At 61.9% G+C, this 110,948-nt stretch carries 117 protein-coding genes, 2 tRNA genes and 4 pseudogenes (1 of these 123 cut by a window edge); 76 read left to right on the top strand and 47 right to left on the bottom strand.

Annotated elements, in window-relative coordinates:
* Positions 1-77: 77 nt before the first annotated feature.
* The 4 genes from NKJ26_RS01695 (at position 78) to NKJ26_RS01680 (ending at position 3,276) form a co-directional block, all read left to right on the top strand.
* Complete coding sequence (locus NKJ26_RS01695; protein ID WP_352693201.1) at positions 78-965, top strand: aldose 1-epimerase family protein; 888 nt, start codon at positions 78-80, stop codon at positions 963-965.
* A gap of 159 nt (positions 966-1,124) precedes the next feature.
* Positions 1,125-1,988, top strand: a complete 864-nt coding sequence (locus tag NKJ26_RS01690) for an alpha/beta fold hydrolase (protein ID WP_352693199.1) — start codon at positions 1,125-1,127, stop codon at positions 1,986-1,988.
* Between the two features lie 40 nt (positions 1,989-2,028).
* Positions 2,029-2,355, top strand: coding sequence for an antibiotic biosynthesis monooxygenase family protein (locus NKJ26_RS01685; protein WP_352604369.1), 327 nt, complete (start codon positions 2,029-2,031; stop codon positions 2,353-2,355).
* Between the two features lie 6 nt (positions 2,356-2,361).
* Positions 2,362-3,276, top strand: a complete 915-nt coding sequence (locus tag NKJ26_RS01680) for a DMT family transporter (RefSeq protein WP_352693197.1) — start codon at positions 2,362-2,364, stop codon at positions 3,274-3,276.
* An 88-nt stretch (positions 3,277-3,364) separates the two neighbouring features.
* Here NKJ26_RS01680 and NKJ26_RS01675 read toward each other — a convergent pair whose 3' ends face one another.
* Complete coding sequence (locus NKJ26_RS01675) at positions 3,365-3,778, bottom strand: winged helix-turn-helix transcriptional regulator (protein WP_352693310.1); 414 nt, start codon at positions 3,776-3,778, stop codon at positions 3,365-3,367.
* 113 nt (positions 3,779-3,891) lie between these two features.
* Between NKJ26_RS01675 and NKJ26_RS01670 the strand changes: the two genes are divergently transcribed.
* The 3 genes from NKJ26_RS01670 to NKJ26_RS01660 all read left to right on the top strand — a co-directional run bounded on the left by NKJ26_RS01670 (position 3,892) and on the right by NKJ26_RS01660 (position 6,445).
* Complete coding sequence (locus tag NKJ26_RS01670; RefSeq protein WP_352693195.1) at positions 3,892-4,803, top strand: NmrA/HSCARG family protein; 912 nt, start codon at positions 3,892-3,894, stop codon at positions 4,801-4,803.
* An 84-nt stretch (positions 4,804-4,887) separates the two neighbouring features.
* Complete coding sequence (locus NKJ26_RS01665) at positions 4,888-5,799, top strand: agmatinase (RefSeq protein WP_352693193.1); 912 nt, start codon at positions 4,888-4,890, stop codon at positions 5,797-5,799.
* 229 nt (positions 5,800-6,028) lie between these two features.
* On the top strand, positions 6,029-6,445 hold the full coding sequence (locus NKJ26_RS01660) for a hypothetical protein (protein ID WP_352604363.1): 417 nt from the start codon (positions 6,029-6,031) through the stop codon (positions 6,443-6,445).
* Positions 6,446-7,266: 821 nt separating this feature from the next.
* Here the strand turns inward: NKJ26_RS01660 and NKJ26_RS01655 are convergent.
* The 6 genes from NKJ26_RS01655 to NKJ26_RS01630 form a co-directional block, all read right to left on the bottom strand.
* Positions 7,267-8,232, bottom strand: coding sequence for a rolling circle replication-associated protein (locus NKJ26_RS01655; protein ID WP_502903070.1), 966 nt, complete (start codon positions 8,230-8,232; stop codon positions 7,267-7,269).
* Between the two features lie 268 nt (positions 8,233-8,500).
* The gene (locus NKJ26_RS01650) at positions 8,501-9,007 is read right to left on the bottom strand and encodes a M15 family metallopeptidase (protein ID WP_352693189.1); all 507 of its coding nucleotides are present in this window, start codon (positions 9,005-9,007) and stop codon (positions 8,501-8,503) included.
* 101 nt (positions 9,008-9,108) lie between these two features.
* Positions 9,109-9,774 (bottom strand): hypothetical protein, encoded by a 666-nt coding sequence (locus NKJ26_RS01645; protein ID WP_352693187.1) that lies wholly within the window; start codon positions 9,772-9,774, stop codon positions 9,109-9,111.
* A gap of 62 nt (positions 9,775-9,836) precedes the next feature.
* Entirely contained in the window at positions 9,837-11,489 is a 1,653-nt protein-coding gene (locus NKJ26_RS01640) for a hypothetical protein (protein WP_352693185.1), read from the bottom strand.
* Between the two features lie 162 nt (positions 11,490-11,651).
* Complete coding sequence (locus NKJ26_RS01635) at positions 11,652-12,368, bottom strand: hypothetical protein (RefSeq protein WP_352693183.1); 717 nt, start codon at positions 12,366-12,368, stop codon at positions 11,652-11,654.
* Positions 12,369-12,383: 15 nt separating this feature from the next.
* Positions 12,384-12,581, bottom strand: coding sequence for a hypothetical protein (locus tag NKJ26_RS01630; RefSeq protein WP_352693181.1), 198 nt, complete (start codon positions 12,579-12,581; stop codon positions 12,384-12,386).
* 164 nt (positions 12,582-12,745) lie between these two features.
* On the opposite strand from NKJ26_RS01630, the gene NKJ26_RS01625 reads away from it, so the two are divergent.
* Positions 12,746-13,495: a GNAT family N-acetyltransferase gene (locus NKJ26_RS01625; protein ID WP_352693179.1), complete on the top strand. Its 750-nt coding sequence runs from the start codon at positions 12,746-12,748 to the stop codon at positions 13,493-13,495.
* Positions 13,496-13,508: 13 nt separating this feature from the next.
* Here NKJ26_RS01625 and NKJ26_RS01620 read toward each other — a convergent pair whose 3' ends face one another.
* The 7 genes from NKJ26_RS01620 to NKJ26_RS01590 all read right to left on the bottom strand — a co-directional run bounded on the left by NKJ26_RS01620 (position 13,509) and on the right by NKJ26_RS01590 (position 21,116).
* The gene (locus NKJ26_RS01620; RefSeq protein WP_352604359.1) at positions 13,509-14,327 is read right to left on the bottom strand and encodes an MBL fold metallo-hydrolase; all 819 of its coding nucleotides are present in this window, start codon (positions 14,325-14,327) and stop codon (positions 13,509-13,511) included.
* Positions 14,328-14,330: 3 nt separating this feature from the next.
* Positions 14,331-15,119, bottom strand: a complete 789-nt coding sequence (locus NKJ26_RS01615) for a TatD family hydrolase (protein WP_352693177.1) — start codon at positions 15,117-15,119, stop codon at positions 14,331-14,333.
* On the bottom strand, positions 15,119-16,669 hold the full coding sequence (metG, locus tag NKJ26_RS01610) for a methionine--tRNA ligase (protein ID WP_352693176.1): 1,551 nt from the start codon (positions 16,667-16,669) through the stop codon (positions 15,119-15,121). The genes NKJ26_RS01615 and metG overlap by 1 nt, the downstream gene beginning before the upstream one ends.
* Before the next feature lie 137 nt (positions 16,670-16,806).
* Positions 16,807-17,862 carry a DNA polymerase III subunit delta' gene (locus NKJ26_RS01605; RefSeq protein WP_352693174.1) on the bottom strand — a complete coding sequence of 352 codons (1,056 nt, stop codon included), beginning with the start codon at positions 17,860-17,862 and terminating at the stop codon, positions 16,807-16,809.
* Positions 17,859-18,533, bottom strand: coding sequence for a dTMP kinase (gene tmk / locus NKJ26_RS01600; RefSeq protein ID WP_352693172.1), 675 nt, complete (start codon positions 18,531-18,533; stop codon positions 17,859-17,861). Before tmk ends, NKJ26_RS01605 begins: the two co-directional genes overlap by 4 nt.
* A gap of 82 nt (positions 18,534-18,615) precedes the next feature.
* Complete coding sequence (locus tag NKJ26_RS01595) at positions 18,616-19,779, bottom strand: D-alanyl-D-alanine carboxypeptidase family protein (protein WP_352693170.1); 1,164 nt, start codon at positions 19,777-19,779, stop codon at positions 18,616-18,618.
* Positions 19,780-19,877: 98 nt separating this feature from the next.
* Entirely contained in the window at positions 19,878-21,116 is a 1,239-nt protein-coding gene (locus tag NKJ26_RS01590; protein WP_352693168.1) for a septal ring lytic transglycosylase RlpA family protein, read from the bottom strand.
* Positions 21,117-21,555: 439 nt separating this feature from the next.
* Between NKJ26_RS01590 and NKJ26_RS01585 the strand changes: the two genes are divergently transcribed.
* From NKJ26_RS01585 to NKJ26_RS01575, 3 genes are all read left to right on the top strand, one after another.
* Positions 21,556-22,410, top strand: coding sequence for a glycosyltransferase family 25 protein (locus tag NKJ26_RS01585; RefSeq protein WP_352693166.1), 855 nt, complete (start codon positions 21,556-21,558; stop codon positions 22,408-22,410).
* Between the two features lie 450 nt (positions 22,411-22,860).
* Positions 22,861-23,211: a hypothetical protein gene (locus NKJ26_RS01580; RefSeq protein ID WP_352604343.1), complete on the top strand. Its 351-nt coding sequence runs from the start codon at positions 22,861-22,863 to the stop codon at positions 23,209-23,211.
* A 573-nt stretch (positions 23,212-23,784) separates the two neighbouring features.
* Positions 23,785-23,874: transfer RNA gene (locus NKJ26_RS01575), tRNA-Ser, on the top strand.
* Positions 23,875-23,926: 52 nt separating this feature from the next.
* On the opposite strand, the gene NKJ26_RS01570 is transcribed toward NKJ26_RS01575, so the two are convergent.
* Positions 23,927-24,280, bottom strand: a complete 354-nt coding sequence (locus NKJ26_RS01570) for a type II toxin-antitoxin system PemK/MazF family toxin (protein WP_352693164.1) — start codon at positions 24,278-24,280, stop codon at positions 23,927-23,929.
* A complete protein-coding gene (locus tag NKJ26_RS01565) occupies positions 24,277-24,501 on the bottom strand; it encodes an antitoxin MazE family protein (RefSeq protein ID WP_352607489.1) in 225 nt (74 codons plus the stop codon). Before NKJ26_RS01565 ends, NKJ26_RS01570 begins: the two co-directional genes overlap by 4 nt.
* 278 nt (positions 24,502-24,779) lie before the next feature.
* Between NKJ26_RS01565 and NKJ26_RS01560 the strand changes: the two genes are divergently transcribed.
* The gene (locus tag NKJ26_RS01560) at positions 24,780-25,076 is read left to right on the top strand and encodes a hypothetical protein (protein WP_352607487.1); all 297 of its coding nucleotides are present in this window, start codon (positions 24,780-24,782) and stop codon (positions 25,074-25,076) included.
* A 104-nt stretch (positions 25,077-25,180) separates the two neighbouring features.
* Here the strand turns inward: NKJ26_RS01560 and NKJ26_RS01555 are convergent, their stop codons facing one another.
* Positions 25,181-25,897, bottom strand: coding sequence for an SDR family NAD(P)-dependent oxidoreductase (locus tag NKJ26_RS01555; RefSeq protein WP_352607502.1), 717 nt, complete (start codon positions 25,895-25,897; stop codon positions 25,181-25,183).
* A gap of 135 nt (positions 25,898-26,032) precedes the next feature.
* On the opposite strand from NKJ26_RS01555, the gene NKJ26_RS01550 reads away from it, so the two are divergent.
* Positions 26,033-26,962 (top strand): LysR family transcriptional regulator, encoded by a 930-nt coding sequence (locus NKJ26_RS01550; RefSeq protein ID WP_352693161.1) that lies wholly within the window; start codon positions 26,033-26,035, stop codon positions 26,960-26,962.
* A 51-nt stretch (positions 26,963-27,013) separates the two neighbouring features.
* On the opposite strand, the gene NKJ26_RS01545 is transcribed toward NKJ26_RS01550, so the two are convergent.
* From NKJ26_RS01545 to NKJ26_RS01535, 3 genes are all read right to left on the bottom strand, one after another.
* On the bottom strand, positions 27,014-27,454 hold the full coding sequence (locus NKJ26_RS01545) for a hypothetical protein (RefSeq protein ID WP_352693159.1): 441 nt from the start codon (positions 27,452-27,454) through the stop codon (positions 27,014-27,016).
* Between the two features lie 6 nt (positions 27,455-27,460).
* On the bottom strand, positions 27,461-27,676 hold the full coding sequence (locus NKJ26_RS01540; protein ID WP_352607481.1) for a hypothetical protein: 216 nt from the start codon (positions 27,674-27,676) through the stop codon (positions 27,461-27,463).
* A gap of 71 nt (positions 27,677-27,747) precedes the next feature.
* A complete protein-coding gene (locus NKJ26_RS01535) occupies positions 27,748-28,047 on the bottom strand; it encodes a DUF1236 domain-containing protein (protein ID WP_352607479.1) in 300 nt (99 codons plus the stop codon).
* Positions 28,048-28,642: 595 nt separating this feature from the next.
* On the opposite strand from NKJ26_RS01535, the gene NKJ26_RS01530 reads away from it, so the two are divergent.
* From NKJ26_RS01530 to rimO, 5 genes are all read left to right on the top strand, one after another.
* A complete protein-coding gene (locus NKJ26_RS01530) occupies positions 28,643-29,449 on the top strand; it encodes an alpha/beta fold hydrolase (protein WP_352693308.1) in 807 nt (268 codons plus the stop codon).
* A 68-nt stretch (positions 29,450-29,517) separates the two neighbouring features.
* Positions 29,518-30,216, top strand: a complete 699-nt coding sequence (locus tag NKJ26_RS01525) for a DUF2161 domain-containing phosphodiesterase (protein WP_352693157.1) — start codon at positions 29,518-29,520, stop codon at positions 30,214-30,216.
* Positions 30,217-30,272: 56 nt separating this feature from the next.
* Complete coding sequence (locus NKJ26_RS01520; RefSeq protein ID WP_352607473.1) at positions 30,273-30,680, top strand: DUF930 domain-containing protein; 408 nt, start codon at positions 30,273-30,275, stop codon at positions 30,678-30,680.
* Positions 30,681-30,865: 185 nt separating this feature from the next.
* Positions 30,866-31,552: a TerC family protein gene (locus NKJ26_RS01515; RefSeq protein ID WP_352607471.1), complete on the top strand. Its 687-nt coding sequence runs from the start codon at positions 30,866-30,868 to the stop codon at positions 31,550-31,552.
* Positions 31,553-31,737: 185 nt separating this feature from the next.
* On the top strand, positions 31,738-33,051 hold the full coding sequence (gene rimO, locus NKJ26_RS01510) for a 30S ribosomal protein S12 methylthiotransferase RimO (protein ID WP_352607469.1): 1,314 nt from the start codon (positions 31,738-31,740) through the stop codon (positions 33,049-33,051).
* A gap of 146 nt (positions 33,052-33,197) precedes the next feature.
* Here the strand turns inward: rimO and NKJ26_RS01505 are convergent, their stop codons facing one another.
* The 8 genes from NKJ26_RS01505 to NKJ26_RS01470 form a co-directional block, all read right to left on the bottom strand.
* Positions 33,198-34,265: a BMP family ABC transporter substrate-binding protein gene (locus NKJ26_RS01505; RefSeq protein ID WP_352607467.1), complete on the bottom strand. Its 1,068-nt coding sequence runs from the start codon at positions 34,263-34,265 to the stop codon at positions 33,198-33,200.
* Between the two features lie 50 nt (positions 34,266-34,315).
* Positions 34,316-35,236 carry an ABC transporter permease gene (locus NKJ26_RS01500; protein WP_027027066.1) on the bottom strand — a complete coding sequence of 307 codons (921 nt, stop codon included), beginning with the start codon at positions 35,234-35,236 and terminating at the stop codon, positions 34,316-34,318.
* Positions 35,236-36,366 carry an ABC transporter permease gene (locus NKJ26_RS01495; RefSeq protein ID WP_352607465.1) on the bottom strand — a complete coding sequence of 377 codons (1,131 nt, stop codon included), beginning with the start codon at positions 36,364-36,366 and terminating at the stop codon, positions 35,236-35,238. The genes NKJ26_RS01500 and NKJ26_RS01495 overlap by 1 nt, the downstream gene beginning before the upstream one ends.
* A complete protein-coding gene (locus NKJ26_RS01490; protein ID WP_352693154.1) occupies positions 36,363-37,940 on the bottom strand; it encodes an ABC transporter ATP-binding protein in 1,578 nt (525 codons plus the stop codon). Before NKJ26_RS01490 ends, NKJ26_RS01495 begins: the two co-directional genes overlap by 4 nt.
* A gap of 217 nt (positions 37,941-38,157) precedes the next feature.
* Entirely contained in the window at positions 38,158-39,135 is a 978-nt protein-coding gene (locus NKJ26_RS01485; RefSeq protein ID WP_352693153.1) for a quinone oxidoreductase family protein, read from the bottom strand.
* Positions 39,136-39,162: 27 nt separating this feature from the next.
* Positions 39,163-39,969 carry a phosphatidylcholine synthase gene (gene pcsA / locus NKJ26_RS01480; protein ID WP_352607459.1) on the bottom strand — a complete coding sequence of 269 codons (807 nt, stop codon included), beginning with the start codon at positions 39,967-39,969 and terminating at the stop codon, positions 39,163-39,165.
* Positions 39,966-40,580 carry a DUF1326 domain-containing protein gene (locus NKJ26_RS01475; RefSeq protein WP_352607457.1) on the bottom strand — a complete coding sequence of 205 codons (615 nt, stop codon included), beginning with the start codon at positions 40,578-40,580 and terminating at the stop codon, positions 39,966-39,968. The genes pcsA and NKJ26_RS01475 overlap by 4 nt, the downstream gene beginning before the upstream one ends.
* Entirely contained in the window at positions 40,577-41,524 is a 948-nt protein-coding gene (locus NKJ26_RS01470) for a DUF2182 domain-containing protein (protein ID WP_352693151.1), read from the bottom strand. Before NKJ26_RS01470 ends, NKJ26_RS01475 begins: the two co-directional genes overlap by 4 nt.
* 70 nt (positions 41,525-41,594) lie before the next feature.
* On the opposite strand from NKJ26_RS01470, the gene NKJ26_RS01465 reads away from it, so the two are divergent.
* Both NKJ26_RS01465 and hspQ read left to right on the top strand, forming a co-directional pair.
* The gene (locus NKJ26_RS01465) at positions 41,595-42,806 is read left to right on the top strand and encodes a UbiH/UbiF family hydroxylase (protein ID WP_352693150.1); all 1,212 of its coding nucleotides are present in this window, start codon (positions 41,595-41,597) and stop codon (positions 42,804-42,806) included.
* Between the two features lie 176 nt (positions 42,807-42,982).
* Positions 42,983-43,306 (top strand): heat shock protein HspQ, encoded by a 324-nt coding sequence (gene hspQ, locus NKJ26_RS01460; RefSeq protein ID WP_027027770.1) that lies wholly within the window; start codon positions 42,983-42,985, stop codon positions 43,304-43,306.
* Positions 43,307-43,379: 73 nt separating this feature from the next.
* On the opposite strand, the gene NKJ26_RS01455 is transcribed toward hspQ, so the two are convergent.
* Positions 43,380-44,009, bottom strand: coding sequence for an invasion associated locus B family protein (locus NKJ26_RS01455; RefSeq protein WP_027027771.1), 630 nt, complete (start codon positions 44,007-44,009; stop codon positions 43,380-43,382).
* A gap of 232 nt (positions 44,010-44,241) precedes the next feature.
* Between NKJ26_RS01455 and NKJ26_RS01450 the strand changes: the two genes are divergently transcribed.
* The 4 genes and pseudogenes from NKJ26_RS01450 to NKJ26_RS01435 all read left to right on the top strand — a co-directional run.
* A complete protein-coding gene (locus tag NKJ26_RS01450; RefSeq protein ID WP_352693148.1) occupies positions 44,242-46,062 on the top strand; it encodes an extracellular solute-binding protein in 1,821 nt (606 codons plus the stop codon).
* Between the two features lie 16 nt (positions 46,063-46,078).
* On the top strand, positions 46,079-46,753 hold the full coding sequence (locus NKJ26_RS01445) for a DsbA family oxidoreductase (RefSeq protein WP_352607447.1): 675 nt from the start codon (positions 46,079-46,081) through the stop codon (positions 46,751-46,753).
* Between the two features lie 483 nt (positions 46,754-47,236).
* A complete protein-coding gene (locus NKJ26_RS01440; RefSeq protein WP_352693146.1) occupies positions 47,237-49,129 on the top strand; it encodes an ABC transporter ATP-binding protein/permease in 1,893 nt (630 codons plus the stop codon).
* Between the two features lie 80 nt (positions 49,130-49,209).
* Positions 49,210-49,545 (top strand): annotated as a pseudogene (locus tag NKJ26_RS01435) (magnesium transporter); the annotation flags it as partial.
* Between the two features lie 67 nt (positions 49,546-49,612).
* Here the strand turns inward: NKJ26_RS01435 and gor are convergent.
* The 3 genes from gor to rpiA all read right to left on the bottom strand — a co-directional run bounded on the left by gor (position 49,613) and on the right by rpiA (position 52,465).
* Positions 49,613-51,004, bottom strand: coding sequence for a glutathione-disulfide reductase (gor, locus tag NKJ26_RS01430; RefSeq protein WP_352693144.1), 1,392 nt, complete (start codon positions 51,002-51,004; stop codon positions 49,613-49,615).
* A gap of 128 nt (positions 51,005-51,132) precedes the next feature.
* On the bottom strand, positions 51,133-51,747 hold the full coding sequence (locus NKJ26_RS01425) for a DUF2059 domain-containing protein (protein WP_032920060.1): 615 nt from the start codon (positions 51,745-51,747) through the stop codon (positions 51,133-51,135).
* On the bottom strand, positions 51,734-52,465 hold the full coding sequence (gene rpiA / locus NKJ26_RS01420; RefSeq protein WP_027027778.1) for a ribose-5-phosphate isomerase RpiA: 732 nt from the start codon (positions 52,463-52,465) through the stop codon (positions 51,734-51,736). Before rpiA ends, NKJ26_RS01425 begins: the two co-directional genes overlap by 14 nt.
* A gap of 392 nt (positions 52,466-52,857) precedes the next feature.
* On the opposite strand from rpiA, the gene NKJ26_RS01415 reads away from it, so the two are divergent.
* The 3 genes from NKJ26_RS01415 (at position 52,858) to NKJ26_RS01405 (ending at position 54,667) form a co-directional block, all read left to right on the top strand.
* Positions 52,858-53,541 (top strand): phosphoglycolate phosphatase, encoded by a 684-nt coding sequence (locus tag NKJ26_RS01415; protein ID WP_352693142.1) that lies wholly within the window; start codon positions 52,858-52,860, stop codon positions 53,539-53,541.
* Positions 53,542-53,677: 136 nt separating this feature from the next.
* Positions 53,678-53,752 (top strand) — tRNA-Val (locus tag NKJ26_RS01410).
* Positions 53,753-54,019: 267 nt separating this feature from the next.
* On the top strand, positions 54,020-54,667 hold the full coding sequence (locus tag NKJ26_RS01405; RefSeq protein WP_352693140.1) for an MltR family transcriptional regulator: 648 nt from the start codon (positions 54,020-54,022) through the stop codon (positions 54,665-54,667).
* Between the two features lie 14 nt (positions 54,668-54,681).
* Here the strand turns inward: NKJ26_RS01405 and NKJ26_RS01400 are convergent, their stop codons facing one another.
* Positions 54,682-55,434 carry a DUF5677 domain-containing protein gene (locus NKJ26_RS01400; RefSeq protein WP_352693138.1) on the bottom strand — a complete coding sequence of 251 codons (753 nt, stop codon included), beginning with the start codon at positions 55,432-55,434 and terminating at the stop codon, positions 54,682-54,684.
* 230 nt (positions 55,435-55,664) lie between these two features.
* Between NKJ26_RS01400 and NKJ26_RS01395 the strand changes: the two genes are divergently transcribed.
* Both NKJ26_RS01395 and NKJ26_RS01390 read left to right on the top strand, forming a co-directional pair.
* Positions 55,665-55,922: a PepSY domain-containing protein gene (locus NKJ26_RS01395; RefSeq protein WP_352608374.1), complete on the top strand. Its 258-nt coding sequence runs from the start codon at positions 55,665-55,667 to the stop codon at positions 55,920-55,922.
* 379 nt (positions 55,923-56,301) lie between these two features.
* The gene (locus tag NKJ26_RS01390) at positions 56,302-56,778 is read left to right on the top strand and encodes a hypothetical protein (RefSeq protein WP_352606966.1); all 477 of its coding nucleotides are present in this window, start codon (positions 56,302-56,304) and stop codon (positions 56,776-56,778) included.
* 64 nt (positions 56,779-56,842) lie between these two features.
* Here the strand turns inward: NKJ26_RS01390 and NKJ26_RS01385 are convergent, their stop codons facing one another.
* Entirely contained in the window at positions 56,843-58,726 is a 1,884-nt protein-coding gene (locus NKJ26_RS01385; protein ID WP_352693136.1) for a L,D-transpeptidase family protein, read from the bottom strand.
* A gap of 210 nt (positions 58,727-58,936) precedes the next feature.
* Positions 58,937-59,683 carry a 3-oxoacyl-ACP reductase family protein gene (locus NKJ26_RS01380; protein ID WP_352693135.1) on the bottom strand — a complete coding sequence of 249 codons (747 nt, stop codon included), beginning with the start codon at positions 59,681-59,683 and terminating at the stop codon, positions 58,937-58,939.
* 192 nt (positions 59,684-59,875) lie between these two features.
* Between NKJ26_RS01380 and NKJ26_RS01375 the strand changes: the two genes are divergently transcribed.
* Positions 59,876-60,490 (top strand): TetR/AcrR family transcriptional regulator, encoded by a 615-nt coding sequence (locus NKJ26_RS01375; protein ID WP_352693133.1) that lies wholly within the window; start codon positions 59,876-59,878, stop codon positions 60,488-60,490.
* A gap of 64 nt (positions 60,491-60,554) precedes the next feature.
* Positions 60,555-60,950, top strand: a complete 396-nt coding sequence (locus NKJ26_RS01370) for a rhodanese-like domain-containing protein (protein ID WP_352693131.1) — start codon at positions 60,555-60,557, stop codon at positions 60,948-60,950.
* 13 nt (positions 60,951-60,963) lie between these two features.
* Here NKJ26_RS01370 and NKJ26_RS01365 read toward each other — a convergent pair whose 3' ends face one another.
* A complete protein-coding gene (locus NKJ26_RS01365) occupies positions 60,964-61,875 on the bottom strand; it encodes an alpha/beta hydrolase (RefSeq protein WP_352693129.1) in 912 nt (303 codons plus the stop codon).
* 47 nt (positions 61,876-61,922) lie between these two features.
* Between NKJ26_RS01365 and NKJ26_RS01360 the strand changes: the two genes are divergently transcribed.
* Entirely contained in the window at positions 61,923-62,375 is a 453-nt protein-coding gene (locus NKJ26_RS01360) for a MarR family winged helix-turn-helix transcriptional regulator (protein ID WP_352693127.1), read from the top strand.
* Positions 62,376-62,387: 12 nt separating this feature from the next.
* Here the strand turns inward: NKJ26_RS01360 and NKJ26_RS01355 are convergent, their stop codons facing one another.
* Both NKJ26_RS01355 and NKJ26_RS01350 read right to left on the bottom strand, forming a co-directional pair.
* The gene (locus NKJ26_RS01355; protein ID WP_352606980.1) at positions 62,388-62,999 is read right to left on the bottom strand and encodes a pyridoxamine 5'-phosphate oxidase family protein; all 612 of its coding nucleotides are present in this window, start codon (positions 62,997-62,999) and stop codon (positions 62,388-62,390) included.
* A 71-nt stretch (positions 63,000-63,070) separates the two neighbouring features.
* Positions 63,071-63,424, bottom strand: coding sequence for a gamma-butyrobetaine hydroxylase family protein (locus NKJ26_RS01350; protein WP_352606982.1), 354 nt, complete (start codon positions 63,422-63,424; stop codon positions 63,071-63,073).
* A 199-nt stretch (positions 63,425-63,623) separates the two neighbouring features.
* Here NKJ26_RS01350 and moaA point away from each other — a divergent pair, with 199 nt between their 5' ends.
* From moaA to NKJ26_RS01285, 13 genes are all read left to right on the top strand, one after another.
* Entirely contained in the window at positions 63,624-64,619 is a 996-nt protein-coding gene (gene moaA / locus NKJ26_RS01345) for a GTP 3',8-cyclase MoaA (RefSeq protein ID WP_352693125.1), read from the top strand.
* Positions 64,620-64,670: 51 nt separating this feature from the next.
* Positions 64,671-65,141: a hypothetical protein gene (locus NKJ26_RS01340; RefSeq protein WP_352693123.1), complete on the top strand. Its 471-nt coding sequence runs from the start codon at positions 64,671-64,673 to the stop codon at positions 65,139-65,141.
* 149 nt (positions 65,142-65,290) lie between these two features.
* The gene (locus tag NKJ26_RS01335; RefSeq protein WP_352693121.1) at positions 65,291-65,650 is read left to right on the top strand and encodes a hypothetical protein; all 360 of its coding nucleotides are present in this window, start codon (positions 65,291-65,293) and stop codon (positions 65,648-65,650) included.
* 138 nt (positions 65,651-65,788) lie between these two features.
* Entirely contained in the window at positions 65,789-66,709 is a 921-nt protein-coding gene (locus NKJ26_RS01330) for a DMT family transporter (protein WP_352606988.1), read from the top strand.
* A 43-nt stretch (positions 66,710-66,752) separates the two neighbouring features.
* Positions 66,753-67,385 carry a molybdenum cofactor guanylyltransferase MobA gene (gene mobA / locus NKJ26_RS01325; RefSeq protein ID WP_352693119.1) on the top strand — a complete coding sequence of 211 codons (633 nt, stop codon included), beginning with the start codon at positions 66,753-66,755 and terminating at the stop codon, positions 67,383-67,385.
* The gene (mobB, locus tag NKJ26_RS01320; protein WP_352693117.1) at positions 67,382-67,891 is read left to right on the top strand and encodes a molybdopterin-guanine dinucleotide biosynthesis protein B; all 510 of its coding nucleotides are present in this window, start codon (positions 67,382-67,384) and stop codon (positions 67,889-67,891) included. The genes mobA and mobB overlap by 4 nt, the downstream gene beginning before the upstream one ends.
* Positions 67,892-68,049: 158 nt before the next feature.
* The gene (locus NKJ26_RS01315) at positions 68,050-68,835 is read left to right on the top strand and encodes an ABC transporter substrate-binding protein (RefSeq protein ID WP_352693116.1); all 786 of its coding nucleotides are present in this window, start codon (positions 68,050-68,052) and stop codon (positions 68,833-68,835) included.
* Between the two features lie 74 nt (positions 68,836-68,909).
* Entirely contained in the window at positions 68,910-69,626 is a 717-nt protein-coding gene (locus tag NKJ26_RS01310; protein WP_352693115.1) for an ABC transporter permease, read from the top strand.
* The gene (locus tag NKJ26_RS01305; RefSeq protein WP_352606998.1) at positions 69,623-70,447 is read left to right on the top strand and encodes an ABC transporter permease; all 825 of its coding nucleotides are present in this window, start codon (positions 69,623-69,625) and stop codon (positions 70,445-70,447) included. The genes NKJ26_RS01310 and NKJ26_RS01305 overlap by 4 nt, the downstream gene beginning before the upstream one ends.
* Positions 70,448-70,561: 114 nt before the next feature.
* The gene (locus tag NKJ26_RS01300; protein WP_352607000.1) at positions 70,562-71,431 is read left to right on the top strand and encodes an NAD(P)-dependent oxidoreductase; all 870 of its coding nucleotides are present in this window, start codon (positions 70,562-70,564) and stop codon (positions 71,429-71,431) included.
* 13 nt (positions 71,432-71,444) lie between these two features.
* Entirely contained in the window at positions 71,445-72,158 is a 714-nt protein-coding gene (locus NKJ26_RS01295; protein WP_352693112.1) for a DNA alkylation repair protein, read from the top strand.
* Positions 72,109-72,690 (top strand): GNAT family N-acetyltransferase, encoded by a 582-nt coding sequence (locus tag NKJ26_RS01290; protein WP_352607004.1) that lies wholly within the window; start codon positions 72,109-72,111, stop codon positions 72,688-72,690. Before NKJ26_RS01295 ends, NKJ26_RS01290 begins: the two co-directional genes overlap by 50 nt.
* A gap of 46 nt (positions 72,691-72,736) precedes the next feature.
* Complete coding sequence (locus NKJ26_RS01285; RefSeq protein ID WP_352693110.1) at positions 72,737-73,306, top strand: DUF3299 domain-containing protein; 570 nt, start codon at positions 72,737-72,739, stop codon at positions 73,304-73,306.
* A 27-nt stretch (positions 73,307-73,333) separates the two neighbouring features.
* On the opposite strand, the gene NKJ26_RS01280 is transcribed toward NKJ26_RS01285, so the two are convergent.
* The 4 genes from NKJ26_RS01280 to NKJ26_RS01265 form a co-directional block, all read right to left on the bottom strand.
* A complete protein-coding gene (locus NKJ26_RS01280) occupies positions 73,334-73,825 on the bottom strand; it encodes an Lrp/AsnC family transcriptional regulator (protein WP_006205209.1) in 492 nt (163 codons plus the stop codon).
* A gap of 108 nt (positions 73,826-73,933) precedes the next feature.
* Entirely contained in the window at positions 73,934-74,551 is a 618-nt protein-coding gene (locus tag NKJ26_RS01275; RefSeq protein ID WP_352693108.1) for a uracil-DNA glycosylase family protein, read from the bottom strand.
* Positions 74,552-74,554: 3 nt separating this feature from the next.
* Complete coding sequence (locus tag NKJ26_RS01270) at positions 74,555-75,166, bottom strand: glutathione S-transferase (protein WP_352693106.1); 612 nt, start codon at positions 75,164-75,166, stop codon at positions 74,555-74,557.
* A gap of 46 nt (positions 75,167-75,212) precedes the next feature.
* Complete coding sequence (locus NKJ26_RS01265) at positions 75,213-75,836, bottom strand: thermonuclease family protein (RefSeq protein WP_352693104.1); 624 nt, start codon at positions 75,834-75,836, stop codon at positions 75,213-75,215.
* A 74-nt stretch (positions 75,837-75,910) separates the two neighbouring features.
* Here NKJ26_RS01265 and NKJ26_RS01260 point away from each other — a divergent pair, with 74 nt between their 5' ends.
* A complete protein-coding gene (locus NKJ26_RS01260; protein WP_352693102.1) occupies positions 75,911-77,431 on the top strand; it encodes a sensor histidine kinase in 1,521 nt (506 codons plus the stop codon).
* A 32-nt stretch (positions 77,432-77,463) separates the two neighbouring features.
* On the opposite strand, the gene NKJ26_RS01255 is transcribed toward NKJ26_RS01260, so the two are convergent.
* The gene (locus NKJ26_RS01255; RefSeq protein WP_352693100.1) at positions 77,464-78,462 is read right to left on the bottom strand and encodes a nicotinate-nucleotide--dimethylbenzimidazole phosphoribosyltransferase; all 999 of its coding nucleotides are present in this window, start codon (positions 78,460-78,462) and stop codon (positions 77,464-77,466) included.
* A 193-nt stretch (positions 78,463-78,655) separates the two neighbouring features.
* Here NKJ26_RS01255 and NKJ26_RS01250 point away from each other — a divergent pair, with 193 nt between their 5' ends.
* Both NKJ26_RS01250 and NKJ26_RS01245 read left to right on the top strand, forming a co-directional pair.
* Positions 78,656-78,889 carry a DUF1289 domain-containing protein gene (locus NKJ26_RS01250; protein ID WP_352693098.1) on the top strand — a complete coding sequence of 78 codons (234 nt, stop codon included), beginning with the start codon at positions 78,656-78,658 and terminating at the stop codon, positions 78,887-78,889.
* Between the two features lie 13 nt (positions 78,890-78,902).
* Complete coding sequence (locus NKJ26_RS01245; protein WP_352693096.1) at positions 78,903-79,607, top strand: TIGR02281 family clan AA aspartic protease; 705 nt, start codon at positions 78,903-78,905, stop codon at positions 79,605-79,607.
* A 15-nt stretch (positions 79,608-79,622) separates the two neighbouring features.
* On the opposite strand, the gene dusA is transcribed toward NKJ26_RS01245, so the two are convergent.
* Complete coding sequence (gene dusA / locus NKJ26_RS01240) at positions 79,623-80,621, bottom strand: tRNA dihydrouridine(20/20a) synthase DusA (protein WP_352693094.1); 999 nt, start codon at positions 80,619-80,621, stop codon at positions 79,623-79,625.
* A 352-nt stretch (positions 80,622-80,973) separates the two neighbouring features.
* Here dusA and NKJ26_RS01235 point away from each other — a divergent pair, with 352 nt between their 5' ends.
* Complete coding sequence (locus NKJ26_RS01235) at positions 80,974-81,249, top strand: hypothetical protein (RefSeq protein ID WP_352605072.1); 276 nt, start codon at positions 80,974-80,976, stop codon at positions 81,247-81,249.
* Between the two features lie 4 nt (positions 81,250-81,253).
* Here NKJ26_RS01235 and NKJ26_RS01230 read toward each other — a convergent pair whose 3' ends face one another.
* Positions 81,254-82,054, bottom strand: a complete 801-nt coding sequence (locus NKJ26_RS01230) for an IclR family transcriptional regulator (protein WP_352693092.1) — start codon at positions 82,052-82,054, stop codon at positions 81,254-81,256.
* Between the two features lie 221 nt (positions 82,055-82,275).
* On the opposite strand from NKJ26_RS01230, the gene NKJ26_RS01225 reads away from it, so the two are divergent.
* The 24 genes and pseudogenes from NKJ26_RS01225 (at position 82,276) to NKJ26_RS01110 (ending at position 105,995) form a co-directional block, all read left to right on the top strand.
* Positions 82,276-83,823 carry an aldehyde dehydrogenase family protein gene (locus NKJ26_RS01225; RefSeq protein WP_352693090.1) on the top strand — a complete coding sequence of 516 codons (1,548 nt, stop codon included), beginning with the start codon at positions 82,276-82,278 and terminating at the stop codon, positions 83,821-83,823.
* Positions 83,824-83,883: 60 nt separating this feature from the next.
* Positions 83,884-85,200: an aspartate aminotransferase family protein gene (locus tag NKJ26_RS01220; RefSeq protein WP_352693088.1), complete on the top strand. Its 1,317-nt coding sequence runs from the start codon at positions 83,884-83,886 to the stop codon at positions 85,198-85,200.
* Between the two features lie 64 nt (positions 85,201-85,264).
* The gene (locus NKJ26_RS01215) at positions 85,265-86,434 is read left to right on the top strand and encodes an NAD(P)/FAD-dependent oxidoreductase (protein WP_352693086.1); all 1,170 of its coding nucleotides are present in this window, start codon (positions 85,265-85,267) and stop codon (positions 86,432-86,434) included.
* A 44-nt stretch (positions 86,435-86,478) separates the two neighbouring features.
* A complete protein-coding gene (locus tag NKJ26_RS01210) occupies positions 86,479-87,240 on the top strand; it encodes an amino acid ABC transporter ATP-binding protein (RefSeq protein WP_352605082.1) in 762 nt (253 codons plus the stop codon).
* The gene (locus tag NKJ26_RS01205) at positions 87,237-87,878 is read left to right on the top strand and encodes an amino acid ABC transporter permease (RefSeq protein WP_352693084.1); all 642 of its coding nucleotides are present in this window, start codon (positions 87,237-87,239) and stop codon (positions 87,876-87,878) included. Before NKJ26_RS01210 ends, NKJ26_RS01205 begins: the two co-directional genes overlap by 4 nt.
* Positions 87,875-88,534 (top strand): amino acid ABC transporter permease, encoded by a 660-nt coding sequence (locus NKJ26_RS01200; protein WP_352605086.1) that lies wholly within the window; start codon positions 87,875-87,877, stop codon positions 88,532-88,534. Before NKJ26_RS01205 ends, NKJ26_RS01200 begins: the two co-directional genes overlap by 4 nt.
* Before the next feature lie 38 nt (positions 88,535-88,572).
* Entirely contained in the window at positions 88,573-89,388 is an 816-nt protein-coding gene (locus tag NKJ26_RS01195; protein ID WP_352605088.1) for a substrate-binding periplasmic protein, read from the top strand.
* Positions 89,389-90,094: 706 nt separating this feature from the next.
* A pseudogene (locus NKJ26_RS01190) lies at positions 90,095-90,358 on the top strand (ABC transporter permease); the annotation flags it as partial.
* Positions 90,355-91,266, top strand: a complete 912-nt coding sequence (locus NKJ26_RS01185) for an ABC transporter permease (RefSeq protein ID WP_352693081.1) — start codon at positions 90,355-90,357, stop codon at positions 91,264-91,266. The pseudogene NKJ26_RS01190 and the gene NKJ26_RS01185, both read left to right, overlap by 4 nt.
* A 594-nt stretch (positions 91,267-91,860) precedes the next feature.
* On the top strand, positions 91,861-92,127 hold the full coding sequence (locus NKJ26_RS01180; RefSeq protein ID WP_352605092.1) for a helix-turn-helix domain-containing protein: 267 nt from the start codon (positions 91,861-91,863) through the stop codon (positions 92,125-92,127).
* Positions 92,128-92,258: 131 nt separating this feature from the next.
* Positions 92,259-93,005 (top strand): annotated as a pseudogene (locus NKJ26_RS01175) (YoaK family protein); the annotation flags it as partial.
* 278 nt (positions 93,006-93,283) lie between these two features.
* Positions 93,284-93,598 carry a helix-turn-helix domain-containing protein gene (locus tag NKJ26_RS01170; protein ID WP_352605094.1) on the top strand — a complete coding sequence of 105 codons (315 nt, stop codon included), beginning with the start codon at positions 93,284-93,286 and terminating at the stop codon, positions 93,596-93,598.
* On the top strand, positions 93,595-95,616 hold the full coding sequence (gene hyfB / locus NKJ26_RS01165; protein ID WP_502903068.1) for a hydrogenase 4 subunit B: 2,022 nt from the start codon (positions 93,595-93,597) through the stop codon (positions 95,614-95,616). Before NKJ26_RS01170 ends, hyfB begins: the two co-directional genes overlap by 4 nt.
* Positions 95,607-96,563 carry a respiratory chain complex I subunit 1 family protein gene (locus tag NKJ26_RS01160; protein ID WP_352605096.1) on the top strand — a complete coding sequence of 319 codons (957 nt, stop codon included), beginning with the start codon at positions 95,607-95,609 and terminating at the stop codon, positions 96,561-96,563. Before hyfB ends, NKJ26_RS01160 begins: the two co-directional genes overlap by 10 nt.
* Positions 96,563-97,225, top strand: coding sequence for a hydrogenase-4 component E (locus NKJ26_RS01155; protein ID WP_352693079.1), 663 nt, complete (start codon positions 96,563-96,565; stop codon positions 97,223-97,225). Before NKJ26_RS01160 ends, NKJ26_RS01155 begins: the two co-directional genes overlap by 1 nt.
* Positions 97,222-98,673 carry a hydrogenase 4 subunit F gene (locus NKJ26_RS01150; RefSeq protein WP_352605098.1) on the top strand — a complete coding sequence of 484 codons (1,452 nt, stop codon included), beginning with the start codon at positions 97,222-97,224 and terminating at the stop codon, positions 98,671-98,673. The genes NKJ26_RS01155 and NKJ26_RS01150 overlap by 4 nt, the downstream gene beginning before the upstream one ends.
* 19 nt (positions 98,674-98,692) lie before the next feature.
* Positions 98,693-100,210, top strand: coding sequence for a hydrogenase large subunit (locus tag NKJ26_RS01145; RefSeq protein ID WP_352693077.1), 1,518 nt, complete (start codon positions 98,693-98,695; stop codon positions 100,208-100,210).
* A 12-nt stretch (positions 100,211-100,222) separates the two neighbouring features.
* Complete coding sequence (locus tag NKJ26_RS01140) at positions 100,223-100,762, top strand: NADH-quinone oxidoreductase subunit B family protein (protein ID WP_352605102.1); 540 nt, start codon at positions 100,223-100,225, stop codon at positions 100,760-100,762.
* 227 nt (positions 100,763-100,989) lie between these two features.
* Complete coding sequence (locus NKJ26_RS01135) at positions 100,990-101,631, top strand: TetR/AcrR family transcriptional regulator (protein ID WP_352693074.1); 642 nt, start codon at positions 100,990-100,992, stop codon at positions 101,629-101,631.
* A complete protein-coding gene (locus NKJ26_RS01130) occupies positions 101,621-102,073 on the top strand; it encodes a cupin domain-containing protein (protein WP_352693072.1) in 453 nt (150 codons plus the stop codon). The genes NKJ26_RS01135 and NKJ26_RS01130 overlap by 11 nt, the downstream gene beginning before the upstream one ends.
* 394 nt (positions 102,074-102,467) lie before the next feature.
* Positions 102,468-103,436, top strand: coding sequence for a helix-turn-helix domain-containing protein (locus tag NKJ26_RS01125; RefSeq protein ID WP_352693070.1), 969 nt, complete (start codon positions 102,468-102,470; stop codon positions 103,434-103,436).
* Positions 103,437-103,580: 144 nt separating this feature from the next.
* Complete coding sequence (gene adh, locus NKJ26_RS01120) at positions 103,581-105,098, top strand: aldehyde dehydrogenase (RefSeq protein WP_352693068.1); 1,518 nt, start codon at positions 103,581-103,583, stop codon at positions 105,096-105,098.
* 69 nt (positions 105,099-105,167) lie between these two features.
* A complete protein-coding gene (locus NKJ26_RS01115) occupies positions 105,168-105,500 on the top strand; it encodes a DUF779 domain-containing protein (protein WP_352693066.1) in 333 nt (110 codons plus the stop codon).
* 63 nt (positions 105,501-105,563) lie between these two features.
* A complete protein-coding gene (locus NKJ26_RS01110; protein WP_352693063.1) occupies positions 105,564-105,995 on the top strand; it encodes a potassium channel family protein in 432 nt (143 codons plus the stop codon).
* A 13-nt stretch (positions 105,996-106,008) separates the two neighbouring features.
* On the opposite strand, the gene hemN is transcribed toward NKJ26_RS01110, so the two are convergent.
* Entirely contained in the window at positions 106,009-107,358 is a 1,350-nt protein-coding gene (gene hemN, locus NKJ26_RS01105; RefSeq protein ID WP_352693303.1) for an oxygen-independent coproporphyrinogen III oxidase, read from the bottom strand.
* A 154-nt stretch (positions 107,359-107,512) separates the two neighbouring features.
* Between hemN and NKJ26_RS01100 the strand changes: the two genes are divergently transcribed.
* Positions 107,513-108,241, top strand: coding sequence for a Crp/Fnr family transcriptional regulator (locus tag NKJ26_RS01100; protein ID WP_352693061.1), 729 nt, complete (start codon positions 107,513-107,515; stop codon positions 108,239-108,241).
* On the opposite strand, the gene NKJ26_RS01095 is transcribed toward NKJ26_RS01100, so the two are convergent.
* Complete coding sequence (locus NKJ26_RS01095; protein ID WP_352693301.1) at positions 108,238-108,651, bottom strand: hemerythrin domain-containing protein; 414 nt, start codon at positions 108,649-108,651, stop codon at positions 108,238-108,240. The genes NKJ26_RS01100 and NKJ26_RS01095 overlap by 4 nt on opposite strands.
* Before the next feature lie 252 nt (positions 108,652-108,903).
* Between NKJ26_RS01095 and ccoN the strand changes: the two are divergent.
* A pseudogene (gene ccoN, locus NKJ26_RS01090) lies at positions 108,904-110,513 on the top strand (cytochrome-c oxidase, cbb3-type subunit I).
* An 11-nt stretch (positions 110,514-110,524) separates the two neighbouring features.
* A protein-coding gene (gene ccoO, locus NKJ26_RS01085; RefSeq protein WP_352693059.1) for a cytochrome-c oxidase, cbb3-type subunit II crosses the window boundary here: on the top strand, positions 110,525-110,948 show its 5' portion. Its footprint extends 308 nt past the window's final position; only the first 424 of its 732 coding nucleotides appear in the window; its start codon is at positions 110,525-110,527; its stop codon lies beyond the right edge, outside the window.

The following is a 110,948-nucleotide window of genomic DNA, read 5'->3' as shown; positions in this document are numbered from 1 at the left end:
ACGAAGGCGCCAATATGCTCGGCCTTTGAGTCCGTGAAAGCTTTTGCTAACCTCCCGCCACCAAACCGCGAGGACATATGGAACAGGACAGCCAGACGCTTAGCGGCGACGGCATCTCGGCGACCATCGTCGCGCAAGGCGCCGAACTGGTGTCGCTGCGGGATGCGCCGGGATTTGAGTTCCTGTGGCAAGCCGGACCGGCCTGGCGACGGCATTCGCCGGTGCTGTTTCCGATCGTCGGCCGGCTGAGGGCGGATCAATTGCGCCATCGCGGGCGGACTTATCCGATGACGCAGCACGGCTTCGCGCGCGACAAGCCGTTTGCCTGGGCGGAGAGGGGGCCTCGATCCTGTACGCTGGTTCTCACCGACGACACTGATACTCGCGCCCATTATCCGTTCTCCTTTCGGCTTGCCGTCACATACACGTTGGACCGGCAGCAACTCGACGTGACGTTCGAGATCACCAACACCGGCGACGAGCCGCTGCCGGCCTCGGTCGGAGCGCATCCCGCTTTCAACTGGCCCTTGGTGCCGGAACTGGCCAAGACGGAATATCGGCTGGCCTTCGCGAACGAGGAGCGGGCGCCGGTCCGCCGACTGAAGGAGGGTCTGCTGCTGGCCGCGCCGCAGCCGACGCCTGTCGAAGGCAAGATCCTCGCGCTCTCCGAACGGCTGTTCGATGACGACGCCGTGATCCTCGATCGACCGGCCAGCACCAGCGTGCGTTACGCAGCCAGGCGTGGTCCGGCGCTCGAAATGTCGTGGCAGGGGTTTCCTCAACTGGGTATCTGGTCAAAGCCGGGCGGGGCGCCGTTCCTATGCATCGAGCCTTGGCACGGCATGGCAAGCTCGGCGGATTTCGACGGCGAATTCGCCGACAAGCCGGGCCTTATGCTGATCGCGCCTGCCGCGAAACGCACGCTGAGCTACCAGATCCGGCTGCTGCCGGGGCAGGAGGCATAGGTCGGCGGCCTGGCCGCGAGCCATCCGGGCCACGCCTGCTGCCGCGCTTTCGGTTGCAGTTCTTACTTGTCCCAAGCCGGATCTCTCGGGAACCTTCAGGCGCGAGCATCGTTCGCGGTTGCGAGGCATCTCCGGATCTCCCTGAGCGTGGAGGCAAAGTTGCGGCACCGCCAGATCAACATCGACGGAAACGATATCTTCTACCGCGAGAACGGGCCGACCGACGCTCCCGTGCTTCTGCTGCCGCACGGCTATCCCTGTTCGTCCTATCAGTTCCGCAGGCTAATGCCCGGACTGGCCGATCGCTGGCACACTTTAGCACCGGATTTTCCAGGTTTCGGCTACAGCGCTACGCCCGATATGTCCGCGTTCGGCTATGATTTCGACGCTTATGCCAACTTCTTGGCGGCGTTCGCGGACGCGCTCGGCCTGTCCCGTTATGCGCTCTGGCTGCACGACTACGGCTCCCAAATAGGACTTCGCCACGCCATCGCATATCCGGACCGTGTCGCCGCGCTTATTATCCAGAACGGCGATATCTACGAAGACGTGCTCGGCCCGAAATATGCGGCCATCAAGGCCTATTGGAACGAGAAGACGCCCGAGAAGCATCGCCCGCTGGAAGAAGCGGTAAGCGAGGAGGGCTTCAGGCACGAGTTCGTTGGCGAGGTTGGTGGTGCCGTAACCGAACGCGTGCCGCCGGACCTGTGGAAACTCCATTGGCCCCTGATGGACACGCCGGTCCGTCGGCGGCTCGCGGTCGGCTTGATGGAGAAGCTGGAGGCTAACCTTGACTGGTTCCCGCGCTACCAGGCCTATCTGCGCGAACGGCGACCGCCGGCGCTTATCGTCTGGGGCCCCGAGGATGGCTACATGCCGGCCGGATCGGCCCGTGCCTACAAGCGCGACCTGCCGGAAGCAGAACTCCATCTCATCGACGGCGCCGGCCACTGGTTGCTGGAAACCCATTTCGATGAGGCGCTTGCGTTGGTGCGCAATTTCCTGGCTCGCGTGCGGGGCTGAGGGCCCAGCTCTCTGGAAAGACATGCAAGGAGGAATATCCATGACGACAACACCGACCATCGCGCGCATATGGCGTGGCCGCACCCGGCCGGAAATCGCCGATGCCTACGAGGCCTATTTGAAGGCAGAAGGCATTCCGGTGCTCGAAAGGATCGCCCTCGGTGTCCAGCTTTTCCGCGAGGATCGCGAGGGGGAAAGCTGGTTCACGACCATCTCCTACTGGCCGGATCAGGATTCCATGACGGCTTTCACCAAGGGCGAGCCGACCAAGGTCCATCATTTGGACCGCGATCCGGAGTTCCTGATCGAACTGCCGGAGCGAATCCAGATCCATCGCATCCTGATCGACCGGCAGGGCCTGCGCTGAGCCCCGGTGGCGCGGCGGCTCGCATATTTCGCGCTGGTCTCCCTCATCTGGGGGCTGTCCTGGGCGGCGATCAAGTTCGGGTTGCAGGACCTGCCGCCGCTGTTGCTGGCCGGGGCGCGCTATCTCTTTGCCGCCATTCTCCTGCTGCCGACGCTCCCCAAAGCCCCGGCGGCCTTCATGGAAGGGCGCTGGCCTCGCACGCTCGCGTCGGCACTGCTCGTCAACACCGGCACCTATGGCCTGTTGTTCTGGGGAATGCAGAGCGTCCCATCGGGATTGGCGGGCCTGGTCAACCTCGCGCTCGTGCCGGTCATGCTCTTCGCTCTCGCTGTGCTGACGGGCGAGGAGCGGCCAACATGGCGCCATGCGGTGGCGCTGACGATCGGCTGCGCAGGGCTCGTTGCACTGTTTTGGACACGGCTCGCGGGTGAAGGGGCGGGGAGCGGCATCGGACTGCTCGCCATCATCGTTGCGACCGGCTGTTATTGCGTGGGCAGCATCGTTGCACGACCGCTGCTCGGGCCCGTGATACCGCTTGCCCTGACCATGGTGCAGGCTGCGATCGGCGGCGCTGCGCTTCTGGTCATCTCGGCGGCTACGGAGCCGGTTAACGGAGCGACGCTCCTGCGCTTCGTCCACCTCAACGTCCTGGGCAGCATTCTCTTTCTGTCCTTGCTTGGCACGATCGTCGCCTACACGCTCTATCTCGTCCTGCTGCGCGATTGGGGATCGGTTCGCGCAGGGCTTTACGCTTTCATCTCCCCGATTATCGCACTCGTCGCCGGCGCCTTGCTGTTCGGCGAAACGGTAGGCATACCGGAGGTGATCGGTGCCATCCTGCTTCTGATCGCCGCCGGCGTCGCGCTGCTGCGGACCAGCGGCGAGGGGGCAGGTGAAGCCTCGCGGCGGGAAGCCACCTGACCGCGGCGACGCGCTATCCACACAGGGTCGATGACGCGCGGAGGTGCTGCACCTACGTCGCTGATACTGCTGGGTGTCAGCCGGGGGATCAGCAGGCGCTTCGTTCAATATGGTCCAATTCATGCCGCGACGCTTCAATGTCTTGCCAGGTATCCCTGATCCAGTTCGTGAAGGCGGCCAAGGGCTGCAGCATGGACTTGCCGCGCGTCGTCAGTTCGTATTCAACCCGCGGTGGCACTTCGGGATAATAGTGACGTGCCACGAGACCGTCGCGTTCGAGGCTACGAAGAGTGAGGGTCAGCATCCTTTGCGAAATGTCTGGAATGCCGCGTCGGATCGCGCCGAACCGCATGGGCGCATCGGGCGTCAAGGCGAGCATAGACACTACCAGAATAGTCCATTTGTCGCCGAGACGGGCCAACACGCTGCCAGGTGCGCATGGCGTCAGGACGGGTCCCCGCGGGGTTTCGATAACGGGGCGACCATTGATTTCACGCTGCACGATGAACTCCTTCAATGGTTATCATGATGTAACCGACGATCAAAAATGTGCCGTCTTGCGGAGATTTGCAATTAGTTCCAGTTAATAACCATTAATTACGATGGGTAACTAAAATGGATCTCACAGCAGAATTTCTCGTGTTCGGCGCGACCGGACAGCAAGGTGGGGCTGTCGCGCGCGCATTGATAGCGAAGGGGAGAAAAGTCAGGGCCTTCGTGCGTAATCCTGAAAGCATCAAGTCGAAGGCCTTGGCTGCCGAAGGTATTTCCTTGGCAATTGGCGACCTGTTTGATCCTGCCTCGATCGACAGAGCGATGGGCGGCATCGCCGGCGTCTTCAGTGTCCAGACCAGTTCACCGGCAGGTGAGGTGACCGATGCGCAGGAGGTTTGGCAAGGCAAAGTGATTGCGGACTGTGCACTTCGGCAGGAAGTTCGACATCTCGTCTATTCTTCCAGTGGGGCAGCGGGGAAAGGCCCAACAGGAATGGGTCATTTCGACAGCAAGTCCGAAATTGAGGTCTATGTGCAGAGCCTCCCGATCATGAGTACGGTTACCCGACCGGCAAGCTTCATGGAGATGATGCTTCTGCCCGGCATGGGATTGCCTCAGGGCGAATTCACATTCTTCATGCGACCAGAACAGTCCATGCAAATGATCGCCGTAGACGACCTGGGCCGAATCAACGCTGAAATCCTAATGGCCGGAGAGCGTTTCGCGGGAAAGACCATCGAGATTGCCGGCACGTCTGTGACCGGCAAGGACGTAGAGCGCGCATTCACAAACGCTGCCGGCCGACGGATCGCCTACAGGCGCTTTCCTCAAGAGTTGCTTGCGAAGAACCCTTTCCTCAACCGTCTGGAGGAACTTTTAGATAGTGGTCTGCTCGCCGGGGCCGCGGATATTCCGGCTATCGAGCGGGAGTTTGGTCATCTGACTTCTCTCGTAGAGTGGCTCGAGGGTCATGGAAAGCCGCTCTTTGAAGCCGCCCTCAAGGACGAGAAGGCTGAGGTGGCCCTTCGCTAGGCGAGCGAACGCCTCACCGCGACTGCGGGCACCGCAAATTTCTGGTCATGGCCCGATCGAGGCCGACATCGAGAGGATTTCGATTTGATCGCTTCTCCTACTTTCCTTGGGCTTCCGGAGCAGCTCCCCGATGGGCGCAAACCCGGAATTGTCATCTTTGGCGCGGGGCATGGCAGCACTTATCCTGGCAAGGATAGCAGTGGGCATGCCTTGGCCGCCGAAATCATCCGTGCCGCGAGCCAGGAAGATGCCGCGCTCGTCGAGCACTGGGACTTCGATCTCGGCGGACCGCTGTTCGACCGCAAGCCGGTCTGCTGTATCGACGCCGGCGACGTACCTACCACCATGCATGACAATGCCGGCAATCGGGCCAGCATCGAGGCGAAGACGTCCGACGTCCTGGCATTGCCGGCTGTACCGGTCCTGCTCGGCGGCGACTGTTCGGTGACAATTCCCTTCCTCGCCGGCTTTGCTGGTCACGGGCCGGTCTGGATCCTGCAGATCGACGCTCATATCGACTGGCGCGACGAGGTGCATGGCGAGCGTCACGGCTATTCGAGCCCGATGCGCCGGGCGAGCGAGATGCCGCATGTCGCCGGCATCGTTCAAGTCGGTCTCCGCAGCGTCGGCAGCGCGCGTCTCGCCGACGTCGAAGCGGCGCTGCAGTATGGCAGCCGCTTCGTGACCGCCCGGGAGATCCATGCCCACGGTATCGAGGTGGCGCTTGGCCATATTCCGGAGGGAGCACGGGTCGTCGTCACGCTCGACTGTGACAGCCTGGATCCCAGTGTCATGCCCGGCGTGGCGGCGCGCACGCCCGGCGGTTTAAGCTTTACGCAGGTGATCGACCTGATCGCGAGGCTTGGCAAGCGGGCCAGGATCGCGGGACTGGATCTTGTCGAATTCCATCCTCCCGCCGACATTGACGGCCTGTCGGCCCTGACAGCCGCGCGCATTCTCGTCAATGCGATCGGCACCATTGTCCGACAGGTCTGAGCGGGCAAGGGCCGGCTTCGACAAGGAACGGCGCATAACACCGCGATAATCGAGAACAAGCGGCTTTGCGGGCGGCAATCGCCCGGCGAGAGCAGGGGCGCATCGTTCGATTAGAAACGCGACACTGCCGGCAAAGGGCAGGAGATAAATAGCAAGCGCCAAGTAGATGCATATCTGCTAATATTAACCGTCTCGCACCTTCGTGCGTGACCAACATAGGGAGGACGCAATGAAAACCATGAATCGCCGGTCTGCAATTGCCCTCGGTGTGACGGCCGCAGCGATAACGCCTCTGTTCACTCTGGCGGCATCTGCGAAGAAATACGGCCCGAAAGAGGGCAAGGAGATTGCGCCCGGTGTCAGGGTGGTTGAGGTCGGCACCGGCCATGCCGACATTCCCGCCTACAAGAGCATCGCCATCGTCGACGTGGTGTTTCAGCCGGGCGCCCACGCGCCCCAGATGGTGATGGACAACGACATGGTCTGCACGGTTACGTCCGGCGCCTTCACGATCAAGAAAGCCGACAAGGAGTTCAAGCTCAAGACGGGTGACATGTACACCTGTGCCAAGGGCAAGACCGATGAGGCGACGAATACAAGCAAGGAGGTCGGCGTGCATCGCATCGCCGTCCTTATACCTGCCTAGCAGACCTGATACCTGCATAACAGATAGGCTTCCGGCCGGACGGTTGAGTCCGGCCGAGGCTTTGCCGTCGCCGCCCAGGGAAGGTCGCATAAGATAGATTATGCACGAAAGCGGCGAAGAAATACCGAACCTTTTATAGTATTTCCGGATTAAACGAACGTTAAACCCGGAAACCGAACATCGCACTGATTTGCGATGGATTGTCAACAGGGCCAAAAGCCTATTGACGGTTTTTTTCGAGCGCATCCGCAATTCTACGAAGGGACGTAGAGATGTTGGAAATCCAACCCATCACCATGACCACGGCCACGAGCGGCACGAGTATGGAGAGGAGGGCGAGAATGCTTCCTGTTCCGCCGCTCATCACGAGCACCACGGAACGAATTTACGCGGACCCCCAGATTTACCCTTTGCAGTATTTGAGCGTGGACGCTCTTTGCAGGTTGCCAGATTTGCGCGCACAGAGTGACGGTCAGGGACCGGCTTAGAGGCAGCTGCTAGGGGGCTTGCAGCCCCCTGTACCCCCGCAAGGGCAAGAGGGTGAGGGGAGTTTTTTATCTCAGTTTTTTTCGCTCTTCTGACGGATGATCCGGGCCGCGGGGCCAATGTAGAGATTATGAGCCGCGAGCGGTTGCGCTTGCCGCTTTCAGACGGCGCTAAGAGCCCAGCCGCTATGCGGCTGTCGTGCGTTGCACGCAACCTATCCAAGCGCGCGCCACGCTCAGGGAGCGGAGAGTACTGCATGGCAGGCATGCTAAGCGGCTTTGGATGGAAGAAGGGCGAGGGGACGCCGCGCTCTAATTTTGAGCGCGCGCCGAACGCTACCCGCCGCGAGAGCGTCGGAGATAATTCGCGTCGGGCATAGTCCCTCCGTGGCGGATCGCTTCGCTTTTCCCGCCGTTCCTTCTTTTTCCGATTTTCGTATCCCATGTCGCATCCCCGTCCGAGTTTGAAGAAAACCATAACCGTCCGGTTATGGTGTCCGAGTAGTAGCAATTGTGGGACTCGCTGAATAGTGGCACGGAACCACCTGGGGGCGGTCCTAGCGGCTTGAGGCCGCGAGCGCCACGAGGCTGCAGCACTTCCGGAGGCATGACCGTGTTGCGGTCAATCCACCAGTCAATGAGATCGGAGTGAGGCCAGCGGTCGTTGCCGTGGACCTCTTTCCAAGCATCTACGAAGGCTTGTAGGAATATCTGACCGGCAGAGCTTTGTTTCGAAAGATAGAACTTTTCGGGCAGGCCGGTTTTAGAATTCAGCACATCAGGGAACCAATAGAAATTGTCCCGAGGGGAGACCCCTTGCTGTGCGTAATCCATCGCGAGTTTGCGGAAGTAGGGAACACCGATAGCCGGGTTCTTTGACAGGACGAATTTCGCCTGCTTCGCCTCATCAGACCCAAGGTCTTTGTAGAGGTATTTGACGCAATAGCGGATGGATGCATTGGAGGCGATCTCCCATTGGGAGAAGCCATGAGGCCAATGCTTTTCATCAATGCGAGCATTCAGGAAAATTTCCGGAGGCTCAGATTGATAAAATAAGATCAGATGCCAGTGAGCGCGGCCTTTCTTCGAGCCGTACTCACCTACTGCGAAATAACGAAATTTGTGTCCGCTTTTGCGGAGACGTTTTAGGTATTTCTGCACATCTGAATAAGTCAGCACTTCCGACGAGGGAGTGAGCCCACCCCCATAGGTCAATGTAACAAACCGGTTTGCTACGGAAGTACGACTTTCAGCAATGCACCGGCCAACCCAATCTTGGGCACGGACCGAGAAGCATTGCATACATTTACGACACCCAACGGCTGAACCGTCCGGCAGAGTGCGGGGACTACTGCACATAGGGACGATCCCCGTTGAGAGTGTCAGTAATTGCACTATACGACGAGAAGCGGGTGCGGGTGCGGCGCGCGCGATAAATCGCGCGACACCGCAAATCAAGAGGCTTGCTTTCAGAAATCGACATTTCTTTTTTCTCCCAAGTATAGGCGCAGAGACGCCGACCGGATCATTGCTGATCCAGCCGGAGTTATTGAGTTACGCTAGACGCTTACTAGAGAAGGGTACGCCACCGGCGCATTTCCCAATGCGCGGGATCGTAGATGGTTTCCCAGTCGCCGCCCCAGTCGATACGCAACTGGTTACGAGCGGCGACGTCCTTCCCGATATGGCCGATGACGGCCCATTCGCGGCGGGTCAGGTCCCACGCGCGGCGGGAATGGACGATATCAACAGCCATGCCGAAGTTATGCGGGCTTTCGCCCGCCTGTGCACGGCTGTTTCCTGCCGCGTACGCGGCATCCTGAGCGGAGCTAGACCTTATGAAGGCGAAGGCGAACATAGGGACGCCAAGCGCGCGTAGCTGGCGCTGGAACGCGTCATGGAACTTGACAATTTCCGGCCTGGAGCCTTCGCGCGAGGCGCGGAGTTGCTGACTGGCGTATTTCTCGCCCATCATAAAAGCGCGATCGCGCAGGCCGAGTAGAACAGTCTCGTTTTCGGGCGAAGCCTCACGAGGAGGCAGGAGCGGGGCAGCGCCCGCGAGAGCCTTGAGAGGCATGGGAGGTTCCCTTCCACGTTGGAGATAGAGACGGATTGAGACGGCAGCGGCCCGAGCGCGAACGCCCGAGCCGCCAGTTTCACCAGTTGCCGACATCCGGCTTATTCGCCGTCGAGGCCAGTCGGTTCATCACCCGACCCGCCTGCGGGGTCGGCAGGAAGTACGGGTTTTCCTTTCCCGGCCCCATCCGGCCCCGAGGCCTTGCCGGTTTTGGCTTGAGGGTCGCTTGGTAGTTTTTCACGTTTCTGAGCCGCTGGCTCATGAACTCCGTCGCCATCGTCTTCCCTTCCAGTTGGCAGCGCCGACAGCCGGCGCGCGATTTCCTCATCCATGGCCGCCATGCGGGCATTCATGTTTTGGTTCATGAGGAATTCCATATATTCGACCTCAGGATTACGCTGCCTGCGGTGCGCGACCTTGAGGAAGCTTTCGCCCGGATGCGCGGCTTCGAGATCGAAGCGCTCATATTCCGGCGTCGAGAACGCCAGATGCTCGCCCGCATCGATATCCGGGATGAGAGCGAATTCGCTGCGATCCACGGAGAGCTCGATTGTGGACATACCGGCAGGCGTCATGCAGAGAAATTCTTGCTTGACTTCGCCATCGGCCGTCACGCGGTCGATTGCCCAAAAGGTGGGAGCCGAAGCGCGGACATCAACACGGACGAACCGCGCCTTGTGACCGCCGAAGCCGATCTTGTCGCCAGCAGCGACAAAGGTCCAACGCCCGACATCACCGACGCGGACGATATTTTGAGTAGCAGACATGCTTTTTTTCCTTCGAATTGAGGTGAGGGCAGGTGAGGGGGCATCAGCGCCCCCCTGCCCCGTTAAGACTGGACGATGCGGGTTTGATCGACCTTGGCGAGAACCTTGGCGTAATCGTCAACGGACTCGACCAGCGGCGGGCCGAACACGGTATTTCCCTCGATCAGGAAATCGCCCTGGCTGGTGCATTCGAACGGGTCCTGATTGGTGACCACGAACACGGAGGTGTTCATATTCGTGCACAGGTAGAAGTCGGGGCCGAGGACCGGATCAGCGGTTTCCACCGCCCAGAGGCGCTGACGATCTTCATCGAACGCGCCGCCCGGAGTGGGCTTCCAGAACTTACCGCCGATGCGCGGCTGCATCACATTCCAGCGATAGTTGAGCGGGGCATAGCCGAAGGTACCTGCGGGCACAGTGTGAGCCGTATCGACATAGCGATTAGGCACCGCCTCGACCTTCTCAGGGTCGAGCGTATCGCGCAGGTAGTGAGGGAAAGCGCCGCCCGTATTGCCGTTCACGCCAGCCACGACCGGATAGTGGTACATCGGATCGGCCTGCCGTTCGAACATCTGTTCTGGCGTGATTTCGGCGACCACCATAATGATGCCGCCGACCGGAACGCGCGGAGTCTGGATTGCCATGTCAACCATCGTCGCGCCGTTGACGACGCTTTCGGTCAGATTTGCAGCGTCCGACGCATAGCGCTTGGACATGCCGAAAATAGTTGTCTGCTCACCGAGCAGCATGGGTTGACGCAACGCCTGCTCTGGAATGGTCAGACCATCCATAAGCATGTTGATCAGGTAGTTGTCGTCCAGCTCGTTGAACTGGGTGCGCAGCTTGGCAAATGCCTGCGTCTGCTTTGCCATTTCGATGTTAGCGAGCGACACGGTAATGCCGTTTGCCGCCAGTTCCGCGAAGATTTGCGGAACGAACGTTGCAGCCGTCGTGCCGGTACCCTTGACGTGCAGCGCGCTGGTCGCATGGGTCGCCACCGACGGGTTATAAGACGCGGCACCGCCGCCCGTCTCCTTTACCGCAACCGCCGAACCGTAAGGCACCACGCCCGACGAGGCGGCGAAGCCGAAGCCCTTCACGGGCAGTTGCGTGTTGACGACGTTCAACGCCACGTTGCCATCGAGCAAAGCTTGGTCGAAGTCGGGCACGATGTGCTTGAACTGCTCGTGCCGCCAGAAGGCCGGAGCAAGAGACTTGTCGGTCAGAGCGCGGATATTCAGATCTGGCGAGCGGTTTTTCGCCCGGAAATTCCAGATTTCGTTATACGCCTCATGATAGGCGGTCGTGACCACGTCGCCGGTCTTGGCATGAAGGCCGAGGTAGACCTTGATATCGTCGGCGGTCACCGAGTTGTGCGTTTCGCGCTGGACGAACGGCTGGACGGGTCCGCCAGCGTATTGTTCCGTTCCGTCATAAGCGCGATTTACCGCGTCGACTCCGTCGAAGCGTGTAAACGCAGACCAAGGGACGAGGTACGCTTTCACCGAGACATAGACGGCATTCATGAGAATTTCCGCCGTTTCCATCATCTCGAAGGTGAAGCGGAGCCGCCCCGACTTGATGGCATCTTCACGAAGAAGCGGCACGGCAGCGATGGGAACCATCTTGCCAGCGGGGAGGGAGGTTATACCCCGCGCAGTGTGAACACGGTTCGACCGGTTCACCATGATCGGGGTTGTGAGCATCCGGTTCATACGGAGCATATCCCCCGACTGCGGAGCGATTTCAGCGGAGCTTGGGCGAGTAGCCATTTAATCGACCTTTCAGAGAGCGCGTAGTGCGCGTTGCTTTTTTGGAGATTGCCCGGAGCGTCCGAGCGACGGCCTGGCGCCGCCGTGCACAGGCGGCGCACGGCATCAGTTCAGACCCCAAGGGTTGATCATCGGGGGGAGGGTGAACATATTCCCCCCCGGCTGATTGCCGGACCCCGGAGGAGCGAACCATGGGTTCGCATCGGTGCGAGGCCCCTTGAAGAAGCCCCGCACGGCCTTGCGACCATCCGCGAACACGGTATCGGAACCCGGCCACATGCGCCGGATATTGGCGTCTAGGTCGGCACCGATATTGAGTACGCCGCCAGCCCATCCGCCGAAGTCCGAATAGCGGGCTTCCCATGCATCAGCATCGGCGAACGTGTCGTCGATGACGCCCCGATTAACCATCGGGTTAGTTGCCTGCACCTTGCCGGGGGCGAGGGTCAGGCCAGCCGTTCCCGAATTGCGAAGCACCGGGCCGGAAGGCGTGGACGCCGTCCGGTTGTAAGAGCCGGATTGAGCGTTGAGGTTATTTATTTGAGCCTCAACATACCGGCTTTCTTGATCACGCTTCGCATCCGCGAACGGATCAAAATTTTGTAGGAAATTCCCGGCAGTAGACAGAGCGGCTGACAAGCCGCCTGAGCCGGGGGAGGTGGTAGAAGTGAACCCGGCAGAGCCACCGTTGCGGATGGCAGTTAGCGGGTTGAAGCCCGCAGCCTCGCTGTCGCGAACCATGCGGGCGTAATCGACGTGTGAGGTGGTTTCTTCCTTTTTACCACCGAGCAGGCTTCCGAGGATGGAAGCGCCTGCGCCCAAAAGCGCCCCGATGAATTAGGCTCCCTCCTTAACGTCGGGGGTCAGCCATCGGGTGCAGAGATCGACCGCCACCAGAACAACGGCGGTTAAGCCGTTGATAAGCTGGTCGGTTAGATCACCGTCCATTCCTTTGGCGAGCAGATAAGCGGCGAGGGCCGTCCCAATCCGGGTCACCAAAGGGGTAAGGACATGACGAAGAAGGATAGCCTTCACTTTCGTTTTCCTTTCCTTTGCCGGTTCGGTTCACCTTCGCTTTTAGTAGAGTCGCATAAGATAGATTATGGAACTGTCGCGTTGGGCTAAGACTGGAAATTGCCGATGTAATTTCATCGGACCGCGTGTTGCTTTGGTCCGTCTGGCAACGCTAGGCTGCCGGCATGACGAGGTCAAATCGAGCGATTGAGTTTGCGATCGAGGTGTTCGTGCACGGACACAGCGCTGGAAAGAGCCGTACCTTTCCTTACGAGGCAAGTCGCGTTGGGCCCTTGTGGTTGATGCGCGATGCTCCGCGTAAGAATCCTCGCGATTACCGCAAGGAGGAATGGATTGCGTATGACGTCGCCGCCGAGGACGTCGATGCGATTGCGCGGCAGCACACGCGCGGAAGCTTCCATGTGGGCGCCACGATCGCGACAGCGGAGCCACACGAAGCCACGAAAAGCGCGTACAAGGCTCTCGGCTATCGACTGCTCGGCACGGAAGGCTTCTTCGTGCGGCGGATGGACCAGATCCCAAGGACGCCGCCGGCTGCCGCTTCGATCGAACGCGTGCGCACAGCCGAGTTGGCGGCCCAATTGGGAAAGATCACGCGCACCCGGCCGATCTCGGGCAATTTGTTCGGCGATGACGCTCCGTTCCGTCAATATGTAGCAATCGATGGAGCGGACATCGTCGGGCGCGTGCGCAGCGTGGACGCTGTCGGAGCTACGTGGTGCGCGGACATGTATGTCGCCCCCTCGCATCGACGCCGTGGCATCGGCCGGGCGTTGCTCCTAGGAATGTTGCGAGACGATCAGGCTCATGGTTCGAAGTGTTCGGTGTTGACCGCCACCCACACAGGGGCGCTTCTGTACCCTCGTGTTGGCTATGAACGGATTGGGACGCTGTTCATGTTCGGGCCAAGATGAAGGCTTCTTTCTATCATCCAGATCCATAAGGGATTTCGATCGGCATGCCGTCATATGCCGGCTCGACGTTGGCTGGCGTCTCAGCCATCACCGTGGCGTAGTCTAGCGGCACATGCATATGCGTCAGCACCGCTCGTTTTGGCGTCAGGCGCTCGATCCAGCCAAGCGCTTCGCCAAGCGACAGGTGGCTCGGATGCGTCTTGTATTGCAGCGCATCGATGATCAGAACGTCGAGGTCGCGCAGCCGCTCGGCGGTCGCCGGCGGGAAGTCGCTGATATCAGGGCAATAGGCGAGCGTTCCGACGCGGAAGCCGAGCGATATGATATCGCCATGGACCTGCGGCAACGGCTCGAGGGTGAGGGCACCCCCCTCTCCTTCGATGACCACCGGTCTGGCGTGGTCGATGAGATGCGCCTTGACGATCGGCGGATAGGAACTGCCCGTCGGCGTCTCGAAGCAGTAGCCGAACGCCTGGCGCAGCCGCAGCATGGTCGGCTCGTCGGCGTGGATATCGATCCTTTGACGCTGATCGAGAACGAAACCGCGCAGATCATCGATGCCGTGGATATGATCGGCGTGCGGATGCGTGTAGACGACCGCGTCGAGGCGCCTCACGGAGGCCATCAGCATCTGCTGGCGGAAGTCGGGTCCGGTGTCTATGACGACCGTGGTGCGGGCACCGCTGGCGGCAATCCGCTCGACCAGGGCCGCGGTGCGCATGCGCCGGTTCTTCGGCTCGTCCGGGTCGCAATTGCCCCAGTCGCCGGTGATGCGCGGCGTACCTGGCGACGAGCCGCAGCCGAGAATGGTGAGGCGCAGCCGGTCGGTCATCGTTCAGGCGCTTTGCTTGGCAGGCATCTTGCCGAACAGCCGGAAGAAATTGTCCGTCGTCAGATCAGCGATTTCAGCCTCGCTGACGCCGATCGTCTCCGCCAGCACCTTGGCGGTATGCGCGACATAAGCCGGTTCGTTGCGCTTGCCGCGAAACGGTATCGGCGCCAGATAGGGCGCGTCGGTTTCGACCAGCAACCGGTCATGCGGCAGATCTGCGGCGATGGCGCGCAGTTCAGCCGAGTTCTTGAAGGTCAGGATGCCCGAGAACGAGACGTAGCCGCCCAACGCGACACCGATTTCGGCCAGCCGGCGCCCCGAGGAGAAGCAATGCAGGATGAAGGGGAAGGCGCCCTTCCCTGTTTCATCCTTCAGAATGGCGGCCATATCGTCATCGGCATCGCGCGAATGGATGACCAGCGGCAGCCCTGTTTCGCGCGCCGCGGCGATGTGATTGCGAAAACCCTGCGCCTGCGCATCGCGCGGCGCCTTGTCGTAGAAATAATCAAGCCCGGCCTCGCCGATCGCCACCACTTTGGGGTGGCTCGAAAGGCGGATCAGCTCAGCCGCCGTCACGTCCAGTTCTTCCGCGGCATTGTGCGGATGGGTACCGACCGAGCAGTAAACGTTGTCGAAGGTCTCTGCAATTTCAAGGATTTGCTGAAAGCGCTTCACGCGTGTCGAGATCGTCACCATGCGGCCGATTCCGGCCGCCAGGGCGCGGGCGACAATGGCCGCCCGCTCTTCGGCGAAATCTGGAAAATCCAGATGGCAGTGGCTGTCGACGAGCATCAGGCGCTCGCGTCCGTCTGTTCGACATAGCGAGGAAACACGCCCTCGGGCACCGGCAACGCAGTGCCTGGCACCAAGGCATGATCGGCGTGGACATGCGCGAAATCGCGCTTGTCCGGCGCCACCGCCAGCAGGTCGAGCAGCTTTATGGCCGATCCCGGGATAAAGGGCCGGCACAGAACCGCCACGCGCCGCACCACCTCGGCGGTGGTCCACAGCACCGTTTCCATGCGTGCCGGATTGGTCTTCTTCAGCGCCCACGGCTCCTGCCCGGCGAAGTAACGGTCGGCTTCCGCCACCACGTCGAAGATCCCCGCCAGTGCCAGATGGATGGCTTGCCCGGCCATCGCCTTGCGTGCCGTGGCAAGAGCCGCGGCCGCCTGGTCGAGGATCGCCTTGTCGGCTTCCGTCAGGTCGCCGCGCGCGGGCACCACGCCGCCGCAGTTCTTGGCGATCATCGACAGAGAACGCTGCGCCAGATTGCCGAGGCCGTTGGCAAGATCGGCGTTGGTGCGGTTGACGATCGCTTCATGACTGTAGCTGCCGTCCTGGCCGAACGGCACCTCGCGCAGGAAGAAATAGCGCACCTGGTCGAGACCGTAGTGCTCGACCATCGCGAACGGATCCACGACGTTGCCCACCGATTTCGACATTTTCTCGCCGCGGTTGAACAGGAAGCCATGCGCGAAAACGCGCTTTGGCAACTCGATGCCCGCCGACATCAGGAAGGCGGGCCAATAGACCGCGTGGAAGCGCACGATATCCTTGCCGATGATGTGCGTGGCTGGCCAATAGCGCCATTTCTCGGCCGCTGTGTCGGGATAGCCGGCGCCTGTGAGATAATTGGTCAAGGCGTCGACCCAGACATACATCACATGCTTGTCGTCGCCTGGCACTGGCACGCCCCATTTGAAGGTCGTGCGGGAGACCGACAGATCCTTCAGGCCGGACTTGACGAAACTCATCACCTCGTTGCGGCGTTCGGCCGGTCCCACGAAGTCGGGCTGGCTTTCGTAAAGCGCCAGCAATTTATCCTGGTAGGCGGAAAGCCGGAAGAAGTAGCTTTCTTCCTCGTTCCATTCGACGGGCGAGCCAAGTGGTTCGCGACGCACGCCGTCCTCGCCGACCACGGTCTCACCTTCATCGAAATAGGCTTCCTGGCGGACCGAGTACCAGCCGCTATAGCGATCGAGATAGATGTCGCCATTGGTGGCCATCGCTTTCCAGATCGCCTGGCAGGATTCATGGTGGCGTGGTTCCGTCGTGCGAATGTACTCATCATTCGAGCCGCCCAACGCCTCGGTCATCGCACGGAAAATCGCCGAATTGCGGTCGGCGAGCGCCTTTGGCGTGATGCCTTCCTTTTCAGCCGTTTGCTGCATCTTGAGGCCATGCTCGTCGGTGCCGGTCAGGAAGAACACGTCCTTGCCGTCCAGGCGCTGGAAGCGAGCCAGCGCGTCGGTTGCTATGACCGTATAGGCATGACCGATATGCGGCTTGCCGTTCGGATAGAAGATCGGGGTGGTGATGTAGAATTTGTCGCGTGACATGAATGAACCGTCATGAATGTCTGAATGGAAGGCGTGGCGGTGGATATCGTATCGGGGCGGCGATTGCCATCCCGATGCCATGCATGCCACCCAAAAGTGGCCCCGGGTTTGGGGCAACGGCATGCAAAAAGAAACCGTCACATTCGCATTGCAGAATTCAGGCGGTCGATCATGATCAGGGCGTGCTGCTTCTTGTCGAGATTGTAGGTCTCGGTTTCAGATATAGCGTCCAATGCCTCATGCCAAGTGTCCGACAGTGTTTTGGCTCGGGCGAGATCGCCCGCCAGCGCAGCCTGGCTTGCCGCGTCCGACAAAAGATCCAAAGCGCGACGGTTGAAGATATCGAACTGGATCGCCTGGTCGCGGCCGGCGACGGCCTCGGCAAGGCGGTAGGCTCCACCGATATCGCTCTTGCCGGCCGCGACCAGCGCGTCGAGGGTCGTGGCGATCTCCAGCCCGCCATATTGTGTCAAAAGGATCGCGTTGCGTGCGCTGCCCCCTGCCCGCTCGACCAGCGCCGCCCGTGCGGCCGGCTCGTCCGGCGGCGGCGGTTCGGCTTTTTCCAGCACTGCCAGCAGGTCGTCGGCGCCGAGCGGCGACAGGCGCACCACCTGGCAGCGCGAGCGGATCGTCGGCAACAGGCTGCCCGGCGCATGAACGATGAGAATGAACAGGGTTTTCGACGGCGGTTCTTCGAGATTCTTCAGCAAGGCATTGGCGGCATTGGCGTTCATGTCGTCGGCCGGATCGACGATGACCACCCGGTAGCTGCCGTCATGCGAGGTCAGTGACAGGAACCGGCTGACCTTGCGGATCTCGTCGACGGTGACGACGGTCTTGAAGCTCTTGGTCTTGTCGTTCATCGGACGGGTCAGATGCAGCACGCCGGGATGCGCCCCGGTGGCGATCTGGCGAAACAGCGACGAGGCCGGATCGGGAACGGCAAGGCTTTCCGGGGCCTGCTCGAAGGCTGGGTATTTGAGCAGATGATGCGCAACGTGAAAGGCAAGCGTCGCCTTGCCGATGCCGACCGGCCCGGCGAAAATCAGCGCATGCGGCAGTTTTCCCGATCGATAGGCGGCGGCGAGCATACTGGCCGCCTGCCCGTGTCCGATCAGCCGAGGCGTCTCCGAAGGTTCGGGCACGCCGTCTAGCGTGTCATGCTGTTCCGGCGCGATGCGTTCGAAGATCATACGGGCGCAACCTGCCTGCCGCGCGCGGGCGCCCTTGCCTCCAATGCCGCGAACACGGCAGCCGTGACGGCGTCCTCCACCGTGTCGGGATCGGCCGATGCGTCGACGACGATGCAGCGTTCCGGTTCGGCCGCTGCGATCGCCAGGAAGGCCTCGCGGCGGGCCCGATGGATATCGAGCGTCTCCTTCTCGAATCGATCGGCCACGTCGCCACTACCGCGCCGCAGCGTCGCTCGCCTGAGCCCCTCGGCCGGATCGATGTCGAATATCAACGTCATGTCGGGCATCATGCCATTGATGGCGACCTGTTCCAGGGTTTCCATGAATGCGGGGTCGATACCGCCGGTAACGCCTTGGTAGACGCGTGAGGAATCGATGAAACGATCGCACAGCACGATCGAGCCGCGCTCGACTGCCGGTCGTATGACTTGTTCGACATGATCGGAACGCGCGGCGGCGAAGAGCAGCGCCTCCATCTTCGGCCCGAATGGTTCGGCGGCACCCGAAAGCAGCACATGCCTGACCGCTTCTGCACCCGGTGAGCCGCCCGGCTCACGGGTAAGGAGGACATCGTATTTCTTGGCGCGCATCTTTCTTGCCAACCGCTCGATCTGCGTCGACTTGCCTGCTCCTTCGCCGCCTTCGAAGGTGATGAAAAATCCGCGCGCCAATCGAAAAGGCCTTTGTCCGTGCTTAAGTGGATGTTGCGCTCTAGATAGTCCGCGCCCGGCAAAAAATCCATGCCGTCGGCCGCTATCGCAGCCAGCCGATCGCCAGTTCCTTGACGGCGTCGAGAGAGCGTTGCGGCAGCGTGCCGACGCCGATCGATTCGGCGGCGAAAAGCGGCGTCTCCTGGCTCAGCGTATCGCCGATCCAGACCCGCAGCACGCCCACTGGCTGACCCGCCTCCACGGGTGCGGCAACCGGGCCGTTATAGACGATTTTTGCCGTCAGCTTGTCGCGGTTGGTGATGGGCAGGAAGATGTCGATCGGCCCATTTGCCTTCAGCGCCACGCCGGATTTCGCGCCGCCGAAAACCTGGGCCTCGCCGACCACTTCGTCCTTGGCGAAGATTTCGGTCTTCTCAAAGGAACGAGCGCCCCAGTCGAGTAGCTTGCGCGCCTCCTCGGCGCGCTCCTTGTCGTTGGCCAGCCCGCTCATCGCCGCGATCACCCGCGTGCCATTATGGCTGACCGAACCGACGATGCCGAACCCGGACGCCTCGCTCGCGCCGACCGCAAGGCCATCGGCGCCGATGTCCATTGTCAGCAGCGGATTGCGGTTCCTCTGCGAAATCTTGTTCCAGGTAAAATCCTTCAGGCCGTAGTAGCGGTAGAAATCCGGGTAATCGCGCCACAGATGCAAGGCGAGCTGTGCCAGTTCGCGCACGGTCGTCTGCTGGCCGTCGGCCGGCAGGCCGGTCGAATTGACGAAAGTCGATGTCTTGAGGCCGATCTGGCGGGCGCGTTCGGTCATTTGCGCGGCAAAATTGTCCTCGGACCCGGCCATGCCCTCGGCGATGACGATGCAGCCGTCATTGGCCGCCTGCACGGTCACCCCCTGGATCAGATCTTCGAGCCGGATCGACGATTTGAGCTTTGCGAACATCGTCGATGTTCCCGAAGGAGCACCGCCTTTGCGCCATGCATTTTCGCTCACCACGAAGGTATCGTCGAGCTTCAGGCGTCCGGACTTGATGGCGTTGAAAACCACCTCCATCGTCATCAGCTTGGCCATCGAAGCCGGCGGGATCGGCTTGTCGGCATCCTTGGAAAACAGCACAGTCCCGGTCTCGGCATCGATCATGAAGACCTGGGCCGCCTTGGTCTCGAAAAGCTGCGCGCGAGCCGGAGCCAATGAAAGCAGAAAGCCGAGCAGAAGAACCCCGGCGATAGGCGGAAGCAAGCGAAACTGCATGAAATTCGACCCGTTGGCCGGTTCCTCCGGCAAGCCCGCCGAACTATCAGGCTTTTTCAGCGGCGGATCAACTGTCCGGCGGAAAACCGGGCTGATGTTCAGTCGCGCACGGCCAGCGCATCGGGTGCGCCATGCGACCATGCCGCCTTCAGCAACTCGTCCAGGCTGCCGTGGCCATCCGGATAGAGATTGACCGCATACCAGTCGTTGCCGTCGAGATCGGAGCGCTGGATCTCGGTTCTGCCGAAAGGCTCGAGTGCGGCGGCAATGCGTTCGGCTTCGACGGCATCCTCGAAAGTGCCGGCGGCGACATAATCGGCGCTGGGCGACAACGCTTGCGGGCTGGAATTCTTCCAGGAGCGCAGGATGTCCGCGGGCGACATGCCGCTGTCGTCCAGCGCGGCGAAGACATCCGCGCGCCGCACGCGTTCATCCGCATAGGAGAGCGAGGCCGTCGCAAAGGGCGACTGCGGTGGGTTGATCTGCGGCCGTTCCGGCACCACCGGTCCGAAATCGGGCAGCACCACGTCGCCGAAGGCCGGCGACTGCGCCGACAGGGCCGGTTGCGCCGCGAATGCCTGTCCGGAATTCGTCAGCTGGCCCGGGAAAGCCGCGGCCGCCGCGCTTGCCGGCAGGCTCGGCGACGGTCCGTTCATGGCGACCATGACGCCGCTCGGCAGGCCGTCCGACGGATCGGGGCGCCTGTCGCCTGGATGGTAGGAGGCCACAAGATACTGGTCGTCATCGCCGTCGAGCGGCGCGCGCCCGACATATTCCACCTTCACCTCGGCGGTGCCGATATTGGCGTAGTCAAGCATCTCGGCCGCCCGCTGCGAAACGTCGATGATACGGCCCTCGTGATACGGGCCGCGATCGTTGACGCGTACGATGACCGAACTGCCGGTCTTCATATTGGTAACGCGGGCATAGCTCGGCAACGGCATGGTCGGATGCGCCGCCGTCAGATGCGTCATGTCGTAGACTTCGCCATTGGCAGTCAGCCGGCCGTGGAAGGCGTCGCCATACCAGGACGCCAGGCCAACCCTGGCGTAGTGCCTGTCTTCCTTGGGATAATACCACTTGCCGCGGACCTGGTAGGGCTTGCCGAGCTGGTCGCGACCGCCGCCACGCTGCAGGCGTCCGTTCCGGAAGGCCACGCGCGGGCTTGCCTTCACCCCATATTCGGATTCAGCGAAATATTCCTTGGAGCGAGGCTTGGGGTTCACCATCGCCTTCGACCCGGGCTGCGATGCGCAGGCCGCCAAAAGGGCAGCCGACACGGCAAACAATGCGGCCGTCGAAGCGCGACGAAGACGCGGGCGCGGCGTAGCCTGCATTACTCGATTGCCCCCTAAAGTCTCAACAAGGACGTCGCCGTCATTTCACCGGAAAGGCCAAAGCACTCACGCGACAGGTCACCAACGACGCCTTGAACCCCGATCCCTTGTGCGCAGGAATTGCTTATCACGATATTAATCGATTGTGGCCGGAACCAGGCAAGATTGTGACGGCGCCCTCCGCGGCATCCAGCCGGGGCGACTATGATCCCGGAGAAGCGGTCGTGCGCGTTGCTGGGCGGCTACTTCGGTCCGGCGGTTGCGATCGCAAAAGTCGCTGAACCGACGACCAAGAACCTGGTCGGCGGCTCACCTCAAATGCCGAGGACGACTTGACTTCCAGTATTGGCCAGAGGATGAATTCTGACGTAGAAACCCGGGGGCGGGAAGATTTGGAAAATTCAAGATTTTTCTTCGCACATTGTGCGGAGTACTTCCGATGTGCCTGTCCGATGGCGCATGGGGAAGATCAATGAGGTGCCTGGTCATCAATCTGGATCGGTCACCGGCTCGGCTTGCCCACATGACCGCCGAATTTTCCCGTATCGGCGTTACGTTCGATCGGGTCGCGGCTGTTGACGGGCTCAGCAGCCCGGAGATCACGAACATGTCTCCGAACCTGTCACTGTCCGAAATTGCTTGTTTCCTGAGCCACAAGGCTTGCTGGCAAATCATAGCAAAAGGCGACGACGCCTACTGCGCGATCTTTGAGGACGACGCAGTCTTGACCGAGACAGCCGGCCGGTTGCTTGCCAGCGAAGGCTGGATTCCGAACGGTGCGGACATCATCAAAATGGAGACGGTTTTCAGAAAAGCCGTGATCGCCATGAAGCAGGTTTTCGTGGGCCATGGTTACGTCTTGCACAGATTGCACGGGCTTCATTCGGGCTCGGCAGGGTACATTGTTTCAAGACAAGCAGCGCGCGATCTGGTGGAAGCAACGCAGAACAACGAGCTTCCAATCGATGACGTCATATTCAATCAAGCCTTGGCTACCTCCTCGAGCAAGGTGATCTACCAACTCTCGCCCGCATTGTGCACGCAGGCATCGTACCTCCGCGACAAGGCAGCAGAATTTCCAAGTGAGATAGAGCAAACCCGAGCCGCACTGCAGCAGAAGCGCAAGCTGGTGAATCCAAGGGGCAAGGCTCCATTGGCCAAATTCGCCATCGAAGCAAAGCGGGTATGGCGACAGATTTTCGACATTTGCCGGTTGAGACGGGAGAAAACCATCCCGTTCGACTATCGCGGAAAACGCATGCGTCGCGCCATGGCGTATGCGAGTATGCGCTGACCGGTATGCGCAGGTTTTAACCCTGTGAGAACGAGAATATCGTCACCCGTCTCGGCAGCGCACATGGACCGCAGCGCTTTGAACGCAGTTGGAGATCAGGCACGGTTGGTACGTGGTGACTTGGAAATCACGATGGAGGGACGGCCGAGTAGTTTAAGGCACCTCCCCGTCCCGTCTCTCCAAAGCCCAGGCTATCACCGGTTTGCGGGTTCTGCGGCTTCTACCGTCTAAACCGTAGCGTTGCGTTGCAAAAACCGTAGCAGCCTTGTTCCTAGGCTGTTCTAAACGCCACTATTTTGAGGCAGCGATCCGACCTGACGCCGTCGCCGTGCCGTCGGCGCACCGGTTGGCCGAAACTTGGGCGTCGAGCAAGACATGCGGCGCGGCGCGGAACCAAGAAAAGCGCCGCTAGTTTCATCCGCAGAGCACTCGAACAGAAGGACGAGTATGATGAAAAAGGCTTCATTGATAATCGCTATCGCGGTGTCGCTTTCTGCCGGGTCTGCAATCGCCGCATGTCCGGATAAGTCGGCCGTCAATGCAGGCACCGACACCCAACAGACCGCCGGTATTTCGAAAGATGGAACTCACGCGCCCTTGGAGACTCCGAAGGCCACAGTGACTCCGAAGGCCACGGGCAACGCCGGCAAGCCAGCCGCCAAGGATGGCAGCACAATGCCATTGGCGAAGGCGGAAGGCGGCGGCAACAAGAACCTTGCAACGTCGCAGCAGGACATCGAGGCACAGCAGCACGGTGGTAAGGCCGCAGCGGCAAAGGCGGACGACAATTGCAAAGACTGACGACTGTGCAGGCCGGAGCCGATTTGTAGCTCCGGCCTTTCATCAACGCGCGGCGGGATGCGGTCTTACCCAATGCTCCGACAAGGGCGCTTGGAAATGACCGGGCCAGCGCTGCCACTCCTGTGGCGTTTCCGCGTTATTGGACCAGCATACGGTTCGCCATCTTCCCGGGAGGCCGCGTCGTTCCCGTCTTTGGGTAGCAATCGTCCTGCTCCCGGTCATCGATTCCATTTCGATACCGCCAGCCAGCCAGAGTTCAAGGTCCGAATCGGGCTGCGCCAAGTCCAGCAGGGAAATTAGGCGTTCAATCTCGTCCTCGATCTTCAAATGCTGTCGGCAGGCGTTCATCCGAAGATGGCAAGCGAGCGCCTGGGGCTTTCGTCGTCGGCATCACGCTCGACCTACATTCGCATGTCATGCCCGGCATGCAGGCCGACGCGGCGGAGCAAGTTGACGTGGCGTTGCAGGCAGCTATAAGCAGCGAGCAAAACGGCAAATGGTTGCAAAATGCGTGGCAGACGGCGGTTTTCGATCGTCTGCTGGATACCAAAAGCGCAACGTTTGTACGGGGCTGGAGGGATGGCCGAGCGGTTTAAGGCACCGGTCTTGAAAACCGGCGTGGGCGCAAGTTCACCGTGGGTTCGAATCCCACTCCCTCCGCCATCTGCACGCCGGGCGTGGCCGAATTCAGGCTCGACACCGCCGTGGCTACGCGTCACGCCTCCTGTCTGGGCCTCGGCGAGACGGCCAGCCCGAGGAACACGAGCACGGCCTGGTTGAGCCGCAGGATGTCCTCGTCTTCCAGCCTGCCGACGCGCGTGCGAACCTTACTCTTTGGTACAGTGGTGATCTTGTCCACCATCAAACGGCATGCCATTCGAAGGCCGTTGCGCTCGTTGGGCTTGACGGACAAGCGGAACAGCGGTGCATCCGTCTCATCCATGGTGAATGCGCAGATGGTGATCGAGTCGGTTGCGTCGAAGCTATCGTCCTGAACGATGACGACCGGGCGCGGCTTCCCGGCATAATCCTTGCCGCCGGCGACAGTCCAGATTTCGCCGCGCTTCACTCATCGCCCCAATCCGCCACGGCGTCGATGAAAACCTGGTCCTCCTGCGCGCGAGCACTGGCGGCGATGGCGACCGACTGGCGGTGTGCTTCGGAACGGAAGGCCGGGGAGCGCACGTCCGGCACCCAAATCTGGATCGGGCGCAAACCTTGCTTCCGCAGGCGCTCGCGATGTTCCCGCACCTTGATGCGCGAAGGCTTCGCGCTTGATGCCGAGGCCATGACAAGCCCTCCACTAAAGTTACATGTAACCTACTACGGACCGCTAAGTTTTGCTAGCCCAGGTAATCGGCGGCGGCAGACATTTCCAGCTGGTTGGCGACATTTCCTCCTTGAGACCCTCTGTCCAGTGGGAACGGCTTCCCGCACGATCCTCGCCTCGTGTTTCGCCCCCGAGTGAACCCTATGCCGCTGGAGGTGCTCCGGGCTCCTGCCGGAACCAAAGTGCCTGGAGGCGGTTTATCGACCGAAGGGATTCCTGAGCAATTGGAGAATCTACGATGAAATCCATTGTCATAGGCGCGCTGGCGCTTCTGATGGCGGTCCCCACGATGGCCTCGGCGGCCGAGGCCGATATCCTCATCCGCACGCACCGGCATCATTACCATCACCGCGCCGCCGTCATCAACGAATACGGTCAGCGTCTCCATCATCGGCGCCACGGCGAGGTAGCATTCTATGACCAGGGTCGCCGGCATCATTATCGTCGCGACAGCGTCGTCGTGACCACAGACTCGATCGAACGCCGTCACCACCGGCACCGCCACGTCGTCATCCAGGACGACAACGACTATTGATCGAAGCGCTGCCTCCAGCTTCAGCGATCGCAATGGGAGCCCCTCGGGCGCGGAGGAAAGGAGCCAAAGCCCATGACGAAACCGGCTTCATCTCGGTCACGCCTTCACCAGGGGACGGTACGGCCGAGATAATCTAAATATTGCAGACCCGGGGCGCCCTGCTTCGAAAGCAGAACATTCACCAGGCTCGGAACGCTTTCCTCGATGGTCAGCCGTGCGTTTGGTCCCCCCAACTCGGTGCGGACCCAGCCGGGCGCCATTGTCATCATGGCACGCGACGTCCCGGAATGGCGCGCCGCGAAGCTGCGCATGAACATGTTCAGAGCCGCTTTGCTGCCGCGGTATACCTCACGTTGGCCGGTCTCATTGTTGGCGATGCTGCCTTGCCCGGATGACATCACGCCGATCAGCCCCGTCGCAGGGACATATTGCTCCAGGCTCTCGATGACACGCATCGGGCTCAGCGAATTCGTGACCATCACTCTTACGAACTCGTCCGTCGTCACGTCCGCGATTGTCTCAGCCGGGTCGTTTGTCACGCCGGCGTTGACGAACAGCATGTCGAACACCCTGCCCGACAGACGATCGCGCAAGGCCGCGACCTGATCGGGCTCGCAGATGTCCACCGTCTCGATTTCGACCCGGCCTGCGAACTCGTCCGCGAGGTCGTGCAGCTTGGTCCGGCTTCCGCCTCCCCGGATCGTGCCGACGACGTTCCACCCTTTCTTCAGGAATTCGGCGGCCATCGCATGACCAAGACCGCGAGACGCGCCGATAAGCAGGATCGTACCGGAGGGGATGCTCGAAAGGCTGGCAGACATGGGGTTCAATCCTTTTCGTTGACTGGGGTGACCGCAGATATGGGCACACACAAGTCAGGCGCCAGACGCGTAAAAATCAAAGTATAGTTGCATCCGACGCTATGTCGGACAAAGCGGGTGGGATAGGCTTGCCCGATGGACGATGTGGACCTGAATCTGCTCGCCGCTCTGGATGTGCTGCTTGCCGAAGGCAGCGTGACTGGGGCGGCTCGCCGTCTTGGCTTGAGTACCTCGGCCATGAGCCGGACGCTCACGCGACTTCGGGCGGCGACGGGCGACCCGCTGCTCGTCAGGGCCGGGCGCGGACTTGTGCCCACGCCGCACGCGGCCGAGCTGCGCGATCGCGTTCATGAGCTCACCCGGGATGTGCGGGCGGTCCTGCGGCCGCAAAACACGCACCTGGATGTGACAGCGCTCGAACTGACATTCACTGTCCGCGCCAGCGAGGCGTTCCTGGAATTCCTTTCCGGTCCGGTCGTAACCGCCATAGGCCGGGCAGCGCCTCGTATCCGCCTGCGCTTCGCGCCCAAGCCCGACAAGGACGCGCGCCCGCTTCGGGAAGGCCTTATCGACCTGGAGATCGGCTTGCTTGGAACGTCCGCGCCGGAAATCCGCACCCAGTTCCTGTTCCATGACCGATATGTCGGCGTGGCGCGGGTTGGGCATCCGCTTTTGGCAGGCGCTGGAGTTACGCCCGAGCGGTATGCAGCGTGCAGGCACGTCGTCGCGTCACGGGAAGGAAATGTCGTCGAGCCGATCGATGCCGCCCTTGAGAAGCTTGGCCTCGGACGGACCGTGGCGGTTGTGGTGCCCGGCTACCCGGATGCGATGCGCATCGTGCGCCAGTCGGATCTGGTCGCGACCGTGCCGCGCTCGTGTCTTGGCAACGTCACGGCGAGTGATCACGCGGCCATGACGGGGCTGGAGAGCTTCGAACTTCCGCTCTCCATACCGGAGTTCAAGATATCGGCGATGTGGCATCCGCGCATGGACGCCGACCCGGCACATCGCTGGCTGCGCGACACCGTGATGTCGGTTTGTCGCGCCGCGTATCCGCGGCGATGAGCGCGGGAGCGACCTTCCCGCCCAAAAGCAGGTAAGCGCAAGACGCCCTCCTCATGCGGCTTCGGCGGTGAATCCCGTCGTCGCGACGCGGTCTTCGAGCACTGCTTGTGCGATATCGGCCTGGGCTTCATCGATTTGTGCCGTCACCAGGATGATCCCCTGTGCGACGCTCGTTTCATCCGGCTTCATGGCCGCCGCGGCGAATGTTCCGAGCAGCCCGCCGGCAACGCCGCCGCAGACGGCCCCGGCCAGCGATGTCGCCAGCAACCCCGCACCAAGAAGGTCGACGCCGCTGGGACCCAGGCAGGCCAGGAGGCCAGCGGTGGCGCCCAGAATTGTCCCCAGAGCGGGAGCCTGCAAGACAGGGGCTATTTCGTCGCTGTAGGGCCCGATGACGGCAATCCTGACGTGAGGAATTCCGGCCGCCAGCAACGCGCCGGCCGCCCGGCATGCTTCGGCATGCGAATCAAAGAGTCTGCTGATCGTGCGCATGGCCACCTAAGGTGTTTTACTGTCCACCAACGTGTCGGTGACGAAGGATGCGGCGATCAGGTCGTCGCCATCAATTCGACCGTGGCCATCCTCCATGATGGCTGCGATCTTCTGGAAGATCTTTATGTCCCCCTCGGTAATCCGAGCTTCCTGCATCCGGGATTTAAGATCGGCTACGCGCATGCCCAGGGCATGCGACCTTGCAGTTCCACCATTCGGCATCGGGTCGCTTGTCCTCTTATTGCCAGTCCGCCGTCACGATGGACGGCGGGGTTCGGGCCACGGTACCTGGTTCAGTCGAGGACCTTGACGATCTTGCGGGTGCCCGGATCCACGACAACCGTGCGGTTGTCGACCACGACGTAGCGGTACTTGACGTTGGGAATCTCATGCATCTCGACCGTGTCGGGCAGAGCCGTGCCGACATTGAGTTCCACGCCGGGAAGCTTCACCGAAGCCAAGGGCTGCTTCTTCACATATTCGCGAATGACTGTTTCCTGTTCAGGCTGGATGACGACGTCCTGGGCCGCGGCCGCGCCGACACCCGCAAGCAGCACAAACGCCGCGGCGGCGCCAGTAAGATGTATTCTCATGATCTCCTCCTTCTTGGAGTCTGGCGCAAGACGACATCCTCGCCGCGCCCAGCCCACCGAACGTGAGGCGATGCCAAACGTTCCCCGGTTGGGCTTCGGTCGGGCCGGGGTTGGGACCTAGGTCCAATCGTCAGGCGCAATAGACCTATCCCAGCGCGCGTCTCGGAACAGCCACTGCCCGCGGTCGTTATTCGCTGCACGTTTGCGGGAGGAAGCGATGGAGAAGAGCGTCGGCCAGGCACGCTGGTTGCTCGCACCGATCTTCGCCGTTGCAATCACCTTCCTGGTCATCGGAGTGGCCCTTGGCTGACCATTCAAAACGGATGGAGCGCCAGGACCTCGCATGGCATCGGCGCAGTTTCGTCCCTTCCTGCGCTGATAGGGTTCGCTCGCCACCTTCGTGTGGCGGGCGAGCCCTCTATCCGTGTCGGGCGTTCGGGTCCGATCTCGACCACCGCGCATTCGAGCCGAACATTTGCCCGCCCGTCGCCGGACTGTGTCGCCTGATGGCAGCAGTCATTCCGCCACGGCTTGGTTTTTGCTGGGCACCGGCAATAAAAAGGACCTTCCCTACCTAACCCGAGGCGCTACCAGCATGGAATACCATGACGATGATCTGAGGAAATTCGAAGCGCACGGCGCAGCCCCTCTGCCGGCAGCAAGGGATGAAGGCCAGTTGGAACATGAGGGAGCGAAAATCTGGTACGCAACGTTCGGGGCCGGTCCTCCCGTGATCTTGTTGCATGGCGGCCTCGGCCACAGCGGCAATTGGGGATTTCAGGTTCCAGCCCTGGTCAGGGCCGGCTACCGCGTCGTGGTGATCGACAGCAGGGGCCATGGACGCAGCAGCCGCGACGAACGGCCGTACAAATACGAGCTGATGGCCTCCGACGTTCTGGCCGTGATGGACACTCTGCAATTGCCGAAGGCGGCGGTAGTGGGTTGGAGCGACGGCGCATGCGTTGCCCTGATCCTTGGCATGAAAGCCGCGGACCGGATCGAGGGTGTGTTCTTCTTCGGCTGCAACATGGATCCCAGCGGCACGAAGGAAGTCGAGCCCGGCCCGGTCCTCGACCGGTGTTTCGGCCGGCACTCCAAGGACTATGCCGAACTATCGGCCACGCCAGATCAATTCTCGGCGTTTGTCGAGGCTGTCGGCCTGATGATGAAGACCGAACCCAATTATGCCGCTTCCGATCTTGCGCGAATACATGTGCCGGTGGCGATCGTTCAGAGCGAACATGACGAGTTCATCAGGCACGAGCACGCGGATTATCTCGCCCGGAGCATCCCGGGATCGGAATTGATCATCCTGCCCGGCGTAAGCCATTTTGCGCCGCTGCAGCGCCCCGAGCTATTCAACAGCGCGATGTTGGGCTTTCTCGGAAAAGTCTCTTCCTGACGACATGCGATGCCGCGCCTCGCATGGCCTGGAAGGCTTTTCGTGCCGAATCGGCTAAGCCTTGAGACATGAACGAGACCTCTCTCTACCTGCCGGTTAAGCGGTTCCTGGAAGACCTCGGCTTCACCGTGAAGGGCGAGGTCGGCGGCTGCGATATCGTCGCGCTGCGGGAGGGTGAGCCGCCGGTCGTGGTCATTTGCGAGCTGAAGCTGCAATTCAATCTCGAACTGGTGCTGCAAGGCGTCGATCGTGCGGCGGCATGCGACGAAGTTTGGCTGGCGGCGCGCATGTCGGCGCGAGGCAAGGGGCGCGAAAGCGATGCCAGGTTTCGCAATCTCTGCCGGCGGCTTGGCTTCGGCATGCTCGGCGTCACGGCGAACGACCGGGTCGAGGTGCTTGTCAGCCCGATCGCGGTGACGCCGCGTAAGAATGCGCGGCGGCGCTCTCGCCTTGTCGACGAGCACCAGCGCCGCCGCGGCGATCCCGTCGCGGGCGGAGGATCGCGCAATCCGATCATGACCGCCTATCGCCAGAGCGCCCTCGCCTGCGCCGCCGCGATGTCCGACGGACCCAAGCGGCCGCGCGATTTAAAGGCTTTGACGCCGATCGCGCCAAAGATCCTGCGGCACAATGTCTATGGCTGGTTCGCGCGTGTCGACCGTGGTCTTTACGATCTCACCGACGCCGGCCGTGCTTCGCTGGTCCGCTGGCCGCAGGCTTCGCACGATGAATCCCGACACGGGAATTTGAACGCGCCGGCCGTATAAGTGAGCGCACTCGCCGGGTCCGCGGCCCCTCCGTTGGTTGATTTTTCAGACAAGATATGGTGCTAGTCCCGCCTATGAAGACACTCTGCATTGCGGCCATGGCGTCCCTGACCCTGGCTTTCCCGGCCAATGCAATGGACAACGCCTTGCGCGCCGGACTGCTGAAACTCGATCCTCAAACCCGCCTCGAGCAGCGTTGCGACGCCGAGGTCCTGGACCGGATCACTCACGACGATCGCAAATACAAGGCCGACCGTGTCGTCGCCTATGCCTTCTCGACGCCCGAAATGAGCGCCGATGCGATCAGGAGCCCGGGTGCGGCGTTCCGCAGCAAGGGGCAGTGGTACCGCCTGAAATTCAAATGCCAGACCGGGCCGGACCACATGGAAATCCTCCAGCTCCGCTACCGGATCGGCGACGAGATTCCGGAAACCGACTGGGCGAAGTACAATCTGTACGACTAGGCTCGCGCGCTCGTGCCCGCGTGGGCTGGCGCACCGGTGTTTGCTGACGATGCCGTGATGCGGCTCCAACGAAAGCGTTTTCCAGTGTTGCCCGATGGTGTCTTGACGCCAGCGGACCGTGCCTTTAGGCCCGTCTGGACATTCGGCGACGAACACTCGGCGAACAGGCAAGGGCTTTCAGGTCGATGGAAATATTCACCGCCGCGGGTTTATCGGCTCTTCTTCAGGTCATAGCCATCGACCTTGCGCTCGCGGGCGACAACGCCATCGTTATCGGCCTCGCCGCAGCCGGCCTGCCGGCCAACCAACGCAAGCAGGCCATTCTCGTCGGCATCGTGGCCGCCACGGTTCTTCGCATCTTCTTCGCTTTGATCACGCAGTGGCTGCTGACCATTGGGCCCATATTGCTTATCGCCGGCGGCCTGCTGCTGCTGTGGGTCTGCTGGAAGATGTGGCGCGAATTGCGGGTTACCCATCAGCAGGAGCGCGATGCGACCGAAGCGCTGTCGAATGACGACTTCGACAAGGATGGAATGATTGCCGGCAAGGGGCCGCGCAAGACCTTCGCGCAAGCCGCCTGGCAGATCGTCATTGCCGACGTGTCGATGTCGCTCGACAATGTTCTCGCGGTTGCGGGAGCGGCGATGAACCATCCGACGGTGCTGATCATCGGACTGGCGCTGTCGATCGCGCTGATGGGCTTTGCCGCATCCTTTGTCGCGCGCCTGCTGCACAAGTACCGCTGGATTGCCTATATCGGCCTGGCGATCATCCTCTATGTGGCCGTCAAGATGCTGCTTGACGGTGCCGTCCAGCAGTTTCCCGAGCAGTTCGCTTTCCTCGCTCCCTGGTTCGGGCCGGGAGGCCATTGAGCCGCCCCGACGGCTTGGCCCAGCCCGCGTCTTCGCATGATGGCCTGCGGCTGGTTTGCTTGATTGGGCAAGCCATGCTATTGCGCCGCGCGTATTGGCTCCTGCCACGCGCCACAGACCGACATTCATAGCGACTTCAGGCCGGACCAGCGTTTTCGGCCCGTACCCCCATTGGAACCTTGCCTATGTCCGCCCCTCGCGTCAGCTTCGTCAGCCTCGGATGCCCCAAGGCCCTTGTGGATTCCGAGCGCATCATCACGCGCCTGCGCGCCGAGGGCTACGAGATCGCACGCAAGCATGACGGCGCCGACCTTGTCGTCGTCAACACCTGCGGCTTCCTCGATTCCGCCCGCGACGAGTCGCTCAACGCCATCGGTTCCGCGCTTTCGGAGAACGGCAGGGTCATCGTCACCGGCTGCCTTGGCGCCGAGCCGGACGTCATCCGCGAGAAGCACCCCAACGTGCTGGCGATCACCGGGCCGCAGGCTTATGAGAGCGTGATGGCCGCCGTGCACGAGGCCGCACCTCCTTCGCACGATCCCTATGTCGATCTCCTGCCGCCGCAGGGCGTCAAGCTGACGCCGCGGCACTACGCCTATCTCAAGATTTCGGAAGGCTGCAACAATCGCTGCACCTTCTGCATCATTCCCGCGCTGCGTGGCGACCTCGTCTCGCGGCCGGCGGCGGACGTGCTGCGCGAGGCCGAGAAACTGGCCAAGGCCGGCGTCAAGGAACTCCTCGTCATCTCGCAGGACACCAGCGCATATGGCATCGACATCAAGTACCAGACGTCCATGTTCGGCGACCGCGAGGTGCGGGCGAAATTCCTCGACCTGTCGGAAGAACTGGGCAAGCTCGGCATCTGGGTGCGCATGCACTACGTCTACCCCTACCCGCATGTCGCCGACGTCATCCCGCTGATGGCCGAAGGAAAGATCCTTCCTTACTTGGACATTCCCTTCCAGCATGCCTCGCCGCAGGTGCTGAAGAACATGCGCCGGCCGGCGCATGGCGAAAAGACGCTGGAGCGCATCCGCGGCTGGCGCGAGGTGTGTCCGGATCTTGCCATCCGCTCCACCTTCATCGTCGGTTTCCCCGGCGAAACGGACGAGGATTTCGAGATGCTGCTCGACTGGCTGGACGAGGCCAGGATCGACCGCGCCGGCTGCTTCAAATACGAGCCGGTCAGGGGCGCGCGCTCCAACGAGCTCGGCCTTGAACAGGTCCCGCAGGAAGTCAAGGAAGCGCGCTGGCACCGCTTCATGCAACGCCAGCAGAAGATCTCGGCGACGCAGCTGGCCAAGAAGGTCGGCAAGCGCCTGCCGGTGCTGATCGACGAAGCGCATGGCACTTCGGCAAAGGGCCGCACCAAATACGACGCGCCCGAAATCGACGGTTCGGTTCATATCCAGTCGCGCCGTCCGCTGCGCGCCGGCGAGATCGTCACCGTCAAGATCGACCGTGCCGATGCCTACGACCTCTACGGTTCGGCGGTCTGACAAGGTCGCCCGGCCGGCGAATCTGCTACATCTGGCGATGATTGAGGCGTCTTGACCCGTTCCGCCGCATCCAAGCCGGAACAACCCTCCGAATGAATGAAAAAGGGCGCCGCGAAGCGCCCTTTTCATTTCGATATCCGCGCCGCTTATTGCGGCAGCTTGTCGTCGACACCCTTGACGTAGAAGTTCATGCCGAGGAGCGTGCCGTCATCGGCGACTTCGCCGTCCTTCAGCCACGGCGTGCCGTCCTGCTTGGCGATCGGTCCGGTGAAGGGGTTCCAGCCGTCGGCGATCTTCTTTGTAGTCGCCTCGGCCATCGCCTTCACGTCGTCGGGCATGTTGGTGAACGGCGCGAGCTTCACCGCGCCGTCCTTGATGCCGAGCCAGACATTGTCCGGCTTCCAGGTGCCGTCGATGGCCGCCTGAACCCGGCTGATATAGTAGGGACCCCATTCGTCGGTCAGCGACGTCAGCTGCGCGTTCGGCGCGAACTTGATCATGTCGGAAGACTGACCGAAACCGTGCAGCTTGCGCTCCTCGGCCACCTGCAGGGCGGCGGTCGAATCGGTGTGCTGGACGATGATGTCGGCGCCCTGGTCGAACAGTGCCTTCGCCGCGTCGGCTTCCTTGCCCGGATCGAACCACGAGTTCACCCAGACGATCTTGGCCTTGAAGTTCGGATTGATCGACTGCGCGCCGAGCATGAAGGAGTTGATGCCCATCACCACTTCCGGGATCGGGAAGGAGACGATGTAGCCGGCGACGCCGGACTTCGATTCCTTGGCGGCGATCTGGCCAAGCACGTAGCGGCCTTCGTAGAAACGGGCATTGTAGATGCCGAGATTATCGCCCGTCTTGTAGCCGGTCGCGTGCTCGAACATCACCTTGGGAAACTTCTTGGCGACCTTCACTTCGGCGTCCATGAAGCCGAAGGAGGTGCCGAAGATCAGCTTGCAGCCTTCGCGCGCCAGGCGCTCGAAAGCACGGTCGGCGTCGGGGCCTTCCGAGACGTTCTCCAGATAGGCGGTTTCGACTTTGTCGCCGAGCGCCTTCTCGACTTCGAGGCGGCCCTGATCGTGCTGGTAGGAGTAGCCGAAATCGCCGATCGGGCCGGTGTAGACCCAGCAGGCTTTCAACTTGTCGGCGGCTTCGGCTGTCGCCGCCAGCGAAAAGGCGGCGGTCGTGGTCATCAGGGCAATAAGCAGTTTTTTCATTGTGTTACCTCTCTGAGTTAAGCCTTGGAGCTTCCCGTTTGTTTTTATTGTCAACGATCCGGAACGAATGGCTGCCCCAATGAAGCCGGCGTGTTCATCATCGTCAAACGCTTGTTGCGCGAGATTAGAACGAGAACCACGACGGTTGCCAGATAGGGCAGAGAAGAAAGCAGCTGCGACGGCACTGGAATGCCAAAAGCCTGTGCATGAAGCTGGCCGATCCAAACGGCGCCGAAAATGTAGGCGCCGGCCAGCACCCGCCATGGCCGCCATGACGCGAACACCACCAGCGCCAGCGCGATCCAGCCGCGGCCCGCGCTCATGTTCTCGACCCATTGCGGCGTGTAGACCAGCGACAGATGGCCGCCGGCAAGACCGGCGCAGGCACCGCCGAAGATCACCGACAGATAGCGGTAGCGGATGACCTTGATGCCGAGCGCGTGCGCCGAGGTGTGGCTGTCGCCGATCGAGCGCAGCGTCAGTCCGGTGCGCGTCTTGAACAGGAACCACATCACCGCCGCCGTCAGCGCGATCGAGATGTAGAACAACGGATCCTGGCCAAACAGCAGTCTGCCCACCACCGGGATCGAGCTGAGGCCGGGAATATCGAGATTGGGCAACCTGACGCCGGGCTGGCCGACGAAACTGGTTCCCATCATGCCGGAGAGGCCGAGGCCGAGCAGCGTCAACGACAGGCCGGTCGCCACCTGGTTGGTGGCCAGCGATAGCGTCATGACGGCAAACAGCAGCGAGAACAGCGCGCCCATGGCGATTGCCGCCAAGAGCCCGATCCAGGGCGACCCGGTCAGATAGCCGGCGCCGAAACCACCGACCGCGCCCATAATCATCATGCCCTCGACGCCGAGATTGAGCACGCCGGACCGCTCGACCACCAGTTCGCCGATCGCCGCGATCAAAAGCGGTGTCGCCGCCGTTGCGATGGTCAAAAGGATGTTGACGGTAATGTCCATCAGCGGGCTTCCTTCAACTTTGGCGCGGCCTCGATCTTCGCGGCACTCTCCGATTTGGTCAGTGCCAGGCCGATCAGGCGGATGCGGTAATGAATGAGCGTGTCGCAGCCGAGCACGAAGAACAGCAGCATGCCCTGGAACACGCGCGCCACCTTGTCGGAAATGCCGAGCGCGCTTTGCACCGCCTCGCCGCCGAGATAGGTCAAGGCCAGCACCAAGCCCGCCGCGACGATGCCGAGAGGATTGAGCCGGCCGAGGAACGCCACGATGATGGCGGTGAAGCCGTAGCCGGGCGAGATCACCGGCTGCAATTGGCCGATGGCGCCGGAGACTTCCGAAATACCGGCAAGGCCGGCCAATGCGCCCGACAGAAGGAAGGCGAAAAACACCATGCGGCTGAGGCCGAAGCCGGCGAAGCGCCCTGCCCTCGGGCTGGAGCCCAGAACGCGGACTTCGAAACCTTTAAGCATGCGGCTCATCAGGATCCAGACCAGCACCGCGGCAACCAGGGCGAAGACGAAGCCCCAATTGGCGCGTCCGGCGTCCGGCATCAGCTCCGGCAGGATGGCCGAGTCGCCGAACTGGATCGTCTGCGGAAAACCGTGGCCTTGCGGATCTCGCCACGGGCCGCGCACCAGCCAGTCGAGGAAGAGCTGGGCGACATAGACCAGCATCAGGCTGGTCAGGATCTCGTTGGTGCTGAAGCGGGTCTTCAGAAATGCCGGGATTGCCGCATACGCCGCGCCGCCGACCATGCCGAGCAAAAGCATCAGCGGCAACACCAGGGGCCCTTCGAATTGCGGAAACAGCACCGGGATGATCGAACCGAATATGCCGCCGAAGATGAACTGGCCTTCGGCGCCGATGTTCCAGATATTGGCCCTGTAGCAAACCGACAGGCCGACGGCGATCAGGATGAGGGGTGCCGCCTTGATCGCCAGTTCATGCAATTGCCAGACTTGGCTGATCGGCTCGATGAAATAGATCTTGAAGGCGGTCAACGGATTGACGCCGAGCAGCGCGAACATGATGGCCCCGGCGACGATCGTCAGCGCGAAGGCGATGAACGGCGACAGCATGGAGAACAGCGCCGAGCGCTGCGGGCGTTTGACGAGTTCGAGGCGCATCATGACGTCTCCAGCGTGTGTTCGGCGTGGCCGGGCTCGGCGCCGCCCATCAGCAGGCCAATCCTTTCGAACGTCGCTTCGGCGATCGGCAGCGGCCTGGACAATTCGCCATTGTGCATGACCGCGATCGCATCCGATATCTCGAACAGCTCGTCGAGATCCTGGCTGATCACCAGCACCGCCGATCCGTTGCGCGACAGTTCGATCAGGGCCTGCCGGATGTGGGCGGCGGCGCCCGCGTCGACACCCCAGGTCGGCTGGTTCACCACCATGACGTCAGGCCGGCGGTCGAGTTCCCGGCCGACGATGAATTTCTGCAGATTGCCGCCCGAAAGCGCGGCGGCCTCCGGATCCGGCGCACTCTTGCGCACATCCATCGCTTCGATGATGCGCTGGGCGGCGGCATAGACGGTGCCGCTCCTGACCATCCCGCCGGTCCCGACGAAGGTTTTACCGTCGGTGGCATGGCGCGACAGCAGCAGGTTTTCCGACAGCTTCATGCGCGGCGCGGCACCATGACCGAGGCGTTCTTCCGGCACGAAAGCGGCACCCAGCAGGCGCCGTCCGGTGATCGAAAGGCCGCCGGCATCCTTGCCGCGGATGCGCACCGAGGCGGCGTCCTGCTGTAAGACCTCGCCGGAGACGGACTCGAAGAATTCGCCCTGGCCGTTGCCTGCGACGCCGGCGATGCCGATCACCTCGCCTGCGCGGACGTTGAGATTGATAGTCCTGAGCGGAATGGAGAACGGGGTTGCCGGCTTGCGGCTGAGGCCGCGGATCTCAAGCAGCGGCTGCGCGGTTTCGATCCCCACCACCGGCGCACGCACCACGGCCTGGACCTCGTTGCCGACCATCATGCGGGCCAGCGACGCAGCGGTCTCCTGGCGTGGATTGCAGTGGCCGACCACCTTGCCATGCCGCAGCACGGTGGCGCGATCGCAGATGCGTTTGACCTCTTCCAGCCGGTGCGAAATGTAGAGGATCGATTTGCCTTCCTTGCGCAGCCGCTCCAGCGTCTCGAACAGCTTGTCGGCTTCCTGCGGCGTCAGCACCGAGGTCGGCTCGTCGAGAATGATCAGCTGCGGCGTCTGCAAAAGGCAGCGTATGATCTCGATGCGCTGGCGTTCGCCGACCGACAGGTCGCCGACCAGCGATTCAGGATCGAGCGGCAAGCCATAGCTGTAGGAAAGCGCCCTCGCCTTCGCCGCGATGCTGCTGATGGGCGAACCGTCGTCCAGCGACAACGCGATATTCTCCGCCGCGGTCAGTGCCTCGAACAGCGAAAAATGCTGGAACACCATGCCAATGCCGAGCTTTTTCGCCGCGCCGGGGCTGGCGATCCGGACCGCCTGGCCGTTCCAGAAAATCTCGCCGGAATTGGGTTCCAGCGAGCCGAACAGCATCTTGACCAGCGTCGACTTGCCAGCGCCGTTCTCGCCAAGCAAGGCGTGGATTTCGCCCTTGGCGATATTGAGATCGACATGATCGCACGCCGTCAGCGAGCCGAATATCTTGGTAAGGCCGCGAACCTCGAGCAGGTTCGCCTCGTCGTGATTTGCACTCACAGTGCCTCCCATCCGTGTTCCCGGATATGTTCTGTGTTCCCGCAAGCATCGTATGCGCGGCCAGCACTCGTGCGAAAGCAGCACCCGACTTGAAAGAGCTTCAAGAATTTCAGCGGAAACTCAAGGGGTAAGATAAGCCTGCTTCACGCAAGACTAAGGCCGGGAGGCTTCCCGTGCAAACCGGCGCCAATCGTCCGGGCACAGCGCTGAAAACCAGGGTGAATTTGCATCAGGGGACCAGGATGGTCGTGCCTGTCGTCCTGCGGCCCTCGAGGTCGGAATGCGCCTTGCCGACGTCCTTGAGCGCATAGCGCTGGTTGATCTTGATCTCGACGGCACCGCTGAGCACGACCTCGAACAAGGCCGCGGCGGAGGCTTCGAGATCCTCCCGTTTCGCGTTGTAGACGAACAATGTCGGCCTGGTGGCGAACAAAGAGCCCTTCTGGGCCAGCAATGACATCGAGAAAGGCGGGATCGGCCCCGAGGACTGGCCGAAGCTGACGAACATGCCGAGCGGCTTGAGGCAGTCCAGCGAAGCCGGAAAGGTGTCGTTGCCGACCGAATCGTAGACGACATCGCACTTCTTGCCGCCCGTGATGGCGGCGACGCCGGCGACGAAGTCCTGTTCCCTGTAGTTGATGACATGGTCGAAACCGTGCGCCTTGGCGAGTTCGATCTTGTCGCTCGAACTGGCCGTGCCGATGACCGTCGCGCCGAGATGTTTCGCCCATTGGCCCAGAATCAGCCCGACACCGCCGGCCGCGGCGTGAAACAGGATCGTGTCGCCCGCCTTTACCTTGAAAGTGCGCCGCAGCAGGTACTCCGCGGTCGTGCCTTTCAGCATCATCGCCGCCGCCTGTTCGTCGCTGATCCCATCCGGAACCTTGACGACGCGGCTGGCATCGATGACGCGCTCCTGCGCGTAGGCGCCCGTCGTTACGGCATAGGCGATGCGGTCGCCCGGCTTCAGCCAGTCGATCCCCTGGCCTACTTCCAGCACCACACCGGCGGCCTCACCGCCCGGCACCAGCGGAAACCCGCCAGGCGGCGGGTAAAGGCCCGAGCGATGATAGACGTCGATGAAATTGAGGCCGATCGCGCTGTGTCTGATCAGGATCTGTCCCGATCCCGGCTGGCCGGGATCGGCATCTTCATAGGTCAGGACTTCCGGGCCGCCATGGGCGTGGATTCGGATCGCTTTGGACATGGTCTGGGCTTCCTCTGGGATGGCTGATCAGGCCTTTTTGGCACCGAGATTGGGAAAGAACTGCATGATCCCGCCGATACAGCCGAGATAGAGCCCGGTAATGGTTATTCCAATCTTTGTGAAGGTGCTGACTTGCGCGCCCAGCACGCCGATCTGGTCATAGAAGGCTGCGAGTGCCGCTTGCGCAAGCGCCAGCGCACCGAAGGCGCACCATAAAAGGGTTATTGCGAGATTGATGCGCCGCAGCCGCACCACTCGCACCGGATGGATGAAGTTGATCGGGACGAAGGTCAGGATGCCGGCCACCACCACCACCGCGAACGACACCCATTGTCCGGGTTCGATGACAAACAGCGTGAACACCACCATGTTCCAGACCACGGGAAATCCCTTGAAGAAATTCTCCTTCGTCTTCATGCCGGTGTCGGCATAGTAGATCGCGCTGGAGACGACGATGATCGCCGCCGACAGAAACGACAGGCCTTCGCCCATGAAGCCGCGCTGATAGAGCGCGAAGGCCGGGATGAGCACGTAGGTCACATAGTCGATGATGTTGTCGAGCAGTTCGCCCGACCAGGTCGGCAGGATTTCCTTGACCTCGAGTTTTCTGGCGATCGGCCCGTCGATGCCATCGACGAACAGCGCCAGCCCGAGCCACCAGAACATCGCCGTCCAGCGCTCTTCGCTCGCCGCCACCAGGGACAGGAAGGCGAGGAACGAGCCTGAGGCGGTCAGCAGGTGAACGGAAAACGCCCTTGCCTGCGGCCAGGTGACTTTCTTTCTCGGCCGCGGAATCCGGTCCCTGATCTTCCTGGCCGTTGTGTTCTTGCTCACGGGCCCCGCCAATCCAGCTTGCAGATCTCGGCCGAACGGCCGGCGAAATTCCAGTTTCGGCCGAAAGCGCGCATCTTGCTCTTGTCCGACTTGGCGACGATGATCTCCGGCGCGATCCAGTATTGAGAATTGCTGATGACGGTGTCTTTCTCGTGATCCTTGCCCGCAATCGGCGTAACCGCCCCGTCGATGATCTTCGGTATCTGGAAGATGCGCGTCCTGTCTCGGGTCTCATAGGTGATCGGCGCCTGTTCGACACCTAGGAATTTCCCAACGAGGATCGAAAGCAGCGATGTGGTCCCGCCCGCCTTGCCGGTGAAAATCTTGGTCAATGCCTTGACCGCGTAGACAGAGGCGCGTTTGTCGATGAACAGGCCGGCGGTCCAGTTGCCGCGGCTCATATAACCGGGGATTTCCATGATCAGCCCAAGGTTGAGGCCGGAGAGGTCGACCTCGCCGAAGTGACCGGCGTCGATGCGGAAGCCTGCCCAGGTCTGGCAATAGCCCTCGGTCGGCGGATGATTGCCGAGCGACAGCACGCAAGGGCAAAAAACCGTGCAATTGCAGGAGAGTACGAGCTCTCCTTTCATTGCCCAGCTTTGATCTGTCATCGAATTTCCCCCACTCGCAGTGAGACTAATAGCAGCGCGACTGCCCATACAAGCAGTATCGCACCGGCCAGCCGGGTTGGAACCCTGCTCGTCGCCTGTTTTTCGATCAGGGTGAACAGGCCGATCAGCGCCATCCAGAAGACGTTCATCAGCCCGACGGCAAACATCACCAGCATCAACGCCCAGCAACAGCCGAGACACCAGATGCCTTGCGCAACGCCAAGCCGGAAAACGCGGATGGGTTTGGCGCTCCAGTTCGCGAACAGGACCGAAAACGGATTGCGGCATTTCTCGAGGCAGGCCTGCTTCAGGCCGCTGAATTGGTAGAGGCCGGCAACCAGCAATGCGACCGCACCGGCAGCGCCGAGAAGTGGGTCCAATGCCTCGCCGGACCGGGCAAGTGTGTGCAGGGAAAGCGTCAGTGCCGAAAACAGCACCGAAGCGCCCAACCAGACGCTGAGATAGCCGGCGACAAGCACCAGCGGGTGGACGACCGGTTCGCCCTTGATCCGCGCCGTGTCGGCGATCTCGCAATAGGTGCGGATCATCGGTGCGGCGGAAGGCAGCATCGCCGCTATCGCCATCAGGAACCACATGAGGACGAGAGCCAGGGCACGCAGGCCGATGCTGCCACCCAGCGGCGCCGGCGAAAGGCAGAGGGCGAAGAACCCTTCCACGAAATCGGGCAGCGGCAGTTGCGGGAGATTGCGCAGCAGAGCATCGCCTGGAGCGCCGACCCGCGCCTCCGCACCGCGAATCGCCATCGCGGCCAGGAACAACCACGCAAGGACGATGCTTGCACCGACGACGGCGTTCACCGTCAAACGCGGGCTGCGCGCGATCCCAGCCATGGCGCGGCCGGCGCGGTCGAGATGGCTGAAATCTTCCTGCTGGCCGGTCATGACAACCGAATGGGCCGAATCGCCGCGTTGATCAAGCCGCATCAACTGACCTATATGCTCTACGACAGGCAGGTCGCGTGGACCGCCTCGTATCGCAAGCCGGAAGCCGATCTTGGAGCATCAGGAAACAGCGCGGATACTGATCGCCGGTACTGGGCCGGCAGGGCTGATCGCGGCACTCGCTTTCGCCGACGCCCGCTTCGCGGTGACGCTCGTCGGGCCCGAGGTCTCCGGCCCCGACGGCCGCACCACCGCCCTGATGAATCCCGCCCTGAAGGTGCTCGAACGGCTTGATATCCTCGACGACATCAAGCCCAAGGCAGCGCCGCTCAAAATGATGCGCATCGTCGACGCGACCAGCCGGTTGATCCGCAGCCCCATTGTCACCTTCCGTGCCAGCGAGATCGACGAAGATCAGTTCGGGCTGAACCTGCCCAACAGCGTCTTCGGTCCCGCACTTGCCGCCAAGGTTGCCGCGCATTCCGGGATTGAATGGCGCAGATCGATGGTCAAGACTTGGCATCTCGGCGCCGACAAGGCCCACGCCGTGCTCGCCGATGGCGATGAGGTCGAGGCGTCCCTGGCGGTTGCCGCCGATGGACGTCTGTCGCCCGCCCGCGAGGCAGCGGGGATCTCGACCGCCTCGCGCTCCTATCCGCAGGCGGCACTTGTGCTCAATTTCGGCCATAGCCGCGACCATGCCTTCACCTCGACGGAGTTCCACACCGAGACCGGTCCGTTCACGCAGGTTCCGCTGCCGGGCAATCGGTCGAGCCTCGTCTGGGTGGTGAAACCGGAGACCGCCACGGAACTCGCCGGATTGGATGATGCAACGCTCTCGCTGCGGGTAGAGCAACAGATGCAGTCGATGCTGGGGCGGGTGACTGTCGAACCCGGACGCCAGATCTATCCGCTTTCGACGGTGACGCCGCTACGTTTTGCCCGCGACCGCGTGGCTCTCGTCGGCGAAGCCGCCCACGTGTTCCCACCGATCGGCGCCCAAGGCTTGAACCTTGGCATCAGGGATATCGACGATCTTGTTGGAATTGCGAGTGAAAACCGTTGCGACCCCGGCGCAGCCATGGCCCTTGCCGCCTATGATTTCAAACGCCGGCCCGATATTCTGGCGCGCAGCAGCGCTGTCAATCTGCTCAACATGTCGCTGCTGTCCGACATGCTGCCGGCGCAGATGGCGCGCGGTGCTGGTCTCGGCGTGCTTGGCGGCTTTGCGCCGCTTCGCGCCTTCTTCATGCGCGAAGGACTTCGTCCCGGCAGCGGCTTTGCCGCGCTTGCCGGCGGCCCGCGCAAGCCGGCGCGCCATTAGCGAACTTGCGGATAATCCCGCAATCCGCGCCATCGGCAGGCGCCGATATCCGTGACATCCGTCAAAAACCTTTGCTCCGCCTGCTGCGTAAACTTAAGCACACACTCAAACGCTCCGGGATTGAATTGATGCGGAGTCTGCGCCAGATAAAGCTAGGAAATTCAGTGGTGAGTACGATGAAAACAGCCAAATTCGCGATCGGACAGGTGGTTCGCCATCGGCTGTTTCCGTTTCGGGGCATCATTTTCGACGTCGATCCGCAATTCGCCAACACCGACGAATGGTACGAGGCTATCCCCGCCGACGTTCGGCCGCGCAAGGACCAGCCCTTCTATCATCTGCTCGCCGAGAATTCGGAGACCGAATACATCGCCTATGTATCCGAGCAGAATCTGCTCGAGGATCAGTCGGGCGAACCGGTCCGTCACCCGCAGATCAAGGAAATGTTCGACAAGAAGCCGGACGGGCGCTACGAGCCGAAGCGGCAATCCAGGCACTGACCGGCCAGGCGGCGGGCATAAAAAAAAGCGGGGCATGACCCCGCTTTTCGTTAACCCGACGAAGGTCGTCGGATCAGTTCGCGGTCTTCGCCTTGTCCTGCTCTTCCTTGAGCTTCTTGGCGAAATCCTGATTGTTCTTGGCGACGAAGTCCTGCAGCTTCTTCTGCCGGTCTTCGATGTCGGACTGCTGCAGCGGCGGGCCGTCATAGGCGCCGCTGAAGCCCTGCAGCGCGATCTTGATCGGGTTGGGCTGATTCTGGAAGTTGACCGAGGTCAGCGTGATCGCTTGGCCCTTCTTGAACGAAGCGACGAGCTGGTCACTCAGCGGCACTTCCGCCACGCAGCGATCCGGGAAGCAGATGACATAGTCGAGCTTCTGCGCCTTGCCGGTATCGATCTGCAGGCCGATGCCGGGAGGCACCAAGCGGCCGGTCGGGACCGTCACCTGGAAAACCTTGCGATTTACCTTGCCTTTCAGCTCGATCAGGCTGACGCCGGTGATCAGCTGGCCGTTGCCGGCGGTGGTGATGTTCTGGACGTTGCAGATGTCGACGTCTTCCTGCTTGGTGCAAGCCTTGAACCAGCCCTGCGGAATCTGCTGTTGCTGCTGTGCGGAAGCAGCGGGAAGTCCTGCGCAGAGAAAGCCGACCACGCCCGCGGCCATGACCGACAGGCGGTACGCATTGCTGTTCAGGCTCGTCATGTCGTGCACTTCCTCTCAAATGATCCCGGGACCGGCTTCTTCGTGCCGTGTGGTCCAGCTACCTGTTGCCGAAATGAGGCAACAGAATGACTTCGGACGGCGTGTTACACTGCAAGCGATACCGAATCCAGCCCGGTATCCGCATTTCTTGGCAACGACATTGGCCGGCGCGCCGCCGCCGCATGCTAGGGTGCGCACCGAATCATCAAGCCGACCCGGTAAGGAGACGGTCATGGGCCGCGTTCTTGTTTGGCTGGTCACCGCGATATCGTTTTTCACCCTTTCGCAGCTGCCGGCGCTATCCGAGCCCAGACACGCGATTGCGATGCAGGGCGAACCGGCCCTGCCACCCGACTACAAGCATTTCAGCTACGTCAACCCCGACGCGCCGAAGGGTGGCTCGATCACCTATTGCGTCGTCGGCAGCTTCGACAATCTCAACCCTTTCATCCTGAAGAGCCTGCGCACGACGGCGCGCGGCATGATGGACACGATTTACGGCAATCTTGTCTTCGAACCGCTGATGCAGCGCAGCGCGGACGAGGCTTTTACCCTCTACGGGCTGCTCGCCGACACAGCCGACATGGACTCCGAGCGCAAAAGCATCGAATTCCACCTCAATCCGAAAGCCAGATGGTCCGACGGCCAGCCTGTGACGCCGGAAGATGTGCTGTTCACCTATGACGCCTATACGAAAAAAGGCCGCCCGCCCTACAGCGACCGCATGGCCAGGATCGCCAAGCTCGAAAAGACCGGCGACCACAGCGTGCGTTTCACCTTCAACGAGAAGGCGGATCGCGAGTTTCCGCTGATCATCGCAATGACGCCGATCATCCCCAAGCACGCCTTCGACATGGACACGTTCGACAGGACGACGCTGAAGCCGTTGGTCGGCAGCGGCCCTTACACCGTTGCACAGGTACAACCCGGCCAGCGCATCGTCTTCAAGCGCAATCCGAATTACTGGGGCAAGGACGTGCCGGCCAAGCGCGGCTTCGACAATTACGACCAGATCACCATCGAATATTTCCTCAACGCCAATGCCAAGTTGGAAGCGTTCAAGAAAGGCCTGTGCGCCATCGATGATGACGGCGATCCGGTGAAACGCGAGCGCGATCTCGATTTCCCGGCCTTCCACAGGGGTGAGGTGGTTTCCGAGACCTTCGATACCGGCATTCCTCCGGTGGTGTCCGGATTCCTATTCAACACAAGGCTGCCGAAATTCTCCAACCCGGTGGTTCGGCGCGCGCTCGGCATGCTCTACGACTTCGAATGGGCCAACAAGAACCTGTTCGGCGGCAAGTACGCGCGCACGATGAGTTACTGGCAGAACTCCGAGCTTTCCGCGCTCGGCCATCCGGCCGACGACAGGGAAAAGGCGTTGCTGGCCCCCTACCCCGGCCGCGTGCCGGCCGACGTCATGGACGGAACTTACCGGCCACCGGTCACCGATGGATCGGGCCAGGATCGCAAGGTGCTGAAAGCTGCCTTCGAACTGCTCAGAAGCGCCGGTTATCACCTGCAGAACGGGACGATGCTCGATCCGGAGGGCAACCCTTTCGGGTTCGAGATCCTGACCGCCTCGCAGGACGAGGAGCGGCTTGCCGGCATTTACCAGCGCACGCTGGAGAAGATCGGCATCGATGTCGGCATCCGCAGCCTCGACGGCGACCAGATACAGTCGCGCAAGCAGCGTTTCGATTTCGATGTGCTGGTCGGCTCGAGCGGCTTCAACAATTCGCTCTCCCCCGGCATCGAGCAGATTGGGCGTTGGTCGTCCTCTGCCGCTAAGACCGAGGGATCGTTCAATCTCGCCGGCGTCGCCGACCCGGCGGTCGATGCGGCGATCGAGGCGATGCTGCGCGCGCGTTCGAAGGAAGATTATGTCGCTGCGGTTCGCGTTCTCGACAGGCTTCTGATCTCCGGCAACTACATGGTGCCGATGCAGTACAACGCCCAGCAATGGCTGGCTTACTGGAACTATCTGGAACATCCGAAAAAGACGCCCATATTCGGTTATCAATTGCCGAGCTGGTGGCGCAAGCCGAACTGAACCTCCGGAGAGCGAGATGAGCGAAGCGATAACCGTCGATGTGGTGTCGGATGTCGTCTGCCCCTGGTGCTTCATCGGCCAGAAGCGGCTGGACAAGGCGATCGCCGCGGCCGGTGATGTCGATGTGCGCATACGCTGGCGGCCGTTCCAGCTCGATCCGACCATTCCGCCTGAAGGCAAGAATCGCCGCGAGTACATGAGAGCCAAATTCGGCAGCGACGAGCGCATTCGCGAGATCCATGCGCGCATCGAACCGCTGGGCGAAGCCGAAGGCATTTCCTTCGCTTTCGACGCCATCAAGGTGGCGCCGAACACACTGGATGCGCATCGGCTGATCCGCTGGGCCGGTGTCGCCGGTGAAGCCGTTCAGAACAGGCTGGTGCGCCGCCTGTTCCAGCTCAATTTCGAGGAAGGCGCCAATATCGGCGACCACGCCGTCCTGGTCGAAGCCGCCCGCGAGGCCGGCATGGACGCTCCCGTGATCACCACGCTTCTGCCGACCGACGCCGATGTCGAGGCCGTTCGCACCGAGATCGCCACCGCCTCGCGCATGGGCATATCGGGCGTTCCGTGCTTCCTGCTCGAAGGCAAATACGCGGTCATGGGCGCGCAGGACGCCGACACCCTGGCCGATGCCATCCGCCAGGTGGCGGCCGCCAAGGCGCGCGGCGAGCTGGAAAAGGTCGATTGAGGCCAGCCAGCGATGTCGAGCCGTTTCTCTGCCGCCGGCCGGGACGGCCACGGCAACGAATCAAACTTCGATGACGGCGCCTTTTCAGGCATTTTGATCGGCCTGCGATGAAAAGCCGGAGGGCCGGACAAGCCGAACGAGTCACAAAACCGTGTGAATGCTTTCCCTGGCGGAAGATGTGCAGACCTTTGCTTTGCACCCGATAATCCTTTGATGTTGCTGGATTTAAGCCCCTCCCCGCCTGCTTCCGCGCAGCGCTTGGACCGGCTGTCCTGTTGCCCAACGGCAACGGCCCGCAAGTCAATCCGGACTCCCCCCTAGGAAAATTAATGGAAAATGATCAATTGGTGTTACCATCCGTAACAAAAGAAAAAAGGTTTGGGCGGGATCGTGATTCGGATCGGCAAACGATCGCAAGAGTCAGTACCGGATAGACTACACGGCGATGTCGAGAGGCGGTCGCCACTGACGCCGGTATCCTCGATGCGCAATTTCTGGGGGCTGATGCGGGCCTACTGGGTCTCGGATCGCTGGAAGGAAGCTTGGACGCTGACGCTGGTGATCGCGCTGCTCACCGCACTGTCCAGCAAGGCAGGCGTCTGGTTCGCCGAGGCCTCCGGCGAGTTGGTCAACTCGATCGCCTTCTTCCATGACGCCGCCAATACCACTCCGCTGCGCACGCTGCTGGTCAATGCCGGTATCCTTGTGTTGCTGGTGGTGCTCAAGGACGCCGGCTTCACCGGCATCCGCAACCTCGTCTCGGTGACCTTGCACCGCAAGTGGCGCGGCTGGCTGGACAGCCGCTTCAACGAGGCGCTGCTGGACGGCAACCACACGCATTTCCATGCCCAGCACGCTTCGGCCGGCGGCGGTGCGCCCGCCCCCGACAACATCGACCAGCGCGTCCAGGAATCCATCAAGGACATGACCGGCGGCGCCATCGGCCTCGCCATGGGCGTGCTTGGCGTCGCCACCTCGCTCTATTTCGTCGGCCAGAAGCTGCTCGAAACCTCCGTCGAGGTGAAGGGGCTGGAGTTCCTCGGCAGCTATGGCAGCGCCGTTCTGGCTTTCCTGGCGGTCGCCACCTACGTGCCGCTGAACACTTGGATCGCGGTCAAGCTCGGCGGCCTGCTCGAGCGCCTCAATGTCAGGATGCAGCAAGCCGAGGGCAGCTACCGCGGCGAACTGACGACGTTCCTGCGCCGCTCTTTCCATGTCGCGGCGTCCCACGGCGAAGGCGTGCAGAAGACCATGCATCGCCGGCTTTATGTCGATATCGACGGAACCTGGACTCGGCTGAACATCGTCAACACCGTCTACATGTCCTTCGAGCTGATCTACAATTTCATTGGCTCCCGCATCGTCGCCTACGGGCCAGGCCTGGTGCCGTTCATCCACAATGGTTTTGACCTCAAGGGCTACATAACCGGCTCCGAACTGGTCAATTCGCTGATCAGCCAATGTTCGTGGTTCATCCATGTCATGCCCGCCATCGCCGCGTTGCGCGCCAACAGCCAGCGTGTCACCGAGCTCGCCAACGCGATCGAGAACGTCCAGCATCCGCAGGAATTCTACAGCCAGACCGGTCGTTCCGACTTCCAGTATGGCAGCCAGAACCCGGTTTTCGGCCTGACCATCCAGAAGCTCGAACTGGCGCATCAGGGCGAGGACGCAACACCGTTCCTCAGCGCCGCCAATCTGCGCTTCCGGCGCGGCGAGTGGACGTTCCTGAAAGGCGAATCCGGCTGCGGCAAGACTTCGCTGATCAAGGCGATCAATGGCCTCTGGCCTTATGGCCGCGGCACCATCGTCTCCCCCGAGGGCGTGAAGAGTTTCTATGCCGCCCAGGAGGTCAAGCTGCAGCAGGTGTCGCTGAAACAGCTGGTCTGCCTACCCGGCTCCGAGCACGACCATCGCGACGCGCAGGTCGCCGCGGCCCTGCACAAGGCCGGCCTTGGCGACTTCATCGAGCATATGGGCAATGAAAGCCGCGAAGGCAAAAGCTGGGACCAGGTCCTGTCGGGCGGCCAGAAACAGAAGCTGGTCGTGGCTCGCATCATTCTGCAGCAACCGGGGCTGCTGTTCCTCGATGAAGCGACCGGCGCGCTCGACCCGGCGGGCAAGGTTGCCTTCCACCAGGCCATCAAGGACAACTGTCCCGATGTCACGGTGATCAGCGTCATGCATGAGGCGGTGGCGCCGAGGTCGGCCGGCGGCGCGGAGTTCTATCACAGCATGGTCATGATCGCCGACGGCGTGGCCACCAAGAAGCCGCTGGCCCCGAGCCTGCCTCCGGAACTCACCACCATTCTCGTCCAGCCAAGGCCGGTCGAGGACAAGTGGCTGCGTTTCCCGCGCCGGCTGAAGCAGAAATAGCGGCGCTCTCAACCCGGCCGTCCGCATCCTGCTGCGGCCCGTGATCACGGTCTCGCGAGCGGAGCCATTCGGCTCCGTTTTGGCGGCGTGTCGCCCTGCGCGAGCTTACCGCCGGTCTGGTGCTCGGGGCCATGCTGGGCGTGGTCGGCATCTGCCGCATCGCGCTCTGGCAATATATGGGCTTCTACGACTATGGGCCGCATTGGCCGCTGATCGCCACGACGGTTGGCGCCGCCCTTGTCGGCATCGTCACCTTCGGCTCGCTGTCGGGGTCGATGCTGCCGTTCGGCTTGAAACGCATTGGTTTCGACCCGGCCAGCGCGTCGGCGCCGTTCGTCGCCACGCTGGTCGATGTCACCGGCCTTGTGATCTATTTCTCGGTGGCGCTGGTGATCCTGCGCGGCACCTTGCTGTAGCGGTTTCCGTCATCTCCGCCGTGGCATGGCCTCGCCGCGGCGGAGTTCGGCATCCGGGCGTTGCCGGTCAGTCCACGCGCTGGCCGTCCTTCACGCGGTAGGTCGGCTTGTACATGGTGACCAGTTCTTCCGCCGCGGTCGGGTGCACGGCCATGGTGCGGTCGAAATCGTCCTTGGTCAGCCCCGCCTTCAGCGGGATGCCGAGAAGCTGCGCCATCTCGCCGGCGTCCGGACCCAGGATATGGGCGCCGAGCACCTTTCTGGAAGCGCCGTCGACCACCAGCTTGATCAGCATTTTTTCGTCGCGGCCCGACAGCGTGTGCCGCATCGGCCGGAAACTGGCGCGGTAGATCTCGACATCGGCGAAACGCTTGACGGCGTCGTCTTCCGACAGGCCGACCGTGCCGATTTCCGGCTGCGAGAAGACGGCGGTGGCGATCGTCTCGTGGTCGGGCGCCGTCGGGTTGTTCTTGAAGGCCGTCTCGATGAAGCACATCGCCTCGTGGATCGCCACCGGCGTCAGTTGCACGCGGTTGGTAACGTCGCCGATCGCCCAGATGTTGTCGATGTTGGTGCGGGAATAGCCGTCGACCTTGATCGCGCCGGTCGCGGTCATCTCGATGCCGATGCCCTCCAGCCCCATGTTCTCGGTGTTGGGCAGGCGGCCGATGGCCAGCATCACCTGGTCGACCGTCAGCACCTTGCCGCTGGTGAGGACTGCGTCGAGCCGGCCGTCCGGCCGCTTGCGCACCCATTCGGAAATGGAATGGCAGAGGATCTTTATCCCCTTCTTTTCCATCGTCTCGTGCAGCATGCGCCGCAGGTCCATGTCGAACCGGCTGAGGATCTCCTTGCCGCGATAGACCAGCGTGGTATCGACGCCGAGGCCGTGGAAGATGTTGGCGAACTCGACCGCGATGTATCCGCCGCCCTCGATCATGATCGCCTTCGGCAGTTCCTTGAGGTCGAAGGCCTCGTTGGAAAAGATGCAGTGTTCGTGACCCGGCAGCGCCGGATGTGCCGCCGGGCGGCCGCCCGTGGCGATCAGGATCTGGTCGGCGGTGACGGTGCGGTCCTCGCCCAGAAGATGCACCACATGCGGGTCGAGGATCATGGCGCGCGAGTGAAAGGTCTCGCCGCCGGCGCCATGCACGTTCTTCTCGTAGATCGCCTCCAGCCGGCTGATCTCGCGATCCTTGTTGGCGACCAGCTTCTGCCAGTCGAAGCTGGCTTCCGGCACCGTCCAGCCATAGCCGGCGGCATCGGCGAAATGCTCGGGGAATTGCGAGGCATAGACGTAGAGCTTCTTCGGCACGCAGCCTCTGATGACGCAGGTGCCGCCGAAGCGGTATTCCTCGGCGATGCCGACGCGCTTGCCGAGCGCGGCGGCGACACGCGCCGCCCTCACCCCGCCCGAGCCGCCGCCGATGACGAAGAGGTCGTAGTCGTAACCGGCCATGCCGCGGCTCCGTGGGCTTCAATGTTGAGCTTCAAAATCCAGTGACAGGTAGGCCGCAAACCGCCAAAAGAAAAGCCCGGACAAGCCGGGCTCTGGAGATGGCCGCGAGGCCGTTTGGAAATGCGCGATCAGTTCTGCGAATCGTCCGCCGGGGCGGCGCCATCGGCGGGTGCTGCGCCATCCGCCGGAGCGGCGCCGTCGGCCGGAGCGGCGGCATTGGCGGGTGCGGCCGGCGCCTTGGCCTTGGCCGCCGCGGCCAGCGTTTCGCCGACCTGCTGAGCGAGATCCCGCGCCAGGCCGTTCTGCCAGATGTCGGCTGCCTTCATCAGGTCACGCGTAACGGCCGGGCCGCTGTCGAGCAGCTTCTTGCCAGCGTCCGAACTGTAGAAAGCCGCGATGTCGTTGAGGTCCTTTTCCGAAAACACCTTCGCATAGGCAAGGGCCGCTTCCTTTTCCAGGTCGGCGCGGCGCGACGCCAGCGCCAGCGCCTTTTCGTTGATCGTCTTGCCGATCAGCTCCTGCATGTCGGGGTTCTTCTGGATGAGCTGCGATTCGAGCGCGGCCGCCGCCTGCGGCAGGATGTTGTCGAATGGGTCGGTCGCATGGATCGCCGCGACCGCCGCGCGGGCAGCCTTCAGGTGCGATTCCGTGACATCCTGCGAAAAGGCCGGCGAGGAGAAGGCGAAAACAGCCGAAGCCGCCAGAATGACGGACAGTTGACGAACGCGCTTATGCAACATCATGGTCGATAGAACTCCCTGGTTTTCGGGCGGCATGGACGGTTTGGATGCCGTCGCCGCCGGCGATGATGGCCGCTGACGCCAGCCCGATGAAAAGACCGTGCTCGACCACGCCTGGAATGGCGTGGAGAGCATTCGAAAGCGCTCTTGTATCCGGAATGCGGCCAAAAGATGCATCGAGGATAAAATGGCCGCCGTCTGTAACAAAAGCCTGGCCGCCCGTCATCCTCAATGTCACCGGACCGGAAAGGCCGAGCTTTCCAGCCGCCGCGGCCACCGCGATCTCGGTTGCGCGCAGGCCGAACTGGTTCACTTCGATCGGCAGCGGAAAAAGGCCGAGCGTCTCGACCATCTTCGACTGGTCGGCAATGACGATCATGCGCTTCGAAGCCGCCGCCACGATCTTCTCGCGCAGCAGCGCGCCGCCGCCGCCCTTGATCAGGCTCAATTCCGGATCGACCTCGTCGGCGCCGTCGACGGTGAGATCAAGCTCGGGCGTTTCCTCCAGCGTCGACAGCGGCACGCCAAGCTCGCGGCACAGCAAGGCGGTGCGCTCCGACGTCGGCACGCCGATGATGGTCATGCCGGTGGCGATCTTGTCGGCCAGCAGCCGCACGAACTCGTCGGCGGTGGTGCCGGTGCCGATGCCGAGCCGCATGCCGTCCGTGACATGGGCAAGGGCCGCCCGCGCGGCTTCGACCTTCAACTGCCTTGCATCCATGCCGCTTTTGCCGCCCGAACCTGATGTTTGGGGGCTCGTAGCATTTTTGCCGGTCAGGTCAAAGCCCTGGCGGCGGCGAACTCCCCGCTGACGCGCGGCATCCCGTCCATCGCGCCCGCGCGCTCGGCGGCCGATGCGTGGCGCCGCACGTAGGAATTTGTTCTCAAAGCCGTTGACAGGGTGAGTGCAGCTATGCTACATTTTTGCCCATGGTGCTGATTTGCGCCAACCACCCGCCGCCCTGGCGGGTTTTTCATTCCAGACGCTCGCCCCGAAACGCCTAGCCCGCGAATGCCCACCCGATGCGGCTTGCTTGAACGAGCTGGCCCGCTTGCCTTGACGCGCCGCAGCCGCTATCGCCTGCCCCTGCACAAACCAGCTCAGGACCGACCATGACCCGCCCGATCATCGTGTTCGACCTCGACGGTACGCTGATCGACACAGCGCCGGACCTGCTCGACAGCCTGAACCACAGCCTTGCCGCCAGCGACATCGCGGCCGTCGACGAAGCCGGCTTCAGGCGCTTTGTCGGTCACGGCGGCCGGGTGATGATCGAACGGGCGCATGCGGCCCAGCAGCGATCGCTCAATGTCGAGCAGCATGACCGGTTGCTGAAGATTTTCCTCGATCACTACACCCTCAACATCCCCGGCAAATCGCGCCCCTACCCCGGCGTCGTCGAGGCGATCGCGCGCTTCGAGAACGCCGGCTATCTCCTGGCCATCTGCACCAACAAATACGAAGCCAACTCGCTGGCGCTGATCGAGGCGCTCGGCATGACCAGGCATTTCGCGGCAATCGCCGGACAGGACACGTTCGCGTTCCGCAAGCCCGACCCGCGCCACCTGACCGAGACCATAAAGCGCGCCGGCGGCGACCCGGACCGCGCCCTGATGGTCGGCGATTCGCAGACCGACATCGACACCGCGAAAGCCGCCGGCATTCCGGTGGTGGCGGTCGATTTCGGCTACACCGACCGCAACGTGCGCGAGTTCGAGCCCTCGGCGGTTATTTCTCACTTCGATGCGCTGACGCTGGACCTGGCACAAAGGCTGATCGCCGCCGCGCAACATTGAGCGGACCGGCGGGCGGCCTCTCGCCGGGAGAGATCGAAAGGGCAAAATCCGATCCTGTGAGAACGCCGATCAGCGCCTTGACTTCCCCAGCCCGCCTCCCTTATATCGCGGCTCGCTTGGCCTTCGGGCAACGAGCGGGCGATTAGCTCAGCGGGAGAGCACACCCTTCACACGGGTGGGGTCGCAGGTTCAATCCCTGCATCGCCCACCATCTAACCACCCGAAAAGGTTAGATGATTTGACCTGTACATAAATCTTTGAAGTCGCCGCTGGCGCGTATGGCCTTCTGGCCTCACGCCCAAAACACCGATGCCTACCTCGACCTCTTCTACCCGTACCACGCCGTCATCCCGTGGGAGAATTGTTGCGAGAAGAATTACGACCCGCTGATGAACTGCGCCGGGCGACATGCCTTCATCCGTCGCGACAACAAGGAATATCTGGGCTTTCGCTTCAAAGAGCCGTTCAGGCGAAGCGGATGGCGCAGGAGTTTGGCGGTGAGACCTACTATGCGCTCGACCGCGGCAAGGGGCAGCGGCTGGGAGAAGTGGCGGAAGAAGGTTACAACGAGGCCCTGGCGGAGGGCGAGAGAATGGCCGAAAATAGCGATTACCATAATCGCTTAAACCGACTCATGCAGTTGTTGCAGGACGAGGATGAACGCGGCCTCGTGCTGACCAGCTCCGCTTTTGCGGAAGATCTGTTGGGGCGCCTAATCCGGGCGTTTCTGGTGGACGTGAAGGCAACGGGTGATTTGCTGGACGGCTTCAATGCCCCGCTGGGCACCTTGTCGGCCCGCATCAAGGGAGCCTTCGCGTTGGGCCTCCTGTCGCCGGAGCAGTTTGCTGACCTGGAGCACCTTCGCAAGATTCGGAATGAGTTTGCCCACGCATGGGAAGGATGCAGCTTTGCCCGTCAGGACATCGCCGACCGGATTGCGAAAATGAACCCAACGCGCATCCCCTCCGGCACCGGGAAAGAAGGCGAGATGCCCCACAACAAGCTTCGCTCCTCGATTTCCTGCGTATTGGCGGAACTGGATGTACTTACCCGGCTCGTCGACAGTCGGTACCAGCGTATCCGGCCGCTGGCGATGCACCTGTCCTTGACACCGTACAGAAGTTGACGCGGCGAGGTCCGTCAATCAGCACCATCATCGAAGAAAGGCTGGAGGTCCGTGCGACGATTCTTAAACATCGCCGCCTCTTCCGCGCTGGGCGATTGGAAATAGTCGTGGACGATATAACCAGCGGTGCCTAGGATGACCACAAATTGGTCTAATGACGATAAAAGAGCTTCCTTGCCCATCTCGGCAAAGATGACAACCTCGACCGTATCCTCCGTGTCACCTATGAAATGCTGATCTGATAAGGCTTTGATATTGTTGTGGCTGTGACCGCAAAGGTCTTTGTAGACTGAGCGATATTCGTTATCCAAACCAGCCAATTGGAAGCGTTCGAATATGTTCAAGGTGCGCCCGAGCTTCTCCAGCTTCGCAAGAGCCTTTTTGTGGTCTTCCAACGATTGAGCTGCGCCTGGGTCTTGTTTGAAGAAGTCGAGGAAGGGATTTCCGGCTAAGCCCTCCTGGGTGAGCAGAAGCCAGTCCTTGTGATAGAGCGCAAGCATCTGGTTGTAATACATCGGGTCGTTGCACAGGTTGGCGAGGTCGACAAAGGCCTCCAGATTCGACCGCAAAATAGTATCTATCCCTGCCGACCTTTTGGCTCGGCGGAGTACCATGGCGCTGTCCGTGTTCTCGATGATGACCGCATAAAGGGCCATGACGGCGCGATGGACGCGGTTACCTCGGTCAAATTTGACCTCTGGCAAAAGCCGCATGGTGTCTCTCATCATGTCGACAAGTAGGTCGAACATCACTTCAAGTTTGGGCATGTCATCCCTGCGGAAAAATCGACGAGTCCATCGTTCTGGCGCCTACTACTCGCATGAATAGCAGTCTGCGCGGAAGATAGGCCGGCAATACGTCCTCGGAATCGATCTCGGCACGATTTTCTCGGCAACTTCAAACCACTTGTGGAATGACCGAATGGGTATCCATCACCCTCGGGGAACAAACCTACCCACCAGCGAGTTTCCCTCCGTTGCAACTTTGAGGGAAAACCATGTCCAGGCTCCTGCTGGCGACCAGCGTCGCCGTTGTTCTCGCTGCCGGGCCGTCGCTTGCCGCGGACGAAAAGCCGCTGCCACCGCCCAATGCCAAGAAACTGTCCGACATCATCGCCAAGGTCGAGCAGCGCGACGGCTTCCGGTATGTGAAGGAAGTCGACTGGGAAGATGGCGCCTATACCGTCACCTACTACACCGCGGATAAGGCGAAGGTCGAAATCACCTTCGATCCCGTGACGGCCGAGCCGAGATAACGACCTTCGGCGGATCGTGAGCGGGGCTTGGCCTCCGGTCGGCGGTGCCTTCGTGTCCCGCTTGCGCCGCCCCTCACCTGCCTACCGGCATCCTCTCCCCGTATAGTGACGGGGAGAGGGGTGCAGTTGTCGATGGTTTCGCCAACCGTCAGCGTTCCAGAAAAAGGCGCCGAGCTTTCGGCTGCCCCTTCTCCCCGTCACTATACGGGGAGAAGTGCCCGGCAGGGCGATGAGGGGCGGCGGCGGCCTCGACAATGGTCTCCGCCACAAGTGGGAAACTGTCGTTGGTCGGAGCGATTGCCTGGCCAAGGAGGAGCGCCTCCCCTTGCGCCAATTCGTCTTTGGTGGCTGATTACGGCGGGGCGTCACGGGGGTGGGCATGGCGACGGCGAAGCACGTACTGAAGCGCATCCTGATGATGCTTGCCGGCTATCTTCTTGCCGTGCTGGTCGGCCTGTTCGGCGTGGTGGCGATCTATGCCGCGCTGAGTTCCCTGCCCAACGCGCCGGCGTATTTCGACGTCATGGGCGTCACGCCTATCGCGGCGCTGGTGGTGCCGCCGCTAGGCATGTTCATCTATTTCCTGACGATCGTGGTGACCGGGTCGCAGACGCTGGTCTTCGCGCTGATCGCCGAGTTCTTCTCGCTGCGCAACGCGCTGATGCACATGGTCTTCGGCGCGGCTGCCGCCGCTGGCGGTTTTTTCCTGATCTGGCCGAGTTCGGCGCAGGACATCGATCCCGAACGCTGGGCCGATATCGGCATCATCGCCGCCGCCGGCCTTGTCGCCGGGCTTGTCTATTGGCTGATCGCCGGCCGCGACGCCGGCTTTCGGCGCCCGCTGCTGGAACGCTAGGTCTTTGGTTTTGCGCAATTCCGGACGGAAAACCGTTTCACACTTTTCCTGGAATTGCTTTCGATCAGCTCGACGGCGAGCGCACCGCCTCGGTGGCGTCCAGCGCCTGCTTCAGCCGGGAATCGCGGTCGTAGACGTCGTTGAAATATTCGACCTTGCCCGACATGTCGGGCCATGCGGTGAAATAGGCGACGTAGACAGGGATCTTGCGCGTGACATTCTCGCTGGAATGGCCCTGCTTCAGCTTCTCGGCGACATAGTCGACCGAGGTGCCGAGCACCGCCGCGGCCATGCCGCGCGGATCCTGCAGACGCACGCAGCCATGGCTGAGCGCCCGCATGTCGCGCTCGAAGAACGACTTCTGCGGCGTGTCGTGCATGTAGATCGCGTGCTTGTTGGGGAACAGTATTTTCAGCTCGCCAAGCGCGTTGGCCTCGCTCGGCTGCTGGCGCACGCTGTAAGGAATGTTCGCGCCATAGGCGCCCCAGTTGACGGCCGATGACGGGATGCGCTTGCCGCGAGAGTCGGTCACCTCATAGCCGGCGCGGTCGAGATAGCCGGGATCGCCGCGCAACCTGGGCAGCATCTCGTTGACGATGATCGACTGCGGCACGCCCCAATAGGGATGAAAGTCGACCTGCTCGATCTGGTCGTAGAAGAACGCGGTCTGGTTGGTGGTCCGGCCGATGACGGCACGCGTCTTCAGCTTTTCCTCGCCATTGTCGATATAGCTCGCGGTGAAAGCCGGCTGGTTGATGAAGACGCGCGGGCTGCCGAGATCGGAAGGCAGCCAGCGCAGTTCCTCCAGCGCCACCTGCACCTTGAGCAGCCTGTCGGCCTTCGACGTTCCCGCCAGCGATGCGACGGTGCGCGGCCCGATGACGCCGTCGCCCTTCATGCCCGCCTTCTGCTGCACCGCCTCGATGACCGGCACCAGGTCGGGAACATAGACCTCGCTGGTGGCCAGCCTGGACAGGATCTCGCCATAGGCGCCGCCCATCTGGTCATCGAGATTGCGCGCGATCAGGGTCAACAGCTTCGGCAGTTCGGGGCTGGTCTCGCCCGGCTTCAGCAGCAGCTTGGGATCGACGACGATCTCGTTCTCGGCGCTCGCCTGCAGGGATTCCAGTTCGACGCGCAGCGCCTGGTATTCCGGACTCTGGGGGTGGCGCGATTCGAGATAGGTGCGCACCTGCTGGGTGTGGGCCAGCGTTTTCAGCACACCCTCCAGGTCGAGCGGCTTGGCTGGAAAATCATAGTAGCCGGTCATGCGATTGGGCTCGACACGGCCGCTCTGGGCATCATGGGCGTAGCGCAGGACGCGCGCCGACAGCGCCATTTCGAAACGGACAAGCGCCTTCAGCCGTGCGGCCTCGTCGGCCGTCGAGCCACCGGCGGCGGGCACGTCGACCGTATAGTCGGCCGGCGTCAGGCCATAGCTCGCGGCCTCGCCCAGCACCCGCACCGCGTCCTGAGCACGGCTGTTGGGGGTGGTTCCGCTCACCCAGATGAAGTCGGGATTGGCCGAGTAATAGGCGATCAGCGCCTTGGCGATGTCCGGCTCGGCGTAGAGTTCATAGTCGCCAAGCCCGGCGACCGCGTCGTGGAAGGCCGCGCCCGTGGCCGAGGGGACAAAAGCGGCATCTTGGGGCATGGCCGGCTGCGGGGCGGCCGCCAGCGCCGAGAAGTCGACCCGCGTCAGCCGGTCGGCCTTGTATGTGTAATAGGAGGGGCTGCTGATCTTCACACCGCCGCCGGCCGAGGCTTTCGGCTGTGGGTTTTGTTTTCGTGGCGGAGGCGGAAACTCGCCTTGCGGCGCATGCCTGACGCCGCCCCCGAAAAGCATGTCGAAGAGCCCCTGGGCGCCTGCCTGAGGCGTGCCGAACGCAAGTGTCGCCGTAACAGCCATCAGCGGCATCACGGTCGCTTTGTTGCCGAGGAATTTCATGGACCACCCGCTCCGGCCGCAACCGGTTTCCGTTCCGAACGCTAGACCGTCTCGCCCACCGCATGGCGGATGTAAGACGCGACTATACCGATTCATACCGATTTCGTTAAGCTTTCATAAATTTGCGAAAGCCTGTTGCAGAACAGTTTCACAACATCGTGACGCCGGAGCGGCGGGTGTTTCCGCTCCGGCCTGGAAATACGATCGGTATCAGGCGTTTGCACCGCCATCGATCGTCAGCGCCGTGCCGGTGACGAAACGGCCTTCCGGGCCCGCGAGCCAGGCCACCATGCCGGCGATCTCCTCCGCCTTGCCGAAGCGCGGCGTTGCCATTTTCCGCCGCTGGTGTTCGGCGTGCGGGCCGTCCTTCGGGTTCATGTCGGTATCGGTCGAGCCTGGATGAACGACATTGGCGGTGATGCCGCGCGAGCCAAGATCGCGCGCCAGCGCCTTGGTCAGGCCGACCAGGGCCGCCTTGCTGGCCGAATAGGCGCCGAGACTGGTGTCGGTGACCCGCTCGGCAAGATTGCTGCCGATCGAGATGATTCGACCGCCCTCGCCCATATGCCTCGCCGCCGCCTTCGAGGCGACGAACGGGGCCCTGAGATTGACCGACATGGTGTCGTCGAAATCGGCGAGCGACAGCGTGTCGATGGGTGCCGCGCGCCAGATGCCGGCGCTGTTGACCAGGATGTCCAGCCGGCCGAATGCGGCCGCGGCCTCGTCCACGGCCTTGTCTATGGCCTCGGCGTCGCGATTGTCCGCCCTGATGGCGATGGCGCGGCCACCCTTGGCCTCGATCTCGGCGACGACCGAGCGGGCCTGGTCCTCGCCTTGCACATAAGTCAGCGCGACGTCGGCGCCGTCGGCCGCGAGCCTGCGCGCGATCGCTGCCCCGATGCCGCGGCTGCCGCCGGTGACGAGCGCCGCCTTGCCGCTCAATTTGGTGGAAGGCATTGATTTCTCCTTTATGTAATGATCGACACATAAATATCTGGCAGGCTTGCCCATTCGCGTCAATCCAATTATGTATCGATCATCACAGAAAAGAACACCCTACCTGAAAAACGCCATGTCTGAAAAACGCCCCGGCTGAAAACGCCCGTCTGAAAAACGCCCCGGCTGAAAACGCCCAGTCTGAAAAACGCCATGTCTGAAAGAGGCCGTCCCCGCACCTTCGATCGAACCGCTGCCTTGCGGCGGGCGATGGAGGTGTTTTGGGCCAAAGGCTATGAGGGTGCCTCGATGAGCGACCTCGCCACGGCGATGGGCATCAACTCACCCAGCCTTTATGCCGCCTATGGCAGCAAGGAGGCGCTGTTCCTCGAGGCGACGGACCTTTATTCGCGAATAGAGGGCGCGGACATCTGGCAGGCGCTGGAGGAGGCGCCGACCGCGCGCCTTGCGATCGAACGCTTCTTGCGTCGGACCGCGAAGGCCTACTCGCAGACCGATCGGCCGCAGGGCTGCCTGATTACGCTCGGGGCATTGCACCAGGATTCGAGCCGCGGCGCCATCTGCGACGACCTGCGCCGCCGCCGCGCCGAGAACCAGAAAGCCCTGCGGAGGCGCCTCGATCGCGGCGTAGCCGAAGGCGAATTGCCGGTGGATTTCGACAGCCGCGCCGCAGCGATCTTCTTCGCCACGGTCCAGCACGGCATGTCGATCCAGGCGCGCGACGGCGCCTCGCGCGCCGCGCTGATGGCGACCGTGGCCGGCGCGATGGCCGCATGGCAGACCATGGCGGCCACCGACAAGCCGTGACAAATGCCGGCCGTTGTGCTCGAAATTCGACCTGCCTGCAGAACCGTGCGGCCGGGAGGGACGAGTGAAAAAGGGTTATCGCGAACTGCTGGATGAGGCGAACGCCGAGATCGAGGTGGTTTCGCCGGAGGAAGCGGCAGGCCTGCTTGAAGACGAAGGCACGATCTTCGTCGACCTGCGCGACCCGCGCGAGGTGGAGCGCGACGGCAGGATTCCCGGCGCCGAGCATGTCACCCGGGGCATGCTGGAATTCTGGATCGATCCCGAAAGTCCCTATCACAAGCCGTTCTTCGCCTCGGGAAAGAGCTTTGTGTTCTTCTGTGCCGGCGGCTGGCGCTCGGCGCTGGCCACCAAGACGGCGCAGGATATGGGGCTGTCGCCGGTCAAACACATCCTTGGCGGCTACACCGCCTGGAAAGCCGCCGGATTGCCGGTCGAGCCCGGCGAGAAGAAGAAATAGCTTCGACCGCAGCTCAATGCAGCGGCGCCGGCTCCCGATGCTCCGCGACGAAGCCGACGGCGCGTTCGACGACCCCCTTGTCCGCCAGGATGCGGCGATGGCCGAGCCCGTCGGCCCAGTGGAGCCGCACATGGCCGCCGGCCCCGGCATAGCGCGTTGCATGATCGGCTGACACTTCGCGGTCATCCGGTGCGTGGATGACCAGTGTCGGCACCAGCGCGTGGGCGAGCTGGCGGTCGCCGGTGAACTCGTGCAGCGGCCGGCCGGAAAGATGCTCGACACGGTCCGCCATGGCGACTTGCGAGCGCGGGCCTACATTGAGCATGCGGCTGAAATCGGCGAAGATGGCCGGCAGCGAACTGGGCGCGGCAATCAGCACCAGACGTCCGGCCGCCAGCGGCGGGATGTTCTTGACCGAACCCGCAATGGCATTGGCGGCAACGGCGCCGCCGAAGGAATGGCCGACCGCCGCCGCGAAGGGACCGAACCATTCGCCGGCAACCCGCACCGCGTCCACGGCATTGACCATATTCAGCCGCCGCCCCTGCGACTGGCCGTGGCCGGGAAGGTCGAGCGAAACGACCCTGTAGCCGGCCGCGCGATAGCCTTCGATCAATGCACGCATATATTCGGTGCGCGAACGCCAGCCATGCACGACGAGAACCGTGCCGGCCGCCGCCCTGCCCGGCTCCGGCCGGAATTCGTGCACCGTGACGCAACCGGTGGCGGTCTTCAGCCGATGATGACGCGCCTCCGCCATGAACTCCGCCGCGCGGTCGACGGCACGGCGTTCGCCGTCCGTCAGCGCCTTGGCGTTCGGCGTGCGGCAGAACAATTCGAAAGCCGCGCGCCCGGTGAGGCGCGGCGCGATATGTTCGGCCGCACCAAACACCCCCCGGATGACCTTCAGTCCGAATGATGCCATAGTGAGAATCCATCCATACGTTCAAGCATGAACATAATAGTTCAAAGATGAACAATAAACAAGAGTTACCTTGGGACAACCCGCGGTTTCGCAACTGGGTCGCGGTGGCGCGCGCCTGCCATGTGCTGGAGCGCACGCTGGCGGTGAAGCTTGCGCCGCTCGACCTGAAGCCGGCGCAGCTCGATGTCCTGATGAATCTCTACCGCCACCCCGGCATGTCGCAGCACGACCTTGCCCGCAAGCTGCTCGTCGGCCGCTCCAACGTCACCATGCTCTTGCCGCAGCTGGAGGCACGCGGCCTGCTGCGCCGCGAGGGCGACGAGAAGGACAAGCGCATCCTGCGGCTGGCCCTCACCGAAGCCGGCGAGGCGCTGCTGATGCAGGCGCTGAAAGTGCATATGGCGCTAATCGAGAAGGCGATGAGCCAGTCGACGCCGGAGCAATGCGACATGATCGGCGAGCAGATGCGCAAGATCTACGAAGTGCTGAAAGAGGCGTGACGGCCCGTTCGCCTACCACATCGTCTTCTTGGCTCGCTCCGGCCATTCCTTGTCGTAGGTCTCGCCGTCGATGGCCTTGCGGCTGGTGATTTCCAGGATTTGTCCGGGCGTCGGCAGCGATTTCGGGTCGAGATGCCTGGCCGGGTTCCAAAGCTCGGAGCGAACGATGGCGCGGGCGCACTGGAAATAGACCGAATCGACCTCGATGACGGTGACCGAGCGCGCCGGCTTGCCGTCCACCGTGAATGACGCACAGAGCGCCGTATCCGTGGTGATGTGGGCGCGGCCATTGATGCGCAACGTCGTGCCGGAGCCCGGCACCAGGAACAGCAGCCCGACGCGCGGATCCCGGATAATGTTCTTCAGCGAATCGGCGCGGTTGTTGCCGCGCCGGTCCGGCATCATCAGCGTTTTCGGATCGTGGATGCGCACGAAGCCGGCGAGATCGCCGCGCGGCGAACAGTCCAGCCCCTCCGGCCCGCTGGTCGCCAGCGCAACGAAGGGCGAAGCCTCGATGAAGGCGGCATATTCGGGGATGACATGGTCGAGTTCCTTGACCAGCGAGGCTTCGCCGGGAACGCCATAGAGCGCCTCGAGCTGCTCGACCGTGGTAATGACGGACATCTTTCGTCTCCAAACCTTTGCCGGCGCTACTCCAGCTGTGTGACGTCTTCACGACACCGTCATGCCTACGGCTAGCGATCCCGGCTCAGGCCCTTCTCCGCGAGTTCGGCGAGATAGGCGTTCCAGCGCTCCTCCTTCTCGTGGCCGAGCGTATGCAGATAATTCCAGGTGAAGATGCCGGTGTCGTGGAAATCGTCGAAGGTGATGCGCACCGCATAGTTGCCGACCGGCTCGATCTTCAGGATGGCGACGTTGCGCTTGCCGGGAACCGTCACCCGCTGGTCGGGCGAATGGCCCTGCACCTCGGCCGACGGCGAGGCGACGCGCAACAGCTCCGCCGGCAATTCGAACGGCTGATGGCCGGGAAAGGTGACGGAAAGCAGCTTGCGGTCTTTCGAGACGCGGAGTTCCTTCGGTGCGGTCATGGCGCTTGATCCCGTGGCAATCCCCTTCCCCTACGCTGCTTCGCCAGAGGGGAAAAGATAGTTTGAGGTGAGCCGACATCCGATGTCGGCCGGAGAATGTTACCAAGGACCGCGAAACGGTATCTTGAACCGCGGGCCGGATCGTATCACATAGCGATATATAACGACGCCGTTCACGGCCATGGAAAGTGCTTGAAGCATGAACATGATCGACCCTTTCGGTCGCACGATCAGTTATCTCAGGGTGTCGGTCACCGACCGCTGCGATTTCCGTTGCACCTATTGCATGGCCGAGGACATGGCCTTCCTGCCGAAGAAGGACCTGCTGTCGCTGGAAGAACTCGACCGGCTGTGCAGCGTCTTCATCGAAAAAGGCGTCAGGAAATTGCGCCTCACCGGTGGCGAGCCGCTGGTCCGCAAGAACATCATGCACTTGGTGCGCCAGCTGTCGCGGCATCTCGAAAGCGGCGCGCTGGAAGAACTGACGCTGACCACCAACGGCTCGCAGCTTTCGCGCTTCGCCGCCGAGCTCGCCGATTGCGGGGTCAAGCGCATCAACGTCTCGCTCGATACGCTCGATGCCGACAAGTTCCACAAGATCACCCGCTGGGGCCATCTCGGCAAGGTCATGGAGGGTATCGACGCCGCCCAGGCGGCGGGGCTGAAGGTCAAGCTCAACGCGGTGGCGCTGAAGGACTTCAACGACGCCGAACTGCCCGAAATGATGCGCTGGGCGCATGGCCGCGGCATGGACCTGACCGTCATCGAAACCATGCCGATGGGCGAGATCGACGCCGACCGCACCGACCAATACCTGCCGCTGTCGCTGCTGCGCGCTTCCCTGGAACGACAGTTCACCTTGACCGACATTCCCTTCAAGACCGGCGGCCCGGCGCGTTACGTCGAGGTCGCCGAGACCGGTGGCCGGCTCGGCTTCATCACGCCGATGACGCATAATTTCTGCGAAAGCTGCAACCGCGTCCGCCTGACCTGCACCGGCACGCTCTATATGTGCCTCGGCCAGGAGGACGCCGCCGACCTGCGTGCGCCGTTGCGCGCGTCCGAAGGCAACGAACTGGTCGCCGACGCGATAGACGAGGCCATCGGCCGCAAGCCGAAGGGCCACGACTTCATCATCGACCGCCGCACCAGCCGCCCCTCCGTATCGCGGCACATGAGCGTCACCGGCGGCTGATTTTTTCGCGGATCTGGTGCAGTATCGCCTCCACTGGCTTGGAGGCGAGACATGCGGCATTGTTCATTGCTGGCGGTTGTCATCACTATCGCAGCGACCGATGCGGTCGCCGCTCCCTTCACCTACACCAACGAGCGCTTCGGCACCATCTGCACCTTTCCGGACGATGTCTTCACCGATCGCCAGCCCGAGCCGGACAATGGCGACGGACAGCAGTGGCTGAGTGCCGACGGCGCCAGCCTGATCTGCTCCGGCATCCTCAACATCGACGACGACACGCCGAAAGGCTTTGTCGCTGATGAGAAAGCCAGCAACGAGCCCGGCTACAAGGTCACTTACGGCAAAGCCGGCAAGGACTGGGCGGTGCTGTCGGGCTTGAAGGATGGGAAGGTCTTTTACGAGCGGCGCCTGTTCGGCCCGGATGGCGTCATCCGCACCGTCAGGATCGATTACCCGCCGGCCCTGAGGTCGAAATACGATCCGCTGGTCGGCGCCATCGCCGGCAGTCTCAAGGGCCCATGAACATTTGGGGCCATCTGCATTTCGGGCCCATGAACATTTCGGCCACAGCGCGAACAAATCTTTATCCCTCGACGTGCCCTGATTTACCGGCGGTGTTTTCCCGCCTAGCCTCCATTTCGTAGCGGTCTTTCGCTCCCGGGGGATACATCATGCGCAAACTTCTTCTCTCTTTCGCATTGCTCGGCCTCGCCGCGCTGCCCGCGGCTGCCCAGTCGATCGGCGGCGCCTATACCGTCGCCGGCACCAATTTCGACGGTTCCTCCTATGACGGCGAAGCCACCATCACGCTGACCAGCGGCACCACCTGCACGATCCACTGGGAGACGGGCGGTTCTTCTTCCGACGGCATCTGCATGCGCAACGACGATGCCTTCTCCGCAGGCTACGTCATGGACAAGGACATCGGCCTCGTCGTCTACAAGGTGGAGGACGACGGTTCCCTGCATGGCCTGTGGACGATCGCCGGCAAGGAGGGCAACGGCACCGAGGTGCTGACGCCGAAGAAATAGATTTTTGCTGGCGGCTGTATAGGTTGCGGGGGGCGGAGCCGCCTCCCGGCAAGCTCCGCGGCGCCTGGTACAGTCCTTTACGGTTGCTGTCTGATGCCGGGCTGCTACAGGCTCGCTGCAAAGCAACCGGTAGATGTCTTGCCCCTTTCCCCGAATCTTCGCGGCGCGTTGTTCATGGCGGTGGCCATGGCCGGCTTCACCCTCAACGACGCCCTCACCAAATACTCGTCGCAGTCGATGAACATGGCGCAGGTCATGCTGGTGAGAGGAGCATTCGCCTCGCTCTTCGTCGGTTTGCTCGCCTGGCAGCGCGGCGCGCTTGTCCGACCGCGTTCGATGCTTCAGCCACTGGTGGCGCTGCGCGTCATCGGCGAGGCCGGCGCCACCGTGTCATTCCTCGTGGCGCTTGCCCATCTGCCGATCGCCAGCGTCTCGGCCGTACTTCAGGCGTTGCCGCTGGCGGTGACGATGGGAGCGGCACTTGTCTTCGGCGAAGCGGTCGGCTGGCGCCGCTGGCTGGCGATCGCCACCGGCTTTGCCGGCGTGATGGTCATTGTGCGGCCAGGCTTCGACGGGTTCAGCGTGTATTCCCTCGTGGCGCTGGCCAGCGTCGCCTGCTGCGCGGTGCGCGACCTGGCCACCAAGCGCATCCCTCAAGCCATCCCGACAATGCTGGTTTCGACCGCCACCTCGCTCGCCATGACCGTCGTCGGCGCGGCGCTGCTGTCGCCGATGGGCGGCTGGACGCCGATGACGGCGCAAAGCACGGTGCTGCTGGCGCTGGCCGCGGTGCTCGTGCTCATCGGCTATCAATTCATCATCATGGCGATGCGGTCGGGCGAAATCTCATTCATCGCGCCGTTCCGCTACACGGCGCTGATCTGGTCCATCCTGCTCGGCTTGCTGGTTTTCGGCGATTTACCAGATATGCCAATGATCGTCGGCGCCACGATCGTCGTCGGCTCGGGTCTCTACGCACTCTATCGCGAGCGAGTCGTCGGCCGGCGAAGGATCGTTGCCGAAAGTACCGGACCTGCGATGGCGCCGGATGGAATTTAGCCGGGTCTTGTGATTTCCGACGACAGGCGTACAGGCTCGATGCATGAAGCGCGACATTGCGGGGATCATACTGGCTGGCGGCCAGTCAAGACGGATGGGCGGCGGCGACAAGAGCCTGCTGCCGCTTGGCAGCGGGTGCGTGCTTGACCAGGTCCTGTCGCGCTTTGGCTCGCAGATCGAATCCCTGGCGCTCAGCGCCAACGGCGATCCGGCGCGGTTCTCCCGTTTCGGACTGCCGGTGCTTGCCGACACTGTCGAAGGCTTTGCCGGACCGCTTGCCGGAATCCTGACCGGCCTGGAATGGGCCGTTGCCGGCATGTCTTGCAAGACGATCGTCACCGCGGCCGGCGACACGCCTTTCCTGCCGCTGGATCTTGTCGGCCGGCTGGACGAGGCAGCCGGTCGACATCCCGGCTCGATCGCGATTGCCTGTTCGGCCGGCAGGCGGCACCCGACCTTCGCCCTATGGCCGACGGGCTGCCGCGACGGCCTGCGGCATTTCCTGGTCGAGGAAGACAACAGGCGGGTTTCGGCCTTTATCGAGCGCAACGGGTTCGTCGAAGTGGATTTTCCGGTTGGACAATCCGCAGGCCGGCCGGTCGATCCCTTCTTCAACATCAACGTGCCGGACGATCTTGCCCAGGCCGCTCGCTTGTTGCAGAGCATGACGCCATGAACAGACCTATCTTCGGCATCACCGGCTGGAAAAATTCCGGCAAGACCACACTGACCGAGAAGCTGGTCGCGGAACTCGTGCGGCGCGGCTGGAAGGTCTCGACGGTCAAACACGCCCATCATGATTTCGACATCGATAAGCCGGGGGCGGACAGCTTCCGCCATCGGCAGGCCGGCGCCACCGAGGTCGCGATCGTGTCCGGCAACCGCTGGGCGCTGATGCACGAACTGCGCGGCGAGGACGAGCCGCCGCTGGACGCCATTCTCGCGCGGCTTGCGCCATGCGACATCGTGCTGGTCGAGGGCTACAAGCGCGAAACCCACCTCAAGATAGAAACCAGGCGGCTGCAGGCCAGGGACAGGACTCCGCTTTCGGCGAATGACGGCAATATTGTCGCCGTCGCAGCCGACTTTACCGTCGACGACGAGAGCCTGCCGGTGTTCGATCTCGACGACGTGAAATCGATAGCCGACTTCATCGAGCGCGCGACCGGCCTCGTTGCCTAGGAAGTAACGCAACGGCAGGAAGCCATTGCCGATTTTCATGGTTTTGCAGTTGCTTTTTTCTTGGAAAGAGTGGGAGTATCGCGTCAGCGGGCGGTCAAAAGCACCGCCCCACAGAGCCGTTTCGGAACGACGGCCGGGACCGTAAAGAGAGGACTATCATGCGTATTGCACTGCGTATCGCGCTCGCCGCATCGGCCGCGCTGCTGACGCTCGGCGTAGCCCAGGCCCAGGAGAAGACCCTGAGGATCGGCACCGAAGGCGCCTACCCTCCTTTCAACAACCTGACCTCGGATGGCCAGCTTGTCGGCTTCGACATCGACATCGCCAAGGCGCTTTGCGATGAAATGAAGGTCAAGTGCACCTTCGTCGCACAGGATTGGGACGGCATCATCCCAGCCCTCCAGGCTGGCAAGTTCGACGCCATCGTCGCCTCGATGTCGATCACGCCGGAACGCGCCGAGAAGGTCGACTTCACCCACAAATATTACAACACGCCCTCGGCGCTCGCCGTGCCGAAGGACTCGACGCTGAAGGGCGTGACCAAGGAAGACCTCGCTGGCAAGACCGTTGGCGTCGCCACCACCACGACGCATTTCAACTATGCCTCGAAGACCTATACCGACAGCACCATCAAGGGCTATCCGAGCAGCCCCGAGGAACAGGCTGACCTGGCCAATGGCCGCCTCGATGCCATCGAGGACGACATCGTCGTGCTGCAGCAGTGGCTGGATTCGCCTGACGGCGCCTGCTGCAAGATCCTCGGCCAACCCTCGCCGCAACCGGTCGAAATTTTCGGACCCGGCGCCGGTATTGCCGTTCGAAAGGGCGAGACCGATCTCGTCAACAAGTTCAATGCGGCGATCGACGCCATCCGAGCCAACGGAAAATACAAGGAAATCAACGACAAATACTTCAAGTTCGACGTCTACGGCGCCGAGTCCTGATTATCATTGCCAAGGCGGCAGGGGTCCCCTGCCGCCTTGTTCATCTCGGGAGCGCCGTGGGGTAAGACGACTCGATGCCAGCCCAAAGCATATGGACACTGCTCAGTTGGGGACCCGAAGGCTGGAGTGACGACATTGCTTATGGCGCGTTGGTCACCATCGCGCTTGCGCTTGCAACACTGCCGATCGGCTTGACGATCGGCTTTTTCGTAGCCTGGGCCAAGCAGTCCGAAGAACCATCGTTGCAGCTGGCCGCCAACATCTACACCACCATGTTTCGCGGCTTGCCGGAGTTGGTGACGCTTTTCCTGTTCTTCTTCGGCATGCCCATCCTGCTGCAGTACGTCATCCGCCTGTTCAGGCCGGAAGCGACGATCGATGTCGACAGCTTCATCGCCGGCATGATCGTGCTGTCGCTGATCTTCTCGTCCTATACCAGCGAGGTCTTCCTTTCGGCTTTTCGCGCCATTCCCAGCGGTCAATATGAGGGCGGCTACGCGATCGGGCTGTCGAAATGGCAGACCATGCGCAAGGTGATCCTGCCGCAACTTCTGCGCATCGCCTTTCCCGGCCTCGAGAACTGCTGGCTCAGCCTGCTCAAGGACACCGCCCTGGTCTCGGTCGTCAATCTCGCCGAAACCTTGCGCAATGCCGGCGTGGCGGCCCGTGTCACCAAGCATTCGTTCCTGTTCTACAGCGTCGCGGCGTTGGTCTTTCTCGCGCTCGCCATCCTGTCGTCGATCGCCACCGGGCTCATCTTGCGCTCCCTGGGACGGAGGGAAGCGCGATGAGCTTTACGGATGCAATCGCGGTCGAACGACCGCCGCCGCCGGCGCGCGGCTGGCCGCGGACCCGTATCGCCGGATACATGCTCGTCGGCCTCTGGATTCTCTTCGGCCTCGGCATTCTTGTCTATCTGGTCTACGCCTGGAACGGTGAATTCTTCGCACGATACGCGCCGGCCTATCTGCAGGGGCTTGGGACGACGCTAGCGCTCGTGATCATTTCGATGATCGCCGGCGCGCTCCTGTCCCTGCCGGTCACCTACGGCCGCATGTCGGATAACCGGCTGTTATCCGGCCTTGCTTATTGCTACGTCTATTTCTTCCGCGGCACGCCGCTGCTCGTCCAAGTCTATCTGGTTTATTACGGTCTGGGCTCTTTCCGGGTGCAGCTCGAATCGATCGGGCTATGGTGGTTCTTCCGCGACGCCTTCAATTGCGGCGCGTTTGCCTTTGCGCTCAACACCGCCGCTTACCAGGCCGAAATTCTGCGCGGCGCCATCGAGAGTGTGCCCAAGGGCCAGTGGGAGGGGGCCGCTTCGCTCGGCCTGCACAAGCTGCAGACGCTGCGCAAGGTCATCCTGCCGCAGGCGATCATTGTGGCCTTGCGGCCCTACGGCAACGAACTCGTCCTGATGATCAAAGCGTCGGCCATCGTCGCCATCATCACCGTCTACGATTTGATGGGCAATGCGAAACTCGCCTATGCCAAATCCTTCGACTTTCAGGCCTATGTCTGGGTCGCCATCGTTTATCTGGTGATGGTCGAGATCCTGCGCCATGGCGTCGAATGGATCGAGCGCCGGATCACCATCCACCTGCACCGCTGACCGGCTTCGCATCGGTCTGCACCAGTCGATGCGCCAGCGCGAGCCTTGACGAATCCGCCGCATGGCCTAGACCTTCGGCAACTGAAATCTCTGTTTTCGTCGGAAGGACAAGCCATGGCAACGGTGGCATTTCTCGGTCTTGGCGTCATGGGCTACCCCATGGCCGGACACCTGAAGAAGAAGGGCGGCCACGACGTCACCGTCTACAACCGCACCCGCGCGAAAGCCGAACAATGGGTCGGCCAGCACGGCGGCAGCCTCGCCGCGACGCCCGCACAAGCAGCCGAAGGCAAGGACTTTGTCTTTTCCTGCGTCGGCAATGACGACGATCTGCGGTCGGTAACGACGGGTGCCGAAGGCGCCTTCAGGTCCATGAAGAAAGGCTCGGTGTTCATCGACAACACCACGGCGTCGGCCGAGGTCGCGCGCGAACTGGCGCAAGCCGCGCAGGCCGGCGGGTTTTCGTTTCTGGACGCACCGGTCTCGGGTGGCCAGGCTGGCGCCGAAAACGGCGTGCTGACGGTCATGGTCGGCGGCGAGCAGGAAGCGTTCGACAGAGCCAGGCCGGTTATCGACGCCTTTGCCCGCATGGTCGGCCTGATGGGTCCCGCAGGGTCCGGCCAGCTCACCAAGATGATCAACCAGATCACCATTGCCGGTCTGGTGCAGGGCCTGGCCGAAGGCATCCATTTCGGCAAGAAGGCCGGACTCGACATCGAGAAGGTGATCGAGGTGATTTCCAAGGGGGCCGCCGGCTCCTGGCAGATGGAGAACCGGCACAAGACGATGAACGCCGGAAAATATGATTTCGGCTTCGCCGTCGACTGGATGCGCAAGGATCTCGGCATCTGCCTGGCCGAGGCCGACCGCAATGGCGCCAAGCTGCCGGTGACCGCGCTTATCGACCAGTTCTACAAGGACGTGCAGGCGATGGGCGGCAAGCGCTGGGACACGTCCTCACTACTGGCGCGGCTGGAAAAATAGGGTTTTCGCGGCGATGTCCCTGCCCCTTCCGAGCTGGAGCGCGGACGATGTCGTCGCTCATCTCAAGGCGACCGGCAGCCACGAGAATCGTGCCGGCATGGAACGGTTCGGCATCAACGTCACGACTGCGCTCGGCGTCGGCAATTCCGAATTGCGGCCACTGGCGCGCAAGCTGAAGAAGAACCACCAACGGGCATTGCTGCTGTGGGACACCGGCATCCGCGAAGCGCGGCTTGTGGCGGCGTTCACCGGCGAGCCCAAGAAGATCACCATCGAGCAATGCCGCGGCTGGGCTGGCGACTTCGATTCCTGGGAGGTCGTCGACACTGTCTCGGACTTGTTCGTTGACACGCCATTCTGGCGCGAGCTGGTCGAGGGGTTCGCAGCGGACGAGCGCGAATTCGTCCGCCGCACCGCCTTCGCCATGCTGGCATCGGCGGCAGTGCATTTGAAAAAGGAGCCGGATGCATCGTTCCTGTCTTATCTGCCCTTGATCGAGGCGCATGCGAGTGATCCGCGCAATTTCGTTCGCAAGGCTGTCAATTGGGCGTTGCGGCAGATCGGCAAGCGGTCGATGAGTTTGCATGCCCCTGCTCTTGCCACGGCGCAAAAGCTTGCCAATTCCACAGACAAGACGGCGCGCTGGATCGGCAGGGATGCGATGAAGGAACTATCGGATGCCAGGACGCTCGAACGCCTCGCCGCCAGGAAAGACCGACGAACGTAAAGTCAGCTTCACGGAAGTGACGCGCTCGACACGCGCCGATTTCGAAAACCTGTTCGAGCAGCCGGGCGCACCGAAATATTGCTGGTGCATGGCCTGGCGCCACCTGCCCAGCCGCGAGCATGTCCGGAACGAGGAGAAGAAGCGTGCCATGATGGCGCTTGTCGAAGCCAGCACGCCGGTCGGCATCCTAGCCCATCTTGACGATAAGACCGTCGGCTGGTGCTCGGTTGCACCGCGCGAGACCTACCGCAAGCTTTCCCGGCAGCAGGACGACAGCGAGACCGGCGTGTGGTCGATCGTCTGCTTCTATGTGCCAAGGGCCTTGCGCGGCGGTGGGCTGGCATCCGCACTGCTCGACGCGGCCATCGATCATGCCTTTGCCAAAGGCGCCAGCACGGTCGAGGCCTATCCCGTCGATCAGGCATCGCCGAGCTACAGTTTCATGGGCTTTCACGGCATGTTTGCGGCTCGCGGGTTCCGCGAGACCGGAATGGCGGGTTCCCGCCGGCATGTGATGCGGCTCGATCGTTGACGTCGCTGATAGCGGCGTCTTTACTCGGATCCAAAGGAAGCGGCTAATGATCAACCGTCTCAAATCGACCATGACGCTCGCGGCCGCGTTGTTCGTGTCCACAGCCGCCCATGCTTTGCCCGAGGCCACGCACATACTCTGGAAGGACTTGCGCCCGGCAAGCCAGGCGGCCGCGGAAAACGTCGGGCTGCCGATGATCGCGGCAAAGTTGCCCGATCACGGCGAGACGCTCTCTGCTGGCTTGCAGGACAAGACAATCCAGCTGGCCGGATACGCCTTGCCCGTCGATCGCGACGGCGATCTTGTTTACCAGTTTCTGCTGGTGCCATGGACGGGCGCCTGCAGCCACATGCCGACGCCGCCGCCCAACCAGATCGTTCTCGTCACGCCGGCTCGCCCCTACAAGATGTCGGAAGCCTATCAGCCGGTTGCCGTCACAGGCGCGCTGAAGACGGACATGGAGAAAAGCCAGTTGTTCATTCTCGACGGCGTCAGCGTCATCCAGTCCGGTTACGCCGTCCGCAAGGCTGATGTGACGAGCGTCGACAGCGTACCGGACACGATTACGATGCCAGTGAACTCACCATGGAGTTTCCTCAATAAAAAGAAGAACTAAGCGCGACAACCTTGTGTCAGATCACGCTTAGGCGGCATTGGCGCCCGATTCCTTGTCGAGCACCATGTAATCCAGCGGGATTTCCGTGGTGTACTTGATCTGCTCCATGGCGAAGGACGACGATACGTCGCGGATCTCGATCTTGGCGATCAGCCGCTTGTAGAAGGCGTCGTAGGCGGCGATGTCGGGCACCACGACACGCAGCAGATAGTCGACATCGCCGCTCATGCGGTAGAATTCGACCACCTCTGGAAATTCCTGGATCACTTCCGAGAACCGCCGCAGCCATTCATGGCTGTGCGAATTGGTGCGGATCGAGACAAAGACGGTGACGCGCACATTGACCTTTTCATGGTCGAGAATGGCGACGCGCCGCTTGATGACGCCCTCTTCCTCGAGCTTCTGGATGCGCCGCCAGCACGGCGTCGTCGACAGCCCGACTTTCTTGGCGACATCGGCGACCGCGAGTGTCGCGTCCTCCTGCAGAAGGCGGAGAATTTTTCTATCGAGGCGGTCCATTTTTTGCTCCCGGGGGAATAGATTGGCTATATTCCGCCTTATCCAGGCCTTTCACAAGAAAGAAATTCTGCCGATTGGGCAAAAAGCGAGTGATTTCTTGCTGAAAGGTCAATCGAGACGATAGCGGATTTCCGATCTCAGGAATGGCAGCAAATCCATTTCAAACCAAGGATTCTTCTTCAGCCAGCCGGTGTTGCGCCATGATGGATGCGGCAGCGGCAACACTTTCGGGCTGGCTGGCGCATCCCAGATGGCACGCCAGTCCATTACGGTTTCCGTCAGCGACGGCCGGCGCGCCGCACCCATGTGCCAGGACTGCGCATAGATGCCGATTGTCAGCACCAGGTCGATTCGCGGCATCAGCGCCATCAAAGGCGCGCGCCAGGCCGGCGGGCATTCGCGCCTCGGCGGCAGGTCACCGCCCTTGGCATCCTGGCCGGGGAAGCAGAAGCCCATCGGCACGATGGCGAACTTCTCGATGTCGTAGAATTCGTCGCTGGTTACCCCGAGCCAGTTCCGCAGGCGGTCGCCTGAGGCGTCGGTGAACGGCATGCCCGACAGGTGCACCTTGGTGCCTGGCGCCTGGCTGGCAATCAGGATTCGGGCGCTCGAGGACGGTCGCAACACCGGCCGTGGCTCGTGTGGCAGGGGCCTGCCGACTGGATTTTCGACGCAGATGCGGCACGCGCGGACCCTCGCGGCCAGGGTGTCGAGTTCGGTTCCCATTTCTCAGGCAGTTGCGCTCGGCCGGCTCGAGATCGCGTGATACCAACGCAGCACATTGGTGCATTCCTCCGGCACTTTGATGCGCGCCGGCTTCATGAAGTCGATGGCGATCATCCCGGTGATGTCGGCGATCGAATAGGCATCGCCAGCGGCGAATTCCCTATCCGCCAGCTCGCCGTCGAGGAGTTTCACGAATGCGATCGCCTTCGGCTTGTTGGCCTCGCCCCATTCGGGGATCTGCGGGATTTCCCATTCCTTCATGGCCGGATGGATATGACGGAAAGCCTGCGTAACGCTGCTGAGCAGGTTGAACTCCATTCGTCTCTGCCACATTTCGACCTGCGCCTTGCCGAGCGCGCCACGTCCGAACAGGGCGGGTTCCGGATGCAACTCCTCGAAATAGCGGCATATGGCAACGGATTCGGTGAGGATAGTGCCGTCATCGAGTTCCAGCACCGGCAGCCGTTGCAAGGGGTTGCGCGAACTGACCGCCTGTTGCTTGTGCCCCAACGCGCCCATGTCGATGGGCACCAGCGGAACCGTGATGCCTTTCTCGGCGAGGAAAACGCGGACGCGCCTTGGGTTGGGTGCCCGGCCACCGTCGAAGAGCTTCATTCGATCCTCCCACCTTTCACGACCACCATAGAGTTTACTCCAAGCATCACCAGAACCGAAAAATCTCGCGCGCCGCATCGCCGATCGAAGCCAGCGTGCCGTGTTTTCGCTCGACCGCCTCGCCATGGTGGCTGTCGCGCCAGTCCTGCGGCTGGTCGAACGTGCCCGCCCAGATGCCGGCCTTCGCCGCGCGGGCGGCGGCTTCCTCGCTTTCGAAGCCGCCGAAGGCAACGGCCCAGCCCGCCTCGACCTGTGCACTATTGAGATCCTTGCCGCCGGCGGTGCAATCGCCAAGCAGCCGGCCATAGCGATCGCGCTGCCAGCCGGCGCAAGAAACGGGCCTACCCGCGATCAGGCGCACCAGCGACCGACGCGCAAGCGTGCCGCAGGGATAGTCGGCGCCGTTCTTGCGGCAGGTTTGCGTATATTCCGGCGCGTCGATGCCGCGCATGCGGATGCGCTCGGTACCCAGCGTGATCGAATCGCCATCATTGACGATTGCCGTGCCTTGCGTCTTGCGCGTCTCCACCCGGTCGAGGCGCGCGGCCAGCAGGATCAGCAGCCCCAGAACGATGACGGTCAGGCCGTAGTCCAGCAATTTGCGCCACAGGCCTCTCGGGCGCGGCGGCGCGTATCGCCGGCGCGACCTTGAATACCAGGAACGGCTCATATGGCAAACGGTTGGTTAATCATTCGAACGTAGCTTAACACCTTGGAACCGCTGCTCGCATAATTGAAGTTTTGATGCCTTTGCAACGCTCGAACACAGCGGATAAGTTCATTGTGGACCGCAGGAAACCGCATCGCAACAGCGATGTCGCGCGTGCGGTACGCAAGACGCGCGACCGTCTTTCACAGCAGGCCGGCAATCCCGATTTCGACCGCGAATTGCTGAAACTGCACGCCCGCGCGATGACAAGCGGCGCCATCGCCATTCCGCTGCTCGTCCTGGTGATCGCGGCGGCCGGCCGGCTGGCCGGCGTCGGCAACGAGATCGTCGTCTGGGCGCTGTTCACGCTGACCTGCTACACCATCGTCGCCTTCATGGCGCGGCGCATAGAACGCACCGAAGCTTCTGAACTCAACCCTTTGCAAACACTAAGGGAATTCCTGGTCGGCCATTTCCTTTGCGGCCTCGGCTGGGCATGGTTCGTCTGGCTCGGCTGCGGCGCTTGCCAGGTCGACCAGTTCCAGGTGGTCAAGGCGGTGGTGCTGCTGTTTGCCATGGCCGCGACCGCGATCATGGCCTCGTCCTTGCGCGGCGCGCTGCTGGCGACCTTTGCCGTTCCGGTGGCACTCTATGCCTATGTCGGGGCCAGGCTTTGGATGCCGGTCGAGACGATCATGGCCGGGCTGCTCGTCGTATCGCTGCCCTTCTTCGTCTACGTCGCCCGCCACCTCAACCGCTCGTCGCTGATGCTGTTGTCGTTCCGCTCCGAAAAGGATGCGCTGATCGCCGAACTGGAGACGGCGAAGTCGATGTCGGACGAGGCACGCCGCCGGGCCGAGGACGCCAACCTGGCGAAATCGCGGTTTCTCGCTTCGATGAGCCACGAACTGCGCACGCCGCTTAACGCCATCCTCGGTTTTTCCGAGGTGATGTCGAACGAGGTGCTCGGGCCGATGAACAATCCCACCTATCGCGACTACGCCCATGACGTGCATGAATCCGGCCAGCATCTGCTCGACCTCATCAACGAGATCCTCGACCTGTCGCGCATCGAGGCCGGCCGCTATCAACTCAACGAGGAGCCGGTGATGCTGCTTGGGATCGTCGAGGATTGCTGCCACATGATGGAATTGAAGGCGCGCAACAAGGATATCCGCGTCGTCCAGGATTTCGAGCATGAATTGCCGCGGCTGTTCGCCGACGAGCGCGCGGTGCGGCAAATCACGCTGAACCTCCTGTCCAACGCGATAAAATTCACCGCCACCGGCGGCGAAATCCGCGTCCGCGTCGGCTGGACGGCGGGTGGCGGGCAATACATTTCCGTCAAGGACAATGGCCCGGGCATACCGGAAGACGAAATCCCGGTCGTGCTTTCGGCCTTCGGCCAGGGCTCGATCGCCATCAAGAGCGCCGAGCAAGGCACCGGGCTTGGCCTGCCGATCGTGCAAGGCCTGCTCGCCATGCATGGCGGCGAATTCGAACTTCATTCCAAGCTGCGCGAAGGCACCGAGGCGATCGCCATCTTCCCGCTGAGCCGCGTGATGGAAGAACTGCCGGCGCTGCCGACCGCGGCGGTAGCGGCGCGACGGCGGTAGCGGAAATAGCTGGGATACGACGTACCCGATATCTACCCGCGTACCGCCGCAGCCATTCCCGAACTGGTTAGCGCCGCCGCCTTGACCAGGCCTGCCGCAAGAGCGGCCCCGGCCCCTTCACCGTGGCTTATGGTCAAATCGAGCAGCGGGCGCAGACCGAGCCGCTCGGCGGTCCGTGCATGGGCGGATTCCGGCGACAGGCTGGCGAGAAGACAATGGTCGAGCGCGGCGGGATTGGCGGCATGCAGCACCGCCGCGGCGGCCGTTGCCGCGACACCGTCGAGCAGCACCGGAATCTTCTGCATCCGTGCGGCGAGGATGGCGCCGGCAATCGCGGCGAACTCGCGGCCGCCGACGCGGCGCAGCGTCTCGAGCGGGTCGCCCAGATGGCCACGATGAAAGGCCAGTGCCGCATCGACGACTGCCGCCTTGCGCGCCTGCATCGCCGCATCGGCGCCGGACCCCGGACCGACCCAATCGGCGCCCCTGCCCCCGAACAGTGCAGCCAACAAGGCGGCGGCGATGGTGGAGTTGCCGACGCCGAGATCGCCGAGGCACAACAGATCGGTGCCGCCGGCAATCGCTTCCATGCCGAAGGCCATGGTCGCGGCGCAACCCCGCTCGTCGAGCGCGGCATCCTCCGATATGTCGGCCGTCGGGATGTGCAGGGCGAGGTCGAACACCTTCAGCCCAAGATCGTTGGCGATGCAGATCTGGTTGATCGCGGCACCTCCGGCCGCACAAAGCTCCACCGCATCGGCGGTCGCAGCCACCGGCCGTGGCGAGACGCCGTGCCTGACAACGCCATGATTGCCGGCAAAGACAGCCATCAAGGGTTTTGTCACGGCGGGCGGAGCGCGGCCGGTCCAGGCGGCGAGCCAGGCGGCAATGTCCTCGATGTGGCCAAGCGAACGTTGCGGCTTGTCGGCCCTGGCAAACAGCGTCCGCACGCGCGCCTCGGCCGCGGCATCGGCCGCCGGCAAATTGGCCAGGAGGTTGCGAAAATCGTCGAAAGGCAGTGCGCTGGTCATGTCGTGGCGGCCATTCCCTGGAGTTGGTGAGCGGCATAGCCGCGTTGGGTGATCGGCACAACCTCCCGGATCACCTCTCGCACTGCCGCAAAGGCGCCCGTGGAAGGCGCGATCGCGAGGGCTTGCATTGGCTTTGCGGTTGCACCATGTGGATGGACAACGGATTTCCGGACGGAAATCTCAAGAGAAAGTCATGACGGCCATCGAATCTCCCTGCATCCTGGTCTGCTCCATCGACATGAAAACCGGCTTCTGTTTCGGTTGCGGCCGCACGCGTGACGAGATTGGGGGCTGGATCGCCATGACGCCGCAGGCGCGCCACAACGTCATGGCCGAACTGCCGGCGAGGCTGGAGACGGTCGAACGGCGGCCACGACGGGAAACACGGCGCACCCGCATGGCGCGCGAACGCGACGCGCTTTCATGAGGCGGCCGCGCGGATGAACCGGCTGTTCTGGATCCTGATGGCGGCGATCGGAGTGGGAGCGATCCTGCTGATGCTCAACGATTCCGCCGGCAGCACGCTCGGCATTGAAAATAACGACTTTGGCCGGTTGATCTGGCTTGGCGCGTTCGGCGCCCTCATCGGCGCCGGGCTTCTGCGGTCGGGCAGTCCCTTGGGCGCCATGGCCCGCAATATCGGCGCCTGGGCGGCGATCGCCTTGGCGCTGATCGCTGGTTACCAATATCGTTATGAGCTGCAGGATGTCGCCAGCCGGGTGACCGCCGGCCTTGTTCCCGGCAGCCCGCTGGCGCTCGGTATCGAAGACGGCCACGCCACGGTGACCCTCGACAAGGCCGACAACGGCCATTTCGAGGCGCGCATCCTGATCAATGGCAACCCGGTGCGGGCCGTGGTCGATACCGGTGCGACCAGCACCGTGCTGACGTCCGAGGACGCGCAGGCCGCGGGGTTCAATCCGGCGGCGCTCAACTACACCATAGCCGTCTCGACCGCCAACGGCATGGCGCGCGCCGCGGCCGTCAAAACCGAAGAAGTGGCGATCGGCGGCATCGTGCGCAGGGATATGCCGGTCATGGTGGCGGCGCCCGGCATGCTCGGCCAAAGCCTGCTTGGAATGAATTTCATCGGCTCGCTGTCGGGTTTCGACGTGCGCGGCGACCGCATGATTCTCAGGGACTGAATCTCACCCCGGACGTCAGGCCGCCTCTGCAGCCGTTCCACCGAAATCGACCGCCGCGAAAGCCGTCTTCAGCACGTCGGGTCCGGCACCGGGCCGGGTCGCTTCGGTGGACAGGATCTGGCGATAGCGGCGCGCGCCCGGCAGTCCATGAAACAGCCCGACCATGTGGCGCGTGATATGGCCAAGCCGCCCGCCTTGCTCGATATGGCGTGCCGCATAGCCGGCCATGGCATCGATCAGCGCGGCGAAATCGAACGCCTCGGGCTTCGCGCCGTAGAAGGCGGCATCGACGCCGGCGAGGATGCCAGGCGTGTGGTAGGCGGCGCGGCCAAGCATGGCGCCGTCGACATGACCGAGATGCGCCCGGGCTTCTTCAAGCGATTGAATACCGCCATTGATACCGATGAATTCGCTGGGTTTTCCGGCCTTGAGCCGATAGACCCTGTTATAATCCAGCGGCGGGACGTCGCGGTTTTCCTTGGGGCTCAGCCCTTCCAGCCACGCTTTGCGCGCATGCACCCACAAAGCGTCGGCGCCAGCCTCGAAAACACCGTCGGCCAGCGCATCGAGCGCCGGCTCGGGATCCTGCTCGTCGACGCCGATGCGGCATTTGACGGTGACGGGAATTCTCACCGCCGCCTTCATCGCCGCGACGCACTCGGCGACGAGGTCAGGCACCTTCATCAGGCAGGCGCCGAACGTACCCGACTGGACGCGATCCGACGGGCAACCGACATTGAGGTTGATCTCGTCATAGCCGAAGGCTTCGCCGATGCGCGCCGCCTCGGCAAGTTTTCCGGGATCCGAGCCGCCGAGCTGCAGCGCGACCGGATGTTCCCCGCCGTCGAAGCCAAGCAGCCTTTCGCGTGCGCCCTGGATGACCGCGTCGGCCACCACCATCTCGGTATAAAGCAGCGCACGGGCCGTCAACTGGCGATGGAAGAACCGGCAATGCCGATCCGTCCAGTCCATCATGGGCGCCACGGCCAGACTATGCGCTTGATTTTTCAGCATTTTTTCTTTAACATCAAATCGTTAGAACCTGGCATGATCAAGTTCGTCGCAAAGGTCGCTACGTCAGCGAGACCTTCCTGCGCTGAGACGACGCTGGGCAACCGAAACCGAGCGCCAAATCGATCGCGGTGAGACGCCGACCAAGTCCCGTATAGCGCGCCTGAAAACTTTCGGCGAACTCATCGACTTCATATCGACGACATGTGCGATGTAGGCAAGCCCCCTCGCCGCTCCAAGGCCGCAGCCCTCGATATGCTCCATTAGACATTTGGGGAAGTGCAACATCGCGGCTCTCGATCGCGAACGGCTCATTTGTTTTGATCGCGACCGGGCCGCCCAAGGTGGCGGACCGATGACTCTCGGCATCGACATCGGCTTTGTAAAACTTATTCTGGCTCATGCCGCTGCGGTGCACGGTCTGCCCGTCAAGGTCGAACCAGTCGATCTCGAGCGTATTGCCCTAAGGAGGCTTGGCCTCGTTGGTAAAGGCAATCAGCGCGACAGGAGACCGACCCAGGATGAACTCGAACGTCCCACCGCGTCATTCTTGCTGGCGGCAGCAGGCCGTTCGAGGTCATCGAAGGGGAATGTCGACGACGATGTCACCGCTGCCGGGGCGGTCGGATAGGTCGCTAGACCTCGCTCGACGACGGGCTACGCATCTGAACCAGCTTCGCTATCCGTTGCGCAGCGTCAGCAAGCGCAGCGCAATGCTTATCGAAGTTGCGGTCGATGATCTGGCCATATGGCCCTGTCAGACCAACGGCATAGGTGACTTTCCCGTTGGCCGGACGGATCGGGAAAGCTATCGAACCGAGACCGGGAACGTGTTCCGCAAGATCGGTGGCGTAACCGCGAGCACGGACCTCGGCCAGTTCCTTCATAAGGTCCGCGATCTTGGTCTTGGTTTTGTCGGTGTATGTACGCGACTCCGTCGCGAGGATCTTCTTCACGATCTCGTTCGGGTGATACGCCAGGATAGCTTTGGCCGAAGCGGTCGCGTTCACCGGCATCGCCATGCCCGGCATCACGTAGGTGCGCACGGGAGTGTCGGGCGCGACGCAGGTGATCGAGTGAACTTCGTTGCCATCGAATTTCGACAGGAAGGCGGACTGCCCTGTCGCATCGGCTACGTCCTGCAGCGGCTTGTTTGCCAAAGCCACGAGCCAACTGCTGTCCGGCGACATTTGCAAGAGCTTGAGGACACGGTCGCCAAGGCGATACGTACGGTTGCGGACCGTGTCTGCGTTGACCATACCGCTTTCGACCAGTGCGTTCAGCAACCTGTTGATCGTGGTCTTCGGCAATCCGAGTGCCGTCTCAAGTTCCACGGCCGTCAGACCGTGTTCGAACGGCGCCACCGTTTCCATGATCGAAATGTACCGCTCGAGCGGACTGTCCTTGAAGCCTTGGTTGTTCGATTTCGTGTTCAAAGCCACCATCCACAGAATTCAGTACACAACTACGGGAACCTTATCGTGCGACGCAAGGTAGGCGGGCAAGGCTTCCCGACGAAATCGGTCGATAAAGCGTCCTGCCATGCAAACGAAAAATAAGACCGAAATCCGGATTAAGTACCGATTTACGGCATCCGCAATTGACTCGCTTTTAAATCCTGTTAATCGGGTCATAGACCGATTTTCGGAGAATTTGAATGCCAGCAATTCCACGTGTCACCTATTCGAACATCGGCGTCGATTTCTCGCCCGTGCACTCCCACCTCGACGCACTCATTCCTGGATTCGAGCGTGACGTGTTGGGACGGGAATGGTCGACGCCCTTCGCCACCGGTGCGAGAAGTTCTTTGGCGAGTCCGATCGATGCGAGGCTTTCACTGGGCCAGTTTCCGGTCTCCACGACCGCTGATGTGGAGTCGGCGATCAGGGCTGCCCGGACCGGGGCCAAGATCTGGAACCGCTCGTCCCTCGATCAGCGCCTTGCATTCGGAGCACGCTGGCGGGAAGCACTTGCCACCCGGAAGTACGATCTCGGCCTCGCCGCGCTCTACGAGATCGGCAAGTCCCGCATCGAAGCGATCGGCGAGGCCGAAGAATGCGTCGACATGGTCGACTACTACGCCTCCGAACTGAGGGCGAACAACGGCTTCGTGCGACCGATGAACGAACTGGTGGAGAACGAGACTGCCACCAGCTTCATGAAGCCGTACGGCGTGTTCGGGGTCATAGCGCCGTTCAATTTCCCGCTCGCCTTGTCCATCGGCATGGTTTCCGGCGCTCTGTTGACCGGCAATGCCGTCGTCTACAAGCCGTCCCCGGGCTGTCCGCTGACCGGACTCATCATCGCCGAGACGCTGAGGGAAGCTGGTCTTCCTGAAGGCGTGTTCAACATCGTTGTCGGCGACGGAGAAGTCGGTCGTTTCCTGGCGACGCACGAAGGTATCGATGGCGTTGCTTTCACCGGATCGCACAAGACCGGAATGAGCATTTTGCGCCATATGGCGACGTTACCGCATATGAAGCCTGTCATCGCTGAGATGGGCGGCAAGAATCCGGCATACGTGACAAGCAAAGCGGATCTCGAGCGCGCGGCCCAGGGCGTCGCCCGGTCGGCCTTCGGACTGCAGGGACAGAAGTGCTCAGCGTGCTCGGTCGTATACGTCGACGAGAAGGTCAAAGCCGAGTTCATCGATAAGCTCGTCGCGTTTTCCAGCAAGCTTGTCGTGGGTGATCCGCGCAAGAAGGAGACCTTCATGGGTCCGATCTACGGCGATGCAACGGTCGAGCGTTTCAAGGCCGCCGTCCTCGAAGCCGGAACGACTGGCAAGGTCCATTTTGGCGGCGCCGCTCTCGGTCAAGGATTCGCGGAGAACTACGTCCTGCCGACCATTGCCGAACTGGACGGGCCCGGTCGCCTGACCCGCGAAGAACTCTTCATGCCCTTTGTCGTGGTGCGCGGCTTCGAAAGCCTCGACGCCGCGATCGAGGAAGGCAACGACATAGCGTACGGCCTTTCGGCTGGCATCTTCACCGAGGACAAAGCCGAGCTGCAGCGGTTCCTGGATGCGGCGGAAGCTGGCGTTCTCTATGCCAACCGCGCAAGCGGAGCCACCACGGGCGCATGGCCAGGCGCGCAGCCGTTCTGTGGCTGGAAGGGAACTGGCGTCAGTGGCAAGGGCGGGCTCGGCTCCTGGTTCCTGCCGCAGTACCTGCGCGAGCAGAGCCACACCATCATGACCAGGTGATCGGACTGCGGATCGCGGCTCTTCGCGACCCGGGCCACCCCAGCAAAGGTTTCGCAAATCATGCGCCATTATCCAGAGTCCATGCCCAAATCCCGCGAGATGTTCGAGCGGGCCCGCAAGGTCATGCCGGGCGGCAACACCCGGACGACCGTCTTCATCGATCCGTTCCCGATCTACGCGCAACGCGGAGAAGGCTGCCGTGTGTGGGACGTAGACGGAAACGTCTACTACGATTGCATCAACAATTTCACCGCGATGATCCACGGGTACTCGCACCCAGACGTGACGGCCGCGGTCATCGACCAGATGTCGCACGGCACAGCGTTCGGCGCTCCGACCGAAAGCGAGCTGGAGCTGGCCGAACTGCTTGTCGAGCGACTTCCCTCCGTCGAGCAGGTCCGTTTCGCCAACTCCGGCACCGAAGGTGTCATGATGGCGATCAAGGCCGCCCGGGCTTTCACTGACAGGTCAAAGATCGTCAAAATCGAGGGTGCCTACCACGGTTCATATGACTTCGCGGAGGTCAGCCTCGACAGCTCGCCGAGTAACTGGGGTGATCTCCCAGCCTCGACCGCCTACGCCAAGGGCACTCCACGTGGCGTCCTGGACGATGTCATCGCCGTTCCGTTCAACGACATCGAAGCGCTTCGAGCCGTCTTTGGCGCTCACGGCGAGACGATCGCTGGTGTCCTGATCGATCCGATGCCCAACCGCGCTGGACTGATCCCCGCTCGCAAGGACTATCTCGTTGCGATGGTGGAGATCGCGCACGCCGCCGGATCGCTGGTCATCTTCGACGAGGTGATCTCGTTCCGGCTGGGCCATTCCGGGGCGCAAGGCCTCTGGGACATCAAGCCGGACCTGACCGCACTCGGAAAGATCATCGGCGGCGGTTTTCCTGTTGGCGCGGTCGGCGGCCGCGCCGAGGTCATGGCGGTCTTCGATCCCACGCGCGGGAAGCCCGCCCTGCCCCATGGCGGCACGTTCACCGCAAACCCGATCACGATGCGGGCGGGCCTGGCGGCGATGCGCGCACTCACCCCGGCGAACTTCGATCACCTGGATAGGATCGGTAAGAAGCTGCGGGACGGGATCACGGCATCGCTGAGGCGCCACGGCCTCGACGGTCAGTGCGTGGGCCTTGGTTCGCTGTTCAAGATCCACTTCACCTCTCTGCCGATAACGGACTACCGCTCGGTCTATCCGGGTGCGGCCGAGCGCAAGAAGCTTGACTTGCTCCACAAGGAGTTGCTCGACCGGGGCGTGCTTTCAGCGAGCTACGGCCTATTCGCCCTGTCCACTTCGATGACCGACGGCGACACGGACGAAGTCCTGACAGCCATCGACGCGGCGCTCGAGGTGGTCTCCAGGAAGTAGCGCCGCCATCGCCTCGTGCCAGTGATAGGCATCGAATGACAGCCATGGAGCAATCGGAATTCAAATGACAGCCTCACCACGTGTCGTCGTTATCGGAGCAGGAACGCTCGGCATTTGCTCGGCGCATGCTCTTGCGGAACAGGGTGCACGGGTCACCGTCATCGATGCGAACTCGGTCGCATCGGGTTCAAGCGGGCGCTCGGTCGGCGTGGTCGGGACACAGTTGACCGATCCGTTCGAGATCCAGCTTCGTGTCCAGTCCGTGCGCCGTATCCGGAATTGGGAGGAGCGGCTGGGCCTCAACTTCAATCACATCGGATACCTGCGTCTTGCACGCACGTCTGCCCAGATGGACCTCTTTGCCAAGTCGGTCGAAATCCAGCGCGAGGCCGGGTTCAGATCCCGCGTCTATCAGGCGGACGAGCTGACGCAACTTGTCCCGCATATCAGTAGCGATGGTCTGGCGGGCGGCATCTTCGGCCCGGACGACGGCTTCCTAGACCCTCATGAGATGTGCGCACTGCTGGCAGCGGAGTTGAAAGGGCTGGGCTCCAAAGTCCTCCAGTTTTGCGCTCTCCTCGGCGTCGATAAAACTCGCGACGGATATCGACTGGAAACCGGACGCGGCACTCTCGAGTGTGACTTCGTGGTCAATGCCGCAGGCGCATGGGCACCTCGGGTCGCGACAATGTTCGGACAAGAACTCCACGTCCGCCCCGAGCGTCACGAGGCGCTGGTGATCCGACTGGACGAACCCCTGCCCTACACGATGCCGATGGTGATGGATCTCGTGAACGGTGAAGGGACGGGTCTCAATTTCCGTCACGAGAAGGCGGACGAACTCATCGCCGAGATCCACAAGGTGAAATCCACCGTTCCCGAAAACCCGGACGATTTCAACGATCAATGTGACGAAGATTCCAAGGTCTCGCTCGCCGAGATGCTGCTTGAGCGCGTTCCCGATCTTCCGGGTGCCCGGCTCGGCCGCGGCTGGGCTGGCCTTTATCCCGTTACAGCAGACCATCGTCCATATGTCGGGCCGATCGATCCATCGGAACCCCGCTTGATCTCGGCTGCAGGCGCTGGTGGCTATGGGATTCAGCTGGCCCCTGTCATCGGCTTGATCACAGCGGACTGGGTGCTGAGAGGTACGCCAAACACTGTTCCGTATTCGCACAAGCTGGCGCCCACACCGGACCGGAACGTCTCGGCCGGCCATGCAGCAGCCGCGTAACCCCGCGCTCCATCCACAAGGCGCTAGCGCAAGGACACCGAGCCGTGCCTGAATCAGAGACCATCGTCCGTATCAAAAACATCAATGTCACCTACGGTGGTCAATACGCCGTCAAGAACGTCTCCCTTGATGTCAGTCGCGGCGAAGTCGTCGCGATCGTTGGACCGAGCGGAGCTGGCAAGAGCACGCTGCTGCGCGCGATCAACATGCTGGAGCAGCCCTCGTCCGGCACGATCGAGGTCGGTGCGTTCAGTTTTGCCGTCGACAATAGGCTGACCGCCGGCGAGCTTCTCAAGCTCCGCAGGTCGACGGGTATGGTTTTCCAGTCCTTCAATCTTTTTCCCCACATGACGGTACAGCGCAATATCTCGCTGCCGCAGATGCGGGTGCTGGGACGTCCCAAGGCCCAGGCGTATACGCGCACGGCACAGCTGCTCGAACGCGTACACCTCGCCGACAAGGCGCATTCGTATCCCGCACATCTATCGGGCGGTCAGCAGCAGCGCATCGCGATCGCCCGCGCGCTGGCCTTGGACCCAAAGGTCATGCTGTTCGACGAGCCCACCAGCGCTCTCGATCCAGAACTCGGGCTCGAGGTGCTCGCAGTGATGCGGGAGCTGGCCGACGAAGGCATGACGATGATCATCGTCACGCACGAGATTGCTTTCGCCGCAGATGTCGCCGACCGCGTGATCGTGATGGCAAACGGCGAGATCATCGAGCAGGGTTCGCCTGACGCCGTGATCCGCAATCCTTCGTCGCCGCGGACCCAACAATTCTTCCGAGCGGTAGTGGATCGCAAATGATCGACCTGCTTGTCGCGCTCATGAAGGGCATTCCGGCGACGCTGACGGTTACGGCAGGCGCGTTCGCGGTCGGCGCGTTCGCGGCGGTCCCGCTGGTGCTGATGCGGCGCTCTCATTCGCCCCTCCTCAAGATTCCGGCTCGCATCTACATCGATGTCGTTCGCGGCATACCGCCCATCGTCTGGCTCTTCATCATCTTCTTCGGCTTGGGCAGCGGACTGCTTGTCCTCAGCTCTTATCAGGCTGCCATCATCGGAATGGGCCTGGTTTCGACGGCCTACCTCGCGGAAATCTATAGAGGCGGCTTCCTTTCCGTTTCGAAGGAACAGGGCGAGGCGTCGAATGCGCTGGGAATGACCCGCGTCGACACTCTTCGCTATGTCCTGGCGCCACAGGTGCTGCGCGTGTCGGTCGCGCCGATGGCGACCTTCATGGTCAGTCTGCTCAAGGACACGACGGTCGCGTCTACGATAGGCGTGCGCGACGTCATGATGTACGTGTCTCAGCATGCCCAGGGCGGAGGCGGCAGTTTCGCGCCGTTCATCTTTGCGGCCCTGCTCTACATCGCCCTCTCCATACCCGTCGCCGTGCTTGCGCGCGTAATGGACGAGAGACTGCGCGCGAGGGGGGCGAGATGAACGAGATGCTCTCCAACTGGGTCGACTGGTCGCCTCAGCTTTTCCAGGGGCTTCTTGTGAGCCTTCGACTGGCGGGTCTGGCGTTGCTCTTCGGCCTGCCTTTTGGCCTGGTCCTCGCCCTCGTTTCTTCCAGCAAGAACAGGCTTTTCCGATACTTCGCAGTTGTCCTGGTGGAGATCGGGCGCGGTGCGCCTGCACTGGTCGTCCTGCAGATGGTTTACTACGGCCTCCCGGCCTCCGGCATGACGGTCAGCGCCTTTACGTCCGGCGCGATCGCACTTGCGCTGACGACGGGCGCTTATTCGAGCGAAATCCTCCGCGCCGGACTGAACGCCGTACCTCATCGCGAGATCGAGGCGGGCCGGGCGCTTGGCATGACCTACAACGATATCCTTCGTTTCGTGGTGATACCGCAGGGCATCCTGTTCGCAGTCCCTGCCCTGATGGGCTTCGCGATCCTGATCTTCCAGGCGACGGCACTGACCTACACCATCGCCATTCCCGAGCTTCTGGCGCGCGCCTACCGAGTGGGTGCCGCCACCTACCTCTACCTCGATGTCCTGATTCTGGCGGGCTTGTTCTACCTCGCCATCACCGTCCCGTTCGGATGGCTGGTCTCGTACACCGAACGTAGGCTGGGCAGCCATCTCGGCTGAACGGCGATCAAAAACAATTCGCATCAGAGGAGAGCATAATGAACAACTGGTACAAGATCACTTCGGCAGCCGCCGTTGCTACGGCACTGAGCCTCGGCGCCGCGTCCGCACAGGACTGCAAGCCCCAGCACACTTTCGAGACCGTGTCCGCTGGCAAGCTCACAGTTGCCCTGACGAACACCGCCCCCTACTCCCTCGAGAAGAACGGCGGAGTCGCCGGAATCGACGGGGATCTCGTGAAGCGCTTCGCGAAGGAGAACTGCATCGAGATCACCTACGAGATCTTCACGTATCCGGGTGCCGTCTCGGCCGTTCAGTCCCGTCGTGCCGACATCGCCATCGGCGGGTTCTACCGCACGGCCGCCCGCGGCAAGGTTGTTGCCCTATCGACCCCGGTCTACCTCGACCAACTTTCGGTCACTTCCGCGGACGGCATCGACACTGTCGACGGCCTCCTTGGCAAGAAGGTCGGCACCGTGGAGGGCTACCTTTGGGTCCAGGACATGGAGAAGCTCTACGAAGGCTCCAAGACTTACCCGTCTTCGCTCAACCTGGCGCAGGACCTTCATGCGGGTCGCATCGAGGCCGGGCTTGACGGCTTCGGTTCCGCAGTCATCCAGAACGAGGGCCAGAAATACAAGGTCCAGGTCCTGAAGCAGGATCCCCGGATCGAGGCTACACTGAATCCTTCTCAGACCGCGTTCCTGCTCGACAAAAGCAACGAAGGGCTCGTGAAGGCAGTAGATGAATCCGTCGAAGCCTACCGCAAGGACGGCGCCATAGCCGAAGCGCTGAAGGCATACGGTCTCGACCCCTCGGCCGCCAATGTCGGCGAAGCTCGCGTCATCGAGTAGTCTACCGATAAGGCAGCCCTTTCGGCCACCCCGAGAGGGCTGCCTGGGCCCCCTGCGACATTCAAGACCAAGCCCATCGCAGGTCTCAGATGGGTATGGGAGGTTCCAGCATTCTTCCTTTGAAGACGGTCGCCGTCATCGGCAAAGGGGTTACCGGGCATGAATCGCCGAAGGCTTCACAGCTTCCATATCGACGTCGTTCCTCATAGGACGCACCGACGAGAGCTTGGATAGAGCAGTCGCGAAGATCGGCGAAAGCCTCGAAGAATTCGACAGACATCACCTTCTCGGATCGGCCCTGCCGAAATCCTGAAGCGCATCACGACGACGACAGATACCGGACGGCCGCTGCGGCTCCGAGCAGGTGGTGTCGGAAGCCGCTGAACCTGGCCTTATTCGAAGATTTCGACCGTATCTGGCCACGAGAAGCCATCCTGGCTTATCGCATCGGGCCGAACGCGGACTGACCATTGCGGATTGGAACTTATTCTACGGCCGACATGAGGCGCCTTGCAGACTCGCACATTCTGAGGCCGGAAGCTGACTGTCGACTATTGGGAGCAATTGGTCCAAAGCGGTCGTTCCGTTCTGATCCGAAGCGGTCCAAGAACCAGATCGGCCGCCCCACTAAACGTGCCCGAGGCCACCTCTGGGAAGTAGTTTTGAATCCACCAACACCGCAACAGGTCACCAATGCAGCCGTTGACAGCGCTCGATCTCGACCGGCTACGGTTATGCGGCCATCATTGTCGCCTATCTCGGCGGCTTGCATCCGATCGGCATAATCTTTTCCGCGCTCTTTATGGCTGTTCTCTACATCGGCGGCGACAATGCGATGGTGTCGGCAAACTTGCCGATCGCCGCCGTCCGCGTCTTCCAAGGCAGCTTGCTGCTCGCCTATCTCGCCGCTGTGGCCTTCGTGCGCTACCGCGTCGAGTGGCGCCGCCCCCATCACCGGAGCCAGCCATGAACGCCGTCGAGTTCATCATTTCGGGCATGCTCGCAGCCGCAACCCCCTTTCTCCTTGCCGCGCTCGGCGAGCTGGTGGTCGAGCGCGCCGGCGTCCTTAACCTCGGCGTGGAGGGCCTGATGGCCCTCGGCGCGGTGCTTGCGTTCATCGTCGTCTACCACGGCGGTGGACACCTGCTGGGCTTTGTTGCCGCCGGCCTCGGCAGCGCCGTCCTGTCCCTCGTCTTTGCAGTGCTGGCACTCGGATTCCGGGCAAACCAGGTCGCCACGGGCCTTGCGATCGGCATCCTCGGCCAGGGCCTTTCGGCGCTGTTCGGCAAAAGCTACGAGAGCCTCACGGTCAAGGGGCTCCCGAAACTTGCCTTTCCCGGCCTCTCGGAAATCCCGGTAGTCGGCAGGCTGTTTGTCGAAGACATCGTCGTATGGCTTTCCCTTGCCGTGACGTTCGCGATCTGGGCGATGTTTGCCTATACGAGGGTCGGCCTTGTCGTGAGGGCAATCGGCGAGAATCCCAAGGCTGCCCACGCCATCGGCTATCCGGTCATCGCCATCCGCGTCGCGGCGATAGCCTTTGGTGGCATGATGGCGGGTTTTGCCGGCGCCTATGCGGCGGCGGTGTACACGCCCCTTTGGGCGGACGGTATGATTGCCGGACGTGGCTGGATCGCGATCGCACTCGTTGTCTTTGGTACCTGGCTTGCTGGCCGCATCTTCCTGGGTGCCTGCCTCTTCGGCGCGGTTTCGCTGATGAGCCTCGCCGCCCAGGCGACCGGCCTGGACGTGTCGTCGCAACTGCTTTCCAGCCTTCCCTATCCCGTTACGATCGTCGTGCTCGGTGTCATCTCGGCGGACCGCCGCCTGCTCAGGCTAAACGGCGTCGCCTCGCTCGGCGAACCCTTCGAACGCTAACCACTATGCAATGTGATTTGCGAAACTCGGCGCAAGTTGAAGCATCCTGGCGCTGCGATCGGATGAGACGAGTTCCGCCTGGCGAGAGAAGCTGGACCCGCTGCTGTCGATGAATGTGGCCAAGCCGCAGCGTGAGTTGCTGACGCAGAAGGCATGGTCAAATCAGACTCCGCTGGTTGGGCCGTCGCGGTCTTACCACGCGCTTTGGCGACCGTGCTGCGAAGATTTGCTCTGCAACATTCCGCGCCGCTTTTTGCGTTCTCGAAATGCCGAAGCCGGCCGCTCAGGGGTGCCCGCTCTGCTGCCAGGAGCTTTCTCCCCAGACTTCATCCGAAGACTTCATCCGACTAGGATGAGACCACAGGCCCAAGCATGCGAGATGGCCGGGCAGCGGCCCCGACCTTTGTTCCTCGTCCAACGCCTGTGTGGTGCCAGTCAGCTCGTGACAAGGTTCGTAGCGTCGAGTCGTCCGGACACGATCGCCGAGGTTCCCTATGCCAGGACGGATCACTATTTTTCGTTTTGTATTGATGTTTCAAACGTCAATGATACCATGAGGAATATCATTTATCATATTCAGCCGCTGATACCTCAATGATCACTGCTTCCCAGCTTCGTGCCGCGCGCGCCCTTCTCGACATCGCCCAGAAAACTCTCGTTGAAATGGCAGGTGTCTCGCTGCCGACCATCCAACGAATGGAAGCCAGCCAGGGCATGCGAGGCGTTGTTGATCGCTTGATGAAAGTGATCAACGCGCTGAACCGCGCCGGCATCGAACTTCTCAGAGAACGTGTGTGCAGCGGCGATAGCGGCGGCGTCAGGTTCCGGCACGCAGATACGCGGTTGGGCAGGCCAAACTAGATCATACAAAGCCCTTGGCGCCACGCATTCGCCGTCCTTCGTCCTCCTTTCTTCCAGAAACACCCAATGAGCCTCTCCCGGCACGTCAGCTTGCGGTCCCGCCTTTCCGCTTGGAAAGGCAAGGCTCTCCCATGATCATGTATCTGCGCCGATTGACCGGAAAGGAACGAAGCGAAAGAGCCGATCGGCATCTCGCCCGTTTCCTGACCTTTGTCGCGGGGGCTGCCAATGCCGGCGGCTTTCTGGCGGTTCAGCAGTACACGTCCCATATGTCCGGCATCGTTTCGTCGATGGCTGATCATTTGGCGCTCGGCAACGTCGAACTGGCGCTTTCCGGGTTGGGGGCCTTGTCTTCGTTCGTCGCAGGTGCGGCCTGTTCGGCAGTCCTGGTCAATTGGGGAAGGCGGCAGAGTCTGCAGGGCGAATATGCGTTTCCGCTGGTCCTGGAAGCGATCCTGCTGATCTGCTTCGGTCTGCTCGGCAGCCATCTTGCGCGCCATGAAGCCCTATTCGTGCCAATGACGGTGATACTGCTTTGCTTCATCATGGGCTTGCAGAACGCCATCATCACCAAGCTGTCGGAAGCCAGAATTCGAACGACGCATGTCACTGGCCTGGTGACTGACATGGGCATCGAACTTGGCAAGCTGCTTTATTGGAACATCTCAGGCAACGACTCGAACGAACTGTTCGTGAAGGCCGATCGAAGGAAACTGAGACTGCTTGCGTCGCTTGTTGCGTTGTTCTTCATCGGCGGCGTCATCGGCGCTGTGGGTTTCAAACACGTCGGCTTTGCGGCGACGCTGTTTCTCGCAGCCATTCTCCTCGTGCTTGCCTCCATGCCCGTCCTGGAGGATGTGTCCGTTCGCGTGAGGCGGCTCTGGCAGTAGTTCGACAGACCTCTGCCACATGCGAATTTGCCGGGCGCCAGATTTGGCAGCGCTGCTCCGCCGGCTTCACGAACTTTCTTTCTCTGAGCACCTAGAGGGGCCCCTCGTCATTGTGCCGCTTCGCACGGGCTAGGCACCCAATGAGCAAAGCCCGTGCAGCAGCAAGATAGATGCGTCACGCATCATTATTTGAATGCTTCACATTTTAATATATGCTGCAACTTGTAGAGGTAATATCTCAAAGCTGGTTAAAAGGGGATGCGACCGTGATAACTGCTCCACAGTTGCGTGCTGCGAGGGCACTCCTTGGCATCGATCAGCGCAGGCTTGCCGAATTGTCCGGCCTTTCCGTGCCGACAATTCAACGCATGGAAGCCAGCGAGTCGATTATCCGAGGCAATGTCGATTCCCTCATGAAGTTGATCGGGGCACTCGATCTCGCCGGCGTCGAATTGATCGCTGAAGGCGCCTCTAGCCAAATGGGCGGGCGTGGCGTGCGGCTGAAGGCAGACTTCGATCCTGCCAAGGTTCTGGGCGGGGTCGATGCGGGCGCCAAAATCCCCGTGAGGAGCGTGGCGTGATTTCGGGGGCCGCGGTCCTCCTGTGGAGCGTTGCTGCGCTCCTGGGGACTGCGGTGCTTGCGATTGCGGAAAGCCGCAGGTCGGGCTCGGGAACACGCCTGATCTACAGCTTGACGCTCGGTATTTCGGCGGCTGTGCTCCTGGTTCTCGCCAGCCGCATCATCGATGATCCCGTCACCCCGTCGACTGCCGCGTTGCCTCTTGGGTTGCCATGGATTGGCGCTCATTTCCGTTTGGATGCGCTCTCCACCTTTTTCCTCGCAGTCGTCAATTTCGGCGGCGCCATGGCCAGTCTCTACGGCCTCGGATACGGCAGGCATGAATCCGCGCCACATCGGGTGTTGCCGTTCTTCCCGGCTTTCCTCGCAGGAATGAATCTTGTCGTGTTGGCCGATGATGCCTTCACCTTCCTGCTTTCCTGGGAATTCATGTCACTCGCCTCCTGGGCGCTCGTAATGGCGCACCATCGCGAACAGGACAATGCGCGGGCGGGGTACATATATCTCGTGATGGCGAGCTTCGGCACACTCGCGCTGCTGCTTGCGTTCGGCCTCCTGTCAGGCCCTGGCGGGAACTACACGTTCGAAGCGATGCGCGCTGCCGCTCCCACCCCGTTCGTCGCAGCTTTCGTCCTGGCTCTCATGTTGCTGGGCGCGGGCTCCAAGGCGGGACTAGTCCCGTTACACGTCTGGCTCCCGCTCGCTCACCCGGCCGCGCCAAGCCACGTCTCGGCTCTGATGAGCGGCGTCATGACGAAGGTCGCCATCTATGGCTTCATACGCGTTACCTTCGATCTGCTCGGTGAGCCGGCATGGTGGTCGGGCGTTGCAGTGCTTTTTCTGGGAGGCCTGACGGCGGTTCTCGGCATCCTTTACGCCTTGATGGAAAAGGACCTGAAGCGGCTTCTTGCCTATAGCACCATCGAAAACGTCGGCGTGATCTTCGTAAGCCTTGGTCTGGCACTGGCCTTTAAGGCGAACGCGATGCCATCGGCAGCAGCGTTGGCCCTCACCGCCGCGCTGTTCCACGTCCTCAACCATTCCTTTTTCAAGAGCCTGCTGTTTTTCGGTGCGGGCGCCGTGCTGACGGCAACCGGCGAGCGGGACATGGAGAAGCTTGGCGGCCTCATACATCGCATGCCCCTAACAAGTTTTGCCTTTCTTGTCGGCTGCGTCGCCATCTCGGCACTTCCACCTTTCAACGGGTTCGTCTCCGAGTGGCTGGCCTTCCAGGCCATATTGCAGAGCCCCGATCTGCCACAATGGGGGCTGAAAGTCATGGTGCCTGCCGTTGGTGGTCTGCTGGCACTCTCGGCGGCGCTGGCCGCGGCCTGTTTCGTGAAGGCGTTCGGGATCACTTTCCTCGGCAGGCCACGCTCGGCCGCAGTTGAACGCGCGCACGAGGTCGATCGGTACTCGCTGGCGGCAATGTTCGCCCTCGCGGCACTTTGCCTGTTTGCAGGAATACTTCCAGGTCTTGTCATAGACGGCCTCTCGTCGGTGACGCTCCCGCTGGTTGGCAGCCGAATGCCTGTGCAGATGGCGCAGGCCTGGCTGTCGATAGTGCCGATTGCGGCGAGCCGCAGTTCCTACAACGGCCTGCTGGTGTTCCTGTTCATCGCCTTTTCCGCCTCCGCCGCGGCATATGTGATCCATCGCTTCGCGTCGCATGCAGTCCGCCGGGGGCCGGCCTGGGGTTGTGGTTTTCCGGATGTGATTCCAAGCTCGCAATACACGGCCGTCAGCTTCGCACAGCCTATCCGCCGCGTCTTCGGTACATTCGTATTCCGGGCGAGGGAAACGGTCGAAATGCCGACCCCTGGCGAGATCGGCCCAGCTCGTTTGAATGTCGAAATGCATGATGTGATCTGGGAGGTGGTCTATCAGCCTATCGCCAGGGGCATCGACTTTGCGACCGACCACCTCAACCATCTGCAGTTCCTGACGATCAGGCGTTACCTGACGCTCGTCTTTCTTTTTCTCGTGGCCTTGCTTCTGGTGCTCGCATTATGGCCCTGATCCTTGAGTTGGGCGTTCAAGGTGCGCAGATGGCGCTGGTGCTTTTGCTCGCACCGCTCCTGACCGGCTTCGTGCGCAAGGCAAAGGCACGACTGTTGCGCCGCCAGGGGCCCTCCCTCATCCAACCCTACCGCGATCTCCTGCGGTTGATGCGCAAGGAAGTCGTTCTGGCGGACAATGCATCCTGGCTGTTTCGCGTGACACCCTATCTGATCTTTGCCGCTACCTGGGTCGCCGCCGCACTCATCCCGACATTCGCCACCGGCCTCACATTCAGTTGGACGGCCGATCTCATAGCCATCGTCGCACTGCTTGGAAGCGCACGGTTCTTCCTGGCGCTGGCGGGGTTGGATGTCGGCACGAGCTTTGGCGGCATCGGCGCAAGCCGCGAGGTGATGATCGCTTCCCTGGCCGAGCCCGCCATGCTGCTGATCGTGTTCAGCCTGGCGCTCGTCGCCGGCGCCACGCAGCTATCCACAGTCGCTGCCTTCATGGGCTCGCCGCAGGTTGGCCTGCGGGTATCGCTCGGGATGTCGCTCATGGCTCTCGTGATGGTGGCGATCGCCGAAAACGCCCGCATACCGGTGGACAACCCATCGACCCACCTCGAACTCACCATGGTTCATGAGGCCATGGTGCTAGAATATTCCGGTCGCCATCTGGCGATGATCGAGTTCGCGGCCTCCCTCAAACTTCTGCTTTATATGTCGCTGATTTCCTGCGTCTTCCTGCCTTGGGGGCTGGTGACCGCCCGAGCCGAACCGGGATCTTATGTTCTGGGCGTCGTTTTCTATATCGGCAAACTTGCCGTGAGCGGCACTCTCCTCGCCCTGTTTGAGACTGCCATTGCCAAGATGCGAGTCTTCCGCGTCCCGGATTTCCTGGGCGCCGCTTTGATGCTGGCCCTGCTCGGCACGCTTCTGCTGTTCGTCTCGCGGAGCCTGTGATGCACAGCCTCACATTCGACATCGCCCACCTGCTCGCCGGCGGTCTGGTGCTGGTCAGTTTCATGATGCTCTATCAGGATCGCCTCTTTGCACTGATCAACGTTTTTGCGCTTCATGCGATCGTCCTCGCCATGTCCGTGGCCTGGCAGGCATACATTCAGGACGCCCATCATCTCTATGTCACTGCGGCGATCGCTCTCGTTTTCAAGGCGATCGTAATTCCCGTTGGGCTTCATCGCATCATTCAGCGGCTTGGCATCCATCGCGACATCGAGACCGCCGTCGGCATCGGTCCGACCATGCTTGCCGGAATAGGCCTGGTGACGCTCTCTATGGTCCTGATGCTGCGGGTCACTCCCGAGGCTGACCCCCTCGCCCGTGAGGACCTGGCCTTCGCCCTGTCCATCATATTGTTGGGGCTCCTGGTGATGGTCACCCGCCACAATGCCGTCAGCCAGGTTGTCGGCTTCATGTCGCTCGAGAACGGTCTGGTGCTGGCCGCCACGGGAGCCAAGGGCATGCCGCTGGTTGTCGAGATAAGTGTCGCCTTCTCGATCCTAATCGCCTTCATCGTCATCGGCGTCTTCTTGTTCCGCATCCGCGAAAGGTTTGACTCCGTGGATGTCGGCGCGCTCGACGACTACCGGGGCGAACGTCGATGACCGCGTTTTCCTTCGATGCCGTGGCCGCCATTTTGGTGATACCAGTCGTCGCGGCCGGGCTTCTCGCGGCGCTGCCGAACTATCGGCTAACGGCCGGCCTGAATGTCGCTGCGAGCTTCCTGACCTTACTTGCCGCGCTGTCACTGTTCATGATGGATCGGCCAGAGCCTGGCCAGTATCTGCTCGTCGACGATCTCAACATCGTATTCATCGTGCTCAACACGTTCGTAGCTTTCACGACCAGCGTCTTCAGCGCCTCCTACATTGCGCACGAACTGCACACCGGACGACTGACCGCGCCGAATTTGCGGTTCTACCACGCAATGTACCAGATCATGATGTTCGGCATGAACCTCGCCTTCGTATCGAACAATATCGGTTTGATGTGGGTGGCGGTGGAGCTTGCCACGCTGACCACCGTGCTCATGGTCGGCATTTATCGCACGCATGAAGCACTGGAGGCCGCCTGGAAATATTTCATTCTGGGAAGCGTCGGCATAGCACTCGCGCTCTTCGGCACCATCCTCGTCTACATGGCCGCACAGCCAGTTGTCGGCGAGGGCACCAATGCCATGGTCTGGACAGTGCTTATCGAGCACGCGGCGCATTTCGACCCGGCTTTGCTGAATGTCGCCTTCGTCTTCCTGCTGCTCGGCTATGGGACGAAGGTTGGCCTTGCGCCTTTGCATGCCTGGCTGCCCGACGCGCACGCGGAGGGTCCGACACCGATTTCCGCGGTGCTGTCGGGCTTGCTGTTGAACGTGGCGCTCTATGCCGTGCTGCGTTTCAAGCTGCTGCTCGCGGCAAGCCCCGAAGCGATCGCGCCTGGGCCACTGATGATCACGATGGGGCTGACGTCGCTCGTTTTCGCGGCCTTCATGCTCTACCGCCGCCGCGACATCAAACGCCTGTTCGCGTACTCCTCGATCGAGCACATGGGCATCATCGTGTTCGCTTTCGGCATGGGTGGTCCGCTCGCCAACTTTGCCGGCCTGCTGCACATGGTCATGCACAGCCTGACCAAGTCGGCGATCTTTTTCACCGTCGGACACATTGCGCAGGTCAAGGGAACGCAAAACATAGCGGAGATCCGGGGACTGACGGAGACGCATCCAGGGCTTGGCTGGGCGCTCGTCATCGGCGTCGTCGCCATCGCCGGCCTCCCCCCGCTCGGCATCTTCATGAGCGAATTCCTGGTCGTGAGTTCGACATTCGCGAGACACCCCCTTTTGGCGATGCCGTTGGTATTCGGGATTCTGCTCGCTTTCGGAGCCTTGCTGCTTCGGTTGACCGGCGTCGCTTTCGGCGAACCGCGCGGCAGCACGGCGCCAGCCAAGGCGTCCTACATTCCGATGTATTCCCATTTGGCGTTGGTGTTTGCCGCCGGCATCTATCTGCCACCCCCACTGGTCACATGGTTCCAGCATGTCGCAAGTATCCTGGGATGAGCCGGACGGGAAAAAGAGCATGCTCGCACTGATCGACTTCATCCTCGCTGGCCAACGCGTCGAAGATCATGCGCCGTGGCCTCGTGCTGTGGTGACTGCGAGAAAATGGAGCTTTGCCGTTGAGCAACTGGTCGAGGGTCACTGGAGCTTGCTGGGTCTCTGGGGTGAGCCAAGCACCGTCCACATGGCGCTGCTCGATGAAAATGCCAAGGACGTCGGCGTTGTCAGCCTGGAATGCGCGGATGGCCGCTACCCGTCGGTCGGCCGGCTTCATCCGCCCGCGTTGCGCCTCGAACGCGCGGCCGCTGACCTGTTTGGGCTCTTGCCACAAGGCGCGCCCGATACACGACGGTGGCTTGATCATGGCCACTGGGGTGTCAGCTATCCATTGGGCACCCGCGTCCGGACATCTGCCCTGACAGCGTCCGCCTACCCCTTCCTTCCTACCGAGGGGGAAAGCCTGCATCAGATCCCTGTCGGGCCCGTGCATGCCGGCATCATAGAGCCGGGGCATTTCCGGTTCACGGCGAGCGGCGAAACGGTCGTCCGGCTCGAGGAGCGCCTCGGATACACCCACAAGGGCATAGAAGGTCTGATGGCGGGGTCCGACATCGATCGCGCCGCCAAGCTGGCGGGCAGAATCTCGGGCGACAGCACCGTGGCATACTCCCTTGGTTTTGCCCGCGCGGTCGAAGCGGCGCTGGGTATCGAGGTTCCATCACGCACGGTCTGGTTGCGAGCGCTCATGGCCGAGTTGGAGCGCCTGGCCAATCATCTGGGCGACATCGGCGCCATCTGCAATGATGCTGCATTCGCGCTCATGCATGCCCACTGCGGGGTGCTGCGTGAGCGTGTATTGCGGGCGAGCGATGCTGCTTTCGGCCACCGTTTGATGCGTGACCTTATCGTACCCGGAGGGCTGGCAAGCGATCTACGCGAGGAGGGAGCGCGCGCGGTTCGGTCGGTTATCGCGGAGATCAGGCAACGCTTTCCTCACCTGATTGAACTCTACGACAACACCGCCTCGCTGCAGGACCGGACCGTCGGAACCGGCCGACTGAAGGTGGAACTCGCTCGGCAATATCGCACCGGAGGGTATGTCGGCCGAGCCTCCGGCCGGAATTTCGATGCGCGGCGCAATCTCGCCTATCCACCCTATGACGAACTCGCGTTCGATGTGCCTCTTCTCCAGGAGGGCGATGTGAACGCCCGCGTCTGGATCCGCATCCGCGAGGTCGAACAGAGTCTGTCGCTCATCGAGCAAATCCTGGAGCGGCTGCCCGGCGGTCCGATCCGCGTTGATCTCGTCGTGGCAGACGGGCCGCGCGAGGGCATGGCCCTCGTCGAAGGTTTCCGGGGCGATATTCTGGCCTGGCTGCGCATTGGCAAAAGCGGCTTGGTCGAGCGCTGTCACCTGCGCGATCCGTCATGGTTTCAGTGGCCCCTCCTTGAAGCTGCGATCGAGGGAAACATCGTCGCCGACTTCCCGCTGTGCAACAAATCCTTCAACTGCTCCTATTCGGGCCATGATCTCTGAGGGAACGCTGTCATGCGCAAGCTGCTTTTTGAAAGCCTGATACATCCCCCGCTCACAGAGCGTCCGCCGGTGGCGAGCGACACGGCCCTCGATGAGCTCGCGCGTGCCCTTGATGGCGCTGCTCACAAACGATTGGGGCGAAGCCTGTCGATCCGGGCAGTCGATGCCGGTTCCTGCAATGGCTGCGAGCTTGAGATGAACGCGCTCGGCAACGCTTTCTACGACATCGAGCGTTTTGGAATCCGCTTCGTCGCATCGCCGCGCCATGCCGATGTACTGCTCGTCACCGGGCCGGTGACCAAGAACATGCGAGAGGCATTGAAGCGAACCTACGATGCAACTCCCAATCCCAAATGGGTGGTCGCACTCGGAGATTGTGCCAGGAATGGCGGCTGCTTCGCCGGTAGCTATGCCGTGATGCGCGGCGTGTCGGAGGTTCTGCCTGTCGACCTGCACATTCCGGGGTGCCCGCCACCGCCAGTCGAAATTCTGAAAGGCCTGCTCGCCTTGCTTGAGGGCGTGAATTCAAAGAGTGGTGGTCCCCGAGGTTGAATATCGCTGGCGCTTGCCTTGCGCTCCGGATCATCCCGCGTGCGGTCGGCAGCGAAGTTTTCGGTCAACCTTAAGGGGCTGACAGAATGGTGCGCAGCGCTGATCAACCGCGTTCGACCGAAGGTCTCACGTACTACTGCGATATTTAGGGACACTTATGGTGACGCCAATTGACAGCGGTCGAATTTCGTGACACAGATAGTGTCGTGAAATTTGGAACGAGCCGCATGTCTAGTGTCCGTGCCTACAACAGCCCCGTGCGCGAAGAAAAAGCGCGTGAGACACGCGAGGGGATCCTAACCGCACTGTTTGAACTCATGGATTCGGCGAGCGCCGCTGACGAGATCAGCATGGAAGCCATCGCGTTGAGGGCCGGAGTGCAGCGGCGGACCGTGTTTCGCCACTTCGCGACCAAGGACGATCTGTTGGCCACCTTCTGGCCTTGGCTGAATGCCCGGATAGGTGTCTCCGCGACACCTGAGAACCTGAAGGAGATCGTCGATGGCCCACGACAAGCCTTCCCAAAGTTCGACACGCACGAAGCGGCGATCCGCTCCTCGCTACATTCCCGGACCGGCCGCGAGATGCGGACAGGTACGGTTGCGAAGCGGCGTGCCAATTTCGCTCGCGCACTCGCTCCCGCCACCGCCTCCCTTCCGCCCGCCGAGGCCGAGAAGATCAAGTCGCTTGCCCATCTTCTCTTCTCGGCCTCTGCCTGGGAGGTCCTGAAAGACTACGGCGGTCTCACCGGAACCGAAGCTGGCGAGACCGCATCTTGGGCGTTTGAGGTGATTCTGTCCGCAGTCACTTCGGGCCACTCTCCCGCGGACGTTGCATCGCAAATGAAAGAGACAGGCAATGAAGATTGACGTCACCAACCCCAACGACGGCCAGACCCTCTGGGTCGTCGCCGATCGCATCCGCTTCCTGGGCGGCCTCGTGGGCTCGAACCTCGAACTCATCGAGGTCGAAGTCCCGCCGGGCTCCGGCACCCCGCCGCACAGCCACGCGTCGCCCGAACAGTTCTATGTAATCGACGGCGAACTTACGGTCCGCCACTTTGCCGCGGGCGGCCCGCCCGAGGTGACGATCGCGGGCCCCGGAACTTCGGTGCGTATCGGGGCCGGAGAGCCGCATAACTACTCGAACGACAGCAGCCGCCCGGTGCGGATGCTCGTGCTCATAGAATCTTCTATGGTCGTCTTCTTCCGCGACATCGGCACGGCCGAGCCGCAGACGCAGCCCGACTTCGCGCGGATCGGCGCGGCAATGCAGCAGCACGGGATAGAAATGCTGACGATGGCGGCCTGAGTTGCATCGCAATTTCGAGGGCTTCGGGGCTCTTGCGTCATATCCGGCGATGAGAGTCCCCGAAACCATCGAACCGACTGACGCCGCGCGAGTTGTATGACAGCGTTCAACATTTTGCCCGACGACTGCTCCTCAGCTTGCCAGCGGCATTAGCAACCAATCGGCGGAACCAAGGGGAATCCGCGCGAACTTTGCTTTCGATCAATGAATGTCCGGGTTTCGGGTTGGTAGGGTGTTTGGGATCGACTGAGTCAGGTGGCTAAGCGAGATGATTCGACAAATTGCTGCCTAGACACCATAGAAAGCGGAATCTGATACGACACCCGCGGTGCCTTGTCTGAAACAGCCGGAGTCCGGTAGCCGAAAGGAAAGAGTTGGGTTTGGGAGGATAAGCATGGGCGAGGATCTATCCGGTCATCATGCCGATCGCATACAGGCCGCAATTGCTTCGGACGCGGCGGCGAAATCCGCGCTGGTCGCCTCCTGGCGACGTTCTTCAAATTTGCATCGGCTTGACCCTACTGATCGGAACCCGCCGCAGTACCTGACCGAGCCCGAACTTCATGGGGCCCGACAACGGATCGAACCGCTCGTCCGGGCTGCCCAGTCGAGCCTCGACCGGCTCTATCTTGCAGTGGGCGGCGTCGGATGCTGCGTCCTTCTGGCCGATCGCGACGGCGTGCCGGTCGAACGGCGCGGCGCGCCTGTGGATGATGAGACGTTTCATTCCTGGGGATTGTGGACTGGCTCCGTCTGGAACGAACAGAGCGAGGGCACCAATGGTATTGGCACCTGTCTGGTGGAACAGCGCGTCCTGACGATCCACCGTGATCAGCATTTTCACACGCGCAACACCGGGTTGAGTTGCACCACGGCGCCGATCTATGATCACCGCGGAGATCTTGTGGCTGCCCTTGACGTATCTTCCTGCCGGGCTGACCTGACCGAGGTCTTCTCCAACCTTATTTCCATGGCCGTGGTCGACGCAGCGCGTCGGATCGAGGCGGAGAACTTCAAGATGGCATTCCCCAAAGCGCGCATTCTGCTGGCGCCGGTGCCTGACAAGGGTTCTGGCGCGCTGATCGCGGTTGATGCGGACGACCTCGTCGTCGGCGCGACCCGTTCGGCTCGCCTGGCGCTAGGAATTACGCAACTGTGTCTCGACAGGCCGATGCCTGCGGCCGATCTTCTTGGTTGGGCGGAGAGCGGCCCCGAAGTCCTCGCCGAGGCGGAGCGCGGCGTTCTGCAGCGGGCGCTGGCGCGGGCAGACGGAAATGTCTCGGCCGCGGCCCACGCGCTTGGCATCAGCCGCGCCACGCTTCACCGCAAGCTCAACCGCCTGGACGTCCACAGGGCTCACTGACCTTCGAACCGGCGCATGAGTGTCGCAATTCTGCGACACACCCCGCCCGCCCACTATCCCCCGCGCATTGCAATAGCGATGGGAGATCGCAAGTCTCTTTCCGACGCGTCGCATTCCGCAACGTCAGCTTTGGGAGGAAGACACATGAACAAGGTAGAATTCTCGCGCCCGGTCAAGGCGCCCTTCGACAAGCGCTACGGCAATTTCATCGGCGGCAAATGGGCCGAGCCCAGCTCCGGCCGCTACTTCGAGAACTTCTCGCCGGTAAACGGTCAGCTGCTGTGCGAAGTCGCGCGCTCGGATGCCCAGGACATCGAAGCAGCCCTGGACGCAGCCCATGCCGCCAAGGACGCCTGGGGGCGCACCAGCGTTGCCGAGCGCTCGCTTATCCTCAACCGCATTGCCGACCGCATGGAGGAAAACCTCGATCTCCTCGCATGCGCCGAAACCTGGGACAACGGCAAGCCGATCCGCGAAACGACCGCCGCCGACCTGCCTTTAGCCATCGACCATTTCCGCTATTTCGCCGGCGCCGTGCGTGGCCAGGAAGGCAGCCTTTCGCAGATCGACGACGATACGGTCGCCTATCATTTCCATGAGCCGCTCGGCGTGGTTGGCCAGATTATCCCGTGGAACTTCCCGCTGCTGATGGCCTGCTGGAAACTTGCTCCCGCACTTGCCGCCGGAAACTGCGTGGTCCTGAAGCCTGCCGAGCAGACCCCGGCCGCCATCCTGCTGTGGGCCGATCTTATCGGCGATCTGCTGCCGCCAGGCGTCCTCAACATCGTCAACGGCTTCGGCCTCGAGGCCGGAAAGCCTCTGGCGTCGTCGCCGCGCATCGCCAAGATCGCTTTTACCGGCGAAACCACGACCGGCCGGCTGATCATGCAATATGCCAGCCAGAACCTGATCCCCGTCACCCTGGAACTGGGCGGCAAGTCGCCCAATATCTTCTTCAAGGACGTTGTGGCCGAGGACGACGATTTCTTCGACAAGGCAATCGAAGGCTTCGTCATGTTCGCGCTGAACCAGGGCGAGGTCTGCACCTGCCCGAGCCGCGCGCTCATCCATGAATCGATCTATGACAGGTTCATGGAACGTGCCCTCAAGCGCGTCGAGGCGATCGTGCAGGGCGATCCGCTCGATCCGGCGACGATGATCGGTGCCCAGGCCTCGTCCGAGCAGTTGGAAAAGATCCTTTCCTACATCGACATCGGCCGCCAGGAAGGCGCCGAGCTGCTGACCGGTGGCGCCCGCAATGTCCTGCCCGGCGATCTGGCCGGCGGCTACTACGTCCAGCCCACGGTGTTCAAGGGTCACAACAAGATGCGCATCTTCCAGGAGGAGATCTTCGGGCCGGTGGTTTCGGTCACGACCTTCAAGGATGATGACGAAGCACTCAGCATAGCCAACGACACGCTCTACGGCCTCGGCGCCGGTGTCTGGACACGCGACAGCAACCGCGCCTACCGTTTCGGCCGCGCCATCCAGGCGGGCCGCGTCTGGACCAACTGCTACCACGCCTACCCCGCGCATGCGGCCTTCGGCGGCTACAAACAGTCCGGCATCGGCCGTGAGACCCACAAGATGATGCTCGACCACTATCAGCAGACCAAGAATATGCTGGTCAGCTACAGCCCGAAGAAGCTCGGCTTCTTCTGATCGTATCTTGGACGCGCAGGCGCGGCTCCGCGAGGGGCCGCGTCCCCACATTGGAAATCGGAAGAGACCGTGCAAGCGAAGGTCACAGCAACACCGGCGGCCATCGAACTGATCGCCGAGATTGTCGCCGAGCACGGTCCGGTGCTGTTTCATCAATCCGGCGGCTGCTGCGACGGTTCTTCGCCCATGTGCTATCCGCGTGCCGGCTTCCTCGTCGGTGACCAGGATGTGCTGCTCGGCCACATCGGCGACACGCCCTTCTACATCGGGGCGTCGCAATTCGAGGCCTGGAAGCATACCGATCTCATCATCGACGTGGTGCCTGGTCGCGGCGGCATGTTCTCGCTCGACAATGGACGGGAGAAGCGGTTCCTGACCCGGTCGACGATCTGCGCCGTGTAGGCGAAGCCAGCGGGTTTTGATTTCGAGCAAGGAAGGCGCTGCGGCAAGCTCTACCTTCCGAAGATGATTCTCAATCTGCTCATCGGCACCGTCGTCATAAGTCTGACGGTTTTGATCCACACGTTTGGTCTGATCGCCATCACCCACGCGATGGGACACCTGGTCGCCCGGTTTCGCATGCACGGGCGCCGCAGCCGCATCGTCGCGATGATCAGCGTGGTGATGGGCCTCTTTGCCGTCATGACCGCCGAGGTCTGGCTCTGGGCCGGGCTATACCGGTTGCTCGATATCTTCGCCGATTTCGAAACGGCGTTGTACTTTTCCACCATTACCTTCTCGACGGTCGGCTATGGCGATATCGTGCCCGCTCATGGGTGGCGTGTCCTGGCGGCGCTGGAGGGCGTGAACGGGTTTCTGCTCATCGGCTGGTCGACCGCCTATCTGATCGCAGCCGGCACCCGTATCGGGCCGTTCAAGGTCGGCGAGCATTTCTGACCGGGCCCGGCGCTCATACCGCTACTGAATGCCTTGCTTTTCCTGTTTCGAAATATTTGTCGAACTTCGCGGCGACGCTTCTGACAAAGGGACGGCTTTCCGCAGGCACGACGAAGCGATCGCCATCAAGTTCAAGCATGCGCGCAGGATCAAGAACGGCAGTGGAACTTGCTTTGCCGAGGAGCCTTTGGCCAGCTTCGCCAAAGCGCTCAACCAAGTCTATTGCCGAAAAGCCGAAATCGCACATGAGCCGTTCGATGATCCAGCCGCGAGCGCGATCGTCGTCGGAAAACGCGATACCCCGCACAGCGGCCAGCCCGCCGTCAGCAACCATGCGTCCATATTCGCCGGTCGAAGGCATGTTCTGCGCGTAGCCCTGCCGAAACTGGCTGATGGATGATGGACCCAGCCCGATCAAGGTTTCGCATCGATCCTCGGTGTAGCCTTGAAAGTTCCGGTGTAGAGTTCCTGCGCGAGCGGCAAGCGCCAGTGTATCGCCAGGTTTGGCGAAATGGTCGAGGCCGATTGCTTCGTATCCTTGGTCAAGAGTGGCGTGGGCTGCCAATTGCGATTGGGCAAACCGCTCCTCCGGCCCTGGCAACCAGGCCTCATCGATCATCGTCTGATGTTTCTTGAACCACGGCACATGGGCATAGCCAAAAAGCGCTATCCTATCCGGCTCCAAGGTCAACGCCTGCGCAACGGTGGAAGAGACGCTTTCCCTGGTCTGGTGTGGCAGGCCGTAAAGCAGGTCGAGATTGACGGATTCAACGCCACGCGAGCGAACACCGTCGACTACGAGTTTGGTCTGCAAAAAGCTCTGCTCGCGGTTGATCGCTTTCTGCACCTTCGGGTCGAAATCCTGGACCCCGAGGCTCGCCCTTGTCATGCCGATTTCGGCAAGCGCGTCGAGGCGGGCTTCGTCCATGTCGTTGGGTTCGATTTCGACGCTGAGCCTGGCGTCGGGAAGAAATGTGAAGCTGTCGCGCAGAAGGTTTGCCAGCGCCACCAGGTCCTTGGGCTTGAGTATAGTGGGAGAACCACCGCCAAAATGCACGGCACGCACCCGGCCCTTATCCCGGACAAGACTGGCAACGGTTGCGATCTCGGCATGCAGTGAGCGGAGATAGACGGTCACCGGTTCGTAATGCCGGGTCTGCTTGGTGTGGCAGGCACAGAACCAGCAGAGCTTGTCGCAGTAGGGGATGTGCAGATAGAGCGAGATCTCGTCGCCATCATTGAGCGCCTGCAGCCAGCCACGGCAAACGGCAGCATCAACGCCGGTATGGAAATGCGGCGCGGTCGGGTAGCTGGTGTAGCGTGGAACGTTCTCACCGAGCCTGGCAACTAATTCTGGCCGCATGTCGCTATCCGATCCCCTTTGCATGGCACGACACTGGTCACATCGGGCGCCGGCGGCCTTGATTTCGGTCAAGGCCCCGCAGACAAACTGCCGCAAGGCTTTTTTCTCCGGCGATGGTACGTTGCCGGCACATGGAATCCTTTGGAAGATCAAGATGACGGTGCGCCAGGACATTCACAGTTCCGGCATCCCAGTGCTTTGCCAGTCTTGCGAGGCACGGCACCGCGGCGTTTGCGGCGCGCTCGATCCCGAGCAATTGGTAGGCCTCGCCAAGATCTCATCGAAGCACAATGTTGAACCGGGCGTGGAGCTGATTGGCGACGCGGAGACCGTCGACAGTTATTCCAATGTGCTTTCCGGCGTGGTGAAGCTCACCAAGAGCCTTTCGGATGGACGCCAGCAGATTGTCGGCCTGCAGTTCGCCCCCGATTTCCTGGGAAGGCCCTTCAAGGTGGAAAGCGCGATCAACGCCGAAGCCGCAACCACCGTTTCGTTGTGTTCGTTTCCAAAGGCCGCCATCGAGCGCATGATGAAGGAATCGCCACAGCTCGAGCATCGTCTGTTCAAGCAGACGCTCAATGAACTCGACGAAGCACGAGACTGGATGGTGACGCTGGGTCGCAAGAGTGCTTCGGAAAAGGTGGCGAGCTTTCTCCTGATGATCGCAAGAAACATCGATCCCGCGCTTGACCCGGCGGCCCAGTCGACAACCTTTGACCTGCCGCTGACGCGCGCTGATATCGCCGATTTTCTCGGCCTGACGATCGAGACGGTCAGCCGCCAACTGACCAGGCTGCGAACAGACCGCGTGATCCGGATCGACAGCACCCGGCACGTGACGGTGGAGAACATGGGCCGGCTGGAACGCCGCTCCGGTGCCTAAGGGTCGTCGACCCCGATCATCGGCAAGACGTGCTCGCGTTCGAAGGCGATATGTCGGCGCAAGCTTTCGAAGAAGCCGCGCAGCATGAAGCCGACAGCCTCGGCATTGTCGACTTTCTCGCCGTGGCCCATCGCCAGCAGGATTTCAGTCACCTCGCCGGCAAAGCATTCGTCCTCGACGTGCTCGGCGCGCAACCGACGAGTTGAAGCAAGGTTGGCATCGCTGCCGGTCAAAGCAGCCTCGTAGGCCGGAAAGATAACCGTCTCCTCGTATTGATGAATGTTGCGTAACAGCGGAACGATCGCGTTTGCTGCTGCCAGGCATGCCAGACTATCGACCCTGGGCAGGGTGTCGCCTATTCTTTCCAAGGCATCGCAGAGCTTCAGCTTTTTCAGATGCGCACGTTTCACAATCGCCGCTGGAACTGCTTCTCTGCCAGATCGAACTGTCGGTATCGAACTGTCACGGCCCGTGTCGAACAGCGACGATCGCAGCTCCCTCTCCCTGTTCAAAGACAGTCTCCTGATCGTTTGCCGGAGCGACGCTGCCCAATCCAAAAACAAATGGCTTTGACATAGATCAAGGCGGCGACAACGCGGCTGCTGAATTGGTGTCAAGCGGATTGGCATCCGCGCATCGGAATCCGACGTCGGGGACAAGTCATGAAGTTCGGCACGCAAATCTTCGCCTTGGGCCTGTTCACATTTGCGGCTCTCGTGGCAGCGGGGTTCGGTGTGGACGAGCCATTCCGGCAGCATATGTGGGTCCTGTTTTTCGTGCTGCTCGGCTTTGTCGCCATCCTCATCCGCAACACGAATTTCGAAGTGGCTGCTCCCATCGACCCGTCCGCCTACATGGATGGGCCAATCCGCTATGGCGCCATCGCCACCATGTTCTGGGGTGTCGTTGGCATGCTGGTCGGGGTGGTCATCGCGCTGCAGCTCGCCTACCCCGACCTCAACATCCAGCCCTGGTTCAATTTTGGCCGTTTAAGGCCATTGCATACGTCGGGCGTCGTCTTCGCCTTCGGCGGTAATGCGCTGCTCTGCACGTCATTATACGTTGTGCAACGCACCTGCCGCGCCCGGCTGTTCGGCGGCGATCTCGGCTGGTTCGTGTTTTGGGGCTACCAACTGTTCATCGTCATGGCCGCGACCGGTTACCTGCTCGGCATCACCGAGAGCCGCGAATACGCAGAGCCCGAATGGTATGTGGACATCTGGCTGACCATCGTCTGGGTCGCTTATCTCATCCTGTTCCTCGGCACGATCCTGAAGCGCAAGGAACCGCACATCTACGTCGCCAACTGGTTCTACCTGTCCTTCATCGTGACCATCGCGATGCTGCATGTGATCAACAACCTGTCCATGCCCGCCTCCTTCCTCGGCTCGAAGAGCTATTCGGCTTTCTCCGGCGTCCAGGACGCCCTGACGCAATGGTGGTACGGCCACAACGCCGTCGGCTTCTTCCTGACCGCCGGCTTCCTCGGCATGATGTACTATTTCGTACCCAAGCAGGCGAACCGGCCGGTCTATCCTACCGCCTGTCGATCGTCCACTTCTGGGCGATCATCTTCCTCTACATCTGGGCCGGGCCGCATCACCTGCACTACACCGCCCTACCCGACTGGGCGCAGACGCTCGGCATGGTGTTTTCGATCATGCTGTGGATGCCGTCATGGGGCGGCATGATCAATGGCCTGATGACGCTGTCCGGCGCCTGGGACAAGCTGCGCACCGATCCGATCATCCGCATGATGGTGATGGCCATAGCCTTCTACGGCATGTCGACTTTCGAGGGTCCGATGATGTCGATCAAGACGGTCAACTCGCTGTCGCACTATACCGACTGGACCATCGGGCATGTCCATTCGGGCGCACTCGGCTGGGTTGGCATGATCTCGTTCGGCGCGATCTACTACATGGTGCCGAAGCTCTGGAACCGCCAACGGCTCTATTCGCTGCGGCTCGTCACCTGGCACTTCTGGCTGGCGACCCTCGGAATCGTCGTCTACGCCGCAGTGATGTGGGTGTCCGGCATCATGCAGGGCCTGATGTGGCGCGAATACGACGAGCAGGGTTTCCTGGTCTACTCCTTCGCCGAAACCGTGGCCGCCATGCACCCCTACTACATCATGCGCGCCATCGGCGGGGCCATGTACCTCTCCGGCGCCCTGATCATGGCCTGGAACATCGCCATGACTATCCTCGGCTACCAGCGCGAAGAACAACCGATGCCGGGCTCCCTGCCCGTCCCGCAGCCTGCCGAATAAGGAACCAGACAATGGGCTTGATGGACAAACACGCGCTGATCGAGAAGAACGCCACGCTTCTGCTCGTTGGATCGCTGCTCGTGGTCACCGTGGGTGGCATCGTGGAGATCGCACCGCTCTTCTACCTCGACAACACGATCGAGAAGGTGGAAGGCATGCGCCCCTACTCGCCACTCGAACTGGTCGGGCGCAACATCTATGTGCGCGAGGGCTGCTATCTCTGCCACAGCCAGATGATCCGCCCGTTCCGTGACGAGGTCGAGCGCTATGGGCATTACAGCCTGGCGGCCGAGTCGATGTATGATCATCCCTTCCAATGGGGATCGAAGCGCACGGGACCGGACCTCGCCCGGGTTGGCGACCGCTATTCCAATCCATGGCACGTCGATCACCTTTCGGATCCGCGTTCGGTGGTGCCAGAGTCAATCATGCCGA

It is taken from the genome of Mesorhizobium sp. M0152, from assembly GCF_040322415.1.
In the GTDB taxonomy this organism is placed as follows: Bacteria; Pseudomonadota; Alphaproteobacteria; order Rhizobiales; family Rhizobiaceae; genus Mesorhizobium.
This window is presented reverse-complemented; position numbering and strand designations above follow the sequence as displayed.

Bases quoted from the DNA above. Each gene is read 5' to 3' on its own strand.
- NKJ26_RS01695 (WP_352693201.1), top strand. From the start codon at position 78: ATGGAACAGGACAGCCAGACGCTTAGCGGCGACGGCATCTCGGCGACC.
- NKJ26_RS01685 (WP_352604369.1), top strand. From the start codon at position 2,029: ATGACGACAACACCGACCATCGCGCGCATATGGCGTGGCCGCACCCGG.
- NKJ26_RS01670 (WP_352693195.1), top strand. From the start codon at position 3,892: ATGGATCTCACAGCAGAATTTCTCGTGTTCGGCGCGACCGGACAGCAA.
- NKJ26_RS01660 (WP_352604363.1), top strand. From the start codon at position 6,029: ATGAAAACCATGAATCGCCGGTCTGCAATTGCCCTCGGTGTGACGGCC.
- NKJ26_RS01655 (WP_502903070.1), bottom strand. From the start codon at position 8,232: ATGCAATGCTTCTCGGTCCGTGCCCAAGATTGGGTTGGCCGGTGCATT.
- NKJ26_RS01650 (WP_352693189.1), bottom strand. From the start codon at position 9,007: ATGCCTCTCAAGGCTCTCGCGGGCGCTGCCCCGCTCCTGCCTCCTCGT.
- NKJ26_RS01645 (WP_352693187.1), bottom strand. From the start codon at position 9,774: ATGTCTGCTACTCAAAATATCGTCCGCGTCGGTGATGTCGGGCGTTGG.
- NKJ26_RS01640 (WP_352693185.1), bottom strand. From the start codon at position 11,489: ATGAACCGGATGCTCACAACCCCGATCATGGTGAACCGGTCGAACCGT.
- NKJ26_RS01625 (WP_352693179.1), top strand. From the start codon at position 12,746: ATGACGAGGTCAAATCGAGCGATTGAGTTTGCGATCGAGGTGTTCGTG.
- NKJ26_RS01620 (WP_352604359.1), bottom strand. From the start codon at position 14,327: ATGACCGACCGGCTGCGCCTCACCATTCTCGGCTGCGGCTCGTCGCCA.
- NKJ26_RS01615 (WP_352693177.1), bottom strand. From the start codon at position 15,119: ATGCTCGTCGACAGCCACTGCCATCTGGATTTTCCAGATTTCGCCGAA.
- metG (WP_352693176.1), bottom strand. From the start codon at position 16,669: ATGTCACGCGACAAATTCTACATCACCACCCCGATCTTCTATCCGAAC.
- NKJ26_RS01605 (WP_352693174.1), bottom strand. From the start codon at position 17,862: ATGATCTTCGAACGCATCGCGCCGGAACAGCATGACACGCTAGACGGC.
- NKJ26_RS01595 (WP_352693170.1), bottom strand. From the start codon at position 19,779: ATGCAGTTTCGCTTGCTTCCGCCTATCGCCGGGGTTCTTCTGCTCGGC.
- NKJ26_RS01590 (WP_352693168.1), bottom strand. From the start codon at position 21,116: ATGCAGGCTACGCCGCGCCCGCGTCTTCGTCGCGCTTCGACGGCCGCA.
- NKJ26_RS01585 (WP_352693166.1), top strand. From the start codon at position 21,556: ATGTGCCTGTCCGATGGCGCATGGGGAAGATCAATGAGGTGCCTGGTC.
- NKJ26_RS01580 (WP_352604343.1), top strand. From the start codon at position 22,861: ATGAAAAAGGCTTCATTGATAATCGCTATCGCGGTGTCGCTTTCTGCC.
- NKJ26_RS01565 (WP_352607489.1), bottom strand. From the start codon at position 24,501: ATGGCCTCGGCATCAAGCGCGAAGCCTTCGCGCATCAAGGTGCGGGAA.
- NKJ26_RS01560 (WP_352607487.1), top strand. From the start codon at position 24,780: ATGAAATCCATTGTCATAGGCGCGCTGGCGCTTCTGATGGCGGTCCCC.
- NKJ26_RS01555 (WP_352607502.1), bottom strand. From the start codon at position 25,897: ATGTCTGCCAGCCTTTCGAGCATCCCCTCCGGTACGATCCTGCTTATC.
- NKJ26_RS01550 (WP_352693161.1), top strand. From the start codon at position 26,033: ATGGACGATGTGGACCTGAATCTGCTCGCCGCTCTGGATGTGCTGCTT.
- NKJ26_RS01545 (WP_352693159.1), bottom strand. From the start codon at position 27,454: ATGCGCACGATCAGCAGACTCTTTGATTCGCATGCCGAAGCATGCCGG.
- NKJ26_RS01540 (WP_352607481.1), bottom strand. From the start codon at position 27,676: ATGCCGAATGGTGGAACTGCAAGGTCGCATGCCCTGGGCATGCGCGTA.
- NKJ26_RS01535 (WP_352607479.1), bottom strand. From the start codon at position 28,047: ATGAGAATACATCTTACTGGCGCCGCCGCGGCGTTTGTGCTGCTTGCG.
- NKJ26_RS01530 (WP_352693308.1), top strand. From the start codon at position 28,643: ATGGAATACCATGACGATGATCTGAGGAAATTCGAAGCGCACGGCGCA.
- NKJ26_RS01525 (WP_352693157.1), top strand. From the start codon at position 29,518: ATGAACGAGACCTCTCTCTACCTGCCGGTTAAGCGGTTCCTGGAAGAC.
- NKJ26_RS01520 (WP_352607473.1), top strand. From the start codon at position 30,273: ATGGTGCTAGTCCCGCCTATGAAGACACTCTGCATTGCGGCCATGGCG.
- NKJ26_RS01515 (WP_352607471.1), top strand. From the start codon at position 30,866: ATGGAAATATTCACCGCCGCGGGTTTATCGGCTCTTCTTCAGGTCATA.
- rimO (WP_352607469.1), top strand. From the start codon at position 31,738: ATGTCCGCCCCTCGCGTCAGCTTCGTCAGCCTCGGATGCCCCAAGGCC.
- NKJ26_RS01505 (WP_352607467.1), bottom strand. From the start codon at position 34,265: ATGAAAAAACTGCTTATTGCCCTGATGACCACGACCGCCGCCTTTTCG.
- NKJ26_RS01500 (WP_027027066.1), bottom strand. From the start codon at position 35,236: ATGGACATTACCGTCAACATCCTTTTGACCATCGCAACGGCGGCGACA.
- NKJ26_RS01495 (WP_352607465.1), bottom strand. From the start codon at position 36,366: ATGATGCGCCTCGAACTCGTCAAACGCCCGCAGCGCTCGGCGCTGTTC.
- NKJ26_RS01490 (WP_352693154.1), bottom strand. From the start codon at position 37,940: ATGGGAGGCACTGTGAGTGCAAATCACGACGAGGCGAACCTGCTCGAG.
- NKJ26_RS01485 (WP_352693153.1), bottom strand. From the start codon at position 39,135: ATGTCCAAAGCGATCCGAATCCACGCCCATGGCGGCCCGGAAGTCCTG.
- NKJ26_RS01475 (WP_352607457.1), bottom strand. From the start codon at position 40,580: ATGACAGATCAAAGCTGGGCAATGAAAGGAGAGCTCGTACTCTCCTGC.
- NKJ26_RS01470 (WP_352693151.1), bottom strand. From the start codon at position 41,524: ATGCGGCTTGATCAACGCGGCGATTCGGCCCATTCGGTTGTCATGACC.
- hspQ (WP_027027770.1), top strand. From the start codon at position 42,983: ATGAAAACAGCCAAATTCGCGATCGGACAGGTGGTTCGCCATCGGCTG.
- NKJ26_RS01455 (WP_027027771.1), bottom strand. From the start codon at position 44,009: ATGACGAGCCTGAACAGCAATGCGTACCGCCTGTCGGTCATGGCCGCG.
- NKJ26_RS01450 (WP_352693148.1), top strand. From the start codon at position 44,242: ATGGGCCGCGTTCTTGTTTGGCTGGTCACCGCGATATCGTTTTTCACC.
- NKJ26_RS01445 (WP_352607447.1), top strand. From the start codon at position 46,079: ATGAGCGAAGCGATAACCGTCGATGTGGTGTCGGATGTCGTCTGCCCC.
- NKJ26_RS01440 (WP_352693146.1), top strand. From the start codon at position 47,237: ATGCGCAATTTCTGGGGGCTGATGCGGGCCTACTGGGTCTCGGATCGC.
- gor (WP_352693144.1), bottom strand. From the start codon at position 51,004: ATGGCCGGTTACGACTACGACCTCTTCGTCATCGGCGGCGGCTCGGGC.
- NKJ26_RS01425 (WP_032920060.1), bottom strand. From the start codon at position 51,747: ATGATGTTGCATAAGCGCGTTCGTCAACTGTCCGTCATTCTGGCGGCT.
- rpiA (WP_027027778.1), bottom strand. From the start codon at position 52,465: ATGGATGCAAGGCAGTTGAAGGTCGAAGCCGCGCGGGCGGCCCTTGCC.
- NKJ26_RS01415 (WP_352693142.1), top strand. From the start codon at position 52,858: ATGACCCGCCCGATCATCGTGTTCGACCTCGACGGTACGCTGATCGAC.
- NKJ26_RS01405 (WP_352693140.1), top strand. From the start codon at position 54,020: ATGGCGCAGGAGTTTGGCGGTGAGACCTACTATGCGCTCGACCGCGGC.
- NKJ26_RS01400 (WP_352693138.1), bottom strand. From the start codon at position 55,434: ATGCCCAAACTTGAAGTGATGTTCGACCTACTTGTCGACATGATGAGA.
- NKJ26_RS01395 (WP_352608374.1), top strand. From the start codon at position 55,665: ATGTCCAGGCTCCTGCTGGCGACCAGCGTCGCCGTTGTTCTCGCTGCC.
- NKJ26_RS01390 (WP_352606966.1), top strand. From the start codon at position 56,302: ATGGCGACGGCGAAGCACGTACTGAAGCGCATCCTGATGATGCTTGCC.
- NKJ26_RS01385 (WP_352693136.1), bottom strand. From the start codon at position 58,726: ATGAAATTCCTCGGCAACAAAGCGACCGTGATGCCGCTGATGGCTGTT.
- NKJ26_RS01380 (WP_352693135.1), bottom strand. From the start codon at position 59,683: ATGCCTTCCACCAAATTGAGCGGCAAGGCGGCGCTCGTCACCGGCGGC.
- NKJ26_RS01375 (WP_352693133.1), top strand. From the start codon at position 59,876: ATGTCTGAAAGAGGCCGTCCCCGCACCTTCGATCGAACCGCTGCCTTG.
- NKJ26_RS01365 (WP_352693129.1), bottom strand. From the start codon at position 61,875: ATGGCATCATTCGGACTGAAGGTCATCCGGGGGGTGTTTGGTGCGGCC.
- NKJ26_RS01360 (WP_352693127.1), top strand. From the start codon at position 61,923: ATGAACAATAAACAAGAGTTACCTTGGGACAACCCGCGGTTTCGCAAC.
- NKJ26_RS01355 (WP_352606980.1), bottom strand. From the start codon at position 62,999: ATGTCCGTCATTACCACGGTCGAGCAGCTCGAGGCGCTCTATGGCGTT.
- NKJ26_RS01350 (WP_352606982.1), bottom strand. From the start codon at position 63,424: ATGACCGCACCGAAGGAACTCCGCGTCTCGAAAGACCGCAAGCTGCTT.
- moaA (WP_352693125.1), top strand. From the start codon at position 63,624: ATGAACATGATCGACCCTTTCGGTCGCACGATCAGTTATCTCAGGGTG.
- NKJ26_RS01340 (WP_352693123.1), top strand. From the start codon at position 64,671: ATGCGGCATTGTTCATTGCTGGCGGTTGTCATCACTATCGCAGCGACC.
- NKJ26_RS01335 (WP_352693121.1), top strand. From the start codon at position 65,291: ATGCGCAAACTTCTTCTCTCTTTCGCATTGCTCGGCCTCGCCGCGCTG.
- mobA (WP_352693119.1), top strand. From the start codon at position 66,753: ATGAAGCGCGACATTGCGGGGATCATACTGGCTGGCGGCCAGTCAAGA.
- mobB (WP_352693117.1), top strand. From the start codon at position 67,382: ATGAACAGACCTATCTTCGGCATCACCGGCTGGAAAAATTCCGGCAAG.
- NKJ26_RS01315 (WP_352693116.1), top strand. From the start codon at position 68,050: ATGCGTATTGCACTGCGTATCGCGCTCGCCGCATCGGCCGCGCTGCTG.
- NKJ26_RS01310 (WP_352693115.1), top strand. From the start codon at position 68,910: ATGCCAGCCCAAAGCATATGGACACTGCTCAGTTGGGGACCCGAAGGC.
- NKJ26_RS01305 (WP_352606998.1), top strand. From the start codon at position 69,623: ATGAGCTTTACGGATGCAATCGCGGTCGAACGACCGCCGCCGCCGGCG.
- NKJ26_RS01300 (WP_352607000.1), top strand. From the start codon at position 70,562: ATGGCAACGGTGGCATTTCTCGGTCTTGGCGTCATGGGCTACCCCATG.
- NKJ26_RS01295 (WP_352693112.1), top strand. From the start codon at position 71,445: ATGTCCCTGCCCCTTCCGAGCTGGAGCGCGGACGATGTCGTCGCTCAT.
- NKJ26_RS01290 (WP_352607004.1), top strand. From the start codon at position 72,109: ATGCCAGGACGCTCGAACGCCTCGCCGCCAGGAAAGACCGACGAACGT.
- NKJ26_RS01285 (WP_352693110.1), top strand. From the start codon at position 72,737: ATGATCAACCGTCTCAAATCGACCATGACGCTCGCGGCCGCGTTGTTC.
- NKJ26_RS01280 (WP_006205209.1), bottom strand. From the start codon at position 73,825: ATGGACCGCCTCGATAGAAAAATTCTCCGCCTTCTGCAGGAGGACGCG.
- NKJ26_RS01275 (WP_352693108.1), bottom strand. From the start codon at position 74,551: ATGGGAACCGAACTCGACACCCTGGCCGCGAGGGTCCGCGCGTGCCGC.
- NKJ26_RS01270 (WP_352693106.1), bottom strand. From the start codon at position 75,166: ATGAAGCTCTTCGACGGTGGCCGGGCACCCAACCCAAGGCGCGTCCGC.
- NKJ26_RS01265 (WP_352693104.1), bottom strand. From the start codon at position 75,836: ATGAGCCGTTCCTGGTATTCAAGGTCGCGCCGGCGATACGCGCCGCCG.
- NKJ26_RS01260 (WP_352693102.1), top strand. From the start codon at position 75,911: ATGCCTTTGCAACGCTCGAACACAGCGGATAAGTTCATTGTGGACCGC.
- NKJ26_RS01255 (WP_352693100.1), bottom strand. From the start codon at position 78,462: ATGACCAGCGCACTGCCTTTCGACGATTTTCGCAACCTCCTGGCCAAT.
- NKJ26_RS01250 (WP_352693098.1), top strand. From the start codon at position 78,656: ATGACGGCCATCGAATCTCCCTGCATCCTGGTCTGCTCCATCGACATG.
- NKJ26_RS01245 (WP_352693096.1), top strand. From the start codon at position 78,903: ATGAACCGGCTGTTCTGGATCCTGATGGCGGCGATCGGAGTGGGAGCG.
- dusA (WP_352693094.1), bottom strand. From the start codon at position 80,621: ATGCTGAAAAATCAAGCGCATAGTCTGGCCGTGGCGCCCATGATGGAC.
- NKJ26_RS01235 (WP_352605072.1), top strand. From the start codon at position 80,974: ATGACTCTCGGCATCGACATCGGCTTTGTAAAACTTATTCTGGCTCAT.
- NKJ26_RS01225 (WP_352693090.1), top strand. From the start codon at position 82,276: ATGCCAGCAATTCCACGTGTCACCTATTCGAACATCGGCGTCGATTTC.
- NKJ26_RS01220 (WP_352693088.1), top strand. From the start codon at position 83,884: ATGCGCCATTATCCAGAGTCCATGCCCAAATCCCGCGAGATGTTCGAG.
- NKJ26_RS01215 (WP_352693086.1), top strand. From the start codon at position 85,265: ATGACAGCCTCACCACGTGTCGTCGTTATCGGAGCAGGAACGCTCGGC.
- NKJ26_RS01205 (WP_352693084.1), top strand. From the start codon at position 87,237: ATGATCGACCTGCTTGTCGCGCTCATGAAGGGCATTCCGGCGACGCTG.
- NKJ26_RS01200 (WP_352605086.1), top strand. From the start codon at position 87,875: ATGAACGAGATGCTCTCCAACTGGGTCGACTGGTCGCCTCAGCTTTTC.
- NKJ26_RS01195 (WP_352605088.1), top strand. From the start codon at position 88,573: ATGAACAACTGGTACAAGATCACTTCGGCAGCCGCCGTTGCTACGGCA.
- NKJ26_RS01185 (WP_352693081.1), top strand. From the start codon at position 90,355: ATGAACGCCGTCGAGTTCATCATTTCGGGCATGCTCGCAGCCGCAACC.
- NKJ26_RS01180 (WP_352605092.1), top strand. From the start codon at position 91,861: ATGATCACTGCTTCCCAGCTTCGTGCCGCGCGCGCCCTTCTCGACATC.
- NKJ26_RS01160 (WP_352605096.1), top strand. From the start codon at position 95,607: ATGGCCCTGATCCTTGAGTTGGGCGTTCAAGGTGCGCAGATGGCGCTG.
- NKJ26_RS01155 (WP_352693079.1), top strand. From the start codon at position 96,563: ATGCACAGCCTCACATTCGACATCGCCCACCTGCTCGCCGGCGGTCTG.
- NKJ26_RS01150 (WP_352605098.1), top strand. From the start codon at position 97,222: ATGACCGCGTTTTCCTTCGATGCCGTGGCCGCCATTTTGGTGATACCA.
- NKJ26_RS01145 (WP_352693077.1), top strand. From the start codon at position 98,693: ATGCTCGCACTGATCGACTTCATCCTCGCTGGCCAACGCGTCGAAGAT.
- NKJ26_RS01140 (WP_352605102.1), top strand. From the start codon at position 100,223: ATGCGCAAGCTGCTTTTTGAAAGCCTGATACATCCCCCGCTCACAGAG.
- NKJ26_RS01135 (WP_352693074.1), top strand. From the start codon at position 100,990: ATGTCTAGTGTCCGTGCCTACAACAGCCCCGTGCGCGAAGAAAAAGCG.
- NKJ26_RS01130 (WP_352693072.1), top strand. From the start codon at position 101,621: ATGAAGATTGACGTCACCAACCCCAACGACGGCCAGACCCTCTGGGTC.
- NKJ26_RS01125 (WP_352693070.1), top strand. From the start codon at position 102,468: ATGGGCGAGGATCTATCCGGTCATCATGCCGATCGCATACAGGCCGCA.
- adh (WP_352693068.1), top strand. From the start codon at position 103,581: ATGAACAAGGTAGAATTCTCGCGCCCGGTCAAGGCGCCCTTCGACAAG.
- NKJ26_RS01110 (WP_352693063.1), top strand. From the start codon at position 105,564: ATGATTCTCAATCTGCTCATCGGCACCGTCGTCATAAGTCTGACGGTT.
- hemN (WP_352693303.1), bottom strand. From the start codon at position 107,358: ATGCGGCCAGAATTAGTTGCCAGGCTCGGTGAGAACGTTCCACGCTAC.
- NKJ26_RS01100 (WP_352693061.1), top strand. From the start codon at position 107,513: ATGACGGTGCGCCAGGACATTCACAGTTCCGGCATCCCAGTGCTTTGC.